This window comes from uncultured Caldilinea sp., from assembly GCF_937128415.1.
Classification (GTDB): domain Bacteria; phylum Chloroflexota; class Anaerolineae; order Caldilineales; family Caldilineaceae; genus Caldilinea.
Genome location: NZ_CAKZMJ010000108.1, coordinates 1 through 92,480, shown reverse-complemented (window position 1 = coordinate 92,480; position 92,480 = coordinate 1). Strand labels below are relative to the sequence as shown.

At 62.7% G+C, this 92,480-nt stretch carries 78 protein-coding genes and 2 pseudogenes; 34 read left to right on the top strand and 46 right to left on the bottom strand.

Translation table 11 applies throughout. The features are described 5' to 3' along the window. The 7 genes and pseudogenes from Q0367_RS20475 to Q0367_RS20445 all read right to left on the bottom strand — a co-directional run. A pseudogene (locus Q0367_RS20475) lies at positions 1–248 on the bottom strand (glutaredoxin); the annotation flags it as partial. A gap of 89 nt (positions 249–337) precedes the next feature. Further along, positions 338–1,306: a homocysteine S-methyltransferase gene (gene mmuM, locus Q0367_RS20470; RefSeq protein WP_297637885.1), complete on the bottom strand. Its 969-nt coding sequence runs from the start codon at positions 1,304–1,306 to the stop codon at positions 338–340. Positions 1,307–1,325: 19 nt separating this feature from the next. Continuing rightward, complete coding sequence (locus Q0367_RS20465; protein WP_297637888.1) at positions 1,326–2,381, bottom strand: hypothetical protein; 1,056 nt, start codon at positions 2,379–2,381, stop codon at positions 1,326–1,328. Positions 2,382–2,388: 7 nt separating this feature from the next. Then, positions 2,389–3,207, bottom strand: a complete 819-nt coding sequence (locus Q0367_RS20460; RefSeq protein ID WP_298984453.1) for an ABC transporter permease subunit — start codon at positions 3,205–3,207, stop codon at positions 2,389–2,391. A 21-nt stretch (positions 3,208–3,228) separates the two neighbouring features. Beyond that, positions 3,229–4,209, bottom strand: a complete 981-nt coding sequence (locus Q0367_RS20455) for an ABC transporter ATP-binding protein (RefSeq protein WP_297637894.1) — start codon at positions 4,207–4,209, stop codon at positions 3,229–3,231. After that, positions 4,199–4,798, bottom strand: a complete 600-nt coding sequence (locus Q0367_RS20450) for a GNAT family N-acetyltransferase (protein WP_297637897.1) — start codon at positions 4,796–4,798, stop codon at positions 4,199–4,201. Before Q0367_RS20450 ends, Q0367_RS20455 begins: the two co-directional genes overlap by 11 nt. A gap of 3 nt (positions 4,799–4,801) precedes the next feature. Then, complete coding sequence (locus tag Q0367_RS20445) at positions 4,802–6,076, bottom strand: aminopeptidase (protein ID WP_298984450.1); 1,275 nt, start codon at positions 6,074–6,076, stop codon at positions 4,802–4,804. Positions 6,077–6,324: 248 nt separating this feature from the next. On the opposite strand from Q0367_RS20445, the gene Q0367_RS20440 reads away from it, so the two are divergent. The 13 genes from Q0367_RS20440 (at position 6,325) to Q0367_RS20380 (ending at position 21,019) form a co-directional block, all read left to right on the top strand. Next, positions 6,325–7,257 carry a carboxylesterase gene (locus tag Q0367_RS20440; RefSeq protein ID WP_298984447.1) on the top strand — a complete coding sequence of 311 codons (933 nt, stop codon included), beginning with the start codon at positions 6,325–6,327 and terminating at the stop codon, positions 7,255–7,257. Positions 7,258–7,391: 134 nt separating this feature from the next. Continuing rightward, entirely contained in the window at positions 7,392–8,411 is a 1,020-nt protein-coding gene (locus tag Q0367_RS20435; protein ID WP_297637909.1) for a LacI family DNA-binding transcriptional regulator, read from the top strand. A 416-nt stretch (positions 8,412–8,827) separates the two neighbouring features. Next, positions 8,828–10,147 (top strand): extracellular solute-binding protein, encoded by a 1,320-nt coding sequence (locus Q0367_RS20430; protein WP_298984445.1) that lies wholly within the window; start codon positions 8,828–8,830, stop codon positions 10,145–10,147. 86 nt (positions 10,148–10,233) lie between these two features. Continuing rightward, entirely contained in the window at positions 10,234–11,175 is a 942-nt protein-coding gene (locus Q0367_RS20425) for a carbohydrate ABC transporter permease (RefSeq protein ID WP_298984443.1), read from the top strand. After that, complete coding sequence (locus Q0367_RS20420; protein ID WP_297637918.1) at positions 11,172–12,092, top strand: carbohydrate ABC transporter permease; 921 nt, start codon at positions 11,172–11,174, stop codon at positions 12,090–12,092. The genes Q0367_RS20425 and Q0367_RS20420 overlap by 4 nt, the downstream gene beginning before the upstream one ends. A gap of 64 nt (positions 12,093–12,156) precedes the next feature. After that, the gene (locus tag Q0367_RS20415) at positions 12,157–14,124 is read left to right on the top strand and encodes a hypothetical protein (RefSeq protein WP_298984441.1); all 1,968 of its coding nucleotides are present in this window, start codon (positions 12,157–12,159) and stop codon (positions 14,122–14,124) included. Between the two features lie 133 nt (positions 14,125–14,257). Continuing rightward, entirely contained in the window at positions 14,258–15,046 is a 789-nt protein-coding gene (locus tag Q0367_RS20410; protein WP_297637924.1) for a carotenoid biosynthesis protein, read from the top strand. Between the two features lie 44 nt (positions 15,047–15,090). Next, entirely contained in the window at positions 15,091–15,720 is a 630-nt protein-coding gene (locus tag Q0367_RS20405) for a glycerol-3-phosphate acyltransferase (RefSeq protein WP_297637927.1), read from the top strand. Continuing rightward, positions 15,717–16,859, top strand: coding sequence for a glycosyltransferase family 2 protein (locus Q0367_RS20400; RefSeq protein ID WP_297637930.1), 1,143 nt, complete (start codon positions 15,717–15,719; stop codon positions 16,857–16,859). The genes Q0367_RS20405 and Q0367_RS20400 overlap by 4 nt, the downstream gene beginning before the upstream one ends. Then, positions 16,849–18,342 (top strand): NAD(P)/FAD-dependent oxidoreductase, encoded by a 1,494-nt coding sequence (gene crtI / locus Q0367_RS20395; RefSeq protein ID WP_297637933.1) that lies wholly within the window; start codon positions 16,849–16,851, stop codon positions 18,340–18,342. Before Q0367_RS20400 ends, crtI begins: the two co-directional genes overlap by 11 nt. Positions 18,343–18,435: 93 nt before the next feature. Beyond that, complete coding sequence (locus Q0367_RS20390; RefSeq protein ID WP_297637936.1) at positions 18,436–19,245, top strand: alpha/beta hydrolase; 810 nt, start codon at positions 18,436–18,438, stop codon at positions 19,243–19,245. Between the two features lie 82 nt (positions 19,246–19,327). Next, entirely contained in the window at positions 19,328–19,663 is a 336-nt protein-coding gene (locus Q0367_RS20385; RefSeq protein ID WP_297637939.1) for a hypothetical protein, read from the top strand. 6 nt (positions 19,664–19,669) lie between these two features. After that, positions 19,670–21,019 carry a cytochrome P450 gene (locus Q0367_RS20380; protein ID WP_297637942.1) on the top strand — a complete coding sequence of 450 codons (1,350 nt, stop codon included), beginning with the start codon at positions 19,670–19,672 and terminating at the stop codon, positions 21,017–21,019. 5 nt (positions 21,020–21,024) lie between these two features. Here Q0367_RS20380 and Q0367_RS20375 read toward each other — a convergent pair whose 3' ends face one another. Next, positions 21,025–21,594, bottom strand: coding sequence for an LmeA family phospholipid-binding protein (locus Q0367_RS20375; RefSeq protein WP_297637945.1), 570 nt, complete (start codon positions 21,592–21,594; stop codon positions 21,025–21,027). A 201-nt stretch (positions 21,595–21,795) separates the two neighbouring features. On the opposite strand from Q0367_RS20375, the gene Q0367_RS20370 reads away from it, so the two are divergent. The 10 genes and pseudogenes from Q0367_RS20370 to Q0367_RS20330 all read left to right on the top strand — a co-directional run bounded on the left by Q0367_RS20370 (position 21,796) and on the right by Q0367_RS20330 (position 32,670). Next, complete coding sequence (locus tag Q0367_RS20370) at positions 21,796–24,738, top strand: FAD-binding and (Fe-S)-binding domain-containing protein (protein WP_297637947.1); 2,943 nt, start codon at positions 21,796–21,798, stop codon at positions 24,736–24,738. Between the two features lie 46 nt (positions 24,739–24,784). After that, a complete protein-coding gene (locus tag Q0367_RS20365; protein ID WP_297637949.1) occupies positions 24,785–25,096 on the top strand; it encodes a virulence factor in 312 nt (103 codons plus the stop codon). A 90-nt stretch (positions 25,097–25,186) separates the two neighbouring features. After that, a complete protein-coding gene (gene bmt, locus Q0367_RS20360; RefSeq protein ID WP_297640069.1) occupies positions 25,187–26,158 on the top strand; it encodes a betaine--homocysteine S-methyltransferase in 972 nt (323 codons plus the stop codon). Between the two features lie 94 nt (positions 26,159–26,252). Further along, on the top strand, positions 26,253–26,795 hold the full coding sequence (locus Q0367_RS20355; protein ID WP_297640068.1) for a methylenetetrahydrofolate reductase C-terminal domain-containing protein: 543 nt from the start codon (positions 26,253–26,255) through the stop codon (positions 26,793–26,795). Continuing rightward, a complete protein-coding gene (locus Q0367_RS20350; protein WP_297640067.1) occupies positions 26,749–27,810 on the top strand; it encodes a methylenetetrahydrofolate reductase in 1,062 nt (353 codons plus the stop codon). The genes Q0367_RS20355 and Q0367_RS20350 overlap by 47 nt, the downstream gene beginning before the upstream one ends. Positions 27,811–28,024: 214 nt before the next feature. Further along, complete coding sequence (locus Q0367_RS20345) at positions 28,025–28,927, top strand: methyltetrahydrofolate cobalamin methyltransferase (protein WP_297640066.1); 903 nt, start codon at positions 28,025–28,027, stop codon at positions 28,925–28,927. Further along, on the top strand, positions 28,924–29,526 hold the full coding sequence (locus tag Q0367_RS20340) for a DUF1638 domain-containing protein (RefSeq protein ID WP_297640065.1): 603 nt from the start codon (positions 28,924–28,926) through the stop codon (positions 29,524–29,526). The genes Q0367_RS20345 and Q0367_RS20340 overlap by 4 nt, the downstream gene beginning before the upstream one ends. Positions 29,527–29,831: 305 nt before the next feature. Next, positions 29,832–30,608 (top strand): annotated as a pseudogene (locus Q0367_RS21165) (transporter substrate-binding domain-containing protein); the annotation flags it as partial. Positions 30,609–30,611: 3 nt separating this feature from the next. After that, the gene (locus tag Q0367_RS21160) at positions 30,612–31,370 is read left to right on the top strand and encodes a transporter substrate-binding domain-containing protein (RefSeq protein WP_363325899.1); all 759 of its coding nucleotides are present in this window, start codon (positions 30,612–30,614) and stop codon (positions 31,368–31,370) included. Between the two features lie 100 nt (positions 31,371–31,470). Next, positions 31,471–32,670 carry a thiolase family protein gene (locus Q0367_RS20330; protein ID WP_297640063.1) on the top strand — a complete coding sequence of 400 codons (1,200 nt, stop codon included), beginning with the start codon at positions 31,471–31,473 and terminating at the stop codon, positions 32,668–32,670. 183 nt (positions 32,671–32,853) lie between these two features. Here the strand turns inward: Q0367_RS20330 and Q0367_RS20325 are convergent, their stop codons facing one another. Then, positions 32,854–33,846: a phosphoribosylaminoimidazolesuccinocarboxamide synthase gene (locus tag Q0367_RS20325; protein ID WP_297640062.1), complete on the bottom strand. Its 993-nt coding sequence runs from the start codon at positions 33,844–33,846 to the stop codon at positions 32,854–32,856. Positions 33,847–33,879: 33 nt separating this feature from the next. Beyond that, positions 33,880–35,250 carry a TrpB-like pyridoxal phosphate-dependent enzyme gene (locus tag Q0367_RS20320; protein WP_297640061.1) on the bottom strand — a complete coding sequence of 457 codons (1,371 nt, stop codon included), beginning with the start codon at positions 35,248–35,250 and terminating at the stop codon, positions 33,880–33,882. 355 nt (positions 35,251–35,605) lie between these two features. On the opposite strand from Q0367_RS20320, the gene mug reads away from it, so the two are divergent. The 4 genes from mug (at position 35,606) to Q0367_RS20300 (ending at position 39,388) form a co-directional block, all read left to right on the top strand. Next, positions 35,606–36,178, top strand: a complete 573-nt coding sequence (gene mug / locus Q0367_RS20315) for a G/U mismatch-specific DNA glycosylase (protein WP_297640060.1) — start codon at positions 35,606–35,608, stop codon at positions 36,176–36,178. 19 nt (positions 36,179–36,197) lie between these two features. Beyond that, the gene (locus tag Q0367_RS20310; protein WP_297640059.1) at positions 36,198–38,084 is read left to right on the top strand and encodes an SLC13 family permease; all 1,887 of its coding nucleotides are present in this window, start codon (positions 36,198–36,200) and stop codon (positions 38,082–38,084) included. Between the two features lie 121 nt (positions 38,085–38,205). After that, positions 38,206–38,964: a metal-dependent transcriptional regulator gene (locus Q0367_RS20305; protein WP_297640058.1), complete on the top strand. Its 759-nt coding sequence runs from the start codon at positions 38,206–38,208 to the stop codon at positions 38,962–38,964. Further along, positions 38,945–39,388: an NUDIX hydrolase gene (locus Q0367_RS20300; protein ID WP_297640057.1), complete on the top strand. Its 444-nt coding sequence runs from the start codon at positions 38,945–38,947 to the stop codon at positions 39,386–39,388. The genes Q0367_RS20305 and Q0367_RS20300 overlap by 20 nt, the downstream gene beginning before the upstream one ends. 98 nt (positions 39,389–39,486) lie before the next feature. Here the strand turns inward: Q0367_RS20300 and infA are convergent, their stop codons facing one another. From infA to Q0367_RS20230, 14 genes are all read right to left on the bottom strand, one after another. Then, positions 39,487–39,705: a translation initiation factor IF-1 gene (gene infA / locus Q0367_RS20295; protein ID WP_014435206.1), complete on the bottom strand. Its 219-nt coding sequence runs from the start codon at positions 39,703–39,705 to the stop codon at positions 39,487–39,489. A gap of 8 nt (positions 39,706–39,713) precedes the next feature. Next, positions 39,714–39,899 (bottom strand): 30S ribosomal protein S21, encoded by a 186-nt coding sequence (gene rpsU, locus Q0367_RS20290; RefSeq protein ID WP_162495862.1) that lies wholly within the window; start codon positions 39,897–39,899, stop codon positions 39,714–39,716. A 208-nt stretch (positions 39,900–40,107) separates the two neighbouring features. Continuing rightward, on the bottom strand, positions 40,108–41,160 hold the full coding sequence (locus Q0367_RS20285; RefSeq protein WP_297640056.1) for a 30S ribosomal protein S1: 1,053 nt from the start codon (positions 41,158–41,160) through the stop codon (positions 40,108–40,110). Positions 41,161–41,435: 275 nt separating this feature from the next. After that, positions 41,436–43,109: a DUF4129 domain-containing protein gene (locus tag Q0367_RS20280; protein ID WP_297640055.1), complete on the bottom strand. Its 1,674-nt coding sequence runs from the start codon at positions 43,107–43,109 to the stop codon at positions 41,436–41,438. A gap of 12 nt (positions 43,110–43,121) precedes the next feature. After that, the gene (locus Q0367_RS20275) at positions 43,122–44,861 is read right to left on the bottom strand and encodes an ABC transporter substrate-binding protein (RefSeq protein WP_297640054.1); all 1,740 of its coding nucleotides are present in this window, start codon (positions 44,859–44,861) and stop codon (positions 43,122–43,124) included. 9 nt (positions 44,862–44,870) lie between these two features. Beyond that, on the bottom strand, positions 44,871–45,866 hold the full coding sequence (locus Q0367_RS20270; RefSeq protein WP_297640053.1) for a 1-phosphofructokinase family hexose kinase: 996 nt from the start codon (positions 45,864–45,866) through the stop codon (positions 44,871–44,873). Beyond that, positions 45,803–46,432 carry a class II aldolase/adducin family protein gene (locus Q0367_RS20265; RefSeq protein WP_297640052.1) on the bottom strand — a complete coding sequence of 210 codons (630 nt, stop codon included), beginning with the start codon at positions 46,430–46,432 and terminating at the stop codon, positions 45,803–45,805. Before Q0367_RS20265 ends, Q0367_RS20270 begins: the two co-directional genes overlap by 64 nt. Before the next feature lie 251 nt (positions 46,433–46,683). Beyond that, positions 46,684–47,802, bottom strand: a complete 1,119-nt coding sequence (locus Q0367_RS20260; protein WP_297640051.1) for a polyprenyl synthetase family protein — start codon at positions 47,800–47,802, stop codon at positions 46,684–46,686. Further along, positions 47,762–48,649 carry a TatD family hydrolase gene (locus tag Q0367_RS20255; protein ID WP_297640050.1) on the bottom strand — a complete coding sequence of 296 codons (888 nt, stop codon included), beginning with the start codon at positions 48,647–48,649 and terminating at the stop codon, positions 47,762–47,764. The genes Q0367_RS20260 and Q0367_RS20255 overlap by 41 nt, the downstream gene beginning before the upstream one ends. 225 nt (positions 48,650–48,874) lie before the next feature. Continuing rightward, positions 48,875–50,305 (bottom strand): phosphoglucomutase/phosphomannomutase family protein, encoded by a 1,431-nt coding sequence (locus Q0367_RS20250; RefSeq protein ID WP_297640049.1) that lies wholly within the window; start codon positions 50,303–50,305, stop codon positions 48,875–48,877. A 117-nt stretch (positions 50,306–50,422) separates the two neighbouring features. Continuing rightward, a complete protein-coding gene (trxA, locus tag Q0367_RS20245; protein ID WP_297640048.1) occupies positions 50,423–50,932 on the bottom strand; it encodes a thioredoxin in 510 nt (169 codons plus the stop codon). 124 nt (positions 50,933–51,056) lie between these two features. Beyond that, on the bottom strand, positions 51,057–51,260 hold the full coding sequence (locus Q0367_RS20240; RefSeq protein ID WP_297640047.1) for a DUF2892 domain-containing protein: 204 nt from the start codon (positions 51,258–51,260) through the stop codon (positions 51,057–51,059). Positions 51,261–51,412: 152 nt separating this feature from the next. Beyond that, positions 51,413–52,096, bottom strand: coding sequence for a Crp/Fnr family transcriptional regulator (locus Q0367_RS20235; RefSeq protein WP_297640046.1), 684 nt, complete (start codon positions 52,094–52,096; stop codon positions 51,413–51,415). A gap of 79 nt (positions 52,097–52,175) precedes the next feature. After that, positions 52,176–53,054 carry an inositol monophosphatase family protein gene (locus Q0367_RS20230; RefSeq protein WP_297640045.1) on the bottom strand — a complete coding sequence of 293 codons (879 nt, stop codon included), beginning with the start codon at positions 53,052–53,054 and terminating at the stop codon, positions 52,176–52,178. Positions 53,055–53,301: 247 nt separating this feature from the next. Between Q0367_RS20230 and Q0367_RS20225 the strand changes: the two genes are divergently transcribed. Continuing rightward, a complete protein-coding gene (locus tag Q0367_RS20225) occupies positions 53,302–53,958 on the top strand; it encodes an MBL fold metallo-hydrolase (RefSeq protein ID WP_297640044.1) in 657 nt (218 codons plus the stop codon). 78 nt (positions 53,959–54,036) lie between these two features. On the opposite strand, the gene Q0367_RS20220 is transcribed toward Q0367_RS20225, so the two are convergent. Both Q0367_RS20220 and Q0367_RS20215 read right to left on the bottom strand, forming a co-directional pair. Continuing rightward, positions 54,037–56,499 (bottom strand): transglutaminaseTgpA domain-containing protein, encoded by a 2,463-nt coding sequence (locus Q0367_RS20220; RefSeq protein WP_297640043.1) that lies wholly within the window; start codon positions 56,497–56,499, stop codon positions 54,037–54,039. Positions 56,500–56,507: 8 nt separating this feature from the next. Then, the gene (locus Q0367_RS20215; protein WP_297640042.1) at positions 56,508–58,484 is read right to left on the bottom strand and encodes a hypothetical protein; all 1,977 of its coding nucleotides are present in this window, start codon (positions 58,482–58,484) and stop codon (positions 56,508–56,510) included. Between the two features lie 223 nt (positions 58,485–58,707). Here Q0367_RS20215 and Q0367_RS20210 point away from each other — a divergent pair, with 223 nt between their 5' ends. From Q0367_RS20210 to Q0367_RS20195, 4 genes are all read left to right on the top strand, one after another. Further along, complete coding sequence (locus Q0367_RS20210) at positions 58,708–58,995, top strand: hypothetical protein (RefSeq protein WP_298984423.1); 288 nt, start codon at positions 58,708–58,710, stop codon at positions 58,993–58,995. A gap of 247 nt (positions 58,996–59,242) precedes the next feature. Beyond that, positions 59,243–59,746 (top strand): hypothetical protein, encoded by a 504-nt coding sequence (locus tag Q0367_RS20205; RefSeq protein ID WP_298984421.1) that lies wholly within the window; start codon positions 59,243–59,245, stop codon positions 59,744–59,746. 211 nt (positions 59,747–59,957) lie between these two features. Then, complete coding sequence (locus Q0367_RS20200; protein ID WP_297640039.1) at positions 59,958–60,380, top strand: helix-turn-helix domain-containing protein; 423 nt, start codon at positions 59,958–59,960, stop codon at positions 60,378–60,380. A 387-nt stretch (positions 60,381–60,767) separates the two neighbouring features. After that, positions 60,768–62,150 (top strand): thioredoxin domain-containing protein, encoded by a 1,383-nt coding sequence (locus tag Q0367_RS20195; protein ID WP_297640038.1) that lies wholly within the window; start codon positions 60,768–60,770, stop codon positions 62,148–62,150. A gap of 118 nt (positions 62,151–62,268) precedes the next feature. On the opposite strand, the gene mltG is transcribed toward Q0367_RS20195, so the two are convergent. From mltG to Q0367_RS20155, 8 genes are all read right to left on the bottom strand, one after another. Next, positions 62,269–63,363: an endolytic transglycosylase MltG gene (mltG, locus tag Q0367_RS20190; RefSeq protein ID WP_297640037.1), complete on the bottom strand. Its 1,095-nt coding sequence runs from the start codon at positions 63,361–63,363 to the stop codon at positions 62,269–62,271. Positions 63,364–63,383: 20 nt separating this feature from the next. Then, positions 63,384–64,340 (bottom strand): NAD-dependent epimerase/dehydratase family protein, encoded by a 957-nt coding sequence (locus tag Q0367_RS20185; RefSeq protein WP_297640036.1) that lies wholly within the window; start codon positions 64,338–64,340, stop codon positions 63,384–63,386. 147 nt (positions 64,341–64,487) lie between these two features. Then, positions 64,488–65,423 carry an MBL fold metallo-hydrolase gene (locus tag Q0367_RS20180; protein ID WP_297640035.1) on the bottom strand — a complete coding sequence of 312 codons (936 nt, stop codon included), beginning with the start codon at positions 65,421–65,423 and terminating at the stop codon, positions 64,488–64,490. Then, positions 65,420–65,881 (bottom strand): thioesterase family protein, encoded by a 462-nt coding sequence (locus Q0367_RS20175; RefSeq protein ID WP_297640034.1) that lies wholly within the window; start codon positions 65,879–65,881, stop codon positions 65,420–65,422. Before Q0367_RS20175 ends, Q0367_RS20180 begins: the two co-directional genes overlap by 4 nt. Positions 65,882–65,907: 26 nt before the next feature. Next, the gene (gene lpdA / locus Q0367_RS20170) at positions 65,908–67,341 is read right to left on the bottom strand and encodes a dihydrolipoyl dehydrogenase (protein ID WP_298984417.1); all 1,434 of its coding nucleotides are present in this window, start codon (positions 67,339–67,341) and stop codon (positions 65,908–65,910) included. Positions 67,342–67,495: 154 nt separating this feature from the next. Continuing rightward, positions 67,496–68,761: a dihydrolipoamide acetyltransferase family protein gene (locus Q0367_RS20165; RefSeq protein ID WP_298984415.1), complete on the bottom strand. Its 1,266-nt coding sequence runs from the start codon at positions 68,759–68,761 to the stop codon at positions 67,496–67,498. 11 nt (positions 68,762–68,772) lie between these two features. After that, positions 68,773–69,732 (bottom strand): N(4)-(beta-N-acetylglucosaminyl)-L-asparaginase, encoded by a 960-nt coding sequence (locus Q0367_RS20160; RefSeq protein WP_298984413.1) that lies wholly within the window; start codon positions 69,730–69,732, stop codon positions 68,773–68,775. Positions 69,733–69,806: 74 nt separating this feature from the next. After that, the gene (locus Q0367_RS20155) at positions 69,807–70,076 is read right to left on the bottom strand and encodes a NifU N-terminal domain-containing protein (protein WP_298984411.1); all 270 of its coding nucleotides are present in this window, start codon (positions 70,074–70,076) and stop codon (positions 69,807–69,809) included. Positions 70,077–70,340: 264 nt separating this feature from the next. Here Q0367_RS20155 and Q0367_RS20150 point away from each other — a divergent pair, with 264 nt between their 5' ends. Then, the gene (locus Q0367_RS20150) at positions 70,341–70,604 is read left to right on the top strand and encodes a hypothetical protein (RefSeq protein ID WP_298984409.1); all 264 of its coding nucleotides are present in this window, start codon (positions 70,341–70,343) and stop codon (positions 70,602–70,604) included. A 24-nt stretch (positions 70,605–70,628) separates the two neighbouring features. Here the strand turns inward: Q0367_RS20150 and Q0367_RS20145 are convergent, their stop codons facing one another. Both Q0367_RS20145 and Q0367_RS20140 read right to left on the bottom strand, forming a co-directional pair. After that, the gene (locus Q0367_RS20145) at positions 70,629–71,324 is read right to left on the bottom strand and encodes a YveK family protein (RefSeq protein WP_298984407.1); all 696 of its coding nucleotides are present in this window, start codon (positions 71,322–71,324) and stop codon (positions 70,629–70,631) included. 9 nt (positions 71,325–71,333) lie between these two features. Next, positions 71,334–72,458 (bottom strand): glycosyltransferase, encoded by a 1,125-nt coding sequence (locus Q0367_RS20140; RefSeq protein WP_298984405.1) that lies wholly within the window; start codon positions 72,456–72,458, stop codon positions 71,334–71,336. Positions 72,459–72,690: 232 nt separating this feature from the next. Here Q0367_RS20140 and Q0367_RS20135 point away from each other — a divergent pair, with 232 nt between their 5' ends. Then, positions 72,691–75,507: a glycoside hydrolase family 78 protein gene (locus Q0367_RS20135; RefSeq protein ID WP_298984404.1), complete on the top strand. Its 2,817-nt coding sequence runs from the start codon at positions 72,691–72,693 to the stop codon at positions 75,505–75,507. Positions 75,508–75,718: 211 nt separating this feature from the next. Here the strand turns inward: Q0367_RS20135 and Q0367_RS20130 are convergent, their stop codons facing one another. From Q0367_RS20130 to Q0367_RS20085, 10 genes are all read right to left on the bottom strand, one after another. After that, positions 75,719–76,909: a DUF4157 domain-containing protein gene (locus Q0367_RS20130; RefSeq protein ID WP_298984403.1), complete on the bottom strand. Its 1,191-nt coding sequence runs from the start codon at positions 76,907–76,909 to the stop codon at positions 75,719–75,721. 22 nt (positions 76,910–76,931) lie between these two features. Further along, positions 76,932–80,177: a DUF6519 domain-containing protein gene (locus Q0367_RS20125; protein WP_298984401.1), complete on the bottom strand. Its 3,246-nt coding sequence runs from the start codon at positions 80,175–80,177 to the stop codon at positions 76,932–76,934. Between the two features lie 34 nt (positions 80,178–80,211). After that, positions 80,212–82,419, bottom strand: a complete 2,208-nt coding sequence (locus tag Q0367_RS20120) for a hypothetical protein (protein WP_298984399.1) — start codon at positions 82,417–82,419, stop codon at positions 80,212–80,214. A 217-nt stretch (positions 82,420–82,636) separates the two neighbouring features. Continuing rightward, positions 82,637–85,219: a putative baseplate assembly protein gene (locus tag Q0367_RS20115; RefSeq protein WP_298984397.1), complete on the bottom strand. Its 2,583-nt coding sequence runs from the start codon at positions 85,217–85,219 to the stop codon at positions 82,637–82,639. Next, entirely contained in the window at positions 85,216–87,741 is a 2,526-nt protein-coding gene (locus Q0367_RS20110) for a putative baseplate assembly protein (RefSeq protein ID WP_298984395.1), read from the bottom strand. The genes Q0367_RS20115 and Q0367_RS20110 overlap by 4 nt, the downstream gene beginning before the upstream one ends. Before the next feature lie 24 nt (positions 87,742–87,765). Beyond that, a complete protein-coding gene (locus tag Q0367_RS20105) occupies positions 87,766–88,116 on the bottom strand; it encodes a GPW/gp25 family protein (RefSeq protein ID WP_298984393.1) in 351 nt (116 codons plus the stop codon). Continuing rightward, the gene (locus Q0367_RS20100; protein ID WP_298984391.1) at positions 88,116–88,436 is read right to left on the bottom strand and encodes a hypothetical protein; all 321 of its coding nucleotides are present in this window, start codon (positions 88,434–88,436) and stop codon (positions 88,116–88,118) included. Before Q0367_RS20100 ends, Q0367_RS20105 begins: the two co-directional genes overlap by 1 nt. Next, positions 88,436–88,933 carry a phage baseplate assembly protein V gene (locus tag Q0367_RS20095; protein ID WP_298984389.1) on the bottom strand — a complete coding sequence of 166 codons (498 nt, stop codon included), beginning with the start codon at positions 88,931–88,933 and terminating at the stop codon, positions 88,436–88,438. Before Q0367_RS20095 ends, Q0367_RS20100 begins: the two co-directional genes overlap by 1 nt. A 148-nt stretch (positions 88,934–89,081) precedes the next feature. Then, positions 89,082–90,860 (bottom strand): choice-of-anchor D domain-containing protein, encoded by a 1,779-nt coding sequence (locus tag Q0367_RS20090; protein WP_298984387.1) that lies wholly within the window; start codon positions 90,858–90,860, stop codon positions 89,082–89,084. 416 nt (positions 90,861–91,276) lie between these two features. Next, entirely contained in the window at positions 91,277–92,422 is a 1,146-nt protein-coding gene (locus tag Q0367_RS20085; RefSeq protein ID WP_297640007.1) for a hypothetical protein, read from the bottom strand. Positions 92,423–92,480: the final 58 nt, after the last annotated feature.

The following is a 92,480-nucleotide window of genomic DNA, read 5'->3' as shown; positions in this document are numbered from 1 at the left end:
ATGGCCGGAATTTTGTCGATGCCGTAGGTCTCGGCCACTTCGCTGTCCTTGACAAAGTCGCGCACCTCCACGCTGACCTTGTCGGAGAGCGCCGCCACTTCCTCGACGAGTTCTCGCGTCTCGGCGCACATCTCACATTCGAGCGCGCCGCCCTCGCCTTGTGTAAAGACAACCAGCCGCACCGGCGCAGGCAGGTCGGCCAGCATTTCACGCACCTGATTTTTGATGTTGTCGTTCAAAATCGCCATGTGAATCACCCCTTTGGTTGAACTTTTGTCTCCATACCCCGCCGGATAGCGGGTCATCTGTTTGGTTGGATGCACGAACTGCACAAACGTTACAGCGCCCGGTGGCGGCGTTGCTCCACTTCCTGGCGCAAGGTCTGCGCGATCACGGCGATATCCGCCGGCGTGGTGCGACAGCAGCCGCCGATCAGCCGGGCGCCCGCCGCGTACCAGCGTCGCGCCGGCTCGGCGAAGTCGGTCACGCCGGTGCCCTCCACCCAGCAGCGCGCTTCGGCGTCCCATCGCTCGCCGCTGTTCGGGTAACAGAGCAACGGCTTGTCGGTGAGCGGCCTGGCGATGTGCAACAGCGATTCGACATACCGAGGCGCAGTGCAGTTGACGCCCACGGCCACGATCTGCTTGCTGCTGTTCGCCAGCCGCACCGCCTCGGCGAACGGCTCGCCCGAGGAGAGCGACTCGCCGTCGCGACAGCTGAACGAAAGCCAGGCCGGCATGTCCGGACACTCCTCCAGCAGGCGGATGAGCGCCTCCGCTTCGGTCAGGCAGGGGATCGTTTCACAGGCGAAGAGGTCGGCTTCCGTCTCCGCAAGGGTGCTGACGCGCGGGCGATGCCATGCGATCAACGCTTCGACGCTGAGACCATAATCGCCGCGATACTCCGAGCCATCGGCGAGATAGGCGCCGTAAGGGCCGATCGAGGCGGCGATCAGGGGCGGCAAGCGGGGCGGGGCGCTCCGTTCTTCGGCGAGATGCTCTGCAATCGCCTCGGCGGCGAGCTGCACGCTGAGGCGGAAGAGGGTGCGCACCTGCGCTTCATTAAGGCCGCGGCGTTTGAACCCTTCGATGCTGGCCTGATAGCTGGCGGTGATCAGCACGTCGGCACCGGCGCGCAGATAGTCCAAATGCACGCTGCGGATCATCTCCGGCGCGTCGATGAGCAGCCGCGCCGACCAGAGGGCGTCGCTGAGGTCCGCGCCGCGACGCTCCAGCTCGGTGGCCAGCGCGCCATCGAGCACGATTACACCGTTGGCTTCCAGCAACGGCGTCAGCGGATTGAACATGCATTCCTCCTTTTGTGACTCACTCCCCCTGCCACCAATCCAGCCGCGAACGCGGGTCCAGAAAAGTCCCCCGATCGCGCACCGCCACAAGCAGATCGCCTAAAGCGGCCACGCCGATCGGCTCCCCTTCGCGCAGCGCGGGCAACGACGCCCGGCCTGCAGCGTCGCTCGCTGCGTAGAGCGCCGCCAGATTGGGGTCCACGCAGAGGTTGGCAAGGTGCACGACATAGCCGTTGGCGACGCTGTCTTCGCGCGTATAGCCCAGCGTGATATGGGTTGCGTCGGCGTAGAGCACCAGCGCCTTGTAGCCGCCGGCGTAGATTTGCCGCCCTCGCGAAGGGATGAAGACAGGCTCTCCTTCCCGTGCGTGCAGCGCCGCCAGGGTCACGCCGGGCGTTTGCAGCAAAGCGCCCCGGCAGCCATGTTCTCCGCAGCCCCAGTTCCAATCATACACCTGGTAGGTCTGGCCGAAGGAAGGCGCGTCGCTGCGGGCGAACAGCGCGCTCAGCTGCGGTGGATCGCCGTCCACCGGACCCTCTTTATCGACGAGCGTGCGCGCGGCGTCGACCGGCTCGTAGCCGCGCAGCGCAAGCCGCAGATCGGCGTGCAGCGCCGGCGGATGCTCCAAGCCGCCGCCCGCCACCGGGATGGCGACGTATTGATGTTGTGAATCGGAAGGACAGGCGCCGGCCTCGAGGAAAGAAGACGCTGCGCGGGCGACCGGTGCGTCTGCTTCCACTGCGTTCGAGGCTTGCGCAGCGGCAGGCGTAGGCGCCTCCACGGCCGCAGGCGCAGCTATGGCCTCGGATGGAAGGAGCGTAGCTGTGGGAGAAGGCGTCGCCCTCTCCAGAGGCGTCGGCGTGGCGGTGACGACCACCACCTGCGTCACCACTTGCGTGACGACGACGATCTGCGTCACCACCACTTGCTGCGGCGTCGGCGTGGGCAGGGCGTAGAGTGTGGCGCGGGCCGCCAGCGCAACCATGCGCGGGTCAGGCGGCGTGGGGCGATGAAGCCGCCACACGATCGCAAGCAGCGCAGCCAGGATGCAAAGCAAAAGCAGTCGGGTCTTCACGTCATTTTCACAGCCGCGCCAAGAGCGAAGTGCGCCGAAAAGTGGAGGCGGCAAGGGCGAAGACGCCGCCGGCGACGCCCCATAGCACCAGCCCAAAGAGCGCCACCAGGCCATCGGAAAGTGCAAAGGCGCCCATCGCCTGGCCTACGACCACCAGCACCAAGGGCAGAACGATCAAGCTGCCGATCTGATACGCCTCTTGAAAGGTGTTCACGCGCGAGGAGGCGATCACGGTCACCCCCAACCCCAAAACCGCCGCAGCCGGCCCCACCCAGAAGGCCAGCAAAATCCACAACAAATTCGGCAGGACGATGCGCTGTGCGACGTACCAGGTCATAAAGTTGCCGACCAGCACATAGAGCGCAAAGCCGATCAGCCCCACCAACGCGCCGGGGATCCACGCCCCCAGGATTTTTGCGAAGAGCAACTCGCGGTCGGTGGTGGGCGAATAGACGAGCGCCTCCAGTGTCCTGCGCTCCTTTTCGCCGGCGAAGCTATCCGCCGCCACCACTGCGGAAGCCATCAGCGGCAGGATCAGGTACATCGGCGCAAAGAGGTAGACGATGAAGTAGATGTAGCCGAGCTGCGCGTCGTTGAGGCCGGCGTAGCGCGCGTCGAAGCCGGGCGGCATCGGCCTGGAGAGGACGTCGACGTCGGCAGGGGCGATCTCCAGGCGCGCGGCCATGCCGGAGATCAACCCCACCAGCACCGGAACCCCCACCATCAGCACCAGCGGCACAAGCGCAAGCGGCAACGCCACCGCGCGCGTGCGCAGCGCCACCGTCACGTCTTTGCGCGCAATCGCCCAGATCGCCTCCCAGTTCATGTTTTCCGGCTCCTGTGCTGTTTACAGTTCCTGCAAGGCAAAATAGACATCCTCCAGCGACGGCTCCTCCGGCTGCACGCGGTACAGTTGAAGGCCGTCTTGCATGGCCGCCTCGATGATGCGGGGCACATCGCGACGGCTGACGCCGTAGAGCACAAGCTGCGCGCCGCCGTTGCGGTCGGCCAGGCGGTTTGCGGCGGCTTCCGCGTGGACGACCGGCGGCGTCTGCAAAAAAAGCTGCATTGCGCGCGGCAGATCGGCGGCGTCCACCTCCACGCTGACGCGGTGGCCGCGGTCGAGGCGACTGCTCAATTGATGGATGTCGCCGACGGCGAGCAGGCGCCCTTGCGCCATCACGGCGATGCGGTCGCAAAGACGCTCCGCCTCGATCAGGTTATGCGTGCACAGGAAAATCGTGCGGCCGCGCTGTTTGAGCCGCTCGATCATCCGATGGACGTCGCGGATGGCCACCGGGTCGAGGCCGGAAGTCGGCTCGTCCAAAAAAATGATCTCTGGGTCGTGGATGAGCGTACGCGCCAGCGCCAGCCGTTGACGCATCCCTTTGCTGAAACCGCCGACTTTGTGGTCGCCGCGGCTGCTCAGCTCGAAGAACGCCAACAGATCATCGACGCGGCGACGACGCTCCTGTTTGGGCACGCCGTAGATTTCGGCGAAATAGCGGAGCGTGTCGCGCGCGGTCAGCCGCGGGTCGAGCGCCGGCGTCTCGGTGAGAACGCCGGTGCGGGCGCGAATGCGATGACCGTGCGTGGTCGGATCAAGGCCAAAGACGCGAGCGACGCCCGCCGTCGGCGCAATCACGCCGTTGAGCAGGCGCACGGTCGTCGTTTTGCCGGCGCCGTTGTGGCCAAGGAAGCCGAACACCTCGCCGGCATGGATGGAGATGGAAAGCGCATTCACGGCGACGGTCTGCCCAAAGGCGCGGGTGAGCCGCTCCGTTTCAATGATCGGGAACGAAGAGAATCGCCCGTCGCTATCGTCCAAGCGTCGCCCCTCCCTGCAACCACTGCTCGATGGCCGGATGGTGCAGATGTTTTTGCACCGAACGCCACCCTTGCACGGCCTTTGCATCGTTGCGCTGCATCGGATCGGGGATGAAGCCGCAGTCCAGATAGGTCTTGATCGCCCACAGGCGCAACGTGTCGGTGCCCAACATGGCGCGAGAGTGATCGCGGGCGATGCGGCGCAGCGCGTGGGCCATCATCGGCTTGGCGAGGCCGCGGCGCTGATGCGCTCTCGCCACGATGACCCAGTGGATGCGCCCCCATGCCCCGCGCCCCTGCCAGTCCTCCTCCCACCAGGCCGTGATCGAGCCGACATCCTCCCCTGCGAGCGTCTGCACGAAAAACATGCGATCGTACAGGGCGCTGAGGCGGCCGCCGAACGAACGGGCGAAGTGCTCCGGGCCGATAGTGAGAAATGGCTCCGCATCGTGATGGAGCGCCAGCCAAACGTCCAGGTCTCCATCCCGATAAGTGCGAAAGCGGTATCCTTCGGGCAACGGCCAGTCCGGCAGATCGTCCATCGTCGGACGAATCATATAGACTTCGGCGCTGATCAGATCATCGAACATGGCTCAGGCCAACATCTCCTCGACAAAGCGGCCATCGCGCATGATCGCCACCGTGCGGCCGTCGGCGCAGAGGCCGTCGATGTGCATGGTGGCGGCGCCGATCATGAAGTCGACATGGGCGTCGCTGAAGTTCGCCCCACGCGCGGCCAGCTCCTCCTTGCTCATGGCGCCGCCGCCCTCGATGCACTCCGGGTAGGCTTCGCCGAAGGCGATGTGACATGCAGCGTTTTCGTCAAAGAGAATCTCGTGAAACACCAGGCCGCTCTGGAAGATCGGCGAGCCGGCGTCGACGAGGGCCACCTCGCCCAGCCGCCTGGCGCCTTCGATCTCGAAGAACTGCGCCAGCACATCCTGGCCGACGCCCGCCTTGAACTCGACGACTTCGCCATTTTCAAAGCGGAACCAGGCGTCGTTGACCTCCCGCTGCATGGGGAAGCTCGGCCGCGAGGTGCGCACATAGCCGTGCGTACGTTGATTGTGCGGCATGCTGAAAATTTCTTCCGAGGGCATGTTGGGTTGGAACCAGACGCCGGCCGGCGTCTGAGCGGCGCCGCCGACCCACAGCGCGCCCTCCGCCAGCCCGACGTAGAGATCGGTGGAAGGTTTGCCGTCCGGGCCGGGGACGGGATCGACAAAATGCAGGGTTTGCACCTGATTGCGCTGCAAAAAGGCGGCCGCGCTCTTCAGCCGGCGGTTGAGTTCGTTCCAGGCGCCCGGCGGGTCGGGCTGATCGGCGCGCGTCATGCGCAAGATCGCCTCCCACAGCGCCTCCAGCGCTTCTTCGGCGGGCTTGTCGGGAAAGACCTGCTGCGCCCAGGCAGGCGTCGGGACGCCGGCCACGCACCATTGCAGGCGGTTCGCCATCATAGCTTCGGTGTAAAATTTGATGGCGCGCGCCCGTTTGACCGTCCAGGCGCGCAGTGCGTTCGGATCGACGCCAGCGAGCGCCTTGGGAAACTCATCGCCGACCAGGCTGAGTCGCGCCCAACCGTTGTCGACCAGATAGCGAAAGCGTTCAATCTCAAACGCCGGCAACTCCAGGGCGTCGACGTCGGCGTAGGTGAGCATGGCGGCGGTGGAGGGCTGATCCACCCACTCCACATGCACATAGCTGGCGCCGACTTTGTACGCAGCGGCGATCGCCGCGCGCACCAGCGGCGCATGACCCAGCTCCGCCCGGATCAAAAGCCCCTGACGAGGTTGCAGGTTGACGCCGGTGCGGATGAGCAGGTCGGCGTAGCGATCCAGTCGCTCTTGGGGATTCAACGATGTCGTCATGATCGGTCCTTGCTGTGGCGTGATCGATGGCTTTGTGCTTTCTGCAAATAGATTCAACGTCAGTGCGCCAAGAGAAGTCAGAAGGACGCTTTGCGGACCTGATAGCGTCTTCATCAGCGTCGGCGCCGTCAAGCAGGATTCGCCTGGCGCGAAAAATCTGATGGGATTATAAGGTTTTTCTCCGTCGACCCGCAACAATCGGATAGCCTCTCACGGAAAAGCTCGAGAATCTGTGCACAATGCGCTGTATGACAATGGAGCGCACTGTCGGTTCGACCTTGGCCGCATTCGCCTATCAGTCCCCAGACCACGCCCCCTTCTTCTGGGAAAACGGCCCTCACGCCATCTTGCTCATCCATGGTTTTCCCGGCACGCCGGCGGAGATGCGTCGCGTCGGCCAGGTCTTTGCCGGGGAAGGCTGGAGCGTGCGGGGGCTGCTGCTGCCCGGCTTTGGCGCTGAATTCGACGCATTGGGCCACAGACGCTGCACAGACTGGCAGGCGGCTGTGGACGACGCCGTGGCCGAGCTTCGCCGTACGCATGTCACATTGGTCGTGGCGGGCAATTCTTTCGGCGCCGCCCTTGCGCTGGTCGCTGCGGCGCGTCACCCTATCGACGGCGCAATCCTCTTCGCCCCCTTCTGGCGCCTCGACTCCTGGCTGGACAACCTGTATCCACTGGCGGAGCGCATCCTGCCGCGCATCCGTCCCTTTGCCCGCGCCGACTTTTCCGATCCAAAGTTCCGCCTCGAGCTGATGCACTTTTTGAGCGGCGTCGACCTGGACGATCCCGCTGTGCAGGTGCAGATTCGTCAGCTGGAGCTCCCCACGCGCGTGCTCGGTCAGGTGCGGCGCGCAGGGAGGCTGGGCTTCGCCGCCGCCGGTCGGGTCGCCGCGCCGACGCTGATTTTCCAGGGGCGCAACGACCCCTTGGTGCGGCCGCGCCGGACGCAGCAACTGGCGCGCCGGCTCCCCAACCTCGTAAACTATGTTGAGGTGGACGGCGAGCACGATCTGGTGCGCGGGGCGACGCCGGACTGGCGAATCGTGGAGCAGACGCTGCGCGCTTTTGCTGCGCACGTCGTCGCCGACTCCAAGGGTGAGCGATCAGACTGGAAGCAAGCGTCGCCTCCCAATCTGACGACGCGCACCACCTTCATGGGGTCTCGCACGGGGACATAGCGCAGAACGAGGCGCAAAAAACTCTCCAAAAACATCTTGACTTTTGCATCGTTTTTCATTACACTCTCTTCTAACCGGTTAGATTTTTCACCCATTACAGCGTTGAAGACCATTCTATTGTCGAAAACGATGCCATGGCCACAATTCGCGACGTAGCCAGGAAAGCGGGCGTTTCCGTGGCGACGGTCTCTTATGTGATCAACGAAGGAACGCGCGCTGTAGCGCCGGCGACGCGGGCGCGGGTGTTGCAGGCGATGGAGGCGTTAAATTACCACCCCAACGCCTCCGCCCGTCAACTCGCCAAGCAGCGGTCCGGGGCCATCGGCGTCGTGCTTGCGGGGCTTCAGAGCACCAGCAATTTCGCCGACGCCTATTTTCTGGGCTACATCCACGGCATCAGCTACGCAGCGGAGCTCTATGGCCATAACGTCGTTTTGCTCACCAACTACCAGGGCGCCGACAAGCTGACCTTCCTGCGTCAGACGATTCGCTCGCGCCTGGTCGATGGCTTTCTGCTCATCGGCAGCTCCATTCCTGATGAGGTGGTGGTTTCTTTGCACAGAGAAAAATGCCCGGCCGTGCTGATTGCGCGTCGCGTGCCCGGTCACACCGTATGCAGCGTGCAACAGGACTATTTTCAAGGAGCGTATGAAGCGACGCACCATCTGACCGAGCGGGGCTACCGGCGGATCGGCTTTCTCGGCCAGGCGTTGAATTTTAGCTACGCGCTGGAGCGTCTTCAGGGCTATCAGAAGGCGCTGAGCGAAGCCGGCCTGCCCTATGAAGCTGCGCTGGTGAAGATTCCCATGCAGAGTCGAGACGACCCTGCCCTGGAGGAGGTGCGCGCGCTGCTCGCCGCCGGCGCCGACGCCCTGATCACCGACCGCGAGATCGCCGTGCTCAACCATCTGCGCGCGTTGGGCGTGCAGGTGGGCGACGAGGTTGCACTGGTGGGGCTGGACGAGAGCGAAGCGGCGGCGGCGTTGGACGTTCCCCTCACCACGTTGCGCCCGCCCAAATTTGCGCTGGGAAGGCGCGCCGTCGAAATGTTGTTGGACTTGATCGAGGGGCGGACGCCCGAGCCGCTGGAGGCAACGTTGCCGATGGAGTTGATCGTGCGCCGATCAAGCCCGCCGCGCCCGGCAATGCACTGACCTTCGAGTAGACATCTGTCTCGGAAAGCGCCGGGGGTCTGCAAAGATTGCAGCGGACGTGCAGACTTTTAGCGCCTGACGCATCGGCTTTTTTTGCTGCACCAATCTAACCGGTTCACAACAATATTCGGTCTAGCCGGTTTACATCAGCGTCGACTCTCGTCAATCAACTCTTGTCAATCAACCTGTCGCCTGCAACGGCTAAGAGTTGATTTTTTGCGTCGCTTGATCTAACCGGTTCACATCAGAGGCTGACTGGATGCATTCATCCGGCGCTCGCCATCCACCACGAACGGTGAAGGAGGTGATGCTTATCGAAAGGAGATTTTCATCGGATTGGCTCTAATGAACCTTGTGACCTTCTGTTGGATTCACCGACATCGCTCGATTGCACCTTGAAACCAGAAAGGAGAACCATGAAAAAGCAACGCTTTTCAATGTATGTCATTGTGCTGCTCGTCGCCGCGCTGTTGGCGGGCTGCACCGCCCTGCCCGCCGACGGTCAACGCCCATCCTCGGCGGCTCCAGAGGCGGCGCCCGGCCAGGTGACGCTCACCCTGATCGACAACCCCGAAGGTCAGAGCGAGTCGATGCTTCAATTGCAGGAGAAGTGTCAGCAACAGACCGGCGTCGATCTGAAGGTCGAGGTTGCGCCGCACGGCGAAGTGCGCACGAAGCTGGAGGCTGCTCTCGCCGCACAGGCGTCCACCTATGACCTGTTTGCGATCGATGTGATCGATCTGGCCAAATATGCTGCAGCCGGTTGGGCGCTGCCCCTGGATGCTTACATCACCCCAGAGATGGAGGCGGACATTCTGCCCTTTGCGCGCCAGGGCGTGAGCTATCAGGGTCATCTGTACGGCCTGCCCTGGAAGGCGGAGTGGATGTCCTTTGTCTACAACGCGCAGATGTTGCAGGAGGCGGGGTACGACCATGCGCCGGCCACGTGGGATGAGCTGATCGAGATGGGCGTCGCCTTGAAGCAAAAAGGCGTCGTGGAATATCCCATGGTGTTCAGCTGGGCGGCCAACTACGAACAGATCACGGTGGATTATGTGATGTTGGTGAACAGCCTGGGCGGACAACTCTTCGATGAGAGCGGCCAGCCGGTCTTTAACCAGGGCGGAGGGCTGCAGGCGCTGCAGATGATGTATGACATGATGAACACGCACGAGATCGTGGACAAGGCGGCGCTCACCTTGCGCGGCGGCGGCGCGCGCCGCGATGTCATGATGGCCGGCAACGGCGCCTTCGTCTTCCTGTGGGGCACGCCGCTTGTCGTCATGAACGATCCTGAAAAGAGCGAACGCGCCGGCCAGTTTGCCATTGCGCTGGCGCCGGACGGCGGCAACGGCCCGTACTCGGTCGCAGGGCCGATGGGCTGGTCGATCACGGCTTTCTCCAGACATCCGGACGCGGCCTGGAAATTTATCGAGTGCCTCGCCGGGCCGGAAGGCGCCAAATTTATGTTCCTCCGCGAAGGGGCGCCTGTAGGCTGGAGGAGCGTGCTGGAAGATCCCGAGGTGGCGGCGAAACTGGCGGCGGCGGGCGGCGATGTGATGCAGAAGCAAGCGGAGTTCCTGGCCGTTCGGCCGTCGTTGCCCTACTATGCGGAGTGGTCTCAGCTGATTCAGGAGGCCGTCCACTATGCGCTGACGGATCAAAAGAGCGTCCAGCAGGCACTGGACGACGCCGTCAGCGAGACGCTCAAGCTTCAGGCAAAGTACAACGAGTAGTTGTTGCATCGATTCCCGGTTTCTCGCAGACCCATGGGTGACCATGGGTCTGCGAGACGCAATCTGGATGAAAGCGAGAAATCCCATTGTCGACGTTCATTTTGCTGCAAACCGTATCGAAACCCTGGGGGCGACGAAAGCGGCTTCGCACGGCCAACCGCGTGGGCTATCTGATGATTCTGCCCGCCCTCCTCGTCGTGTTCGGATTGCTTTTATATCCTCTGTTGTACTCGCTTTTGATCAGCTTCTACGATCTCCATGTGCGAGCGCCCTGGAAAGGGTGGGAATTCGTCGGATTCGGCAACTACTTCGACGTGTTGACCGATCGGGAAGTCCATCACTCGCTCGGAAGGACGCTTTTTCTCGCCGGCGTGGGGATCGGCCTTGGGCTTCCGCTTTCCCTCGCCTTCGCAATGATTCTGAATCAGCCTTTTCCGTTGCGGGGACTGGTGCGCGGCCTGTTGATCATTCCATGGATCATTCCCGGCTCTGTTCAGGGCCTGCTCTGGAGCCGCATTTTGGAGCCATACGGCTATGGCGCCCTCAATGGGCTGTTGATTCAGTTCGGATGGATTGAAAAGCCGGTCCCCTGGCTGTTGGAGCCCATGCGAGCGCTTTTCCTGGTTGCGATCGCCAACCTGTGGAGCACGGTTCCGATGATGACTCTGCTCTACCTCGCCGGATTGCAGGGCATTCCGCAGGAGCTGTATGAAGCGGCCAAAGTGGACGGCGCCGGACGCTGGGCGCGGTTTCAGTTTATTACGCTGCCTTTTTTGGCCCCGGTCACCTTGATCAATTTGATTCTCAAAACCATCGACGCCTTTGCGCTGTTTGACCTGGTCTTTGTGCTGACCGGCGGCGGCCCCGCCCGCGCGACAGAAGTCATCGGCTATCATCTCTATACGCGTGCGTTCACCCGCCTGGAATACGGATATGCATCTGCCCTGGCGTGGGTGATCGCCGTCATGACGACGCTGCTTGCTTTGTTCTATAACCGCTTGACTCGCCCGGAAAGATTGAACCAATGATGTCGAATCGACGCTTCTTTTCGCAGCCTCGCTTGTGGAGGTCGGCGCAGCGTTTGGCGCGCTCGCTCGTGCAGCTCGTCCTGGTGATGTTCGTATTGGCCTTTGTCCTGGGGCCTGTGCTTTGGTTGGTCATCAGCAGCGTGTCCACCTCGAAAGACCTGCTGCAAGTTCCACCGCGTTGGCTTCCGTTTCCGCCCTCGCTGGAGTATTATCAGGCGCTTCTTTTTGGGAGCGGCGCAACGCAGAGCGACGGGACGCTGACGGAGCTGACGCTGCGAGCGTTTCGCTATTCCTTGCGCAACAGCTTTATTGTGGCGGTCGGCGTCACCCTCGGCGCCCTAGGGCTGGGCGCGCTGGCCGGATACGCATTTGCGCGTTTCCCGTTGCGCGGAAATGCGCTGTTGATCTACCTCCTGTTGATGGTGCAGATGCTGCCTGCGGTCGTGCTGATCGTCCCCCTGTTCATGACCATGAGTCGATTGGGCCTGCTCGACCGACTCTTCACCGTCGTGATCCTGCTCACCGCCTATCATCTGCCCTTTGTAATGTGGATTTTGCGCAGTTACTTTCAATCCATCCCGAAAGACCTTGAAGAAGCAGCGATGGTGGATGGTTGCAACCGGCTGCGGGCGCTCTGGTATGTCACCCTTCCGCTGGCGCTCCCTGGCCTTTTTGCGGCGGGCGTCTATGCTTTTATGCAGAGCTGGAACGCCTTTCTGATCCCTCTGGTGTTCACCTCCAGCGACACCATGCGCACCGTCACCGTGGCGATCGCAATGTTCGTGGGGCGCCACTATACGGAATACGGCCTTATGAGCGCCGCCGGCGTGCTGGCGAGCCTGCCGCCCATGGCGCTCGCCATCTTTTTCCAGCGCTATTTGTTGGCCAGTTTAACGGCCGGCGCAACAAAGGGATAACGCTGCTCACCGTGTCGACTCTCAATCACTTCAACAAGCTTCCTCAAAAATAGAAACAAAGATTATGGTGCAAGTTCAATCGCTTCAAGATGGGTCTCTGTTTGTCGTCAGCCCCAAGCAAGAGACGCGCTTTGACATGGGCAATGCACAACTTTTCGCCAGCTTCAACGGTTCTGGCGACGTCGCCAGGCTTTTGCTGCCGGCAGGAATCGACCTGGGCGGCTGGCGCGTGCAGCTGCGTCTGAACGAACAACTCCTCGACTTCAGGGAGGCGCAGGCGATCGGTCGGCTGTGGACGCTGCGCGGTCGCTGCGCTCGGTGCACCTATACGCTCATCTCTTGCATGGCGAGCAATGACCCCGCCGTGTATCAGCTCCTCAATGTAGAAAACCATAGCGGCGAGCGCCTCTCCCTTCAGGTGACGATAGATTTGAATGCGGCTTCATCGCAAGAAGCCGAGCCGCCCTTTGCAACGACGAAACAACCCGATTTCTGGCGGTTGTGGGCGCAAGGGGGCGCCAAGGCAGCCAAACCTCAGCCGGCGCGGTTATGTGTGCTTCAAGGTGGAACTGTGGAATTCAGAAGCAGGGAGCATTTCGCATGGGTGGCGAGCCAACCGCCGGCCCACGTCGCCCAAGACGCACGCAGCGTAACCTTGCGATATGATTTGACCCTCGACGCCGGAAGCTCTGCACAACTCGCGTGGGGCGTCCGAAAGAGCGCGGATAGAGAGGCTGACCCTCATCCATGGCGGGAGGCGCTAAGCCAGGCGGAAGCATACGCAAAGTGGCTGCAGGCAACGGCTGTGCACTCTGATCCGCTTTTGCGCGCTTTGATGGTCTCGGGACTCAACGCCGCTCTCAGCATGTATAAAGAATTTCCCGATAATTTTTGCGGGCTGCTGGCCGGCCCGGACTACGCCTATCCCCCGCGCCTTTATTTTCGCGACGGCTATTGGACGGCGCAGATTCTTCTCCTGACGCGACCTGAATTGGTGCGGCGCCATCTGCTGAGCCTGGCGCGCGGGGTTCATGCAGACGGCGCATGTCCGAGCGGAGTCTTTGCGCCTCACCTGCTGGAAGAGAGCTCGCTTCCTTTGGAAGAGCAACAGGGAAGGTTGGATTGGCTTCCCGACCATATCGACTCTCCCGCCCTATTTGTGTTGCTGTTGTATGACTACGTCTCCCTGACGGAAGATTTGAACGTCTTGCATGAGGCTGTTCCCAATCGCCCTCAGAAGATGTGGGAGATCGCCTGGGCTGCGCTGCAGCATCTGCTGCGTCGCTCCCCTAATGGCCTGCTCGAGAAGCCTTACGCTCCCAATGACTGGGCCGACAACGTGCGACGCAGCCGTTGGGTCACCTACGACCAGGCGCTGTTGGTCGCCGCCCTCTGTGCAGGCGGCGCGCTCGCAGCCTGGCTGGGCGATTTTGCGCACGCCGCCCATTTCCGAAGCGCCGCGCGCGACGCATGCGCGGCGCTCAATCGACGCCTCTGGCTGCCGCAAGTGGGCCATTTTGCAAATTACATGCGCCCCGAATACACGGAGGCGCACTTTTCCATCGACGCCTTATTGACCTTGTATTTCAGATTGGTCGATGAGGAGAAAGCCGCCTCGATGGTGCGCGCGGCGAAATGCTTGCAAACGCGCCGGAACGCAGAACAGCCCTTCGGCGACTGGGGGGTGATGTCGGTGTTTCCGCACTACGGCGAGCCGCGCGACCTCTTCGGCAAGAGCGCCCAACCCTATCACTATCACAACGGCGCCGACTGGCCCTACTGGGACGGCGTCTACGGCGCTGTTTTGCTGGAAAGAGAGGACGACGATTGGCGCTACGCGCTGACCCGCTGGTGGACGTACAGCCTGGAGCAAGGATGGCTCACGCCGGTGGAGTATTTTTCCCCGCCCTATCCGCCTGGCGGGATGCTGCAGGGATGGAGCTCGCTGCCGGCGGCGGTCTTGCTGCGCCGTCAGCGCCCGGAGCTTGCGCCCCTGGGCGCTTTCACGGCGACGTGCCTGGGCGCTTCCTGACCGTGGACCGAAGTGTGGACCGTCACCGATTTTGTCACAGGCTGGGATGGCGCATCACGGAAAACGGTCGCTGAAATTGTCACGATTAGAGCCAGATGTGTGTTCGACGAAGACAATTTCAGGAGAAAGCATCTTGACTGCGACGCTTCGTGAGCAATTCAACCAATGGCGGTCGAACCTCCAGACGCACGCCCTGCTACGACTGACGACCGGACTGCTCGTCGCCTGGCTGTTGACGATGATCTCGATCCCGATCATCCGTTGGGTCATCGGCGACGACGCGCTGCACTATGGCGTGATGGCGGGCGTGCTTTTCCAAACGGCGGCGGTGCTCTTGATCTGCCGTCATGCGTGGGGCGCGGCCACGACGGCGCGCATCGCCGCGCTGGTGATCCCCCTTTCCTGGCTGATCGAACGCATCGGCAGCGCGACCGGTTTCCCCTTCGGCCCCTACCATTACACCGAGGCGCTTTCCCCGCTCATCGGCGGCGTGCCCGCGGTGATCCCGCTGGCCTGGCTGATGATGTTGCCGCCGGCGTGGGCGGTCGCTTACGCCATCACCGGCGCAGTGCGCGGCCGGCGCTTTGTGTTCGTCAGCGGGCTGGCGTTCACCGCCTGGGATCTTTTCCTTGACCCGCAGATGGTGGGGTGGGGCTATTGGGTGTGGGAAACGCCCGGCCTTTACTTCGGCATCCCGCTGGTCAATTTTCTGGGGTGGGCGCTTTCGGCGATGGCGTTGACGTGGGTCGCGCGGCCGCCTGCGCCGCCATTGCCGCCGCTGCTCTTTGTCTATGCGGCGGTTTGGCTCCTGCAAAGCATTGGTCTATTCTTCTTTTGGCGGATGCCTGGACCGGCGCTCTTTGGTTTCCTGGGTATGGGAGCGTTTCTTGTCGCCGCCCTGACGCAACTGCGGCGCCGCTAGCTCCGTCGCACAGTCCCTGGCGACGCTGAAGACAGGAGTGAGCCATGCTCGAGATGTTGCTGTGGACCATGATCGGGTTTGCAGCCGGCTCGTTGCCTTTTTCGGTGTGGATCGGTCGCCTTGCTCTCAAGAAGGACATCACCCGCTACGGCGACGCCAACCCCGGCGCCACCAACGTCCTGCGCGCCGGCGGACGCATCGCCGCCGCCCTTGCGCTCCTGCTCGATACGCTCAAGGCGGCCCTGCCGATCGGCTTCGCTTACTATCGCCTGGGCATCGACGACTGGCGCCTCGTCCCCGTCGCGCTGGCGCCGGCGTTTGGTCACGCCTTCTCGCCTTTCCTGGGTTGGCGCGGGGGCAAGGCCGTCGCCGCCACGCTCGGCATGTGGATGGCGCTCACGATCTGGACGATTCCGACGCTGGGCGGCGTTGCGCTGCTCGTCTTTACGCTGCTCGTCGGCGCCAACGGCTGGGCCGTCGTCTTCGCCAACCTGGTCATCTTGCTGTTTTTGCTGACCATGCCCACCGCGTTTGATTTCCTGCATCTCCAGCCGGCGCAGTCGATCCTGCTCGCCATTTGGGTGGGCAACATGGCTCTGCTTCTCTACAAACACCGCGCCGACCTCTCCCATCCACCCACGCTGCGCAGAAAACAGCGACAGGCCGCCTCATGATGTTCTTGCCCTGGATGGTCACCCTGGGGTTGACCGTGTTGCTGGCGATCGCGATTACCAACCATCGACGCTTTCCAAGGCTGCACCCCGTTGCAGCAGAGGATGCACCCTTGTCCACCCTCCCAAAAGTCTCTGTGTTGATTCCGGCGCGCAACGAAGCAGCCCACATCGGCGATGCATTGGAAGACTTGACGCAGCAGGCCTTTCCCGGCCTGGAAATTCTGGTGTTGGACGACCATTCTGAAGATGCGACGGCCGAGATCGTTTGTGCGTTTATGCGCCGCGCGCCGGAAGTTCGCCTGCTGTGCGGCAAAGCGTTGCCGGCGGGCTGGACGGGCAAAAATTGGGCGTGCGCTCAACTGGCGTCTGCAGCGACGGGCGATATCCTTCTCTTCGCCGACGCCGACGTGCGCTGGCGACCGGGCGCGCTGCGCAGCGTGCTGCACGCCATGGAGACGCTCGACGCCGACCTGCTCACCGTCTGGCCGACGCAGATCACCGTCACCTGGATGGAGCGGCTGACCGTGCCGCTGATGGCGATGGCAGTGATGGCCTATCTGCCGATCTGGCTGGCGCATACGTTCTATCATCCCCTGGCGGCTGCAGCCAACGGCCAGTGCATGGCGTTTCGCCGCTCCGCCTACGAGGTGATCGGCGGCCACGCAGCGGTGCGCGCCGCCATCGTGGAGGATGTGCGCCTGGCGCAAAAGATCAAGGAGGCCGGCCTGCATTTGCGCATGGCGGACGGCTCCGGTCTGGTCATATGTCGCATGTACCGGGGCGCTCGCGAGGCGCTCGACGGCTACACCAAAAATATCTTCGCCGGCCATGGCAACCGGCTCTCCCTGCTGGCGCTTTCGACGCTCTTTCACTGGTCATTGTTTTTGGCGCCATGGCTGTGGCTCGGTTTGGGTCGAAGCTGGCCGCTACCGGGCTGGCCGCTCTGGCCGCTGGCGCTTGGGTTTGCAGGCGTAGCCGTGCGGGCGATCACGGCGCACGCCACGCGTCAGCGCGTCGGCGACGCCGTGCTGTTGCCGGTTTCTGTGCTGATTTTCACCTGGATCGCCGGCCGCGCGCTCTGGCAACAGCTGCGCTACGGCGGCGTGCGCTGGAAAGGACGATTGATCCGTGAGCGTTGAGGCTGCACGACCTCGCGTCGTCATCGTCGGCGCAGGCGTCGGCGGGTTAAGCGCCGCAGTTCGCCTCGCCGCCGCCGGCTGGCGCGTGACGATGCTGGAGCAAAATCCGGCCGTCGGCGGCAAGATGAGCCAGATCGAGCGCGACGGCTTTCGCTGGGATACGGGCCCCTCGGTCATCACGATGCGCCCGGTCTTTGAGGAGCTTTTTGCTACGGTCGGCCGTCGGCTCGAAGAGTATCTCACCTTGCTGCCGGTCGAGCCGCTGACGCGCTACTTCTACCCCGACGGCGTGCGTCTCGACGCCACGCGCGACCTGCCGCGCATGGCGGAGCAGATCGCCGGACTTGACGAACGCGACGTCGAAGGCTACCTGGATTTTCTGGAATACGCCGCGCGGCTGCATCGCATCACCGGGCCGGTTTTCATTTACAATCAGCCGCCGACGCTGCGTTCTTTTCTGCGCGTCTCACCGATGGACATGGCGCGCGTCGACGCCTGGCGGACGATGGACCAGGCGATTCGTCGGCGCGTGCGCTCGCCGCATCTGCGTCAACTGTTGGCGCGCTTCGCCACCTACGTCGGCGCCAATCCCTATCAGGCCCCGGCGACGCTGAGCGTCATCGCCCACGTCGAGCTGACCGGCGGCGTCTGGTATCCGCGCGGAGGCGTCTATCAGATCGCAGCTGCCATGGCCAGGCTTGCGACCGAACTCGGCGTCGAGATTTACACCTCGACGCCGGTCGCAGGCATCGAGGTGCGCGGCGGTCGCGCCGTCGGCGTCCTGGCGGCGGATGGACGACGCTTCCCCGCCGACGCCGTGGTCGCCAACGTCGATGTGACGACCGTCTATGAGCATCTGCTGCCGCGCACCGTCGGGCTGGAGCGCCGCCTCGCCCTCAAAGAGCGAGAGACTTCCTGCTCCGGCTATGTGCTGCTGCTCGGCGTCGAGGGGACGCATCCGCAGCTTGCGCATCACAATATCTTCTTCAACCGGGACTATCGACGCGAGTTCGACGACATCTTCCGCCGGGGAATCCCGCCGCAAGACCCGACGGTTTACGTCGCCATCACCGGCAAGAGCGACCCAGAGCATGCGCCGCCGGGCTGTGAAAACTGGTTCGTGCTGGTCAACGCGCCGGCGCTCGGCCCGGCGTTCGATTGGGAGAATCGACAAGCTGCATATCGGACGCTGGTGTTGGAGACGCTGGCGCGCTACGGGCTCGATGTGCGCAGCCGGATTCGCGTCGAGCACGCGCTGACGCCTGCGGACATCCGCCGACTGACCGGCGCATGGCGCGGCGCGCTCTATGGCGTCTCCTCCAACCAGGCGCTCAACGCGTTTCGCCGCCCCCACAACCGCTGCCCGGACGTGCAGGGGCTTTACTTCGTAGGTGGAACGACGCATCCGGGCGGCGGCGTGCCGATGGTGACGCTATCGGGTAAAATTGTGGTGGAGATGATCATAAAAGATTTTCGTGCATGAGAGCGCGGCGTCGCGCCGAAGGCGGCCATTTCCGGGAGCGCCTCTCACAACGCCCAAAGCAACAACATCGTTTCAAGCGATTCAGGAGCCTGTATGCACAGCGAAGAAAGTTCTACAAAGCCGCTCTCCCCGTCATCAAAGCGGCCAGGGCGAAAGCGATGGTGGCTGTGGATTCTGGCGGGAATCACAGCGGCACTCCTCCTCGCTGCGGCGGGCTTCGTCCTCTGGGCGAACACACCGCTCCAGCCGATGGCGCAGGCGTTGGCCTCGCTGCAGGGGGATGAACAAGTCGGCGTGATCGAGGGACGGTGGATCGTCTTTCAGCCGTTGACTGCCCCACGCTCGACCGGCTTCGTCTTCTATCCAGGCGGACGCGTCGATCCACGCGCCTATGCGCCGCAAGCCAGAGCGATCGCAGAGCAAGGCTTCCTGGTCGTAATTACGCCGATGCCGCTCAACCTGGCCGTCTTCGGTGCGAACCGCGGCAGCGAGGTGATGGCGGCTTTTCCCGAGATCGAGCACTGGGTGATCGGCGGCCACTCGCTGGGCGGCGCCATGGCCGCCAACTTTGCCCGCAATCATCCGGGGGCGGTCGAGGGCGTGGTCTTCTGGGCTGCTTATCCTGCAGCAAGCGATTCGCTGGCGGATCGCAGCGACCTGACCGTCTATTCGATCTACGGCACGCAAGACGGGCTGGCGACGCCGGACAAGATCGAGGCGTCCAGGGCGCTTTTGCCGCCCACGGCGCGCTTCATCCCGATCGAGGGCGGCAACCATGCGCAGTTTGGCTGGTACGGTGAACAACCCGGCGACAACCCGGCGACGATCAGTCGCAGCCAGCAACAACAAATGACGGTCGACGCCACGGTGGAGGCGTTGGCGGTGGTGGACGGCGGATTCTGAGCGTTTCTGCCCCCTTGGCTCTGCGTGATATACTTGCGGTCGTGAAACGTCCTACCTTGTTTATGCATCGATTGTTCCGTCTATGACCCGCCTGCCCTTCTCCTTTGAAGGCGTCGCCGACGCCAAAGGGATTGTCCACGTCATGCGGAGCGTGCCGGTGGGACCGCTGCGCATCCGGATCACGCATTTTTCTTTGCGCACCAGCAACGGCTGCAACAGCCGCACCCACAATCTGCGCGTGCAGGTCAACGGCGTCTCAATCTACCATGGCGTGATGCACGACTGCGCCGATCTGACCATCAACTCCGACCGTTCTTGGCGCGGGGTGTTGCGTCTGCACTTCGCCGCCGACGGTTTTACTCCCGGCGAGCGCGTCCTCGGAGAGGGAGCCGTCGAATTTCGCACGGCTTTGTTGTGATTCTGTATGCGTATGCGTGAAGAGATTCCTCCACTGCCGCAGGCTGAGCCGCGCAAGGGGCTGCGCGTGTTGGCCGGCCTCCTGCGCGATCGCTCGCCGTTGACAGCGCTCGCTTTGATGCGAGAATATGTCGGCCCGGTTTTCCAAATCAACGCCCCCAACTTTCGTCCCGCCGTCTTCGTCGGGCCGGACGCCAATCGTCAAATTCTGATCACCGAGCGTGAGCGGCTGAGCTGGCGCAACGAGAGCGACCCGGTCGTCAAGCTCTTGCGGCGGGGCGTACTGGTCGTCGACGGCGAGGAGCACGATCACTATCGGCGCATCATGGACCCGACGTTGCAACGGCGCAACGTGATTCCGCACATCCCCGATTTTTGGCGCTACACCGACCAGGTTGCAGACGCCTGGGCCGACGGCTCGACGCAGGACATGCTTGTGGAAATGCGCAAAGTGGCGCTGCTGATTTTAATGGGCGCCAGCTTTCACGTGGATTTTGCGCCTCACATGGAGCGCCTGTGGCAGCCCATCCTGCACTTGATCGAATACATCTCACCTGGGTTGTGGGTCGTCTGGCCCGGCGCTCCCGTCGCCGCCAAACATCGTCGCGCCATGGCGGCGATGGACGAATATCTCTACGCGATTATCCGCGAACGGCGACAGGCGCTCGCCGAGAGCGGCGCCGCGCCTGCACCGTCTGACCTGCTGGGCGCACTGGTCGTCACGCCCGGCATGACCGACGACCTGATCCGCGATCAATTGCTCACGATGTTGATCGCCGGTCACGACACCAGCACAGCGCTGTTGGCCTGGGTCTTTTACCTGCTCGGCATGCATCCGGCGTGGCTGGCGCAGCTTCAGGCCGAAATTGACGCCGTGTTGGGCAAGCAAGACGAACCGCCCAGCAATGAGCAGCTCAACGAGCTGTCGCTGCTGGAGCAGGTCATCAAGGAGGCCCTGCGCCTCTATCCGCCCATTCACGTCGGCAATCGTCGCGCCGTAGAGGAAATGGCGATCTGCGGCTATCGCGTGCCCGAAGGTTCGCGCGTCATGTACTCCATCTATCTCTCCCATCGAGACAAGGAGCACTGGCGCGAGCCGGACGCCTTCTGTCCGGAGCGTTTCGAGCGCGGCCAGGAGGAAAAGACGCCGCCGTTCACCTATGTGCCCTTCGGCGGCGGGCCGCGCACCTGCATCGGCGCCACCTTCGCCCAGATCGAGGCGCGCGCCGTGCTGGCGCGGCTGCTCCAGCGCTTCGACTTCGAGCTGCTCAACGGCGATCGAATTCATCCCCACATGGGCGCTACGTTGGAGCCTCGCCCCGGCGTGCAGATGCGCGTGCGGAGGAGAAAGCGATAACGATTCTATCTGCTGTACACGCGAATTTCGTTCTCCGTGACCTCCACCGACTCGACAAAAAAGCCGTAGTCCGTGCGGCTGGCTTCCTCGATCAGCGGCTGGAGGAACGCATCGACCTGTCCCTTGAGCATGGCGGGCGCCGGTCGTCCGTCGAGCAAGATGTCCACCACTTCCGGCGCAATTTTGCCATCGACTGCGTTCAGCCGCACAGAGACCTCGACGTCCGCATTGAGAAAGCCAAGCGTCACTTTCCCCGTCGCTGCAAGAACCCCCGGCTTTAGATTGACGGCGAGATCGGAGATCGGCAAACCTTGCTGACCTGCAAGAGCGCTCTGCAACTGGTCGTTGATCTGCTGCTCGGTGATCACAATCTGTGCAGCTCCGGCTGGAAGAACCGCTGCGCCGTCCGCAGGTTGCGGAGTGGGCGTCGGCGTAGGGGTGACGGTGGGCGTCGGCGTGGGCGCCGGCGTAGGCGTCGGCTGCGGACCACCGCATGCGGTCAAGCTCAGCGTCAACAGGAGCGCCGCCAGGGCGATGCTCCATTGTCGGCGGTGGATGAAAAAGGTCGCGTTCATAGGCAAGGCTGCTCCGGTTCTTTTGAGTGCGTTGAAGGCGTTTCCAAAGTTACATCAGTGTATGGACGTTCGGATATAGGAGAAAGTTCCGCACCGTTCAACCCGGCGTGGAAAGCTCCCTATGAAGGAGATGACGGCCGTATTTTCTCGCTCACACAAGCCGCATTGCATCTTCCCATTGAAGTCGTTATCATGGAAACCATGAACACGGCAGTTGACGACTTTCTCAACGATCTGCGTCCGCGTGTGGCGGGCGACCTGCGCAGCGATCTCTACACGCGCACCCTGTACAGCACCGACGCCAGCCTGTATCAGGTGATGCCGCACGGGGTGTTGATTCCTAAAAACGCCGATGACATGCAGGCGGCGATCGAACTGGCCGCCGCTTATCAGGTGCCCCTGTTGCCGCGCGCAGGCGGCTCCAGCCTGGCCGGGCAAACCGTCAACGCGGCGCTGGTGATGGACGTCTCGCGCTGGATGGATCAGATATTGGAGCTGAACGTTGAAGAGCGTTGGGTGCGCGTGCAGCCAGGCATCGTGCTCGATATCCTCAACAACAAACTGAAGCCTCATGGCCTGCAGTTCGGCCCCGATCCGGCCTCGAGCAACCGCGCCTGCATCGGCGGCGTCGTCTCCAACAACGCCACCGGCAGCCACTCGATCGTCTATGGCATGGCGGTCGATCATGTGCTGGAGATGAAGGTGCTGCTCGACGACGGCTCCACCGCGCATTTTCGTCCGCTCAATGAAGAGGAACTGCGCCAGAAACTGCTCGGCGACAACCGCGAGAGCGAAATTTACCGCCGTATGGCGGCGCTGGTCGGCGACGAAGAAAACCGCCGGATCATCCGCCGGGGCACGCCGCGTCACTGGCGACGCTGCGGCGGCTATAACCTCGCCCGCTTCATCCACGACGGCAGCATCGACCACTATCTGCCCCAGGATACGCGCTTCAACCTGGTGAACCTGATCGCTGGCGCCGAGGGCACGCTGGCCGCCATCACCGAGCTCAAGCTCAAACTGGTGGAGCGGCCTCAACGCACCGCGCTCGCCATCATGGAGTTCCCCACGCTGCTCGCTGCGCTGGAGGCGACGCCCGCCATCCTGGAGACCGGCCCAACCGCCGTCGAGCTGATCGACGACCTTAGTCTGCGCATGGCCGCAGAAAACCGCGACGCCGCACGGCTGGTCAAATCGTTCCTTCAGGGCGACCCTTTCTGTTTTCTGGCGGTGGAATACCAGGGCGAGAGCGAAGCCGAGCTGCGCGCACGGGTGCAGACGCTGCTTGATCGCTTCCGCCATCTTCCCATCACACCCCTGTTCGACCCAAAGCTCCAGGCCAACGTCTGGGCGGTGCGCAAGATCGGGCTGGGCCTGCTGATGAGCATGCGCAGCGACTGGAAGCCGATTCCTTTCATCGAAGATACAGCGGTGCCGCCGCACCACCTGGCCGACTACATCCCGAAGATCGAGGCGTTCTGTCGAGAGCTGGGAACGCAGATGACCTACTACGCGCACGCGTCGGCGGGGTGTCTACACATTCGCCCCTTGATCAACGTCAAACTACAGCCGGAGATCGACAAAATGCGCGCCATCAGCCTCTTCGTGGCCGACCTGTTGGGGCAGTACGGCGGCGCCCTCTCCAGCGAACATGGCGATGGCCGCGTGCGAAGCTGGCTGGCCGAGCGTTTCTATGGGCCGGAGCTTTACGCCCTGTTCAAAGAGGTCAAGGCCATCTTCGATCCAAAGAATCTCTTCAACCCCGGCAATATCGTCGATGGCCCGCCGATCGACCGACATCTGCGCTACGGGCCGGAGTATCGCACGACGCCTGTGCAGACGGCGTTGCATTGGCCGACCGGCTTTGCGATGGAAATCGAGATGTGCAACGGCGCAGGCGTCTGTCGCAAACTCACCACCGGCGCCATGTGCCCCAGCTTCATGGCCACGCGCGAGGAGGAGCACAGCACACGCGGCCGCGCCAACCTGTTGCGCGCGGCGTTGTCGGGTCGCCTGCCCACTGCGGAGCTGACCAGCCCGCGCATGTATGCGGCGATGGACCTCTGCGTGGCGTGCAAGGCGTGCAAATCCGAATGCCCCTCTTCGGTGGACATGGCGCGCATCAAGACGGAGTTTCTGGCGCAATACTACGCCCATCATCCACGGCGCAAGCGCGACTACCTCTTCGCCCACATCGACGTATTGAGCCGGCTGGCTTCTGGCTGGCGCGCGCCGATGGCGAATTGGGCGCTTTCTCTGAAGGTGACGAAAACGCTGCTGGATCGCTGGCTTGGCGTCAGCAAAGAGCGCTCGCTGCCGCGTTTTAGCCGCCATCCGTTTACGGCGCGTCGACTCAAAGCCACGGCGCAGTCGAAGACCGTCTCGCCGAATGAACGCACTGAGGAGTTCACCGCCGAAACGCAGAGCAGTGCGCTCCTTTTTGTGGACACCTACAACGCCTACGCCTATCCCCATGTGGCGGAGGCGGCGGTCGCGGTGCTGAAGGCGCTGGGCTGCGCGGTCGAAGCCGCGCCGATCACCGACGCGGGCCGACCGGCGCTCTCGAAAGGGATGATCGACCTGGCGCGCAGACGCGCGCAGCGCGCCGTTGAGGCGTTGCATCCACACGCCGCAGCGGGTCGCCCGATCCTCTTCCTGGAGCCGAGCGACTGGTCGGCGGTGGTTGATGATTATGCTGCGCTGCTGCCCGACGATGAGCGATTGCCGGTCGTCGCGGCGGCCTGTCTGACCTTCGAGCAATTCGTCGCCGACCGGCTGGCGCAAGGCCTCCCTTCGCCCTTTGGAGGAGAGCCGCAGGCGGCGCTGCTGCACGGCCACTGCCATCAGAAGGCGCTGACAGGAACAAGACCGGCGGTGCAGGCGCTCTCTGCGGCCGGATACCAGGTGCAGGAGATCGACAGCACCTGTTGCGGCATGGCGGGCGCCTTTGGCTACGAAAGCGAGCATGTCGCCATTTCGCTCAAAATGGCCGAGCATGGGCTGCTGCCCGCCGTGCGTGCGGCTGCGCCGACGACCGTCATCGTTGCGGCAGGCGTCAGTTGTCGTCAGCAGATTTTGAGCGCAACCGGACGACGGGCGCTGCATCCCGCCGAGGCGCTGGCGGCACGGCTGCGAAAATCTTAAAAGGGTCTCAATATCAGAACGCACAAAAGCGGAGGAACGTACAACGATGGCATCGTATCAAATTCTGTACTGGTCCGACATCCCTGTGCAGGTCAAGGCGTGGGTGGGGCGCAGTCGCTGCTCGACCCCACTTTCCGAGCGTTTCACCGAAGCCGTGGACGCCGCAGCGATGGCCGCCGGCTTGACCGGCTCCGACGCCTACACGGAGCAGTATCGCTGGAGCGAACCGCAGGAGCGCGAAGGCAGCCCCGAAGAAGTTGCTGCAGCTGTAGCCGCAGAGTTGGAGGCGCAGTACGTCGAGATCGATTGGCGCGCCACGGCGCAGGCGCTGCGCGCGCAGCGACGCAACAACGGATGAGCGCGCCGGCGGCTTCATTTTTGAGTTGGTTGAGAGAATTGCTGTTTTCTGGCAAAATGCAGGTAAAGACCCAACCTTTTTAGGAGACTCATGAACAAATTGCTCGACTTACTCCAAAAACGCTCTGTTTTACTGCTCGACGGCGCCATGGGCACCGAGCTCTTCAAGCGCGGCCTGGTCTCCGGCGGCTGCCCTGAGGAGTGGAACGTGAGCCATCCCGACCGCGTGCAGGACGTGCACCGCGCCTACGTCGAGGCCGGCTCAGACATCATCCTGACCAACTCTTTCGGCGGCACGCGCTATCGGCTGAAGCTGCACAATTTGCAGGATCGCGTCGTGGAGCTGAATCGCGCCGCCGCGCAAAATGCGCGCGCCGTGGCCGACGCGGCGGGCCGCCCCGTGCTCGTCGCCGGCTCCATGGGGCCGACCGGCGAGCTGCTGATCCCGATGGGAGGCATGAGCTACGAAGAATGTCGGGACGCCTTCGCCGAGCAGGCGCGCGGACTGATCGAAGGCGGCGTCGATCTGCTCTGGATCGAGACGATGAGCGACCTCAACGAAGTGAAAGCGGCCATCGAGGGCGCGCGTTCCGTCAGCGCAGAGATTCCCATCTGCGCCACCATGAGCTACGACACGCGCGGGCGCACGATGATGGGCGTCACCGGCGCACAGATGGCGCAGGAGTTGGCCGGTCTCGGGCTGACTGCGATCGGCGCCAACTGCGGCAACAACCTGATCGACACCGAGGCTGCGCTGGCGGAAATGCGCGCCGCAGCGCCGCAGATGATTTTGATCGCCAAGGCCAACGCCGGCATGCCGCGCTATGAAGGCGAGAAGCTGATCTACGACGGCACGCCGGAGGTGATGGCCGCTTACGCCGACCGCGTGCGCCGCAACGGCGTCTCGCTGATCGGCGGATGTTGCGGCAGCGGGCCGGCGCACATTCGCATGATGCGCCAGGTGCTCGACGGCCTCATTCCGGTTCCGGACGCGCCCCCGCCCACGACGCCCGCCGCGTCGGAGCCAGCCGGCCGCGTCCGCGAGCGCCGCGTGCGGAGATAACTTCTCTCCATTGGAAGCGTCTGACTCTTCGGGATGGCGCTTCACTTTGGAAGGGGTTGCAACAGAAGGTGAAACGCAACAATACGAAGCACTCATGTTTCCTTTTAAGCGCCCGACTCTGCTCGAAAAAGCCTATCAGATCGCCGAACGCACCGCCTGGGCGCTCAATCCGTGGATCGCGCGAATCGGCTATCGCCGCGTCGAGCGGGTGATCAAGCCGGTCGAGGACTTCGCCAAGGAGCGACTTTTCGGCTGTCGCCACTGTGGACAGTGCATCCTGCACTCGACCGGCATGTCGTGCCCGATGGAATGCCCGAAGAACCTGCGCAACGGACCCTGCGGCGGCGTGCGCGCCAACGGCCACTGCGAAGTCAAGCCGGAGATGCGCTGCGTCTGGGTCGTCGCCTATGAAAACTCACTCCAGATGCCGATCTACGGCCATGAGATGCATCAGATTCAGCCGCCGGTGAATCGCCAACTGGAGGACACCTCGGCGTGGATCAACATGCTGACGGGCGCAGACAAACGCGCGCCCGCCGGCTGGATTCCGATTGAAGATATATGCGTCGCCCAACCTTCTCCTCTTTCCCATGCCAGAGTTCGCACGCAACGCTCAACAGCCGAACATCCATCCTGAGGAGGGGCGAAGCCGCAGCCAGGCGGAGCGTGAACCTCGCAGCAGGCTGGAGCGCGTGTTGCGCTCCGGTCGGTTCGCCGTGACTGCGGAGCTGAATCCGCCCGACTCCGCCGATCCGCAGGAGGTGTACGACGCGGCGCTGGTGCTTTCCAGCGTCTGCGACGGCATCAACGCGGTCGACGCGTCGGGCGCCAACTGCCACATGTCGAGCGTGGCGATCTGCGCGCTGCTCACACGCGCCGGCTACGAGCCGGTCTATCAGGTCTCCTGTCGCGACCGCAACCGCATCGCTATTCAGGGCGACTTGCTCGGCGCGGCGGCGATGGGCGTGCGCAACGTGCTCTGTATCACAGGCGACGACGTGACGGTCGGCGACCAGCCGGAGGCCAAACGCGTCTTCGACCTGGACAGCATTCAACTGCTCCACACGGCGCGCATCATGCGCGATTACGGGGTCTTCTTGAGCGGCCGCAAACTGACGACGCCGCCGCCGTTCTTCCTCGGCGCAGTGGAAAATCCATTTGCGCCGCCTTTCGACTGGCGCCCCCATCGGCTTGCCAAAAAAGTGGCGGCCGGCGCCGAATTTATCCAGACGCAGTACTGCTTCGACCCGGCTCGCTTCCGCGTCTTCATGCAGCGCGTGCGCGACCTGGGCCTGCATGAAAGATGCTACATTTTGGTCGGCGTCGGGCCGTTGCGCTCGGTCGGTGCGGCGGAGTTCATGCGCGCGCGGGTGCCGGGCGTCTACATCCCGGACGCAGTCATCGAGCGGCTCAAGGGCGCGCCGAAGTCGCAACAGCGCGCCGAAGGCAAGCGCATCTGCATCGAGATCATCCAACAGGTGCGCGAGATCGAAGGGGTGGCGGGCGTGCACATCATGGCCTACCGCCAGGAGGAGCTGGTCGCCGAGATCGTGGAGGAGGCCGGCCTCTTGCCCCGCCCCTTCCGCAGCGATGCGCCGCCGCCCCCGCCGCGCAGACGTCATCGCCCCACACAGCGCATTCCCAATCCATAATTTTCGCCGATCTGTGGTTTAATTTCACTGCAACGTTTGCTGCGTCGGCGAGCTGACGCCGTTTAGGGAAACTTTGCTTTTCCGGCGGAGCCTGCTCTGCTGTTCTTTGCACGATTGCGGCTTTGCGTTGAATCGATTTCGAGAACGATCTTGCGGTCGGTCTTGCACCGATCGCCGAACGGAAACAAAAAAACGGGAACAGAAGGAGTTCTGTGTGGAAACAGTTGTCAGTTCTCGCACCAAGGAGGTGCGCATCGGGCCGGACTTGCCCTTCGTCATCATCGGCGAACGCATCAATCCAACCGGCCGCAAAAAGCTGGCGGCGGAGATGGCGGCCGGCGACTTTTCGCGCGTGATCGGCGACGCGTTGGCGCAGGTGGAGGCCGGCGCGCACATGCTCGACGTCAACGCCGGCATTCCTCTGGCCGATGAGCCGGCGATTCTGGCCGAGGCGATCAAACTGGTGCAGTCGGTCGTCGATGTGCCGCTGGCGATCGACTCCTCGATCGTCAAGGCGCTGGAGGCCGGACTGGCCGTCTATCAGGGCAAGGCGCTGGTGAATTCCGTCACGGGGGAAGAGGAGCGGCTGGAGGCCGTGCTGCCGCTGGTGAAAAAATATGGCGCGGCGGTGATCGGCATCTCCAACGACGAAACGGGCATCTCAGAAAACCCAGAGGTGCGCCTGGCTGTGGCGAAAAAGATCATTGAGCGCGCGCAGGATCACGGCATCCCGCGCGAGGACGTGTTGATCGACCCGTTGGTCATGCCGATCGGCGCCATGCGCTATGCGGGCCGCCAGGTGTTCGAGATCGTGCGTCGCTGCCGCGACGAGCTGAAGGTCAACACCTGCTGCGGCGCCAGCAACATCTCCTTTGGCCTGCCCAACCGCGGCCCGCTCAACGCCACTTTCCTGGCGATGGCGATCGGCGCCGGGCTGACCTCCGCCATCACCAATCCGCTCGAGGAGCACATCCGCATCGCCGTCAAGGCCGCCGATGTGCTGACCGGCAACGACGAGAACTGCCTGAACTGGATCATGGCCAACCGCGAGCCGCGGCCAGAAGGCGAGGCTGCGGGCGGGGGCGCCCGACGCGAACGAAGGATACGAAGAGGATGAGCACCTGCCTCATCATCTGCGGTGCGCTGGCGCGGGAAATTCTGGCGCTCAAAGAACGTCATCGCTGGCAGGTGGACGTGGCGGCGGTTCCCGCCACGTTCCACATGACTCCTGCGCGCATTGCGCCGGCGGTGGAAAAGCGCATCCTCGAGCTGCGAGAACGCTACGACCGACTCATTGTCGTATATGGCGACTGCGGCACAGGCGGCGCGCTCGATGAAACGCTCGATCGGCTCGGCGTGGAGCGCATCGCCGGGCCGCACTGCTACGAGTGGTATGGCGGCGGCCTTTTCCAGCAGTTGATGGACGAAGAGCCGGGCACCTACTTTCTCACCGACTTCATGGTGCGCCACTTCCGCACGCTGATCCTCAAAAGCATGGGGCTGGATCGCTTTCCGCAGCTCAAGCAGGATTATTTTGGCAACTACAAGCGGCTGGTCTACCTCGTGCAGAAGCCCGACCCGGCGTTGATCGAAGAGGCGAAAGCCGCCGCCTCCTACCTGGAATTGCCGCTGGAGATTCGCGCAACCGGATACAATTTGCTGGAGGCGCGGCTCCTGGCGCTGCTGCAGGAGGAGGGGGTCAAGGCGAACGTCTGACGCAACAAACCCCTCTTTATAGAAAACAGAATTGCTCTTCACCGCCCTCAATTCGTCTTCTGACCGGCGTTTATTCGCCGCCCTCGCAAACGCAAAAGACGCAACCTACTCACAAAGTGATAGATCAGCTAGATGGAATTGTGCTATAGTTACCCCACAACATAAATGCGACTCAAAGATTCCATACAAGAACCATTTCAAGGAGACCTGACATGATCAAAGTGCAACGAGCTTCTCTCTGGTTAGCGCTTTTCCTGCTGTGGACGCTGGTCTTGAGCGCCTGCGCTCCAACGCCTGCACCGACGGTGGGCGTAGCGACCGCGCCGCCTGAAGCGCCTGCTGCACCCGCCGCGCCCTCCACGCGCCCGAACGTTGTCTACGATCTGCCGGACCTGGGGGGACGCGTCATCCGCGCAGCCGTGGCGAACGATTACACGCCGCTCCAGTACATCGACCCGGCGACGGGAAAGGCCGTGGGCTGGGAGTATGATGCGATGCATGAGATTTGTGCGCGGCTCAACTGCGTGGTGGAGTGGAACAACGTCTCGTGGGATGCGATGATTGCGGCGATCAGCGCCGGGCAGTTCGACATCGGCATGGACGGCATCACCATCACGGCGGAGCGGGCGCAGCAGGTGGACTTCAGCCGCCCCTACATGACCTCCCAGCAGTTCATGCTGGTGCGCGTCGAGGAGGATCGCTTCACGACGCCGGAGGAGTTCGCCGCCAACCCCGACCTGCTGATCGGCGCACAGCCCGGCACCACGGGCTTTTACACCGCCGTCTACGACATCCTGGACGGCGATGAGGCCAACCCCCGCATCAAGCTCTTCGAGACCTTCGGCGCATCCGTCCAGGCCCTCATCGCCGGAGACGTCGACATGGTGCTGGTCGACGCCGCCAGCGGACGCGGCTACATCGGCGCCAACCCGGAAAAACTCAAAATCGTGGGCGACGCCATCAAGTCCGAGGAGTTCGGTTTCATCTATCCCAAAGGCTCCGACCTCGTCGCACCCATCGACGCCGCCATCGAAACCATGCTCCAGGACGGCTTCATCGACCACCTCAACACCAAGTGGTTCTACCTGACCGATCCCAACGGCGAAGACATCTACGATCGCCTGCCGAACCTGGGTGGCCGGGTTGTGCGCGCAGCCGTGGCGAACGATTACACGCCGTTGCAGCTGATCGATCCCAAGACCGGTCACGCCGTGGGCTGGGAGTATGATGCGATGCACGAGATTTGTGCGCGGCTCAACTGCGTGGTGGAGTGGAACAACGTCTCGTGGGATGCGATGATTGCGGCGATCAGCGCCGGGCAGTTCGACATCGGCATGGACGGCATCACCATCACGGCGGAGCGGGCGCAGCAGGTGGACTTCAGCCGCCCCTACATGACCTCCCAGCAGTTCATGCTGGTGCGCGTCGAGGAGGATCGCTTCACGACGCCGGAGGAGTTCGCCGCCAACCCCGACCTGCTGATCGGCGCACAGCCCGGCACCACGGGCTTTTACACCGCCGTCTACGACATCCTGGACGGCGATGAGGCCAACCCCCGCATCAAGCTCTTCGAGACCTTCGGCGCATCCGTCCAGGCCCTCATCGCCGGAGACGTCGACATGGTGCTGGTCGACGCCGCCAGCGGACGCGGCTACATCGGCGCCAACCCGGAAAAACTCAAAATCGTGGGCGACGCCATCAAGTCCGAGGAGTTCGGTTTCATCTATCCCAAAGGCTCCGACCTCGTCGCACCCATCGACGCCGCCATCGAAACCATGCTCCAGGACGGCTTCATCGACCACCTCAACACCAAGTGGTTCTACTTCTATGACCCCAATCGGTGATGGAGTCGGGTAGCGTCTTGTCGATGGGCGTCGGCGCAGCTTCACCGCAGGTTGCGCCGACGCCGCCGACCGCCGTTGATCACTGCAAAGGAGCAGCCAGATGTCTGAGACCTACATCGTCTCCGCCGTGCGCACTGCGATTGGAAAATTCGGCGGGGCGCTCAAGGATGTTTCTCCGGTCGATCTGTGCGCCCACGTCATGAAGGCGGCGATCGACCGCGCCGCCATCGACGCCGCCGATCTCGACCTCTATATTTTCGGCAATATCCTCAAACATGGGCACGGACAGCTTGTGCCAAGACATGCGGCGTTCAAGGCGGGCATCCCTGCCGAGGTGGACGGCTACGCCGTCGATATGCTTTGCTCGTCGGGGATGATGAGCGTGATGAACGGCGACGCTGCCATCCGCGCCGGCGACGCCGACCTGGTGCTCGTGGGCGGCGTCGAGTCCATGTCGCAGGCAGGCTTTGTGCTCAGCGCGCGCGCCCGCTGGGGCTACAAACTCCTGATCGGCGACAATGTCGAACGCCTGCAGGACGCCATGCTGGTCGACGGCCTCACCGACCCGCTGACAGGCGAGCTGATGGGGGAGGAGACCGAACGCCTCTGCGCCGTGCACGGCGTCACGCGCGCAGAGTTGGATGAAGTCGCCTGTCTGTCGCACGCCCGTGCGGCCGAAGCGAGGGCAAGCGGCAAGTTCGCCGACGAAATTGCTCCTTATGCGATCCAGGAGCGCAAACGCACCGTGCTTTTCGCCGAGGACGAAGGCATTCGCAGCGACACCACGATGGAGACCCTGGCTGCACTGCGCCCCGCCTTTGCCAGAGAAGGCGTGCTGACCGCCGGCAACTCCAGCCAAATTTCCGACGGCGCAGCGGCCCTGGTGCTGGCGAGCCCCCGCGCAGTCCAGCGCTATGACCTTAAGCCGATCGCCAGAATCCTGGGCGGCGCGTGGGCGGGCGTGGACTCCTGGCGCTTCGTAGAAGGGCCTGCGCCAGCGATCCGCAAGCTGCTGCGCAAGCTCGACGCCAGCCTCGACAGCTTCGACCTGATCGAGAACAATGAGGCCTTTGCGCTGAACAATGTCCTGCTGCGCCGCCTCCTGGAGATTCCCTATGAGAAGATGAACGTGCATGGCGGCGCCATCGCACTGGGGCATCCCATCGGGGCGTCGGGGGCGCGCATCCTTGTCACGCTGGTGCATGCGCTGCGCGCGCACGGCAAGCCGCGCGGGCTGGCGACCCTGTGTCACGGCGTCGGCGGGGCGACGGCGCTGGCGGTGGAGCTCTGTGAAAAATAAAAGTCGGTCTCGCAGCGAGACCGACTTATTTGTGGTGCCCCCACTCCGACTCGAACGGAGATGCCCTAATGGGCACAGGCCCTCAACCTGCTGTGTATACCAATTCCACCATGGGGGCACTGACAACTTTAGTATAGCCATTTTCCTCCCGAAAGTCAAAAATTATCGAGAGGATTTTGAAGCTCAACATGGGTTTTTAAGCCAGCGCCGTAGATTGGCCTCGATGCGTGGGCCGGCAGGGTATGCGGCCGGCTCAAAGGGAGCGCCGGTCAGCAGTTCATATGTACGAATGTAACGCAGCGCCGCCTGCAACGCCAGCTCGGCGGGCAATGGGAAAGGCTCGCCTTCTCCACGATACCCATGCGCCGCATAGTGCAAACGAATGAACTCCTTGTCGAAGTTGTCCGGCTCCTGCCCGGCAGCGATCCGCTCTGCGTAAGTGTCGGCGATCCAGAAACGGCTGGAGTCCGGCGTGTGGATTTCGTCGATCAGCATCACCGAGCCGTCGGCGGCCAGCCCAAATTCATATTTGGTGTCCACGAGAATCAGCCCCCCGCGGCGCGCCAGCTCCTGGCCGCGCTTGAACAGCGCCAGCGCAGCCCGGGAGACCTGCTCCCAGACGTCGGCGGCGACCAATCCCTTCTCCACCACCTCGGCGCTGGTGATGCGTTCATCGTGGCCGCCGTCGCGCGCCTTCGTCGTCGGCGTGATGATCGGCTCGGGCAGGGGATCATTTTTGCGCAGGCCGTCCGGGAAGTCGATGCCGTAAATCGTGCGCGCGCCGAGGCTGTATTGATACCACAGCGCAGTGGAGGTTACGCCGGTGATGTACCCGCGCACAATCACCTCCACCGGCAGCGGCTCACAGACGCGCGCGACGGTCACGTTGGGGTCCGGCAGGGCAATCAGGTGATTGGCGATGATGTCCTGCGTCTGCGCAAACCACCAGGCGGAAAGTTGCGTCAACACCTGGCCTTTGTAGGGGATCAACCCCAGGATGCGGTCGAATGCCGAGAGGCGGTCGGTCGTCACCAGGATCAGACGCTCGCCGCAGCGCTCATCCTGAAAGCGGTAAATATCGCGCACCTTGCCGCGCGTCCGCTCGCCGAGGAAGGGGAGATCGACTCCTTCCAGGGCGAGCGGAAGAACGGCCTTCACCTGAGTTTCGGTCAGCATAGGTCGCTTCGTATATGACGGTCGGGTGGATCGTTACGCCGGGATCGGAGGCGTGTCGATCATGGCAATGGCCGCCTCGATCTCTTCCTGGCTCATTTCATGCTTCTGCAGACGACCTTCAAAATATGCTTCATACGCAGCAAGGTCGAAGTGACCATGGCCGCACAGGTTGAAGAGGATCGTCTTCGAGACCCCTTCTTCTTTGGCGCGCTTCGCCTCGCGGATCACCTGAGCGATGCCGTGGTTCGCCTCCGGCGCCGGGATGATCCCTTCCGTCCTGGCGAAGAGCACGCCCGCCTCGAAGGTTTCGATCTGGTCGATGGCGGACGCTTCGATGACGCCGTCTTTGAGCAGCTGGCTCACGATCACGCCGGCGCCATGGTACCGCAGTCCGCCGGCGTGAATCTTCGCCGGCACAAAGGTGTGCCCCAGCGTGTACATCGGCAGCAAGGGCGTCATGCCGACGGTGTCTCCGAAATCATAGCGGAAGACCCCGCGCGTGAGCTTGGGGCAGGAGGTCGGCTCCACAGCGATGGCGCGCACCGGTTTGCCTTCGGTCAGCTTATAGCGCAGGAAGGGGAAGGAGATGCCGGCGAAGTTGGAGCCGCCGCCGAAGGGCGCAATGACGATGTCGGGGAAGTCGCCCGCCATCTCGAGCTGCTTGATCGCTTCCTGGCCGATCACCGTCTGATGCATCAACACGTGGTTGAGCACGCTGCCCAACGAATATTTGGCGTCTTCGTTGGTGGCGGCCACCTCCACCGCCTCGGAGATGGCGATGCCCAGGCTGCCGGGCGAATCGGGGTCCTGCGCCAAAATCTGGCGCCCTGCGTTGGTGCGGTTAGAGGGGGAAGCGTACACCTCGGCGCCCCAGGTGTTCATCATGATCTTGCGATAGGGCTTCTGCTCGTAGGAAACGCGCACCATGTAAATCTCGCAGCCGACGCCGAACAGGTTGCAGGCGAAGGCGAGCGCGCTGCCCCACTGGCCGGCGCCGGTTTCGGTGGTGATGCGCTTGACGCCCTCTTTCATGTTGTAATAGGCCTGGGGCACGGCGGTGTTGGGCTTGTGGGAGCCGGCGGGGCTGACGCCTTCATATTTGTAATAAATTTTGGCCGGTGTGTCGAGCGCTTTTTCCAGGCGACGGGCGCGATAGAGCGGAGTCGGGCGCCACAGCTTGTACACCTCGCGCACCTCTTCGGGAATTTCGACCCACGTTTCGGTCGTCACCTCCTGTTTGATCAGCTCCATCGGGAAGAGCGGCGCCAGATCGGCCGGCCCGATCGGTTGGTGCGTGGCCGGATGCAGCGGCGGCAAGGGTTTGTTCGGCATGTCGGCGACGATGTTGTACCACTTTTCGGGAATATCGCGCTCGGACAAGATGAATTTGGTCTGCTGGCTCATCGGTTGCTCCTGCTGGTGAGAATGAGATGGTGATGCGACGAGTTCGAGAATGTAGCCGCCTGGATTGCTCCGGTGCAGAGACCGAACAGGCGAATGTTCTCCAGCGAGACATTGTACACACCCCTGCGTCGAACGACAAGCGCGCCCTCAAGAAGGCGCTCCTCTGTCCGCCGAGACGAGTCACAGATGAAAATTCTGGGAAGCGCTGCTGCGAGCAGCGCCTACGGATTCCTAGATACGGATTCTCCCATTTACGGATTGCCGTCCGCTGGGCTTTCTGGAACACATCGGCAAACATTTCCTATTCACCTGACAGGCGATGGGAAGGTGCGTCTGCGCATGATATACTGAAGGCATGACTTTTGCGAAGAAACCCGCTGCGGAAGACCTGATCGTCGCCCACAACCGCGGCGTTGAAGATGTCATCGCGCCGGGGCTGCGCGTGCTTTTCGTGGGCATCAACCCGGGTCTCTACTCCGGTTGGACGGGCTATCATTTTGCGCGGCCGGGCAACCGTTTCTGGCCGGTTTTGTACGCAGCCGGTTTCACCCCACGCCTTTTGAAGCCCTCTGAGCAACATCTGCTGCTCGAGTACGGCTGCGGCGTCACCAACTTCGTCAACCGCGCCACCGCCACAGCCGCCGAGCTTCGTGCCGAAGAGTTGATCGCCGGCGGGGAGCGGCTCTTTCAGGTCGTGCAGCGTTTTCGGCCTCGAAGCGTCGCCGTCCTGGGCGTCACCGCCTATCGCACCGCCTTCCGGCGACCCAAGGCGCAGGTCGGGCCACAGGCGGAGACGCTAGCCGACGTCCCCGTATGGGTGCTGCCCAACCCCAGCGGACTTAACGCTCACTACTCCTTTGCGTCGTTGACGGCGCTCTTTCAACAATTTCGTCTGCAACTCGACAAACTGCATCCCTCTCCAGACTGAACCTGGCGGAGATCCTCTCATGCTCTTCACCTTCGCCGTCCTGGCCGTCACCATCTTGCTGTTTGTCTTTTCCAAATTGCGCGCCGACCTGGTCGCCTTGCTTTCAATGCTGGCGCTCTACCTCGGCGGCGTGCTCACCACCCAGCAGGCCCTGGCCGGCTTCGCCGATTCGACGACCGTGATGATCGCCGCGCTGTTTGTAGTAGGCGAGGGATTGTCGCGAACGGGCGTCACCGCCTGGCTTGGGCAACATCTGATGGCGCAGGCAGGCGGCAGCCCGATGCGCCTGTTGGTGATCGCGATGGCGGGCACGGCGTTGCTTTCGAGCGTGCTCAGCAACACAGGCACCGTGGCGGTGCTGCTGCCGGCGGTGACGGCGGCCGCCTGGAGGCTTCACATGGCGCCTTCGCGTTTTCTGCTGCCGATCGCCATCGCCGCCAACCTGGGCGGTCTGCTGACCCTGATCGGCACCCCGCCCAACATTGTAGTGACCGACGCGCTGGCGACCCAAGGAGCACGGCCTTTCAGCTTTTTCGAGTTCGCCTGGATCGGCGTCCCTCAGGTGACGGCGGCCATTCTCTTCATGGCTTTCTTCGGGTTTCGGCTGCTGCGCGATCGCCCCAGCGAGGAGCGCCCTGTCGATGTCGTTCAGCTCGTCTCACGCCTCGTCGAGGAGTATCGACTCGCCGAACAGCTGCATCGGGTGCGGGTGCGCCCGGGCTCGCCGCTGGTCGGCAAGACGCTGCGCGAAGCGGCGCTGGGCCGGGATTTCGGCGTATCGGTGGTTGTGGTGCAGCCAGACCACGTCCCGCTGGCGGACCATAGGGAGCCAGGGGAGGCAAGCCGGCTGCGCGCCCAATTGGAACGGATTCAACGCGCTCCCAGAGAAACGCCTGGCCCGGAGACGGTCCTGCATGAAAACGACATCCTGGTGCTCGATGGGGAGCCGGATGCGGTTCAACGCGCCATGGAGGCGTTCGACCTGGAAAAGCTGCCGCTGGACGTCGAAGATGAGGAATTGGCGAATCTTCTACTCTCGCAAGACGTCGGCGTGGCGGAGGTGTTGGTGGCGCCCCGCTGCGAGGATCAGAACCGCACCCTGGCGCGCGCTCAATTCGCCGGTCGCTTCGGCGTGCAGGTCCTGGCAATGCGGCGCGGCGACGAGTTGCTCTCGCGCACCCGCGACACGCTCCACGTCGGCGACAGCCTGCTGGTGCGCGGACGCTGGAGCAACATCAATGCTCTGGCGAGGGCAGGCCAGGGATACGTCGTCGTGGGCGAGCCAGAGTCGCTGGCTCGCCAGGTCGTGGCGCTCAGCCCCCGGTCGCTGACTGCGCTGGCGAGCTTGGCCGGGATGATCCTCCTCATGGCGACGAGCGCCGTGTCCACGGTGATGGCCGTGCTGCTCGCAGCCATGGCGATGGCGCTGGCCGGCTGTTTGCCCATTTCGGCGATGTACCGCTCCATTCAATGGCAGACTGTGGTGCTGATTGCCGCCATGCTGCCCATGAGCACGGCGCTGCAGGTTACAGGCGGCACACAGCTCGTCGCCGATGCGCTGGTGACGACGCTAGGGCAGCAGGGGCCGCTGGCGTTGATGGCGGGAGTCTTTCTCCTGACCGCCGGCTTTAGTCAGGTGATGAGCAACACGGCGACTACGGTGCTGGTGGCGCCGATCGCCTACAACGCGGCGCTCAGCCTGGGCGTTGCGCCGCAGCCCCTCCTGATGATGGTGGCGGTCGGCGCGTCGGCGGCGCTGCTCACACCGATCGCTTCGCCAACCAATGCATTGGTGTACATCCCCGGCGGGTACACCTGGGGCGACTATGCGCGGGTTGGCCTGCCCCTGCTCTTAATCGTTATGGGGATCGGGTTGACTGTGGTCCCATGGGTATGGCCGCTTTAGCGTGGCCGCAAAGCACCGATCCCTTCGATCATTTGCGGCAAGAGACGCCCAGATTGACAAACGTTGCTTCCAAATCATATAATCCACCCAGAATAATTCTGAGCAACATGAGAAAAATTCAATGCGAACATTCTGTGGACTGACAACCGATGGCATGCTGGAATATCTGGCTGCCATTTACAAACTGGGGGGGCGACGCGGGCGCGCCTCCGATAAAGTGACAACCTCGGCGTTGGCGGAAAAAATGCACGTTTCGCCGGCTGCAGTCTCCAGCATGCTCAAACGACTGGAAGAATCGGGCTTTGTCGATCGCTCAAACAGCGAGGGGATCACCCTGACCGAACAGGGAGAGCTGGCGGCGCTGCAATTGATCCGAAGGCATCGCTTGCTGGAGGTCTTTCTGGTCAAAGTCATGGGGTACACCTGGGATCAGGTCGACGCCGAGGCGCACCGCCTGCAACACGCCATCAGCTCGGCGTTTGAAGATCGGATGGATGAACTGTGTGGGTATCCGACGCACTGTCCCCACGGCGATCCGATTCCTCGCAAAGACGGCGCCATGCCGGACGAGCCGCTGACGCCGCTCACCGACCTGCAGCCGGGCCAGGAGGCCGTCCTGCGGCGCATCGGCAACACCGACGCCCGCGTGTTGCGCTATCTTTCTCAATTGAAGTTGGAGCCAGGGCGCATCGTGACATTCATCGAAGCGGCGCCCTTCAACGGGCCGGTGACGATTGAGGTGCATGGAATGAACGGCGACGAAGAGCGAGTGAGGCAGGTGTTAGGCAGCGAGCTGGCGGCTCAACTCTTTGTGTTGGTTAAACAACCCACCGAATCGGTGCAATGGGAAGTGGTGCGAGATGGCGCTCAAACAATATGAATCCGCCGGCGGCGTAATCATCGACGATTGCGGCCGCATGCTCCTGCTCGACAGACCGGCGCGCCGCGAGGTGCGCCTCCCCAAAGGCCACGTCGATCCAGGCGAGACGCCGGAAGAGACCGCACTGCGAGAGACCCGAGAGGAAAGCGGATACGCTGACCTCGAAATCATCGCCGATCTCGGAAGTCAGGTGGTCAAGTTCACCTTTCAGGGAGACGACTTCGTTCGCACGGAGCGCTATTTTTTGATGCGACTTCTCAGCGAACGCACAACTCCTCGAAATCGCAAGGATGAAGCGCAATTTGCTCCTGTCTGGACCCCGATGGAAGAAGCCGTGCAGCGATTGAGCTTCGAGGCGGAGCAACAGTTCGCCCAACGCGCCATCGACGCCTATCGAAGACTCAAAGAGCAGCAGCTGCTGTGATGGGGATGGGGAAATTCTAAGCGGTCGGCAAAAGAAAAAGGGGCTGATAAAAGTCAGCCCCTTTTCAACGCCCTGCAATTTGCCCAATCAATTCCCAATCAATTGCGGTATCGATACGTGATGCGCCCTCGCGTCAGATCATAGGGACTCAACTCGACCTTAACGCGATCCCCTAACAGGACACGAATATAATACTTGCGCATTTTGCCCGATAAATAGGCAAGCACGGTGTGGCCATTTTCAAGTTCAACCTTGAACATGGCGTTCGGCAGCGCATCGACAATTTTACCGTCGAGGGTGATTGTTTCTTCTGGCATGAGTTTCCTTAAGAACGATTCAACCGTTGAGCCTTGCGAATCGCTTTTTGCCGCTTGATGCGACGGATTTCGCTCTTGGATGTGAACCAGCGTTTCTGTCTGACGATGGGCAAAATGCGCGCCTCAGCCACCGCTTTGCGGAAGCGTTTGAGCAGCCCTTCCTGGGATTCACCTGGACGAAGCTCTACACTCATCTCTCCATTCACCCCCTTTCGTCAGACATTTCTTTCAAATAAGCCTTTCAAGCAAACTATTCCTGCATTGCACAACATCATTCATTATAGTGGAAGTCCGAAAGGCGGCCAAACCAAGAGGTGCATTATGACAAAAAAGAGCGAGATTCGTTCCAGAACCTCGCTCTTTTGCCACATATGTCCGGACGGAACAGGAGCTCTCAGCAAATCAGGCTTCAGGAGCGCCGCCTTCATTTGCCTGTCGGATGCTCAGCCCCACGCGCTGTCGCTTGGGGTCGACGCGCAGAACCTTCACCATCACCCGGTCGCCCGGTTTCACCGTCTTCAGCGGTTCCGCCACGGCGATATCCGCCAGCTCGCTGATGTGAATCAAGCCCTCGACGCCCGGCTCCAGCTCGGCGAAGGCGCCGAAATCGGAGATGCGCGTGATGGTGGCCGGAACGATGGCGCCGACCGGATAGCGCTCCTCGATGCCGTCCCACGGATTGGGCAGCAACTTTCGTCGGCTCAGCGCCACGCGTTGCGTTTCGGGATCGATGCGGATCACTTGCACTTGAATCTTCTGGCCCACGGAGATCGCCTCGCGCGGGTGATTGATATTGCCATATCCGATCTCGCTGACGTGCAAGAGGCCGTCGACGCCGCCGATATCCACAAAGGCGCCGAACGGACGAATGCTGCGCACCACGCCTTCAATCACATCGCCCACCGCAAGCGTCTTGAAAAGCTCCTCCCGCTGAGCGGAACGATACTCGCGTTCCGCCAACATTTGCGACATAACCAGCCGCCGACGCTTGGGATCGACCTCGATCACCTTCAGGCGCATTTCTTCGCCGATGCGACTCTCGAATTCGGCGCGACGTTGCTCTTCGGTCAGGTTGCGAGGCATGTCCACCAGATGCGAGGCCGGCACAAAGCCGCGGATATGGTTGAATTCGACGGTGAGCCCTCCCTTGTTGTAACCGACGACTTTGCGCGTGGTGATCTCACCGCTTTCGAGCAGCTGTTCTGCGATCAGCCAGTCGCGTTTTTGTTGGGCGTCTGCAATGCTGAGCAAGAAAACGCTGTCTTCCTCAGGCTGTTTTGCGATCACAACGTCGATCGTCTGGCCTTCGCGCAGGCTCTTGACAAATTCGGGGTCAAGCCTGGCCAGATCCGACTGCGGCACCACGCCATCTCGCTTGCTGCCGATATTGACCAGCAGCTCGGTGGGGCGGATTTCAACAATGACGCCTTCGCGCAGGTCGCCGCGCCCTGGCATATCCAGATCAATGCCTTCACTGAGATACTGCTCAAACAACTGCAAATCAGACGACTTTTGTTCCTCGCTATTCGGCGCGCTACCCTTGCTCTCTGCCTCGGACATCTAATACGACCTCGCCTTAAGTGTTAGTTTGCAGGGGGCATGCTTTCCAGCGTAGGTTCAATATGTCCACGATGAAACCTTCGGCAGGAATCCATCCCCAGTGGTGAATCATTGCTAACCTGATTATATCAGCCTCGTAAAGTGGCGTCAAGGCAATTGCGAAGAGGGAGTTATTCAACCGCTTTTGCAGGCAGCGTCTTACGTAAGCGTTTCCAGCTTTGGCGCAGCGCATCGACGTCGTCCGGCTTCATGGCTCCGCCTGCGTAGCGCACTTGAATGAATGCATCCGTCAGGGCGTCGATGTCTGCCCTTGTTTCCGCAGAGGCGTCGAGAGCGCTTTCCAGGCGCACCGCATAATGGCTTGGCGTTTCTGCGGCGCGCCGCGCCACTCCCTGCGCCGCCCCATGTTCCAGCAAACGAAAATAGAGGAACCGCACGCGCTGTTCCGGCGTGAGCAGCCGCCAGAGCGTCAACCGTCGCAGAAACGTTGACCAGTGGGCAGGGACCCGTTCTTCGTCCACGTCTGGGGCGAAGTTCTGCGAGCGCCATCGCGCTGCGGCGTCAACAAGCCTCAGCCAGCGCTCAAGCAGTCGCGTCCAGAATCGCCGCAGCCAGGCCAGGGAGATCTGCTTGTCGCTGAAATAGATGCGGGCTGCGTAGCCCAGCAGAATCAAGACGGAGAGCCAGAAAAATGCGCCGCCCACCCAGGGAGGGATCACCAGCATTTCCGGCGGCTCCCTCAGGATGGTCTCAGCGGGAGGAGGCGACGTCGCCTCTTCCGGGCGTTGGCCGGCGAAAGGCAGCAGGGAAAGCAACAGGAAAATGGCCGCCATCAAGAGTCGATAGAGCAGATAAACCAGTGCAAAGAGCACGTTGAGAATGGCTCCCAAGATGATCGAGAGGAGATAGGTGTCGCCCAACGGCAGGAAGGCGGCCGCCACTGCAAAGAAAGCGATGACCAACGCGGTGTAGATAGGCCAGTTGCGGACGATGGAAGGCATGGTCGGCACGCGATCGATCGTCCAGTGCGCCCGCAGCACGGCGAGCTGCCCCTGACTGATCAACAAAAGTCCGCTTAAGAAATAGATCAGGATCGCCCCGATCGCCAACGGATCGATGTCCAGCCGCGTCAGGCTCCAGAAGCCAGGGCGGGTGACGCCGAGACGCAAGGTCGAGACGAGGAGAATCAAACCGATGCCCCAGGCCACCCAACGCGCGACAAAACCGCGCAGAATGGCGGCGCGCCCCGTCGGCGCCGGTCGCGCAGAATCGGCGAAGCGAACATTGGCGCGCCGATTGAGCCAGAGTTCATCGGGTTGCAGCGCCATTCGAGTCAGGTCGTCGGTGAAATCGATGGCGGCGTACCAGGTGAAAAGGATGGTGACCAGTGCGAACAGGAAAACTCCGTCCAACAAGGCAGCCGAAGGATCGTTGAGAAGGAGGAGAGGCCCAGGCAACGTTCCCGCCGCCAGCCAAAGTGCAAATCGCGCCAGAGCGACCAGCAGAAAAATCTCCGCCGCCCGGTACCCTGAAGAACGGCGCAGCCGTTGCGCAGGCAATGCCAGCCAGGTCGTCGTCGTGGAGCCGATGATCGCCGCCAGCACCCCCATGCCGACGATGGTCCAGCGTACGCTCGCCGCCATTTCGGGTGCATACTGGCGCAGGAAGGCCAGGATCGCCACGTTCATGCTGCTGACCATGATGATCACCAAAGCGGGCCGAAAGAGGGCGCCGAGCCAGTCTCGATCGAACTGTTCGGCCGCCGGCTGCGGCAGCGTCCCCACTTCCGCGGCTTCGACGGCGCCGGAGAGTTCCCGGCTTGAAGACTTGGGTTGATCGCTCATGGTCACATCCGCTCAGGACAGACGATGCCAGACGTGCACATTGTGATAAAAATCCCAGGGGCCGGGCTCGATCCCGGCCCAACGGCTGCTATAGCCGATGTTCTGAACAATTCCGGCGAGGAAGACGTAAGGCAAATCGTTGTGCAAGATCTGTTGGATTTCGCGATAGATGGGCGCCCGATCCTGCGGCTGGCAGCCAGGCGTAGTCAGTCCCTGCTGCAGAAGCGTCTCGAGTCGAGGGTTCTGATAACTCACAAAATTGAAGCCGCTCCCCGGCCGGTCCATTTCCGCCATCCATAGCTCATGGTCATCTGGATCGATTCCGATATCTTTCCATCCGCTCAACGCCAGGTCGAAACGCTGGCCGAGCAATTCTCGGGTGAAATTGGATGCTCGCATCGGCTGCAAACGAATGTCGAAACCCACCGCGTTGAGCTGGTCGCGCACCGTCTGAGCGATCCGTTGATAGTACGGATTGTCCTCGACAAAGATCAGGTTCAATCGCAGCGTTCGGATGCCTTTCTCGCGCACGCCATCCCGATTTAAATCGACCCAGCCGTTGTTCTCCAGGATCGCCCGCGCCGTGTCGGGGCTGTATGGAGCGGGTTCGAGCGTTGGATCGAAGGCCCAGGGAACAATAGGCAGCACATTAGCCGCCAGAGGATAGGCCTGATCCAGGTAAATGGCGGCGACGATGCCGCGCACATCGATGGCGTGATACATCGCCTCGCGCACCAAGCGGTCGCTCAACACCGGATGGGGATCCTGGAAAAGAAGCGCTCCATCTTCTCTCACCCCTCGCTGAGGCGCCGCCGGATTGGCCAGGTTGATGGCGAGAAAATCGTAGGCGTCCACGGGGCCGCTCGCAACTTTGATCTGTGGAGCGTCCAACAGGTTCAGCAACTGATCCGGCGTCAGGGCCGTCTCATCGATGGTCCCTGCAAGCAGGAGTCTCAGACGCTCGTCCGCGTCGGGCAGAATGCGAAAAACCATGCGCTCCATGGATGGCGCGCCCTGCCAGTAGCGAGCGTTGCGCCGCAGCACAACGCTGTCGTTCGGAATATAACTTTGAAAGATGAAAGGGCCTGCGCTGACGTCGGGCGACTGGTTGAAAAAGCTGGTGGCCACGTCGCTGAAATCTTCGGCGAAGCGGTGGCTGGGAAGCCATGCGACGCGCAGCAGCGAGAGCGCATCGCAGCGCGGCTCGCGCAGGCGCACGCGCACGGTGAGCGGATTGACAATCTCGATCGCCTCGATCGGTTCGGCCAGGCGAATGTAAGGAGAATCGGCGCCGATCGCGCGTATCGCTTCGTAAGTGAATCGGAAATCATTGGCGTCCACGGCTTCGCCGTCGCTCCAGGTGACGCCGGGGCGCAGATAGAAGGTCCACAAGCGACCTGCCTCCGAGACTTCCCAGCGCTCCGCCATGGCGCCAGCCGCACCGGGTTGGCCGGTGAGCGGATCCGGGCGAACGAGGGACGGATAGAGCATGGCATGGATGGCCACGCTGGCGCTGTCGGCGGCCAGGATCGGGTTGAGACTCGTGGGATTGGCGGCGATCGCTCGCGTCCACACGCCTCCTGGCATGGGTGAGCCCGTCAGATACCCGAAGGGCGTCGGCGTCGGCGTGGGAAAGACAAAGGTGGTCGCCGTCGGGCGTCGTTCACAGGCGGAGAATGCGAACAGCGCCAGGAGCAGTGCAAGGCAAAAGGCCAATCGGCCTGCTTGAGAGAACAAAGGTCGTGCATTCATGGGAAGCGCTTATGTCCAGGGTGTCACCCGCACATCCGCCAGCAAATGCTCGACGTCGGTGTAGCGCACCTCGGCCGTGCATTCCGTCAACACCGAAGCGGCGCTGACGGCCGCCGCCCAGCGCAGCGTATCCGCCCAGGAGTCGCCCAGGGAGCGTCGCCATACGATGGCTGCGGAGGCTGCGTCGCCGGCCCCGGCGGCGTTGACGGCGCGCTGCACCGGCGCCTGCGCCTGCAGAACGCCTTCGTCGGTGAATGCGAGCACCCCTTCGCGGCCACAGGTGAGCACAAGGGCAGGCAGGCGATAGGTTTGCTGCGTCGTCCGCGCCGCAGCGACGATGGCGGAGAACTCGCCGCCGCTCAACCCGAACGTGCTGATAAACTCGTCATGGTTCATTTTGGCCACTTCTGGCTGCGCCGCCAACGCCTCGAGCAGCGCTGCGCCCGTGGCGTCGATCAAAACAGGTCTGCCTTCTGCATGGGCGATTTCGGTGACCAGACGATAGAACGACGGCGGCATGCCGGGCGGCAACGAACCGGCGGCGACCACCCACGTGGCTGCGGGCAGGTGGAAGCGCAGGCGCGCCAGCATCGTTTCGACGTCGGCGGCGGTGACCGGCAGCGAGCCGATCATGACGTGACTGTGTCGAGCGCGCGCGGTCTCCACGATCACGTTCGCCAGCCGCGTCTCGCCCGGCAGCCAGATCGGATCGACGTTGATTCCGTAATTCTGCAGCACATGGACGAGGAGTTTGCCGTAGTAGCCGCCGACAAAGCCAACAGCCGTCGTTTCAAGCCGAAGCCCGCGCAGGGCCACGGAAACGTCGAAGCCCTTGCCCCCTGCACACTCGATGAAACGAGGGGCGCGCATGGTGGTGGTCGGAACGAACTCGTCGATGAAGATGACCCGGTCCAGGGCGGCGTTGGCGGTGAGCGTCAAGATCATGATGGCGTCGTCGAGTAGGTCAACGGGGCGGCGGGCAACAGGCTCTGGCTGAGAATGCACCAAGCGTTCCAGTCGATGCGCTCCAAAGCGTCGACCGCCGCCAGCAGGTCAAGGCCGGCGACGACGATCCCATGTTTGGCGAGCAGCACGGCGGCCGCCTGTTTGCGAATGATGGCCTCGCGGCCGTGCAATTTTTCCACAACGTGCTGCGCCAGCGCCTCACTGTGCGCCGGCGCAAAGGGCGCGACCGGCGTCACCCCAAATTTTTGCGTGCCTTCCAGCACCGGCTCGATCGCTCGACCGGCGACGCAGAAGGGAAGCACATGGAAAGGATGTGCATGAATCACGGCGCCAACGTCTGGATAATGACGATATATGGCCAGATGCATCCTGCTCTCGCGAGAGCAGCGCGGATGTTGCAGGAGCTCGTCGCCGTCGATCGAAGCGCAAAGGATGTCGGCGGGCGCAAGCTGCCAGTGTTGCCTGCTGCCCGCGTAGCGCGGCGTGATATATATCTTGTCTCCCGCGCGCGCGCTGATGTTGCCGCCTGCGATGTCGGTCAGACGGCGATCGAACATCAAGCGCGCCACCTGAATGATCTCTTCTGCAATCGATTGATGTTGCATCGTCGCGCCTTTACTGCATGCATTGTCCGGTGGATTCAAGCGTCCCCTCCACCGAGAGGATGTGACTGCCTCCATGGCAGCAACTTCATGGTACGTAGATATGGGCTTGCCGTCAACTAACCGTTGCGCATGCAATCGGGAAGGCTGCGATGCAGAAAGCAGGCGTATTTCAGAAGGGAGGACAACTTACGGTCCCGTGTAAGAGCGCAGGCGACAAGCCGAAGAGAGGGCGACGTCTGCAGTGATGCGGATCAGTAGGTGCGTTTTTCGACGAATTCGCACAGCCCCAGAAGCGAGCTTCGATAGACGTTGTCGGGCAAGGCGGAGAGGTTGTCCACGGCGCGGTTCAAAAAGCGGCGCGCCTCCTCGCGCGCGGCTTCAATGGCAGCGCTGTTGCGTAGATCGCGCACGAGCGCAGCGACAGTCTCGTCCCAAACGGTCGGGTTGCCGTTGTCGGCCTCGCGCTGCGCCTCCTCCAGCGTCGCCAGCACGCTCTCCGGCGCTGGGTGTTGCTGAAGATAGTGAAAAAAGGGCAGGGTGAGGGTGCCCTGGTGCAGATCGCTGCCCGCCGGCTTGCCCAAGGTGGCGTTGTCGCCGATAAAATCAAGAATGTCGTCGATGATTTGAAACGCCATGCCGAAGTTGTAGCCGAACTGGTGAAGGTCGTCGATGCGCTCTTCGGGCAGCCGGGAAAGGATCGCCGCTCCCTGCGTGGCTGCGCAGAAGAGGCTGGCGGTCTTTGCGTAGATACGCTGATAATAGTTTTCACGCGGCTGCAAGAAGTTGTAGCGGTCTTTGAGCTGGCGCAGTTCGCCGTCGACGATGGTGCGCAGCGTGTCGCTGAACAGCCGAATGACGCGCATATCGCCGGTTTCGGCGGAAAAGTGAGCGGCGGTGCCGAAGAGATAGTTGCCGGCCAATACCGTGGAGACCCCACTCCAGCGCGCGTTGAGCGTCGGCGCGCCGCGGCGCAACAACGCCCCATCGATGACGTCGTCATGCACCAGCGTCGCCGTGTGCAACATTTCCACGGAAGCCGCCAACGCAATCACGACGTGATGGCGCGGGCCGCCCTGCATGGGGCCGTTGAATTCCGCCGACAACAACGCCAATGCCGGACGCAGTCGCTTGCCTCCGCTGCCGATGAGCGTGAGAAACGCTTCGGCCAATGGCGCAAAGAGTGTGGAATCGACCGCGCGCAATTTGGCCTCCACCTGTCGCAATCCAGGGCGGATCGGCGCAAACAACGCGTTGACGTCCGGCGGAGCATCGTTGCGTTGCGGAATCGTTTCAACAGCCTCGTACGACGCCGATGGGTCCATGGCCATGTCAGGAATGGACGGCGGTGACGTGAGTTGAGAAATCAACACCGAATCGATCCTCCAAACCAAATCGATCCTCCAAACCAAAGAAGCGAAGCGCTGTGGCGGTCGTCTGCATGGCGACTTCTTCCGGCGTCCGCGCCAAAAGATGCGCCAATTCTTCGCACACCAACGTTACGTAGGCCGGTTCGTTGCGTTTGCCGCGCAACGGATGCGGCGCCAGATAGGGTGCGTCGGTTTCGAGCAACAGGCGATCCAGGCGCAGCTGGGGCGCCAACGCGCGCAAGGAGCGCGCATTGCGAAACGTCACCGGCCCGCCGAGGCCGAGCACGAAGTTCCAACGATAGGCCTCCTCCGCCAGCGCTAGATCGCCGTGAAATGCATGCAACACGCCGGCGAAGGGGCGTTGCGCCAGCGGGGAGCGCCGGAACAAACTGCCGGCGATCCACTCGCTCACCATTTCCCGAATCTCCGGGTCAGCTTCGCGGCTATGGATGATGACAGGCAGGCCCAGCTCCGCCGCCAGTTCCAGTTGCTGAGCAAAGACGCGTCGTTGTGTTTCAGGCGCCGATGTTTTCCAGTGGAAATCCAGCCCGATTTCGCCGATGGCCACCACCTTGGGGTGTTTCGCCATCTCCGCCAGCGATGAAAGCGCGTCGGCGTCAAAGGAGTCTGCGCTGTTGGGATGGACGCCGACCGCCACGTACAACTCTGCGAATTGTTCGGCGAGCGTCAGCGCGCGACGACAGCCATCCAGGTCGATGCCCGGGTTTATGATGAGTCCAACGCCTTTTTCGTTCGCCCGCGTCACCACCTCCTCACGATCGCCGTCAAACTGTGGCAGATCGAGATGGCAATGGCTATCGACAAGCCGCAAGGGGCGCTCTACTCGCATGAACGACAGAAACCTTCTTCAAACATTGATCATCTTTTATGCATTTTCGTTTGTTCATTTTATCACAGATAATTCACTAGAAAAGTAGGTCTGATTGCACATAGTTTTTTCAGTATACCAGTTTTTTCAGGACGCACCGAGTTTCCGTTTTCCTGAATGGAAAAAGCGGAAATGGAAAAAACGGAGGTGGGCGACGGGGCTCACCTCCGCTGCGTTGCAAAGCGCTCAAACGCCGACCAGTTTGCGGCCATCCGCCAGGATCGCCCGCACTGCCTGAGGGTCTGTCGTCTCTGTGTAAATGCGCAACAGGGGTTCTGTTCCGGAGAAGCGAATCAGGAGCCATCCCCCGTCTTCCATCACAAATTTGTATCCATCCAGCGTGATCAGCTCGGTGACGCGATGGCCGCCAAGGGTGAGCGTGGAGACGTCGACGGCGGCGAGGCGGCGGCGCGCCTCTTCCTTCATGGCATTGTCCGTCAGGCGGATATCGATGCGATCGTAGTAGTGGGCGCCTACTTTCTCGAAGACCATCTGGATCAGTTCCGTAGGTTTTTTGCCCGTGCGCACCATGAAATCAAGCAGGTAAAGGTTGGAGAGAATGCCGTCGCGCTCCGGCAGGTGCCCACGGAACGCGTAGCCGCCGCTCTCTTCTCCGCCGATCAGGGCGTCGTGTTTGAGCATCGCCGGCGCCACATATTTGAAGCCGACGCCCGTGTTGATGACGGGAACGTCGTAGAGCTTGCCCAATTTGTCCAGCATCGACGTCGTGCTGAGCGTCTTGACGATCGGCCCGCGCAGGCCGCGCACTTCCAGCAGATAGTAGGCCAGCAGCGCGTACACGCGCAACTGATCGACGAACGCCCCGCGTTCGTCTCCAAAGCCGCAGCGGTCGGCGTCGCCGTCGAGGATGCAGACGCAATCGGCGCCTACGGAGCGGGCGACGGCGAGGCCGGCGTCCACGTTCGGTGGGATCGGCTCGGGGCGACTCATTTCGGGAAAGATCGGATTGCGTTCGGCGTGAACCTCGATCACCTCGGTGCGGCCGCCGCCCAGAATCTCGCTGAGCCAGCCGGCGCCGTTGCCCCACATGTTGTCGACGACGATCTTCAGCCCGGCGTTCCGAATCGGTTCGACCTCAATCAGGTTGCGCAGATGGGCGAAATAAGGGGGCTTGGGATCGAAATAGGCGATCTTTCCATCGGCGAGCGCCTTCTCGAAGGGAATCCGCCGAATGGCGGCCGTATCTTGAGCGTCGGGGATCAGCGCCTCGATCGCCTTCAGTCCGTCAGGGTCGATGGCGCCGCCGTTGTGATCGCGCACCTTAAAGCCGCAGTCCTCCGGCGGGTTGTGGCTGGCGGTGATGTTCACGGCGCCGATGGCGCCGTTCGCTCTGACGCTGAAACTGATCACCGGCGTGGGGGTCGGCCCTGGCGTCAACAGCACCGAAAAGCCGTTGCCGGCCAGCACTTCGCTGGCCGCAGCGGCGAAGTGCTCCGCCGAGAAGCGTCGGTCATGGCCGACGACCACCGGACCTTCTCTGCCGGTCGTTTTCAGGTAGCTTGCAAATCCTTGCGCAACGCGGCGCACATTTGCGTAGGTGTAGTCATCCGCAATGCGCCCGCGCCACCCATCGGTGCCGAATTTGATGTCGCTCATCTCGCTGTCCTTTCCTGACCGTTGTTCAGAGGATAACGGGGAAAGTATAGCAGGAATCCAAGATGAGTCCCAATCCCGGCCTCTCTCCGGCGGGGGCGCCGACCGGGATTTCGACGTTCAGCGCAGGCGTCGCCTCAGCGCCTGCCAGAGAGGGCAGCGGTCGTAGACGGCGCTGAAGAGGAGGATGGCTCCTACGATCAACAAGACCGGCGACCAACCGCTGAAGCCGGCGATCGTCCAAAGCGCCAGGCCGCTGAGCAATCGCAGCCAGCGCGTGGCGTCCGACATTTGGCTTGAAGGCATCGGCGCTCGCTCGTCTAGAAGCATTACAAAGAGGCGAGAGAGCTCCTCTTGCGACTGCACGCCTATGCGCCGGGTGATTTCGACGCCGTTGCGATAAAAGATCAGCGTGGGGATGCCCATGACGCCGAGTTCGCGCGTGAGCTCGGGCGCTTCATCTGCGTTGAGCTTCCACAGATCGACCTGCCCTGTGAACGACTCGGCGACCTTCTCGAGGCGCGGGCTTAAGGTGCGGCAGGGGCCACACCACGGCGCCCAAACGTCAACCACGACGGGGCGTCGGCTCTCCTGCAAGCGCTCTCGGAACTCCTCAAGATGCATCGTCATGTTCCTTCTTTATCGCCTGGACTTTCTTCTGGTTTGACGTCTCGTCCACTGCTGGATGCAATGGAAAGGGGAGGCGTTTCTCTCCGAAACGCCTCCCCTGTGCAACCTCCGCTGCAGTGGCTGCTCACGTCGACTTCGTGCTGAACCGGAACAGAGCGTAGAGCGGGCACCAGCCGATCAGGCCGGTGAGCAGCGGAACGAAGCCGAGCCACTGCAACACCACGCCCCAGACGCCCGGCACAAAGCCGCCCCAGCCGAGCGCCAACATCACGATTCCCAACACCACGCGAGCAATGCGTTCCCAGTTCGCCTGATTGACCTTGATCATACAGACCTCCTTTCCATGAAAGATGCCTTCTCTGCACCTTCAATCTTACGGACCAGCAGTCGTCAAACCTTCATCCTCCAGGGACATTGAAGTTTCCTGGGAGATAGGTTAACTGCACCATATAAAAAACATAGCAAAGTTCGGTCAGATTGTCAGTGACCGGAGTCACGCAGGGGGGCGGCCATCTGTTGCAGGCGCGCTGGATCGTAAATTCGCACCTGGCCGCGCGCCAGTTGCACGAGGCCAAGCTGCTCAAACTGTTTGAGCCTTCGACTGATCACCTCGCGCACCGTGCCCAGCTCGTCGGCGATCTGCTGATGCGTCGCCTGCAGCAGCGGGGCGCGTTCGGCCAGATACGCCGCCAGCCGCTGATCCACCTGACCAAAGGCAACCTCCTCGACCAGCTGCATCAGGTCGGCGATGCGGTCGGCGAAGTGGTGAAAGACCAACGCACGAAACGGCGCCGAAGCGTCCATCAGGCGATGGAACACCGGCTGCGGCAGCATATACGCCGCCAGATCGGTCTCCGCCACGCCGCGCGCCGGATAGTTGGTGCGCCCCAGCAGGCAGCTTGCCGTCAAGACGCATGAATCGCCTGGCTCCAGCCGATAGAGCAGAATTTCACGCCCGGAGAGCGCCGGCTTCACCACCCGAATCGACCCTGTATCCAGCAATATGAAAGCCGAGCAGGGCGAATCGAGATCGAAAAGGACATGATTGGCCGGGGCTGCAATTCGCTGTAAGGATTCGCGCATCAGCCGCTGGGCGTCGGGCGTCATTTCGGCCAGGGAGGGGTAAAGCCGGGTCAAACGGTCAAAAACGGCGTGGTCGCTCATCTTGTCTTCACCCCTTGGTGTCTTCGCGCCTCGGTGGTTTGTCTTAGTGTCAAAAACGACCTGATTGTTTATCCTGCATTTATCCTGTCGCAGTTCGCTCTCCGAAGACGGCGAGCCGCGTCTCTGTCAAAGAAGCTCTGGCTATGCGAATTCCCTCCAGAAGCGCAGCGTGCAGCGCGGGCGAGCCGTTGCTGGCGACGATGTGGTTGTCGTAGATCGTCCATTCCGCCCCTTCGTACGTCGTCACCGTCCCCCCGGCCTCGCGCACGAGCAAGGCGCCCGCCGCCAGGTCCCATGGATTCAGCCACGCTTCCCAGTAGCCGTCGGCGGCGCCCATCGCCACCTGCGCCAGGTCGAGCGCCGCCGAGCCGAAGTTGCGCACACAGGCCGTCCTGGGCATAAAGTAGGCGAATTCGGCGCCGTTGTTGTCGATCGACTCGGCGCGATGGTAGGGGAAGCCGGTGATCAACAGCGCCTGCTGCAGCGAGTCTCTTGCGCTGGTCTGCAGCCGTCGCTCGCTTCCAGAAGCGAACCGTTGATAGGCGCCGCCGCCGTGCACTGCGTAAAAGGCGCAATCTTCGCCGATGTGATAGGTGACCGCCAACAGCGTCCGCACGCCCTGTTGCAGGGCGATGTTCACAGCGCAATAACCGACGTTGTGGGCGAAGTTGGTCGTCCCATCGATCGGATCGAGCAGCCAGAACTCTTCCTGCGCGGGCGGCTGATTGCTTTCCTCCCCCCACAGCGCCACGCCCGGGTAGAGACGCTCCAAGGCTTCGCGCACAAAATTTTCGGCGGCGACGTCGGCGGCCGTCACCAGGTCGATTGCGCTGGATTTTTGGCGAACGGTCGCCTGCCCGTTTGCGTACATTCTGCGCGCCAGATCGCCTGCGCCGCGGGCGACGGCGATGACCAGGTCGATGTCTTTTGAATGAATTCCCGTTGTTATATCCGTCATATCCGACATCCTAATTGCTGCAATCTATTTTTAGATTCATCATACCATTGGACACCACTGGCAAAGACACCATTGATAAAGCGAATCGCCTTGCCGTCGCTGAGGCTGTGATCTAAAGCCTTCGCTCCTGATGGTTTGGAAGGTGCTCAAAGGGTAATGTATAGTGAATTGAACGGATGTTCCGATCCGCTGAACTGCTTGAAAAGATGGATTCGACACATTCTTCTTCTTATCGGAGTCGATTCGCATGGATATCACCTGGTATGGACTTTCCTGTTTTCGCATCAGAGAAGGCGGCGTGACCGTGATTTGCGACCCCTACGACCGATCGGTTGGCCCGGTCTTGCCCAAAATGCGCGCCGACATCGTCACCATCAGCCATGACCGTCCCGGACACAACGCCGTCGACCGCGTGCTCGGCGAGCCCAAGGTGTTGACCGGGCCCGGCGAGTACGAAGTCAAGAACGTCTTTATCACCGGCCTGACGACCTACCACCGCCGCAGCGACAAACATCCGCTGGAGCGCAACGTGGCGTTTTTCTTTGAGTTCGGCGATTTGACCGTCGGCCATCTGGGCGACATCGGTGAAGTGCCGGCGCAATCGGAGATCGAGGAGCTGAACATCGGGGAAGTCGATGTGTTGATGGTGCCTGTCGGCGGCGGCGAGACGCTGGACCCGGCGCGGGCCGTAGAGCTGGTGGGCCTCCTGGAGCCGCGCCTGGTGATCCCCATGCATTATCGCCACCCTGGACTGAATGAATCCTTGCTGCGCACGCTGGAGGAGGTGGATAAGTTTCTGAAAGAATTCGGCGCGGCGAGCGTCGAGCCGATCGAAACGCTCAAGCTGACGAAAAGCGCGTTGCCCGAAGAAACCCAGATCGTCCTCCTGACGCCGAACCTGTAACGAGCGTCAGGAGGGTGTCTTTGAACTTGTTTCGCCTCAAGAGGTTTCGCCTTAAGAAACTTTTTTCGCCTCAAGAAATCAGCGCGAGCGGTTAGGAGTTCGCCGCAGAAGCCGTTGCTTCCAGGCGCGGCCCCACGCCCGCCAGAAGAGGGCTTCGAGCTGTCTCCAGGTGCGCCAGAGAGCCGGTTCGCCGTTCACTTGCTTTTGCGCGTCCGGCGAGGGTGGAGCGCCGCCAAAGCGATACCGCACGTATGATTCGGTCACGCTGTACACGAGCGGCTCCGCCTCCGGCAAGGCGCGGCTGAGCGACCTTGCGTGTTCGTAGGGCGTCTGACTCGCGCCGATGGGCATCCCGATGCGTTGCGACCAGCGTTCCAGGCGTTCGTACACTTGCAAAGGCAGATCCGCCGTGAATGTCGTCGGGCCGCTGCTGCGGGCGCGCCAGATCAGGAAGACGCCGATCGGCGTCACGATCGCCAACGCCAGCAGCACCAACCACCATCTGGAGCCGGAGGCGTCTCCGGCGGAAGACTGCATATCGAGCAGCTCTTCCCCGGTGAACGGAGGAGGCAGCGCCGGATCGTCCAACATCGGCGGCGTGGGCGCCGCGCCAGGCTCGCGCGGCGCCGGCGTGGGCGTCGGCGCCTGATTGGCGGCGGTGATTTCGACGGGATCCTCTCCCGGGGGGCGCTCCAGTGGGCTTTCCGCCGCCGTCGGCTCGAATTCGATCCACCCGAATTCAGGGAAAAAGACTTCCACCCAGGTGTGGGCGTCGCGCTCGGTGACAAAATAGAGGCCGCTCTCTTCGTCGAATGTTCCTTCGGCGTAGCCGCTCGCCGTGCGCGCAGGGACGCCCACGACGCGCAGCATCATCGCCATCGCCGTGGCGTAATAGTCGCAATAGCCTTCCCGAATATCGAACAGAAAGTATTCGATTGGATCGCGGCCTGGAGGCGGCGCGGCGATGGCGTCGTTGTAGTCGATCGTGCGCAAATAGCTTTCAATCGCCTTCGCCTTGTCGTAGGGCGTCGTCAGCCCGACAGTCAACTGTTGAGCGAGCTGCGTCACGGCCGGGGAGAAATTTTCGGGCACCTGCAGAAAGCGCTCGACGATTTCGGGTGGGTAATTCTGGCCTGCGTTTTGCAGGTCGCGCACGGTGACGTCGGCGGCGGCGCTGACCATCACATAGCGGTCGCCGCGGTCCAGCTCGCGGGTGGCGTGGATCATGGTGAATTCGAGCGCGGGCGCGTCGGGGGGCGCTTGCGCGGCCGCAATGGCGACTGCGCCGGCCTGAGGGCGGAACTGCGCCTCGAACTGCAGCGTGGACTGGGCGACTTCGGGCATGCCGAACAGAATCGTGCCCACCGGCGCCAACAAGGTGATCGTCTGGCTGATGGCGGTGCGCGCACGCCAGCTGGCAATGGGCGCAATTTCGCCTGCGCTGAAGCGTCGCGTCTCTTCAGCCGTGTTCAACCAGCGACCGTCTTCATAGGTGTCGAAGACGACGGCGCGCCAGTAGCGTGCGCGCGTCGCCTGCGCCTGGAAGACCGGCGTGTCGGTGACGTTGCGCTCACCACCCAGGGTAAGCGTGTCGCCAAAGTTGGAAAAAACTTGCGCCGGCTGGCGATTCAACCCCTGATACAGCCGTTGCACATTCTCGGCGGTGGATTCCCAGGTTGTGTTGACCGGCTCCAACAGCGCGCGCACCTGCGGATTGCGCCCCAGGCCGGGCAACAGCCAGGCCGCCATCACCACCGCAATGGCAAAGAGAAGCCCATTGCGCAGAAAATCCCAGACAATGTCGGGCTGGAAATAGATGCGTTGTTCGCGCCAGCGGAGCTGTTGCTCCGAAAGATTGGTGCGCACCAGCAACACCAGCGCGATCAGCAGAAACGCCACCAGAAAACCGAGCGTGGAGCGCGGTGCATAGTAGGTGTTGATGAGCAGCACGACGCCGGCCGGCGTAACGGCGCGCCACGTATAGCCATAGCGAAAGATCGACCAGACGCCGAGATAGGTCAGCCACCAGACCAGAAAACAAATCTCAAAGATGAAAACGTAGTTGTCGGCGCTGGCGGAGCGATTGATCGCTGCGTCCACCCAGTCGAGCAGGCGCAGAAGCACAAAGTATACGCGCGCTTGCAGCTCGCTGATGTGGCCGTTGTCGAGAAACGGCGCAATTTCTCGGGCCGGGACCATCCCTGCCATCGAATAAAGAATCCAGGCCAGCCCCACAAACATGCTGTGAGACAGGGCGAAGAAGCCGTCGAAGCGGCTGAAAGACATCAAGAGCCCCAGCACAAAAGCCCCCGCCGTCACCGGGATCACCACGGCCATCGAAGCGACGTGCCCCGCTGCATCCAGCGCCACGGCCAGAATGAAATACAACAAGCCGGTCAAGGTTGCGGTGAGCCAGTAACCATCCTGGAAATAGACGTTGTCCCGGTAGCGGTGACGGTGCGTCGGCTGTTGCGCCGTCCCCGAAGTCGTTGCAGAAACCGATGAAGTGTAGGGTGTTTGCGAGTACGTCGTCTGAGCCATGAAAAGTTCTACATCAACAGCCGCCACAACAATGCAGAAGCGGCGAACAATCCACTGAACGCAACGAGAAGGATCAGCAGCACGCGCACCCCGCTGATTGCCTCCACCTGCACCGTCAGCATCTGGGGCGGGCTATCTACGGCGACCATCCATGTGCGCGCGGCATGGCCGGCTGCCTCGGAAGGCGTCAACGAGATCATTACGCCGCTGTTCTGCGCCAGCTCGCGCCAGCCGTGGGCGGCGTCTCGATAATTGGCCGCCCGCAGCCGCGCCTCCAGCGCCGCCTGCATAGGCATCGCTGTCTGCAGGGCGTCCTGTTCAAACGCCTCCGCCTGGCGTTCCAGCTCATCGGCGATTCGTCGCCATTCCTCTCCAACGGAACGCAGGTCAAGAGGCTGCGTCACTTCGATGCGCTGCCATACGCCATTTGTGTGCGTCCGAACCTGAGGCCCCAACTGATTCAGAAAATTGCGCAACAGCGTCCAGTCCGGCGTCGATGGCAATGCGCGCGCAAGGCCGGCGCCATTTTCCTTCACCGGAATGTTCAAAGTCAACTCAAAGCCTTGCTGTTCCTCCGTTTCGGCGAGCGTCTGCAGCGCCGGCGCCATGGCCCGAAGCTCGGGCGAAGCGCGCCACGTTCGCACGATCTCTTCGAGCGCCTCTTGCGCTTCTTGCTCGCGGCCCTTGCTGGCGCGCACGGCGGCGCGCACCTCCACACCGCGATCGGATATCACTGTTGAAACGTTCCAGCGGGCAAACAGGTTTCGATATTCGGCAGGGGGGTGTAGGGTCGGCGCGTCGATCAGATCGCCGGCGAGCGCCAGCGCCGCCGTGCGATCCCCCCGCTCGATCAGCTCCACAGCCTGCTGCACCAGAAGGGCCTGACGTTCCTGTTCGAGAAAATCGCTTCCGGCGTCGTTTGCGGCGAGGGAGCGCAGCTGCTCAATGAGGGCGAGCGCCGCCGGGATGTCGCCGCGACGGCGCAGATCGGTGAGAAGCAAGCGCAGCCCATCGGCGCGCCACTGCTCGAGCTCGGCGCGACGCGGGTCATCGACCATCAGTCCGCGCAGCGCCAGTTCCACTTCGTCCACCATCAATTGCGCATAGGTCAGATCTTCTCCGCGGGCAAGGCGTTCTCTGTAGAGGCTGGCGAGGCCGGCGTGCAGGGCGGCGGAGTGGGTGGCGGGGGCCCCTGCCGCTTCTGTTCGACGGATTCCTTCGAGATACGCCGCCGTCGCCTGCGCCAAAAACCGTTCATATGTGGCGTTCTCCCCGAGTTGGAGCGCGGCGGTCGCCAGCTTGCGGTAGTGCTCCGCCAGCGCCGCATGGGCCGATGGCGCGCCGCCGGCGACGTCGCCGAGCAACCGTTGAAGCGTGCGCCAGGCGTCCGGCGCCATCGACTGAAAGAGGATGCGCGATGGAATCTCCCCTTCAAAGAGCCACTCCAGGCGGCCGTCGTCGGCGAAAGGCGAATAACTCCAGGAGTCAGGCTCGACGCGCAGCCATGCATCTCGCGCCAGAGCATTGCCCGGAATCAGCTCAACGCGGATGCTCCGCTGTCCCCGCCAGCGTCTGAGCGCTTCTGTTGGATACTCGACGTGGACCAGAGACAGACCGTCGAGCGACCGCCGGGTCGTCAGCCTGAGGACGCTGTTCTGGTTGGGCGGGATCGTCACCTGTGCAGCCAACAAACCGTCTTCTGCAAAGGCCAGCGCCACCGCTGCGCCATCTTGGGTCAAGCTCAGGTCTTGGAGCGCGCCCGGCTCGAGCCGAATCGAGAACCCTAAAGCGCTGCGCGTCTCGTTGCGTAAATCGTAGCGGGCCTCGAAGCGAAGCCAGGGCCTGTTTTGTTCGTCGTACTCGAACAGCATCGTCGCGACATGGGTGTGGAGTGTAGGGGCGGCTCCGCCTTCGGGCCTCACCACAGGCAACATCACCGTCGCGTCGGATGCCCCCTCCTGGCCAACCGGGGCGGCTGAGACCATCCGAACCGGGCTCAGCGCACCTGCCGGGCACAGAAGCATGAGGAGCAGAAACAGGCGGACGCGCAACAGCCCCTTGCGTTTGCCTAAAAGTTGCGTTTCCTTCTTCGTTCTGGTATCGTGCCAGATAACAATCTTCTCAATCAGGTCGGCCAAATTCACGTTGAAATCCGTGTAGGAACACGTGTCGAGTCACAAACATCAGACGCCTATGGTCCGTTTACTCATGCAATGGGATATCAAAATGGGGCGAGAACAAGACTTCTCTGAATTTGTTGTGCGCGAATTCGCCCCTCGCCTGATGCAGCTCGGCATCGAACCGAGCGAAGTTCTGTATACCATGTACGGAGAAGGCCCGCAAATGTTGACACTGGGCGCGGTGGAGAGCAAAGAAAAACTTCAGGAGATATTGCGCAGCCCCGGCTGGAAAAAACTTCATGAAAAACTGTTGACATATGTCACCAATTACAGCCACAAAGTCGTTCCCGACAATGGGCGCAATTTTCAGCTGTGAGGGTTCTGACCGAGCCATCATTTTCCTTGCCTGCAGCCCTTCCCTACTTGATTCCTCTCAATTGAATCGTCAGGCGTCTCCCCAGTGCCTGCGTTTCACCTATCTATTGTCAGCAGAATGTAAGAGTAAAACGATTGATCGCCGGACGAGAGTCTTCTATAATCGGGTCAATCGATGCGATTCACTGTAAATTCATCAATCAGGTGCAACGACGCCGTCATCGCTCGGCCTGCCCGCTGAATTCATCATGACACGGCTACCGAAAATGTTCAGGACAGATGCTTACTTCTACATGCCAGAGATGCAGGCAGGTTATGTACAAATGGAACTAACGCCCGCCAAGGTGGTTTTGTTGCATACGGGCCAACGCCCCCATGAAAAAATCCTCCGCCTGCTCGCCCGTTTTGACATCCAGACAATGCACGTGAATGTGTCCTCCACCGACCAATTGATTCCAGATCAGCTCTCCGACTGCGATCTGATTCTCTTTGAGGCGTTTGACCGCATCACCAACGAAAGCCAGGCTGTGCTGAGTTGGATTCGGATGGGCAGTCGCGCCCCCGTGGTGATGTTGACCAATAGCTCGCGCACCGAGCGAACCATCTCCGGATTGCTCGCCGGCGCTGACGCTGTCGTTTCCATCAACACCCCGTGGGACGTGGTCGTTGCGCATTGCTATGCCCTGATTAGACGTTGGCGCCTCGGTCACCCCTTCTCCAGCAACTGCACAAACTGCACCTTTTCTCACTAGGCGACCGCAAGAGTTGCCATTCATCCCAGCGCGCCAGGGTGGAAAATACATCATTTAACCGATCACCCAAATTTACGCCTCCGGTAGCATAAAAGCAACGACATGAAAGAGGAGATAGCCTGTTTTCTATCTTTCTCACATGTTTCCCAGTTGCTGAGAAGGTGCGGACATGGCGCTTTATACTCGAAAGCTAAAGCAGCACGAGCGAAAAATGATTGAAAATCACCTCCAGGCGCCTGAAGAAGACCTGCCTGTGCATCGCCTTAAAATCATTATGCTCTCGGCCGCCGGAAAGCGCGTTCCAGAGATCAGCGAAGAAGTGCATCTGCACCCCATCAACGTGCGCAAATGGATTCATCGCTTCAATCGTTACGGCTTAGACGGTCTGCGCAGCGGCAAGTCGCCGGGGCGTCCGCCGGTCTTTACAGAGGAACAGCGCAACCGCATCGTCGCCATCGCCAGCACCAATCCACGTCTGCTCGGGCTCCACTACTCTCGCTGGTCTCTTCAACGCCTGCGCCGCTATTTGATCGAACACAAGATTGTAGAAAACATCAGCGTCGAAACGATTCGACAAATCCTTCAGGCGCAAGAATCTTTTGCCGTGCATCGGCGCAAGCGCATCGCAGAATAGGCGCGTGTGTTGAGCCGCTCAAGCATCAGCGCTTGATTCATTGTGCTTTGGCCTCCGCCAAGCCGATATTCAATTGCATTCCCCCCCGCTTTCCAGATCGCTTTGAGCGCCCTTATTTCCTCTGTGTTTCCATACACCTCTCGTTTGCGTAGCCCAAGGACTGCGCGACGTTTCGCTCGACCCGCAGAAAGTATGGATATGCAGACCTGGACATGATCCCGAGATGAGTCTATTGGGATTGACTGAGAAGAATGAAAAATTTTTAACTTCATTGTGACGTTCGACTATGCTATAGTGAACTTTATCGAACTGAGCAAGGAGCAACCGAAAGGTGTGAGATTATTTATGAGACAAATCAAGACAACATTTTCGGCTTATCACAGAACTTTGTTCTCATCGGTTCTGTTGCCGCTTTTGCTGATGGCGTTTCTCGTCGCAGGGTGCGCTCCTATCACCCCTGCAGCCGATCCGAATGGGCAAGCAGAGACGGCGACGGCGGACGCAGGAGACTCCATCGATGCGCCGCTCTCCACCACAGAAACCTATCAAGGCATGCCGGTGGGCTTCACCCCAGAGGGGTATCCCTTCCGAGGCGACCCGAATGCGCCTGTCACCATGTACGAATACAGTGACTACGAGTGTCCTTTCTGCGCCCGTCATTTCGTACAGACGGAGCCTGCGCTGAACGATGCATTGGTGCGCACCGGTCAGTTGCGCGTCGTCTTCCGAGACTTTCCCATCGAACAATTGCACCCCAACGCGTTTGCGGCGCATATCGCCAGCCTGTGCGTCGCCGACCAGGGCGCGGCGCGCTACTGGGAGATGCACAGCCGACTGTTCCAAACGCAAAGAGAGTGGGCGAACTTGTCCGATCCGCTCCCTGTGTTTGAACGTCTCGCCGGAGAATCCGGCGCAGCGATCGAGTTGTATCGACAATGCATGGAAACCGAACAGGACGCCAAGCGCGCCTTCATCAACGCTGCCATCGTCGAAGGGCAACGCGCAGGTGTGTCGGGCACGCCCAGCTTCAGCTTCGTAGGGGCCGATGGCGAGGCGTATCTGCTGGTGGGCGCCCAACCGTATGAGCGCTTCGCCGCCTACGTCGAAGCGTTGGCCGCCGGCGAAGCGCCGCTCGGCGCAGAACGCGCCTCCGGCGGAGAGCAAGAGGTGCAGATCCCCTTCTGGGCCACGCGAGAAGGTTGGCAGCCAGACCCCAATCGCCCTGGCGTCAACATGGCGGGCGACTGGTACCGCGGCAGCCTGGACGCGAAGGTGGTCGTCATCGAGTTTTCGGACTTCCAGTGTCCTTTCTGCAGACGCCACGCCACCGAAACGCAGCCTGCGCTCGATGAGGAATTCGTCGATACAGGTCAGGTTTTGTGGATCTTCAAACACTTCCCCTTGAACATCCATCCGCAGGCGCCCGCCGCCGGCGTCGCCGCCGAATGCGCCGGCGAGCAGGGGAAATTCTGGGAGATGCACGATCTGCTCTTCGCCAACATGTCGAGCTGGTCGGTCAGCGATCCGTCGCCTGTCTTCGCCGATCTGGCAGGGCGACTTGATTTAGACCTCGATGCATTCACCGCCTGCACAAACGACGCATCCATCGCCGATCGCGTCACCCGCGATTTCAACGACGGCGCCCCCTTTGTTCAGGGCACGCCGACCTTTATCGTGCTTTTTAACGATGAGGGGCGCATCATTCCGGGCGCCTTGCCTTTGGAGACGTTTTCACAGGCGTTGCGGGAGATCATCGGCATGGCGCAGTAGTCTTGAGGCAAAGAGGCCGAAGGGTAAAGGGTGCAGGGATTGTCGCCTCGGCGCAGTTTCTGCATCCGCCGCCTCCTTAGAGAAGATGCTCTCTCCAAGGAGGCGTTTTTATTTGTGTTCACCTCCTCAAATAGCGGCGCACGTTTTCCAGATGCTCTTCATAGGTCTTGGCGAAAACGTGGCGCCCGCCGCCGTCGGGCAAGGCGACGAAATACAGGTAGTCGTGCCGCTCTGGATAGAGCACAGCGCGGATGCTGCTCAGCCCTGGGGCAGCGATCGGCCCAGGCGGCAGGCCGGTGTACAGATAGGTGTTGTAGGGGCTATCCACGCGGCTGTATTCCTCTAGAAAGATCGGCGTCTTCCACCACTGGTTGGTGGCGGGCTGATAGCCAAGCGCATACTGCACCGTCGGATCGGCGTCGAGCTTCATGCCGATCGCAAGCCGATTCAGATACACCCCCGCGATCGCCGGTCGTTCTTCGGGCGCAACGGCCTCTCGCTCCACAATGGAGGCGAGAGTCAACACTTCATGCAACGAAAGCAGGGTCGCGCCGTCGTTGCGCGCTTCTTGATAGAGAGGCGGCACGCGCTGTGCGAAGGCGTCGAGTTGGCGGGAGAGGACGTCGAGCGCGGTCGGTGCGTAGGAGGGGATGAGGTACGTGTCGGGGAAAAGATAGCCCTCCAGCGAGGCGCCGTCCGGTCGTTCCTGCAAAAAAGGATAGCGCGAAGGGTCGAGGCCGCTCAGATCGCCGTTGAGCGCCTTCCGCCGGTAAATAGCGCCTTCCGCCGGACCCAGCAAGTCAGGCCGGCTCAGATAATCTGCGCTCTGCTCGATGCGCCATCCTTCCGGGATCGTGATCGTCAACGCTGCGGCCTGGGGATCGGTCAGGATGGCGATGATCTCGCGGGGCGTCATCGAAGGGGCAAGGGTGAAGGCGCCCGCCGAGAGGCGACCGTCGAGTTCGTTCACGCGCACATACGCTTCAAAAAGAGCAGCGTCCTGAATCAGCCCCGCCTGCTCGAGCTGTTGTCCGATGGCGCGAGCCGTCATGCCCGGCTCCACCACGAATCGCACCGGCCAGGCGTCGACGCTGGCCGGTCGATCCAGCGCAGCCTGATTCAAGCGTAAGTAAATTTCCTGGTCGATGGCCGTGCGAGCACAGGCGGTCAACAGAAGCGTGCTCAGGAACAACCACAGGATCGATGGCCTCATCCGTCGAAGTGCGCCTTGCATCACTGCGTCAGCACCTTTCCGGCGCCGGCTTTGACGTTGAAGCGGGGATCGAGCTCGTAGAACTTGCGCAGCCCATCGCCGAGGCGCGTGCGCGGCTTGTATTTGAGGAGTTGGCGCGCTTTGGTCAAATCCGCAACCAGGTGCTCGATGCCGCCCGACGCCTCTCGGTTCTCGATGATATTGGCGCGAGCGTTCACGGTGGCGCTGATCTGTTCGACAAGCTGCATCATCGACGTCTCTTCGCCGCTGCCGACGTTGATGATCTCCTGGTCGACGTTCGGGGCCGTCGCCGCACTGACAAGGGCGTCCACCACGTCGTCGATGTAGACGTAGTCGCGCGTCTGCTTGCCGCTGCCGAAGATGACGACCGAGCCGCGGCCGATGATCTGCTGCATGAAGAGCGGGATCACCGGCGCGTGGGTCGGCGGCAACGGCTGTTCTGGGCCGTAGGCGTTGAAAATGCGCAGCGCAACAGTCTCAAATCCGCTCAAGCGTCCGATGGTGAAAAGATAGCGCTCCGCCGCCATCTTGCTGACCGCATACGGGACGGCCGGATTGGGCGGCATGTCTTCGGTGACCGGCTGCCGGGGTTGATCGCCGTAGACGGTGGCGCTGCTCGCCAGAACCACGCGCTTGACCCCGACGTCGCGGCACGCTTCCAACAAGGCGACGGTGCCGCCGACGTTGACGTCGTTGTATTCGCGCGGGTAAAGCACCGAGGCCGGCACGCTGACCAGCGCCGCCAGATGGTAGACGACGTCGACGCCCTGGAGCAGAGACCATAGCTTCGGCACATCGCGCACATCGCCGCGGTTAAAGCTGACTTCCGGCGGCAGCTTCGACGGATCGCCGCTGCTCAGATTGTCCAGCACGCGCACGGCGACGTTGCTCTGCACCAGGCGTCTGGCGAGGTGGGCGCCGATGAAACCGGCTCCTCCGGTGATCAGAACTCGCATAGGCTTGACTCCTCACGAAACGAACTTGCACCTCTCGTCATCCCTTCAGAATCGTCCTCCCCTCAGAATGATTCCAAAGACGTCACCGAGGGGTGCACCAAGCATAGCACAGGGCGACGCTGCAGCCAGAATGAGAGAAACGGGAAACTAGCGTCGAAGGTCGCCAGGATCACTGAAGCGACGTTTAGAGGAATCGGGCAGGTCGCCCTGCTGTCCGCCGGCCGGATTGCGCCCCGGTTCAGAGCCGTCGGGTTTGCCTGTCAGGTCATTGTACATTCGGCAGGCGCGGACAAGGTTGGCGGCGGAAAAATGGCCCAACGTCCAACGGCGAATCGGCGGCTCGCCGCCGAAGAGCATTTCAACGATTTCACCGACCGAATGGCCTTTGGCCTCCAACCTTTGCACCTCATTGGCCAGGCGGACCAGGTCGTTGATTTTGCCGAGCAGCTCCGGGAAAGGGGAGCGACGCACGTTGCCGCTGCCCGGGAAGAGGCGCTCCGGTCGCAGCGCCGCCATGGTGCGCAGGCTACTGACGATGGCGAACATGTCGAACTCGGGCGCCCAGGCGACATCGCGGCCGCCGATGAAGGCGTCTCCGCAGAAGAGCCAACGGAACGAAGGCTCGAAGTAGCTGACGTGATCGCGGCTGTGGCCGGGCGTCTCAATGACGCGCAGCGTAAATTGGGGCGTGCGCAGCACATCTTCGACTTCATCGAGCGAGCAGGCGCCGGTGAAGGGGCGAGGTTTGCCCCAGACCAACTGACGATAGCGCTGCATGCCGATCAAGTCGGGATTTTCGATGAGCGGCAGCGACCGCCGCGACGCGTAGACGCGCGCGTTCGGGTAACGCATCAACAGCGCCGGCAGTCCACCGATGTGGTCCTCGTGCGCGTGCGTAATGGCGATCTGTTCGACCGGAACTTTCTCCAACACGCGCACCAGTTCATGCGCTGTGCAGACGGGGCCGGCGTCGATCAGCAGGCCATCGAGCCAGTACGCAGCCGTCCAGTACAGCGGTCTCCCCAAAAAGGAGCGCGCCATTCGGATCACCGTCACCGAGCCATGTTGCTCCACCTGAATCATGGGCTTCCTGCCAGTTTCTCCATGCCGCTTCGGATTCGCTCGACGAACGCGTCGGGAATGCGCGTCATTTTGCCTTCCAGATCGACGCAGATGTGATCGGTGGCGCCGGTCATCAGCAATTGGCCGGTTGTCGCATGCGTCACCGTGTATTCAAAACGGACCTGACGGCTGCGCAGTTGGCTCAAACTGGCCGTCACGCGCACGACGTCGCCGAAGCGCGCCGGCGCCCGATATTCTCCGCGCAGCCCGGTGACGGAAAAGTGATGGCCGCTGGCTGCAAATTCAGCGTAAGGCAAGCCAATGGCCTCCATCCACGCCACGCGCGCCGCTTCAAACCAGATGATATAGGCGCTGTGATGCACCACGCCCATGGCGTCGGTCTCGGCGAAACGCACGGGAATCTCAATGGAAAAGGATGGCCCTGCGTTGTCTCCAGCGCCATTGTGCTTGACCGTCATCCTCAGCGCCCCTTGACTCGAGCAGATCACATATGAATCGGATGGCCTTCGACAGCGTGCGCAGCCTCCATGATCACCTCGCTGAGCGTGGGATGGGCGTGCACGTTGCGCGCAATCTCGGCAGGCGTGATCTCCATCATCTGCGCCAGGCTCAATTCAGGCAACAGCTCGGTGACGCTCGGGCCGACCATGTGCGCGCCCAGGATTTCGCCATATTTGGCCTCAGCGATGATTTTGACGAAGCCCACCTTGGCGTTGAGCGCCTGCGCTTTGCCGTTGGGCATAAAGGGAAACTTGCCGACTTTGATCTCGTAGCCCTTTTCCTTCGCCTGCGCCTCGGTGTAGCCCAGACTTGCCACCTGGGGTTCGCAGTAGGTGGCGCGCGGCATGAAGATGTACCGTTCGGCGGGGATGGGCATGGTCGGCGCGCCGGCGATGCTCTCTGCGGCGACGATGCCCATTGCGCTCGCCACATGCGCCAGCGCCAGCTTGCCGGTGCAGTCGCCGATGGCGTAGATGTGGCGCACGTTGGTGCGCATGACCTCGTCGATTTCGATGAAGCCGCGGCTGTCGGTTCGGACGCCGGCTGCGTCGAGGCCGAGCTTGTCGGTGTTCGGCTGCACGCCGATCGCCATCAACACGCGATCGGCGGTGAGCGTCTGCACTTCATCCGTCTTGAGGTTTTTGACGGTGACCGTCACGCCCTCGCCGGTGACTTCGACCTTTTCCGTGCGCGTGCTGACCAGCGTCTTGATTCCCTTCTTGTTGAAGGCTTTTTGCACCTCGGCGGAGACTTCGGCGTCCTCCAGCGGCAGCACCTGGTCGAGCATTTCGATGACCGTCACGTCTGCGCCGTAGGTGCTGTAGACGTAGCTGAACTCCATGCCGATGGCGCCCGAGCCGACGACGATCAGTTTCTTGGGCACTTCCGGCAAAACGACGGCGTCACGGTACTGGATGATGCGGTCGCCGTCGATCTGCGTCCCCGGCAGGCTGCGGGCGCGCGCGCCGGTGGCGATGATAAAGTGCGCAGCGGTGACCGTCTGCTCCTGCACGTCCGGCTTGAACTCCGACGGGGTCACTTTGAGCGTGTGGGCGTCCACGAAAACGCCGTGCCCTTCGATGACGTCGATCTTGTTTTTCTTCATCAAGAAGCCGACGCCTTTGGTCTGGCGCGAGACGATGTCGCGGCTGCGTTTGACGGCCTTGCTGAAATCCACTTTGAGATTGTCGAAGGTGAAGCCATATTCGGCGGCATTGTGCAATTCCTCCAAAATTTCGGCGTTGTGGATCAGCGCCTTGGTGGGGATGCAACCCCAGTTCAGGCAGACGCCGCCCAGGCTTTCGCGCTCGACGATGGCGGTCTTCAAACCCAGTTGCGAGGCGCGGATGGCGGCGACGTATCCACCTGGCCCGCTGCCTACGACGACGACATCATACTGATATCCATGAGTAGCCATAAACAATTTCCTTTCGCAGTTGAGGGCGGAAACGGTGCGGCGCCCATGTTTGCGGATTTGTGTTTCGTGTTTCGTATTTTGTGGTGCGCAACGGAAGGACGAAGCGATCGTTTGGCAAATCCCCGCTCACGAACCACGCAACGCACACCTCGCGCTATGCCTCCCAATTTTCCAATGTTTGCTTGACCACTGTCAAAAATCTGTCGCCCTGCGCCCCATCCATCACGCGATGGTCGAAGGTGAAGCTGAGATAGCACATCGGTCGGATGGCGATCACGTCGTCGGCGCTGGGGAGGAGCGAAGCGCTGGCGCTGCGCACGACCGGCCGTTTGACAATGGCGCCGACCCCGAGGATGCCGCTCTGCGGTTGATTGATGATCGGCGTGGCGAGCAGGCTGCCCCCTGTGCCGTGGTTGGTGATCGTGAAGGTGCCGCCCTGCACCTCGTCCGGTTTGAGCAACCCGCTGCGCGTGCGGTTGACGAGATCGTTGAGCGTGCGCGCGACGCCGGCCAGGCTCAGTTCGTCGGCGTTGCGGATCACAGGGACGAGCAGGCCGTCGGGCAGCGCCACCGCCACGCCGATGTGGATGCGGCGATGCAGGATGATGCCTGCGTCGGTGAAGCGACTGTTGGCTTCCGGCACGGCGCGCAGCCCGGCCACGGCGGCCACGATAAAGTAGGCCGTGTAGGTGAGCGCAGCGCCGTCGCGCGTGTAGGTGCGCTTGTTGGCTTCACGGTGGCGCACGACGTTGGTCATGTCCACTTCGCAGATGGTGGTGACATGAGGGCTGGTGCGTTTGCTCAGCACCATGTGTTGCGCGATGGCGCGGCGCATGGCGGTCAACGGCTGCAGCACATCGTCCTCGCCAAGCGCAGCCGGCTCCGTGACGCGTGCAGCGGCGCCTTCCTCACCTTCTGCGACTTCGCGGCGGACGCCGGCGAGATAGGCTTCGAGGTCCTTTTTGGTGATGCGCCCTCCCAGGCCGGTGCCGGTGACTTTCGACAGGTCGATGCCGTGCTCGGCGGACATGCGCGCCACCACCGGGCTGATAAAGCTCCGCCCGCTTGGCCGTTCTTCGGCTTGAGGTCGGGCCGGAGACGAGCGTCTGGCGTCTATGGGTTGGGCTTGTCGCTCTGGCTGGGGAGGCGATCCTTCGCTCCTCGCGCGTTGCGGTTGCTCTTCAGGCGACCCGATGGCGGCGATCACGGAGCCTGCGGCAACGGTGGCGCCTTCTTCGGCCATCACCTCGAGCAGCACGCCGTCCGCCGGCGCAGGCACCTCGGTGTCGATCTTGTCCGTGCTGATGACCAGCAACGGCTCATTTTTGACGACTGTATCGCCGGGGCGTTTTAGCCAGCGCAATATGGCGCCTTCGACGACGCTCTCGCCGAGCTGCGGCATTCTGACGACCGTTGCCATCCGCCGTTCTCCTATGCAACCATCCAACGCGGCGCCGACTGCGGCTCGTCCATGTCGGCGCTTTGAAAGAGATATTGTTTGCCGGGCACCGTGGTGAAACCTGCGTGTTCGCCTGCGGGGGTCAGCGCAACGATGTTCATGTACTGGCCCTCGCCGGCGTCCAGCGCCAGCAGATCGCGCAGCGCTTCGCGTCCGGCTTCAAGCAGGCTCATGCCGCATTTGAGATAGAGCACAAGGCTGCGCGCGGTCGAGACGCGAATCGCCAGCTCGCCCATGCCGGTGCATGCGGCTGCGCCATATCGATTGTCGCAGTAGTTGCCGGCGCCGATCAGCGGGCTGTCGCCGACGCGGCCCGGATATTTCCAGCCCAGTCCGCTGGTGCTCACGCCAGAGGCGAGATTCCCCTGGGCGTCGAGCGCAAGGAAATTGACCGTGCCCAGCGTGTCCGGGCGGGCGGCCTGATAGAGCTTATCCTGAAGGTTGAGCGGCTGCGTCAAGATGCGAGCGACGGCGCGCAAATTCTCTGTGGCGCCGGGCGTCAGCCCACGCTCGAGGAAGCGTTCTCGCCAGCGGCGCAGCGCCTCTTCGGTGCGCAGATCTTGCGGCTGTTCGCCGAGCTCGGCGGCCAGGCGCTCCGCCCCGCGCGCCGCCAGCAGCACATGGGGCGTCTCCTCCATCACGCGCCGCGCCAGCGTGATGGCTCGGCCGTATCCCTGCACGGCGGCTACTGCGCCTGCGCGCAGCGTTGCACCGTCCATGATGCTGGCGTCCAGCTCCACTTCGCCGAGCACGTTGGGCAACCCGCCGTAGCCGACGCTGTGGTCTTCGGGGTCCTCTTCTACAACGCGGCAGGCCAGCTCGACTGCGTCGAGCGCACTGCCGCCTGCGCGCAACAGGGGCATTGCCGCCAGAATGCCGCGACGTCCATTCTCGCTTGCTACAATCACCGGAACCGGCACACGCACCTCCATCGAATCCTATGGGAAAAATCCACTCAGGAACACGAAGCACGAAGAAATCTTTTCGACATCGTTGCGATTGAGCGTCAACGATGGTTCATCAGGTATTCTTCGATACACGTTTGAATTGGTTCAAGCAAATCCTCCCAGGCCGCATAAGGAAGCTTGTTGACCGTGACAAAATCTTGCACCATGAAGACGTTGTAGACGCCGTCGAGCGCAAAGATGGCCGACGCCAGGGGGTGACCGGCCGCCTCCTGAGGGCTGGCGAAGCTGAGCGGTTTGGGAAAGAGCCGCTCGGGCAGGGTGAACTTCATGGCGTTCGGGTTAGGCGTGGGTTTTGCCTGCACTGACATAGCAGGTAGTATAGCATAAAGCAGAGCGGTTTTCAGGAAGCAGGAAAATTGCGAGAACGGAACAAGCATCGCATGGGAATTCATCTTTTTGCACCGCCGGATGTGAAAATTGATGCAACGCAAAGGTGCAAAGATGCCGAGGCGCCGGAAAAAATGCAAGAGCGCTTGATGCACCTTGCAGCGTTGTGCAATTTTCCCCGGAGCCGACTTCATCAAGACTTTGCGTCCGCCGGGAAGCACAGGGTTGGGAAAGCGCTGAAAACGTTGCTGCTTGTTTTGTGTGTGCTTCTCGCCGCAGTCGGGTGGCGCCCATCCAGGGCGAGCGCATCCCCGCCGCCGGAGAACTGGGGCTGCCGGACGGTCTATCCGATCCGCATTCAGCGGGACAGCATCTTCTGGAATTACTGGGAGTATGCGGGCGCCATGGCGTCGGGCAAAATTCGCTTCTGGAAGCATTACTACGTGGTGTACAACCATCCCAACTGGGTGATGCAATATGTGCACACCGACAGCGTCTTCTGCCCGTAGGGGGTTGTTCTGAAAGGCTATGCGTCACCTCTTCCTGCGTGGAATTTCTCCGAGCACCGAAACCCCCAACGCCTCCAGCTCCTCTGGCCGACGCACCGAGTCATCCAGGTAGTGAAGCAGAAACGCAAGCCCTACGCCGACGATCAAAGCCAGTAGAACGCGCAACGGCAACTCAATCTGCTCCCGCACGCCGGCCCCCACGACACCCACCGAAGGTCCATCGATGAGCGTGACGCCGGCGTTTTCTGTGCCGAGCTGTCGAAAATAAAAGGCGGCGTTCTGCGTCAGCTCGTCCGCCGCGGCGCGCGCAATGGCTTCGAGCTGGACGGCGTCCGGCCAGGTGAAGGAAAGGGTGATGATGCGATGCAACTTGCCCGTGGCTGCGCTGCCTTGAATCACGCCCGCAGGCACCTCGATGTTCTGATCGCGCAGACGTTGGCTCACCTGGGCGGCGAAGAGCTGGCTGCGCACCACTTCGGTGAAGTCATCGACCAGATACTCGCTCGTCAGCCAGGCGTAATAGCGCGGGTCGTAAGCGGTGACATCCTGTTCGGCGGCGGGCAAGACGCCGACCAGCAGCCGCATCGACGCGCTGTACATCGCCGCGCGCGGCTGCCAGGGGCGCAATTGCAGCACGCTGATCAACCCCACCAAGACGGCCAGGGTCACAGGCAGCCACCAGCGACGGCGTAAAATTACCCAATACTCACGCAGTTCCATACAAGGGCCTCACGAGATCGCTTGCAATGAAGCGCCTTCCATAATGTTGCTCAGATGAGCCAGCAGCCTTGCTCGAAACGCTGCGGCGCTGAAACGCTCGGCCTGGCTGCGACACGCCTCCATGCTATAGGCGCGCGGGTCGAACCTCTGCAGGACGGAGGCCAGGCTCTCCACGCTCTGCACGGGGAAGAGCTCGCCGGTGACGCCGGGGAGCACGGTGTCGAGCGCCCCGCCGCCCGCAAAGGCGATGACCGGCCTTCCCGTCGCCATCGCTTCCACCGGCGCGATGCCAAAATCCTCCAGGCCGGGGAAGATGAACGCTTTGCAGCGTTGAAGCAGCTCGCGCACGCGGTGGCGCGGCTGACGACCCACGAAGTGTACATTCGGCGGCGCCAGGGCCTCCAACATGGCGCGATCTCTCCCCTCGCCGACGACGACCAACGTTTCCTGCGGCAGGTGGGCGAACGCCTTCACCGCCAGGTCGATGCGTTTGTACGGGATCAGCCGACTCACCACCAGATAGTAGTCGCCGATCTCCGCCTGCGGCGCGGGTTGAAAATAGTCGGTGTCCACCGGTGGGGGAACGATCACGCTTTCACGGTGGTAAATGGTGCGAATGCGCCGCTGCACCTCGCTGCTGATGGCGATGAAGTGATCGACGCGTTGGGCTGCAGCGTAATCCCAGCGCCGCAGCTGCGTCAAGACGGGCCGAAGCAGCGCCGCAAGCGCAGACGAAATCTGCTCCCGCTCCCGATATTGCTCAAACAGCCAGAGATAACGCGTCGGCGTCAGGCAATAGCAGACGTGGACCGCACGGCGACGGCTGTTGGCGGTGCGCACACCGTGGCAGAAGCCGCTCTTGTTGCTGAGCACGAGGTCATAGTCGCTGAGGTCGGTGCGCGCAAAGGCCAGCGGATAGAGCGCCAGATATTTTTGATGGTGGCGGTGCACGCCGGGCAGTCGCTGCATGAAGCTGGTGCGAATGTCCCAGTCGCGGTAGGCGGCGGGCATGCGCCTGCGGTCGTACATGCTGGTGTACACCGGGGCGCTCGGAAAAAGCCGGACAAACTCCTCCAACACGTTCTCTGCGCCCCCCATCTGATTGAGCCAGTCATGCACTAGCGCAATGCGCAATCCTGCCAGAGATCGACTACGCTGCTCCGAGGCGATATAGGACAAGTCGGCCCGACCAATCATCGCCACGATTGTAACGCAAGCCGATCAAAGCAGGAAATGGGGCCAGGCTGCGGCAAGGCGATTGAAAAACGCTCATGAAAACCCCTTGACTTTTGGCGATTTTTTGAGTTCACTATAAAAAGAATTTGTTAACGGCAGAGTCCAAAACCGCAAAACAAAGGAAAGCGCCATGTCAAAATCCGAAATTACAGTCTCTCGATTGCAGGCCGAGCACCTGCGAGAGACGCTCGGCATTGGCTTCGCCCGCCCGCGCCTCACCTGGCAAGTGGAAAGCGCCTCCCCCCACTGGCGGCAGGCGGCCTATGAGGTCGAACGTCTCTCCGCCGATGGCCAATCGCGCCAGAGCACCGGGCGCGTAGAATCCGAGCAATCCGTCCTGGTGGAATGGCCGTTCGCCCCGCTCCGTTCGCGAGAGCGGGTTAGCCTGCGCGTGAGGGTCTGGGGAAAAGACGGCGGCGAATCCGCCTGGAGTGAGCCGCTGATCGTCGAGACGGGCTTGCTCGATCCGGCGGACTGGAGCGCCCGCTTCATTACGCCGGGCTGGGATGAGGACGTCACCCGCTCGAATCCTGCTCCTTATCTGCGGCGTGAGTTCACCCTGCGCGGGGAAATTCACTCGGCGCGGCTGTACATCACCGCCCTCGGCCTCTATGAAGCCGAGATCAACGGACAAACCGTGGGCGACCATGTCTTCGCCCCAGGCTGGACGGTCTATGACGAACGCCTGCGCTATCAGACGTTCGATGTGACTGCACTGCTCAAGCCGGGGCGCAACGCGCTCGGCGCCGTGCTCGGCGACGGCTGGTTCCGGGGGCGACTCGGCTTTGGCGGCGGGCGTCGCAACATTTACGGCGAGCGCCTGGCTCTGCTGGCGCAGCTCGAGGTGCAATACGCCGATGGCTCCGTCGAACGCATCGTCACCGATGAAAGCTGGCGCGCCGCCACCGGGCCGATCCTCTCCAACAGCATCTACGACGGCGAAACCTATGACGCACGCCTGGAGCAACCGGGTTGGTCCGCGCCGGGCTTCGACGATGCAGGGTGGAGCGGCGTGCGCATCCTGGAATGGAACATGAACGCGCTGGAGGCTCCACTTGGGCCGCCCGTTCGCCGCACGCAACGGGTTCAGCCCGTCTCCATCTTTCAATCGCCTTCCGGCAAGACGATCGTGGATTTTGGGCAGAACCTCGTTGGGCGTCTCTCCATCGAGGTCAGCGGCCCCGCCGGCCACACCATCACCTTGCGTCACGCCGAGGTGTTGGAGCACGGCGAGCTGGGCACGCGACCGCTGCGTTTTGCAGAGGCCACCGATCGCTACACGTTGAAGGGCGAGGGCGTCGAGCGCTGGGAGCCGCGCTTCACCTTCCACGGCTTCCGTTACGCCGAGGTCAACGACTGGCCTGGCGAGCTGCGCCCCGAGAACCTCACCGCCGTCGTCCTCCACTCGGACATGGAGCGCACCGGCTGGTTTGAGTGCTCCGACCCGCTCCTCAACCGTCTGCATGAAAACGTGGTCTGGAGCATGCGCGGCAACTTTCTGGATGTCCCGACCGATTGTCCGCAGCGCGATGAACGCCTGGGCTGGACGGGCGACCTGCAAGTCTTTTCGCCCACCGCCTCCTACCTCTACGACGTAAGCGGCGTGCTCCGCTCCTGGCTGCGCGACCTCGTGATCGAGCAGCGCAGAATGGAGGGCATGGTCCCACACGTCATCCCCAACGTGTTGGGACCAAACGCCGGCGGCGCGGCCGCGTGGGGAGACGTCGCCACAGTGGCGCCCTGGGTGCTCTATGAGCGCTTCGGCGACGCCCAAATCCTGGCGGACCAGTTCGAGAGCATGCGCGCCTGGGTGGATTTCATCGCCAGCGTGGCGAGTGAAACGCTTCTGTGGGACAAAGGCTTCCAATTCGGCGACTGGCTTGACCCGACCGCTCCGCCCGATAAGCCCTGGCAGGCGCGCACCGATCCGGCCATCGTCGCCACCGCCTATTTTGCTCACTCCGCAGAATTGACGGCGCGCGCTGCAGAGGCGCTCGGCCGCAGCGAAGAACAACGGCGCTATGCGGAGCTGGCGACGAAGGTGAAGGCTGCGTTCGCGCATGAATATGTCACCCCCGCCGGTCGCCTCATGTGCGACGCCGAGACGGCCTACGCGCTGGCCCTGGTCTTCGACCTGCTACCCACTGCGGAGCAGCGTCAACACGCGGGCGATCGACTGGCCGAACTGGTGCGCGCCAGCGGCTATCACATTCGCACCGGCTTCGTCGGCACGCCGCTCATCTGCGACGCCCTCTGCCAGACCGGGCATCATCGGACGGCTTATCGCCTGTTGACGCAGCGAGAATGCCCGTCCTGGCTCTACCCGGTGACGATGGGCGCGACCACCATTTGGGAGCGCTGGGATTCGATGCTGCCGGATGGCTCCATCAACCCGGGGGAGATGACCTCTTTTAACCACTACGCTCTGGGCGCGGTCGCCGACTGGATGCATCGCACGATCGGCGGCCTGGCCCCGCTCGAGCCGGGCTATCGTCGCATGCAAATTCAGCCGCGCCCGGGCGCAGGCCTCACCCATGCGCACACCCGCCACCTCACTCCCTACGGGTTGGTCGATGTCGCCTGGAAGATCGAAAACGGCGCCTTCACCCTGGACCTGACCCTGCCGGCCAACACGTCTGCGCTGGTCATTTTGCCGGGAGCGGATGCTCCGGTCGAGGTGGGCTCCGGCGTCTGGCGCTGGACGACGCCCTACCAGGACCCCGATGCGCGCGGCCCTTACACGGTGGATGATCTCGTGAGCGACCTTTTCTTCGACCCGGCCGCTCGCAAGACGATTCTCACGACGTTGGAGGGGCTCGGCGTCCCGGAATTTGTCCGCCGACGGCTGCCTGACGAGACCTCCGCCACGTTGCGTCAAGTGTTGCAGCGGTTGCCAAACTATGAGGAAGCAGTCAAAAAGATCGACGAAGCCTTGAAGACTTTGTAGGCCGATGGACGTGAGATGCGCCGGCGGCGCCGGCGCATCCCTTTACCCTTACGCGAAAGCAGCTGCGTCGCCTTCGCCTTCAGCCCGCCCTCCACCTCCTCCGGCGCCAGCCCCGACCACTCGATGAGAGAGTGCGCAAAGCAGGGCGGAAAGTCATACTCCCGCATAGCAATCTCTGACAGATACAGAGATTAGATTCGCGCTAATTTAGTCATGGAGCTGCTGGCGCTGCAGCTCGCTCGGCCAGGAAATCCTGCACGCTCAGACGTCTCCCATCGCGGGTTTGGACGAAGACCTCGCCGCCGCGCCTGGCGCGCCCTGCACGTCGGAATACATGGAAGATCGAGTATCCCTCCGCGCTGCGAAAGCCAAAGACATCGGTGCCATTCGGTCGGGTCTCTTCGTATACAAAGCGGATGGTAGGATCGCTGAAGACATCGCGCAACACTTCCACCTCTGCATTCAACCCCGCCCGATGCGCTCGATCGAACAGCGCTGAAAAGTCCGTGCCGATGCGCCGCGCATAGTTGCGTACGCGGAAGCGCTCAGTCAGAAGGTGAATCAGATTCATCTGGAAGCTCAGATCGTCGCTGGCCAACATATCATCCAGGTCAACATAGCCGGCGATGAAAGAATCCACCAGCAGCGGCGCGCCGTCGACCCGGCCAGCGCTCGTGATCAGGCGCATGGGAACAATTTCAGGACGATCGATGAATCCCTGCATCTGGCGGTCGAAATTGGTGAGCGCAGTCGCGTCGATGACGTCGTAGCGTATTTCTCGTCCTTCGAGACGATATTGAATAGCTGACGAGAGTGTGTTCAGACGATCGATCAGCTCCTGTCTACGGTCGAACGCAGATGTCTCCCCACGCCCCGGCGGTCTGACTTCCACTACCCGTTGGATCGTTGTCGGTTGTGTCTCTTGCACCCGAGCGATACGCTGCTGCACGACGTGGGTCAATTCATGGGCAGTGAGTGCATTGTTCGCAGGAAAACGGCCAGCGCCGAAATAAATATGTTCTCCACGCGTGAAGGCTTGAGCATGGAGACCTCGACAAGTCTGCTTTGCGTGGGCATCGTCATGTACGCGCACCTTGCTGAAATCGTGACCGAAGCGCGCTTCCATAAAGGTGCGCACCTGACCAGGCAGCGGGCGTCCGGCCGATGAATTCTCTGCGCGCTCCGGCGCTTTCAGAGAAGGCGCTCCTTCCGCCGAAATGGATGACAAGCGCCGGGAAATAGGCGGTGCACTCCCCTGCGTAATGCTTCGTCCAGCATGATCTGCTTCCTGCTCAAAGCGATCACCAGGCGTGTTGATCAGCCGTTTCTTCTGGAGAAGGGCAAAGGCGCCATCTCGAGACGGAAATATGCGCGCCTTTGGACGAATTGTGTGGATGCGCATTACAAGTCCCACCTTTCTGATTTCAACTCACCCGCATCTGCAAATTCGCCACGCGTTCGCTCAGCCTTGCAATATCCACCAACACCGAGGCTTCCCCAACTCCCTGGTTGCCGATGTAGGTCGCCGAGTCCGCCACGAACCAGCCGAGCACACGCGCAGCCCCGGTGGCAAGACCGACGCGCCCGGACGGCGCGGCCGTCTGCGTGAATTCGTTGGCCCGCACGTTGAGATGCCGCCCCAGCGTCACATTGGCCACCCCCTCGAAGACGTTGCCGTCGAGCAGCAGCCGGGCGAAGACGTCGCCGGCAAGCGAAACCGTCCCTTCGCCGCCGGCGCGTTGGCGAAGCTCCTCCAGCATGGCATGGCCGATCGCCAGGCGCACGAGCTGGTTGCCGCGCAGCTGCAACGCGCCGAGAAAGGCGCTGACGATCGTCAATCTCGATCCGCCCGGTTCGTTCGGTCGAGCGTCCAGCTTGAGCAGCTCTCCCCCCGTCTGCGCGATCATCTCCAGCGAGCCAGGCATGCCGTACAAGCTGACGACGCCGGCAATGCGATTGTTCTCCAGCAGGATAAAATCATCCTCGTCCAGCGCGGCGATCAGGTCGCTCAGGTTTTGCAGCTCGCGTTCATCGAGAACCCGGCGCCGGTTGAGCATCACAGCGGCGCCTGCGCGCGCTTTCACGGCGGAGAGCCTCAGGTCATGGAGAATATCGAACAGCGCATCCGGCGCGACGCGCTCACCGTTGAGGGCGAAGACCAGCTTGCTGATTTGAATAACTTCGGCGCCGGAGAGAAAGGCGACCGCCTCCTGCGTGCGCATCACCTCTTGAATTTGCCCTGCCATGCGACGGCGGTTGTCCTGGTTGGCGCTCGCCAACGCCTTCGCCACGCGCAGGGCCGCGGCGCGCCATTCGGCCAACTGCACCCGTTCGCCGGCCAGCGCAAACAACTCCGCCAGATCGCCGACGCCTGCTCTGTCGAAAAGGTTGCGCAGCGGCGGGAAGGTCTCGGGCAGCGCAGCGTTGAGCGCGTTGTCGCTCAGCCGCACGGCGTCGCCGTCGGCCACGGCGACGAGCGCTCCCCCCGGTGCAAAGGCATTGCCCTCCATGCGCCCCGGCGCCACTGTGCCTTCAATGAGGCACTCGGCGATGGTTACATGGTCGCAGCGGTCGAAGCGCAGCGCTGCGTCGTCCTTGTCCGGGACAAACGTCAGCTCGATGCTCAGCCCGCGCAGCGCCACGGAATCGACCCCGCGCAGCCGCAGCGGCTCGCTCCAGAGGATGTGCGTGGCGGCGCCGCAGCCTTTGATCTCAAGATGCAACCCGTGCGCATCGACGGGTTGTTCAAAGTCAAAGCCCGCAAACGCCTGCTCGCCGCGCAGCAGACAGAGACAGAGATCGCGCTCGCCCCGCTCCAGCAACGCCTTGAGCGCCGTCGTCAGGTCCGGAAAGTCGCCGCCTTCGCCGACGGTGACGCAGCAGCCGCCTCCGCGCGGCCGCGCGCAGAGAATATCGAGCGCCTCCTGCACGGTGCGCGCCTGGGCCAGGTCTGCGCACGCGCCGGCTGCATAGGCCACCTGGCTGGCGCGGCTGAGATTGGCGTTGAAGAAGACCCTGGGCAACAGCGGCTCGCCGGCGTTGTCCACGAAGGGTTTGCCGTCGATCTCGACCAGAAAGGCTTCCACGCGCTGGTTTTGCACGGTGGGGCCGAGCTGCCAGGTGCAGGAATAGACGCCGTTGGCGCCTGCGGTCACATCCACGCTCTTGCCGCCGCCGCTCGCGCCGGTGAGCTGGCCGGCCGCATTCTGCGGAACGAGGCGAAAGCGCACGCGAGCGTTGTTGACAGGCTGTTGGCCGTTGGTCACCGCCACTTGCAACGGCTGCCCCAACTGCGCGCCGGGCATTGCTTCCTGTCCATCCCCGCCGACGCCGTAAAAACGAATCATCTCGGTGAGCGGCGGGAAGAGGCGTCGGCAGTCGCTGCGTTTGCTCCATGCGCCGTTGGCAAAATCAAAGAGCGCCAGCTTGCAATACGCATGCCGGACGCCCAGCGGAGGCTGAGGAATGGGCTGGGGAGGATTGGCGGCGGTGCGCGGCCATTCGATGTCGCCCAAGAGGGTGCGCGCCGGAATCAGCCAGTAGTCGCCCGGACGGTAAACCCCGGCCGTGAGGCGAATCTGCACACCCTGCTCCAGCTCGGTGAAAGCGGCGGCGCCGAGCGTGACCTCCAGCTCGCCTTCATCCGCAGACATGTCCCAACGTCGAATTTTGGGATTGTCGGCGAAGTCGTTGTAAAGCACGTTCTGCCCGCCTGCGTCGATGGTGAGGACGTTGCCTTCCACCTGCACGATCTGGACCAGCAGGCCGGGTTCTCTGCGCTTTTCCCGCGCGTCGTCGGTCAGCTCGATCCATTGATTGGCGGCCAGCCCCAGCACGGCGTCGCGACCGGCGCTGCTGACGGTGAGCCGATTGGGGTTGAGGTTGTCCTGCCCTGTCCAACCGACGAGGACCGAGGCGTTCTCGCGCGACCACTTCAGGCCCAGGCGATTGGGCGCGATCACGCGGTGCACCTCGACGCGATAGAGCTGATTTTCCAGCCCGCGGTAGCCAGCTTTGGCGGGGACGACGCACGCGCTTTCGGACGGATCGTCCGGCTCCGCGCGGGCAAGGAGCATTCCGCTGCTGGGCGCAATCAACGCATCCCACGCTGCGCTCGCTGCGGCGCAGGTGAAGTCGACGCCGGCGTCGCCTACGCGCAGCAATTTCACCTGCGCCATGACCTGGGTGCGCGTCGTCGTATCCGGCCCGCCCAACGCCACCTCACGGATCGAGGCGTCTTCCAACGCAGTAACGTGGCGCTCCCAGACGTCGAGGTAAGCGAGGTAAGCGCCCTCAGGCAGCGCAGCGTTTGGCGCCAACCCGGCGACCTGCGCCAGCGACTGCACCGGCAGATCGGGCTGCGCCGTGATGGGCGTGGTCTGCTCCTTCTCGGCGCGCACGCCGGCGACATAGTAGCGTCCCCTGGTCACCGTGAGCGTGGCGCCGTCGGTCGTCACGTCGAAGCCCGCCAGCGGCTCGCCGGCGGCGTCAACGCCTTGGGGGCCTCCACACAGGCCGATGACATCCCGCCGCGTTGTGCGCGCGTCGAACTGCTCGATGGCGACTTGTTCATTCCAGTCTGCATCGAGCGCGACGCGACCCTGCTGATTCAGGACGCCGCTGTAATGTTTGCTGCGGTCAAAAGTCCACCGGGTGAAATCGCCTTGCATAAGGTAGCTCCTCGTAGTAGGGAGAGATCGTCTCTCAATCTTCTAGAAATACGCCCGCTTCCAGCCCCACGCGCAGGTATTCTTCGAGCGCGGTGCGCAGATTGGCGAGGCGCTGCGCCTGTTGCAACAGATGGAACGCGCCCATCTCGCCGCCGTCCTCCGCGCCCAGGGTGATCGCCGATGGACAGGAAGCGCTCAACTGCAGATAGGCCGGACGCCCGAACCGAACGGCGGTGAAGGTCGGCGCAACGGTCAGCGCAACGGCGCGTCGCTCCGCAGCCGTGAGCGCCTCTACGTCCTTTCCCTGCGCAGCCGCGTAGGCCTCCCACGCCAGGTCGGGTTGACAGCGATGACGCCGCGGCGCGCGCGAGCCTTCGCCCAAAAAGCTGAAACGACTGCAGCCGACCTGTCGACGTTCGGCCAGCGCGCGGCCCAGAAGGATGCTCTCCGAAATCAGGTCGAACTGTCGGCTGCGCGCCTCTCCGATCACCGTGCAGCGCTCGAAGCTGACAGGCGGCCCCACCCCTGCGCCATCCTCGCCCGCGTAAGCGACGTTGGCTGCATCGAAGGCGTCGATCACCGAGTCGCAGGCGAGCAGGCCGTCGCTGTCCGCCGCCAGATGCAGCGCGCCGCAAACGGTGCGCGTCAGTTCCAGCCGGAAATCGGGGTTCGGTCCAATCGCTCGGATGCTCGGTTGCATGGGCAGGAGCGGATTCCCCGCCGCGTCGATGCGCCAGCCGGGAATCAGCGTGCAATGGCGCACGTTGAGCCGCTCCAGGCTGTTGCTCTGGATGGCGACGCCGCCCTCGATCCAGAGGCCGTTCAGCGTAAGCGAAGCGCCGTCGCCGTCTGCGCCGGTCACAATCCAGGGCTGCGGAGCGCCGCCGACGTCCTGCACGCGCAGGAGCGGCCGCTGACCCTCCGCCGCCTGAATGACGAGCGAGCGACCGGCCGCCATAGCGATGAGCAACGGCCCGACATAGGTGGCGCTGTCCAGGATGGTGATGACGCCTTCCGGCTCGGCGGCGTTCGCCCAGGCGGCGATGGCGTCGGCCAGGCTGGCGTGGTCTCCGCCCCCGCGTTGCGCCACGGTGGCGGAGAAAAGCGCTGCGTCGGCGTCGTGCACGAGCGTTTCCAGCCGTGGATAGGGGCCGCCGCCGATGTCCGCCGGAAAGCCATAGGCGTAGCTCACCGCCAGATCGGCGAGGACGACGCCGGTGGGAAAGGCCAGTCGCCCATTCTGCGGGTCCACCGCGACCCGAATGGAGCGACTCTGGCCCGCATAGGCCTTGCTCGTGGGCGGACGCCGCCAGTCCATCTCGCCGGGAATGTCCTCCAGGTTGCAGATGAGAATTTCCTCCGCGGGAATCGGCTCCAGCGCCCCCTGCGCGTTCGGGACGAACACCTGAAAGGCGGGGCTGGCGTCCAGATAGGCGCTGGCGGCGGGCTTGTCTATCGCCAGGCCGAGGCGCAGCGCCTCGAGGTCGGCGTAGAGGGCGCGGCGTCGCAACGCAACGGGCAGGTCCGGCTCTTCGGCGAGGTGCACGATCTCCGTCTCGGTGCGCGGGCGGTTGAAAAGCGGCGCGTCGTCTCCGAGCGGGCTGAAGCGATAGCGACCATCGGGCGGGTCGGCGACCGGCTGCGGCGTCACGCCTTGCACAAAATAGGGCTGCAGCCGCCACAGAAACAGCCCGATGTTGGGGATATTGTAGCGTCCGCGCCCCAGAGTGATGTTGCGCACCTCCGCAGTGTGATTGACCGTCTCCAGCGGGCCGTCGGTCAGTTCCAGGGCGGTCGCATTGCGCAGCGATGCGGTGGCGGGGCTGTGCAGCCGCACATGGTTGAGATGCTGCGTCGTCGCCAGCCGCTCGAAATACTCCGCGGCGCGGCAGGGCCAGCCTGTAACGTCGCGGGCGAGCTGCTCCAACACAGGCGCTGTGCCCTTGCGGCGACGGTAACGCAGCGTGTTGGCGACGTAGGCGCGCTGGCTGAAACCGGCCGCCTCAACCAGCGCATGCAGCCCGCGCACGCCCAACAAGTCGCCGATGTACGGGATGACCCACTCGGCGCAGGTTTCGATGAACCAGTCGTCGTAGAGGCCGGCGATGTCCTCCTCGATGCTCGCCAGCTCGTCGCCGATGAGGGTGAGCAGGGTGCGCAACGGCTCGCCGCGTTCCGCATCGCGAATGCGGTGAATGGCGGGTAGAAGTTGGTAAAGTCGTTCTCGAGGCGATATGCTCATCATGGCGTTCCTTTTGGATGCGAAAAATTCGCCGAAGGCCCGGCTCCACGGTTTTTCACAAAATCATCCGACAATCCTCGTAGGTGTGGCTCCCAGCCGCACGGCCTCGGCAGATCGCAGGGTTTTTGGGTGAATCCAGCAAGCGCAGCCGGAACAGCGCCTACGGGCTGCAGGATCATTTTGTCAAATTCCAGCACGAAGGCGTGACCTTCTATGCTCAACGGCTCACGAGCGTCAGATCGACCCCGCCCGCGTCGAGCAACAGCAGCTCGGCGGGCAAAATTGCGTCGTCGAAGCGTCGCGCCGTGCGGGCAGGAAGCAACGCAGCGGCCGTGGCGCCGGTCTTCTGCGCGAGCTTCTGCTTCACCGACGTTCCCATCAACCCAGCCGGCTTTTTTAGCGTCGTCGCCTTGGGGCCGACGACGTAATCGAATTCATCGAGGTCGACGGCGATCACTCCCGCCACGCCGTGCATGACCTCCATCAGCTCCGCGGCGGTCGCCGGCTGGCCGAAGTCGCGCTGAGCGAAAGAAAACGTCTTGCGCAGCGCCTCCTCCAACGCCGCGCGCACGTCCGCTGCAAGACGACGGGCATCGTATTGCACCGTCGCCTTGAGCCGGAACGTGAGCGGCGTGAAACTCGCAATCTCTACGTTTACGGTGGGATCGCGCGCGGCGTTGATCGCGTTGCGCAGGTTGAGAAAAAGCAGATCGCCAGGCTGCACCGGGTCGCCGCTGGCGTCGGCGATGGTGAGGTGGATCCGCAACTGCTCGCCAAAGCGGATGGCCGCGGCTTGCGCCTTGCCGACGCCGGCGAAGGCGTTGGCGAAATCGGTGAAATCTTGCAGCGACACGATGCGGTCCAGGGTGAGCACGGTCTGCGGCGCATTGACGCGCGCGGCGTCGAGCGTCTCCGGGTCTTCGGCGCCGCCGGCCGCCACCGGGTTTGTCACGCCGCGCACGCCGAGGGGCCGCGTCTTGAGCAACGACAACGCGCCCGCGCCCACCTCGCCCACCTGTCCGACGCCGAAGCGGTAGACGGCCGTCACATTCTCTTGACCTGTGGGCAATCGCGCCCCGCGCTCGCCGTCGCCGAACAAAACGGCGGCCGTCCCATCGTCGGCGATGCGCACCACGTAAGCAGGGTCATCCGGCCCGGCCTCGTAGAGCGACGTTTTTTCTTCCCAAGCCACCCCGTTGACGCGCACGGTCAGCGTAGAGACGGCGCCGGCCGGCGTCTTGGCCGACACATGCGTGAGCGGCGCTTTTTTGAGCTTGAAGCGCTGATGAGGTCGGCCGCCGTCGCCGCTGCCGAGCGCCTCGCCGGTCGTTTCGCCGTGCGTAGCGGCGACAACGTTGGCGTAGATCGTCGTAGCGCTGCGGATGAATTGCGCAGCGCCCAGCCCTTGCTCCTTCAGGACAAGGGTCGTGAAGCCGGATTTCACCTGCACATCTTCAACAAAGACGACGACCGCAGTGGGCTGCTCATCGTTTTCGGTCAGCTTGCCGCTGACGATCAGCGGCTGTCCTTTCCGCAGATCGGCCACAGCGCCGGCGACGTCGATCTGTTTGCCGGTCAGCGGCGTCGTGAGCGGTTCCTCGGCCAGCGTCAGCCGCTCCGCCTCGACGAGCGCCAGCGTTGCGCGGCGCTCGAACCAACTCAGATGTTCGGGCGTGTCCAACGTGAGCCGCGTGACTTGCCCCGTGAGCGCAAAGTTGGCGACGCCCACCGTTTCGTTTTTCACGACCCGATACAGCTCCGCATACCCCGGCGTGAGCAGCGCCACCCAGCTTTCGGGAACAGCCTTCGGGTAGGCGGCGTCCAGCTCCAACAGCGGCGTCTTGTCTTCCTTGATTTCAAAGCCCGGCCAATTTTTGGGAAGTTGATCGGGCGGAAGGTTCGGATTGCCCACGTATTCGCGCTTCACATCGAGCGGCATGGTGCGCCAGTCCGGCGCGTTGAAGCCGAAGCGCCGTGCGCGCTGGCGAAAGACGTAGAGCTCCGGCGCTTGTGCGGGGTTCATCGGCGGCTTCTCCGAGCCGAGACCCGGCTCCCACGTCACAACGGTGCACCCTTCCCCCTCGCCCGTTTTCGCCTCCACCATCAGCACGCGACGCAAGTCCCACTGCTCGCTGCCGGGATGTTTCCGCCGCTCTTCGCCGACGAGGAGCAAAAAGTCGCCCGGCTGCAGGCGCGTGTCCACCCCGGCCAGGTATAGGGTTTTGGCGCCTTTGCTCAAGTCCTGCGGGCGGGTGAGGCGCGGCTTCAGCAAGTTCCAGGCGCGATGGGCGATGAACTCATCGCTCGTCTCGAAGGTTTGCGGCAGCTCGCCTTTCTTCACCGGTATGCTCTGCACCTGGGTCCCCGCCGGGATCGTCACCGCCTCCTGCGCGGTCGGGCTGTCGTCGAGCGTGAAGGCCAGGTAGGTCGAAGCCGCCACGCCCGGCTTAAGCTCATAGCCGATGGCGCGCGCCAGGTGCAGCACTGAGAGGCGTTCGGTCGCAGTGCGTAAAAAGCCCTCGTTGACGATGCGCTCCTGGTAAAAGGTGAGCACATCGGCCAAGGTGGCCGCGGCGTCGAGCAACGCCAACGACGGATCGTCCGTCGCGCGCGTGGTCAACTTCGCCAGCGGTCGGCGGCCATCTTCGCTTTGCTGTTGAGAAAGGCGGGCGACCATGCGGCGCAGAAACGTGCGGTGCGTTCCCAGGCGATAGCGCAGCCTGGGCTGGCCGGGCGCGTTGCAGGATGCATGAAGCGTAGTGCGCGGTGTGTCTTGCATAATCGATGTTGAATCGCTCACAGGCCGCCCTCCATAATGAACTCCAACCGGCCGTTTTCCGGTCGATTGGGATCGTTGTCGCAGCGCGCAATCTCGAATCGCCCCATATCGATCTGCCCTTTGCCCAGCTCTCCACGAGGAGCCTCTCCCCACCGCTGGAAGCGGGTCGGTTTGCCCTTGCCGGTCGACGCGTCGATCCAGCGCACGCCCGGCGTCGCCATGGCCGTCGCCACGAGCTGGCTGAGATAGACCGGCTGGCCGAAGGTGAAATTGTCGGGATGAAAGAAGCCGCGCGTACCATCGGGCAAAAGGCGATTGCTGAAACGCTCCAGCAACGCCGCCTTGACGTGGCTGGCGAAGTAGCCCGGCTCCACGCAGACCAGAAAGGCGAGGTCGAGCGCCACGAAGCGCGGCCCGTCGATCTCAATGTCCTGTCCCGCCATCCGGTAGCGCTCTAGAAAGGCGCGCAGGTCATCTTCAAACGCAGCGTCGACCGGCGCTCCTCCCTTGCGATCGACGGTGAGGAAGATGGTGTGCCAGCTTCCGGTCCAGCGGCGCGTCGCCACCGCGCGCTGCACCTCGGGGTGTCGTTCGGCCATGGCGGCGTAGTCCGCTTCGGTCACGGCGCGCTCCTGGCGGCGAAACGCCTGCGGCGCATACTGCCGCACCGCCTCCATCGACTCCGGCGAGCGGCCGCCCAACGCCGGCAGCGGGTTGCACACATCGAGGACGCCGCTTTCCGTCGTCACGAGGTGCGCCAGTGCGTCGGCGCCGATGTTCCCCGTCGGGCCGCCGCCCACGCGGTAGACGGCGGTGAAGCGTTCGCCGATCTGCGGTGCGCGACCGGTGCGGCCATCGCCAAAGCGCAGATAGAGCCTGCCGTCGCGCTCCAGCTCGCCGACGAATTCGGTTTGAAAGCGGTCGCTGTTGAGCAGGTCGCGCACCGGCCGCCATTCGCCGGAGGCGCTGGTCAAGCGCACGGACGGCAAGGTCGGCGGGCGCAGGGTCGCATTGACAAGGTGGGAGGCGGGCGCGGCGGGATCGAAGTCCGCTGCAAAGGTGACGTTGCGCCGACGCAGCGTCGGTCGATAGCGGTGCGGCGTTTCGACGGCGGGCAAATCCTCTGCGTCCAACGTTTCCCCGTGATCGGCGAGGACGATGTTGCCGAGCGCAACGCTCGCCGGTTGGCGCGTCTCGCCGCCGGCGTCGAGGTCGTCGGCGGGAACCTGCACCATGCTGAGATCGAGCGCGAAGGGCAGCGCATCCTGCGCCAGCCACTCGATCTCGGTGACGGGCGTGGCTGCATTGGTGGGTGGGTCGGCGAACTGTCCGCCCAACGGGTCGTTGTCGTCGACGACGCGCGTGAGTCGCACGGCGTGACGTCGCGCCGGGTCGGCGTCGGCGCGATAGCCGGTGCGCGGGCTGCGCCGCTCGATGAAGACCAGCACGTCGCCGGCCTTGAGCGTGGCCGTCAGGTCGCCGCGCAGCGTGGCGCGCGTGGCGCCGACGGAGAGGCGGCACCCTTCCTCACCCCAGGTGTAGAAGCGCAGCTCATTGTGCGCCTGGAAAAGCTGCACAGCGTGCATCGTTTCAAAGACAAGGGGGCGGGCTTGTCGGGCGCGAGCGAGTTGATTGGAATCGGGGCGCAACACCGGCGGCAGGCCATCGACGCGCGTGAGCAGCGGCATGCCGGCGGGCAACGTGAGCGAAGCGACGTTCACGCAGATCTGCACCCAAGTGCGAGCATTGGCGCCGTCGTCGACCGCGTAGTCGAGCAGGCGGGCGTGGCGGCGCATTGAAACGCGGCTGCGCGCCGTGTCGAGATAGGCTTCGGCGGAGACGGCGTCCTGGAAATAGCTCAGATAGTCGCCGATGTAGGCCAGCCCTTCGACGATGGCGACGCCCAGGTCGGCCGGGTTGCGCTCTCGCCATTCCGGTGCAACCACCGCCAACCGGTCGAAAAGCAGGCGGCGCAAGCTGGCGTAATCTCGCGCCAGATAGTCGATGACCGGCTCCGGCGCAGGTTCGGGCGGAGGCGCTTCGTCGGTCGCGCAGTCGAACTCGCTGGGGCACTCCACCTTGAAGAAGAAATCCACGGCGCTCAGCATTGGGTCGAAGCCGACGGGCGGCCGCGCATCGGTGAGGGAACGCACCAATCGCAGCGTATAGGTCGAAAAGTCGCCATCCCGGTCGGTGCGCACGACGAGGATGCGGTCGGCGTTGGAAAGGTTGTTGTAAAAGGTGCGTTCGGCGGCGGTCATGCGGCCGGCGGCGACGTCGCCAGGGCCGGCGTCCGAGGCGCGCACCGCCCACTCGACGGTCACGCCGGTCACGCGCACGCCGCCCTCGATGCGCACGTTGGCTGCGGTCACCCCCCACGGTGCGTTCTTGATCATCTGTACGAGCAGCGTGCGCTGCGGCGGCGCGCCCGGCGGCGCATCGTGGTCAAGCACCTCTAGAAAATCGACGCCGTTGAGGGCGACCGGAGCCGTGCTCAGCACCTGGGCGCGGCGTGGATTGGCGCAACGGAATGGAATGCTCATGGCCTTCGCTCACGATCTGGCAAATTAGCTCTCAATCTCGACGACCTGACGCTGCTGCGTGCGTTGCACCACGTAGTGCACGGCGACGCGCAGCGTCGCTTCCTCGGCGGCGACGTCGAGCGCTTCGACGCGGATCAACTCGCCCAGCACCTCTTGCAGCGCGGCCTGCACCATGAATTCGAGCGCAGTCGCCAGCTCGGGGCTGTTGGGCGCAAAGAGCAACTGGCGCAGTCCTGTGCCGAAGGTGGGACGGTTGACGCGTTCGCCGGGCGCAGTGAAAAGAAGCTGTTCGATCAGCTGGCGGATGTGCTCCTCGTCTTCGGCGCGGGCTGTGCGCCCGCCGCCGTCGACGGCGTAGGGATAGGCAATGTTCATCAGGTCCCCCTGACCCGCATCTGGGTCATAACGATATTGACCGGCGTGCCGTTAGGGACGCAGGTCGCCTGGCTGTCCTGTAACAACACCGGGGCGCCGCCGGCGAAGACGCGCGTGGCGCCCAAAATCCACTGGGCGGTGACGCACGGCATCGGCCCGCCCGGCGTAGAGAAAGGGCAGCCCGCCACCGTGTGAGGCGCGCTGAGCGTCGCCACCGGCTGGCCGCCGACGAGCACGCGTGGGTTGGGCGCAGTGGGTTGGGCCTGCCCGCCATGGGCGCAGAGGATCGCGGCGCCCACGTGCAAGAGAAATCCAGGCATCAGATCACCTCCAAAGCGCCGTTGTTGATCGAGACGCTGACCGGGGTGAGCTTGACGCTGGCCGAGCCGCAGGTGATCTCAACGCCGGCGGCGTTGCACACCAGCTTGATCGGCGCCGCTACAGCGGGCGGGTTGACCTCCAGCGTGAACCCGCCGACGCCCGGCGTATCGTCGAGCTTGAGCGTGAGCGCGTCGGTGACCAGGGCCTTGGTGAAGGGCAAGGCCGGCAGCACCGGCGTCTCGCCGGGGCCCCAGAAGCCGCCGCTGTAGATCGGATAATCAGGGTCGCCCGCCTCAAACTCGACCCAGACGTTGGCGCCGACCGGCGGCACGGTGAACAAGCCGACGCCGCTCCCGGCGAACGGTGCGCAGGGCATCGCCCAGCTCAGCGTCCCTTCTCCCAACACCGCCGGCACGCTCACCTGCACGCGGCCCATCTGCAGCGGGTCGATGTTGTTTTCCACCTTGCCCCGGTATTTGCCGAAAAACTGTCGCATTGCGCATCCTTTCAGGAGGAGGTTGGGAGATTAAGCGGTCAGGGGATCGAGAGATCGGTGATCGACGCCTCCCTGCATACGTCCCTCTTGAAAATCTCCCAATCTCTTCTTTACCATCATCCAATTTCTAATCTCCAATTCGCATCTTTCACCGCACGATCAGAGGAAGATTCAATACATATTGCGCCTTGAATGTGGCTGTTGCGGCGTTGCTGGCGCCGCCGTTGACGGAGCTGGCGGCGAGGGCGTTGAGAAAGTCGCCGGCCGCTTCAGCAAAGACCTTCACCGTGACCACACATGTTTCTCCGGCGATGATGGCGGCGTTGCTCATGGCGATGCTTCCACTGCCCGGCGCAGCAGTGAGTGTAGGCCCATTGCACTCCGGTGAAGCAGTGGCGTTGGCCGGCGAGGCCACTTTCACCCCGATGGGAAGCGCATTGTTGAACGCCACGCCGGTGGCCGCCATGTATGGATTGGTGTTCGTCAACAGGTAGCGCAGCGTGACGCTCTCGCCCACCTTGGCGATGGGAGGCTCAAAGCGCATGCCGAGCGTCGGCGGAGCCACTCCTCCGGCCAGTTGAATGACGATCGGGCCGCCGTTGGTGCTGGAGCTGGAAGTCGTCGTGAAGCGACCCAGTGCATTCGGTTGGAAAGTGAAGGTGTACTGACAGCTGCCGCCGGGAGGCACGCCGCCGGCGCAATTTTGGGTCGCATTGAACTGGGAATCGAACGGCGCGCCGCCGGCGAAGTTGGTCAGCGTCGTCGGGCTGGTGTTGGTGATCGTCACCACCTGGGGAGGGCTGATGTTGCCGACCGGCACGTAGCCAAAGTCCAGAGAGAGCGGCGAAACCGAATGGCTGGCGCCGACGCCCTGCCCGCGTAAGGTAATGACAATCGGGCCGGCGCTCGTCGAAGAGTTGGAAGTTGTCGTGAAGAAGCCCGCCGACTCCGGCTTGAAGAAGAAAGTGTATTGACAGCCTGCGCCGGGCGCCACGCCGCCTGCACAGTTCTGAAAGGCGCTGAACTGGGGGTCAAAGGGCGCGCCGCCGGCGAAGCTCGTCAGCGTAAATAGCCCTGTATTGGTGATATACACCGTCTGCGAGGGGCTGGTGAAGCCGACGCCCACCGGGCCAAAGTCAAGGTCCAGCGGCGTGACCCATTTGTCATCAAACAATGGGAAAAACAGCGCTGTCCCGCGTCCCCGCAGCGCAATCTGAAAAGCGCCGGCATTGGTGGATGAATTCGAACTTGTCGAAATCACGCCTGTCTGTTTGGGGCTAAAATTGAAAAAGTATTGACAACTGCCCCCTGGCGCCACGCCGCTTGCGCAATTTTGAAAAGCACTGAATTGCGGGTCAAAGGGCGCGCCGCCGGCGAAGTTCGTCAGCGTCGTTGCGCCGGTGTTGCGAATTGTGACCACCTGCGTTGCGCCGGTCGCGCCACTGAGCACGCGGCCAAAATCCAGCGAGAGCGGCGTCACATGCAGCCCCGCACCCACCCCTCGCCCGCGCAGGGTGATGACAAAGTCGCCTGCGTTGGTCGAGCTGTTCGAGGTGGTGGTGAAGGCCCCCACCGCCGTAGGGGTGAAGCGGAAAAAGTAACTACAGCTGGCGCCCGGCGCCACCCCGCCTGCACAGTTTTGAGAAGCTTTGAACTGCGGATCGAAGGGCGCGCCGCCGGCGAAATTCGTCAACGTCGTCGTGCCGGTGTTGCGGATGGTGACGGTGTGCACCGCACTGGAAAAGCCAACGCCCACCGGGCCAAAATCGATTTCCAGCGGCGTGACCCAGGCGCTGGGAACGCCGGCCGCCACTGCTTCCTCCTGCGCAGCGGGCGACGCCTCTTGTGCAAATGTGAGCGCAGTCGCTGCTATCAACAACCAGAAGAGAGTCAAACCGATTGTCGTAAGAATCCATCGTGTGCGCATACCTTGTCCCACCTCATCTTGTTCCTGATTCACCTTTCATTCCATCGAAAATAGGCAGTCAGATGAAAAAATTAACAACTCATGTTACGCAGCTCAATGAAACCTTTCCGCAGCAAGGGCGCAGTTCGCACCTGCGCTTGCTCGCATTCCCCAAGACTCTGTAAGCCATCAAGGACATGTGGCTGCGAGCCGCACCTACGATGAACCCGGCGCATTGCTCGTAGGCGCTCCTTCTCCCCCTCTCCCAGCGTTGGGAGAGGGGCCAGGGGGTGAGGGCCCACTGCGCTTGCTCGCATTCCCCAAGACTCTGCAGGCCATCAAGGACGTGCGGCTGTGAGCCGCACCTACCCCTCACCGTCGGCGCTTTACTCGATCCGCTCTATGGATTGCCAGGTTCAGCTGCATCACATAATCACCTACGGCGGAACCACCGGCGTCAACGCTCCCAACCCATCGCGCACCAACGTGAACTGTTGTTTGTATTCTCCACGGCTGAGTTTGTGCGTCACCCGCTTGACGTAGTAAAAACCGCTGTAACTGTAGCCGGCCCCGCGCACACCCACCACGCCACGCGCCCGCAACACCCCGCCGTAACGCAGCGCATTCAGCTCGCCCGTCGCCGTAAGGACGCGATCGACCGAGGCGTCGGTCACGCCTTGGGCGCGGCCAAAGGCCTGCGCTGCGTTGAGGCCGCTCTCGCGAAAGGCGCGCGTGCGCACATTAGGTTGCTGCGTCAACCAGGCGGGCTGCGCAGAGAGCGGCAACCGCGTGCTGGCGAAGGTGCGCACCGGCAAGGTCTGGCCGGTGAGGCGATCCTGCACCTGTCCGCTGACCAGCGTCGGCTCCAGCGCGCCGTACTGAAAGTCGATCGACTCGACGTTGGTGGCCGGGCCCAGGTTGGTCGAAAGCGCCGGCTGCGGAAGGTCAAGGCGTTTGGGCGGCCCCCAGTAGGCGATGTTGGTCATCGGCGCGGGGCCGGGAAGGACAAAGAAGACATACCCATGCCGCGCCGCCATCTGCTGAAGATATTGCAGGTCGGTGCCCTGTTGCACCGGCGTCCGCTCGATCGGGATGGGCGGGTCGATCACCGTGGGCGGGATCACCGTCGGAATCAGCCCATATTGTGCATACGAGGCGATGATCTTGAGGGCGATGATCGTCTCGTCCTGCGCCGGATGCTCGACCGACTTCTCCTCCAGGTCCATCATCACGCTCACATCTTCGCCGGTCACGGTCAGTTGTCCGGCCCCCGGCTCGCGGCCAGGGTTCAACTGCTGATGCGTGATGACGCCATCCATCAGCACGGAGGGAACGCCCTGGAAAGTGACGATCAGCACGACGCGGTTGAAGGGGCGCAGCAGCGGCAGACTCAGCAGCGGATAGTCGATCAGCCCGGTCAGCGCATCGCGACCGGCCTGGAAGACCAACTGAAAGCCCGACCGCCCCTCGTCGCTGTGCGTAACCTCGACGCTCTGCAGCGCCTCGGTTAGCAGCGGCGGCGCAGGCGCGGCCACCGTCGGGCCGATCAGGAGGGTGAGTTGGACGCCCAAAAAGTTGATCATGTCACATCCCCGGCGCCGGAATCCGCACCTGCTCGCCTGGCGTCGCCGTCAGGTCGAA

Coding starts and splice junctions, on each gene's coding strand:
- Q0367_RS20230 (WP_297640045.1), bottom strand. CDS start 53,054: ATGACGGATATAACAACGGGAATTCATTCAAAAGACATCGACCTGGTC.
- Q0367_RS20210 (WP_298984423.1), top strand. CDS start 58,708: ATGCAATGGGATATCAAAATGGGGCGAGAACAAGACTTCTCTGAATTT.
- Q0367_RS20430 (WP_298984445.1), top strand. CDS start 8,828: ATGAAAAAGCAACGCTTTTCAATGTATGTCATTGTGCTGCTCGTCGCC.
- Q0367_RS20460 (WP_298984453.1), bottom strand. CDS start 3,207: ATGAACTGGGAGGCGATCTGGGCGATTGCGCGCAAAGACGTGACGGTG.
- Q0367_RS20200 (WP_297640039.1), top strand. CDS start 59,958: ATGATTGAAAATCACCTCCAGGCGCCTGAAGAAGACCTGCCTGTGCAT.
- Q0367_RS20125 (WP_298984401.1), bottom strand. CDS start 80,177: ATGCAAGGCGATTTCACCCGGTGGACTTTTGACCGCAGCAAACATTAC.
- Q0367_RS20155 (WP_298984411.1), bottom strand. CDS start 70,076: ATGTCAGTGCAGGCAAAACCCACGCCTAACCCGAACGCCATGAAGTTC.
- Q0367_RS20285 (WP_297640056.1), bottom strand. CDS start 41,160: ATGCCAGGGCGCGGCGACCTGCGCGAAGGCGTCATTGTTGAAATCCGC.
- Q0367_RS20255 (WP_297640050.1), bottom strand. CDS start 48,649: ATGCGAGTAGAGCGCCCCTTGCGGCTTGTCGATAGCCATTGCCATCTC.
- Q0367_RS20440 (WP_298984447.1), top strand. CDS start 6,325: ATGACAATGGAGCGCACTGTCGGTTCGACCTTGGCCGCATTCGCCTAT.
- trxA (WP_297640048.1), bottom strand. CDS start 50,932: ATGACGATGCATCTTGAGGAGTTCCGAGAGCGCTTGCAGGAGAGCCGA.
- Q0367_RS20225 (WP_297640044.1), top strand. CDS start 53,302: ATGGATATCACCTGGTATGGACTTTCCTGTTTTCGCATCAGAGAAGGC.
- Q0367_RS20160 (WP_298984413.1), bottom strand. CDS start 69,732: ATGGAGGTGCGTGTGCCGGTTCCGGTGATTGTAGCAAGCGAGAATGGA.
- Q0367_RS20305 (WP_297640058.1), top strand. CDS start 38,206: ATGCGAACATTCTGTGGACTGACAACCGATGGCATGCTGGAATATCTG.
- Q0367_RS20365 (WP_297637949.1), top strand. CDS start 24,785: ATGGCATCGTATCAAATTCTGTACTGGTCCGACATCCCTGTGCAGGTC.
- mmuM (WP_297637885.1), bottom strand. CDS start 1,306: ATGTTCAATCCGCTGACGCCGTTGCTGGAAGCCAACGGTGTAATCGTG.
- Q0367_RS20130 (WP_298984403.1), bottom strand. CDS start 76,909: ATGCGCATCCACACAATTCGTCCAAAGGCGCGCATATTTCCGTCTCGA.
- Q0367_RS20105 (WP_298984393.1), bottom strand. CDS start 88,116: ATGAACATTGCCTATCCCTACGCCGTCGACGGCGGCGGGCGCACAGCC.
- Q0367_RS20350 (WP_297640067.1), top strand. CDS start 26,749: ATGCCAGAGTTCGCACGCAACGCTCAACAGCCGAACATCCATCCTGAG.
- Q0367_RS20220 (WP_297640043.1), bottom strand. CDS start 56,499: ATGGCTCAGACGACGTACTCGCAAACACCCTACACTTCATCGGTTTCT.
- Q0367_RS20250 (WP_297640049.1), bottom strand. CDS start 50,305: ATGAGCGACATCAAATTCGGCACCGATGGGTGGCGCGGGCGCATTGCG.
- Q0367_RS20265 (WP_297640052.1), bottom strand. CDS start 46,432: ATGCAACATCAATCGATTGCAGAAGAGATCATTCAGGTGGCGCGCTTG.
- Q0367_RS20240 (WP_297640047.1), bottom strand. CDS start 51,260: ATGATCAAGGTCAATCAGGCGAACTGGGAACGCATTGCTCGCGTGGTG.
- Q0367_RS20300 (WP_297640057.1), top strand. CDS start 38,945: ATGGCGCTCAAACAATATGAATCCGCCGGCGGCGTAATCATCGACGAT.
- Q0367_RS20090 (WP_298984387.1), bottom strand. CDS start 90,860: ATGCGCACACGATGGATTCTTACGACAATCGGTTTGACTCTCTTCTGG.
- Q0367_RS20380 (WP_297637942.1), top strand. CDS start 19,670: ATGCGTATGCGTGAAGAGATTCCTCCACTGCCGCAGGCTGAGCCGCGC.
- Q0367_RS20145 (WP_298984407.1), bottom strand. CDS start 71,324: ATGGAACTGCGTGAGTATTGGGTAATTTTACGCCGTCGCTGGTGGCTG.
- Q0367_RS20400 (WP_297637930.1), top strand. CDS start 15,717: ATGATGTTCTTGCCCTGGATGGTCACCCTGGGGTTGACCGTGTTGCTG.
- Q0367_RS20390 (WP_297637936.1), top strand. CDS start 18,436: ATGCACAGCGAAGAAAGTTCTACAAAGCCGCTCTCCCCGTCATCAAAG.
- Q0367_RS20385 (WP_297637939.1), top strand. CDS start 19,328: ATGACCCGCCTGCCCTTCTCCTTTGAAGGCGTCGCCGACGCCAAAGGG.
- Q0367_RS20175 (WP_297640034.1), bottom strand. CDS start 65,881: ATGACGGTCAAGCACAATGGCGCTGGAGACAACGCAGGGCCATCCTTT.
- Q0367_RS20375 (WP_297637945.1), bottom strand. CDS start 21,594: ATGAACGCGACCTTTTTCATCCACCGCCGACAATGGAGCATCGCCCTG.
- Q0367_RS20340 (WP_297640065.1), top strand. CDS start 28,924: ATGAGCACCTGCCTCATCATCTGCGGTGCGCTGGCGCGGGAAATTCTG.
- Q0367_RS20280 (WP_297640055.1), bottom strand. CDS start 43,109: ATGAGCGATCAACCCAAGTCTTCAAGCCGGGAACTCTCCGGCGCCGTC.
- Q0367_RS20085 (WP_297640007.1), bottom strand. CDS start 92,422: ATGATCAACTTTTTGGGCGTCCAACTCACCCTCCTGATCGGCCCGACG.
- Q0367_RS20120 (WP_298984399.1), bottom strand. CDS start 82,419: ATGAGCATATCGCCTCGAGAACGACTTTACCAACTTCTACCCGCCATT.
- Q0367_RS20135 (WP_298984404.1), top strand. CDS start 72,691: ATGTCAAAATCCGAAATTACAGTCTCTCGATTGCAGGCCGAGCACCTG.
- mltG (WP_297640037.1), bottom strand. CDS start 63,363: ATGAGGCCATCGATCCTGTGGTTGTTCCTGAGCACGCTTCTGTTGACC.
- Q0367_RS20370 (WP_297637947.1), top strand. CDS start 21,796: ATGAACACGGCAGTTGACGACTTTCTCAACGATCTGCGTCCGCGTGTG.
- Q0367_RS20110 (WP_298984395.1), bottom strand. CDS start 87,741: ATGAGCATTCCATTCCGTTGCGCCAATCCACGCCGCGCCCAGGTGCTG.
- Q0367_RS20450 (WP_297637897.1), bottom strand. CDS start 4,798: ATGTTCGATGATCTGATCAGCGCCGAAGTCTATATGATTCGTCCGACG.
- Q0367_RS20320 (WP_297640061.1), bottom strand. CDS start 35,250: ATGAGCCAGCAGACCAAATTCATCTTGTCCGAGCGCGATATTCCCGAA.
- Q0367_RS20310 (WP_297640059.1), top strand. CDS start 36,198: ATGCTCTTCACCTTCGCCGTCCTGGCCGTCACCATCTTGCTGTTTGTC.
- Q0367_RS20325 (WP_297640062.1), bottom strand. CDS start 33,846: ATGCTGACCGAAACTCAGGTGAAGGCCGTTCTTCCGCTCGCCCTGGAA.
- Q0367_RS20185 (WP_297640036.1), bottom strand. CDS start 64,340: ATGCGAGTTCTGATCACCGGAGGAGCCGGTTTCATCGGCGCCCACCTC.
- Q0367_RS20095 (WP_298984389.1), bottom strand. CDS start 88,933: ATGCGACAGTTTTTCGGCAAATACCGGGGCAAGGTGGAAAACAACATC.
- infA (WP_014435206.1), bottom strand. CDS start 39,705: ATGCCAGAAGAAACAATCACCCTCGACGGTAAAATTGTCGATGCGCTG.
- mug (WP_297640060.1), top strand. CDS start 35,606: ATGACTTTTGCGAAGAAACCCGCTGCGGAAGACCTGATCGTCGCCCAC.
- lpdA (WP_298984417.1), bottom strand. CDS start 67,341: ATGGCTACTCATGGATATCAGTATGATGTCGTCGTCGTAGGCAGCGGG.
- Q0367_RS20405 (WP_297637927.1), top strand. CDS start 15,091: ATGCTCGAGATGTTGCTGTGGACCATGATCGGGTTTGCAGCCGGCTCG.
- bmt (WP_297640069.1), top strand. CDS start 25,187: ATGAACAAATTGCTCGACTTACTCCAAAAACGCTCTGTTTTACTGCTC.
- Q0367_RS20180 (WP_297640035.1), bottom strand. CDS start 65,423: ATGATTCAGGTGGAGCAACATGGCTCGGTGACGGTGATCCGAATGGCG.
- Q0367_RS20445 (WP_298984450.1), bottom strand. CDS start 6,076: ATGACGACATCGTTGAATCCCCAAGAGCGACTGGATCGCTACGCCGAC.
- Q0367_RS20420 (WP_297637918.1), top strand. CDS start 11,172: ATGATGTCGAATCGACGCTTCTTTTCGCAGCCTCGCTTGTGGAGGTCG.
- Q0367_RS20435 (WP_297637909.1), top strand. CDS start 7,392: ATGGCCACAATTCGCGACGTAGCCAGGAAAGCGGGCGTTTCCGTGGCG.
- Q0367_RS20415 (WP_298984441.1), top strand. CDS start 12,157: ATGGTGCAAGTTCAATCGCTTCAAGATGGGTCTCTGTTTGTCGTCAGC.
- Q0367_RS20205 (WP_298984421.1), top strand. CDS start 59,243: ATGACACGGCTACCGAAAATGTTCAGGACAGATGCTTACTTCTACATG.
- rpsU (WP_162495862.1), bottom strand. CDS start 39,899: ATGAGTGTAGAGCTTCGTCCAGGTGAATCCCAGGAAGGGCTGCTCAAA.
- Q0367_RS20100 (WP_298984391.1), bottom strand. CDS start 88,436: ATGCCTGGATTTCTCTTGCACGTGGGCGCCGCGATCCTCTGCGCCCAT.
- Q0367_RS20215 (WP_297640042.1), bottom strand. CDS start 58,484: ATGGTCTCAGCCGCCCCGGTTGGCCAGGAGGGGGCATCCGACGCGACG.
- Q0367_RS20165 (WP_298984415.1), bottom strand. CDS start 68,761: ATGGCAACGGTCGTCAGAATGCCGCAGCTCGGCGAGAGCGTCGTCGAA.
- Q0367_RS20235 (WP_297640046.1), bottom strand. CDS start 52,096: ATGAGCGACCACGCCGTTTTTGACCGTTTGACCCGGCTTTACCCCTCC.
- Q0367_RS20330 (WP_297640063.1), top strand. CDS start 31,471: ATGTCTGAGACCTACATCGTCTCCGCCGTGCGCACTGCGATTGGAAAA.
- Q0367_RS20275 (WP_297640054.1), bottom strand. CDS start 44,861: ATGAATGCACGACCTTTGTTCTCTCAAGCAGGCCGATTGGCCTTTTGC.
- Q0367_RS20355 (WP_297640068.1), top strand. CDS start 26,253: ATGTTTCCTTTTAAGCGCCCGACTCTGCTCGAAAAAGCCTATCAGATC.